General features: G+C 73.5%; 95 protein-coding genes and 1 pseudogene (2 of these 96 only partly in view). 33 read left to right on the top strand and 63 right to left on the bottom strand.

What is annotated here, in order from left to right; all coding sequences use genetic code 11:
* The 6 genes from HFV08_RS02085 to HFV08_RS02060 all read right to left on the bottom strand — a co-directional run.
* Positions 1-695 carry the 5' portion of an MFS transporter gene (locus HFV08_RS02085; RefSeq protein ID WP_168535196.1) on the bottom strand. It extends 610 nt beyond the left edge of the window, so only the first 695 of its 1,305 coding nucleotides appear in the window; it begins with the start codon at positions 693-695; the stop codon falls past the left edge of the window.
* Positions 692-1,321, bottom strand: a complete 630-nt coding sequence (locus HFV08_RS02080) for an ArsR/SmtB family transcription factor (protein ID WP_168535195.1) — start codon at positions 1,319-1,321, stop codon at positions 692-694. The genes HFV08_RS02085 and HFV08_RS02080 overlap by 4 nt, the downstream gene beginning before the upstream one ends.
* A 308-nt stretch (positions 1,322-1,629) precedes the next feature.
* A complete protein-coding gene (locus tag HFV08_RS02075) occupies positions 1,630-1,953 on the bottom strand; it encodes a putative WhiB-interacting protein (protein WP_168535193.1) in 324 nt (107 codons plus the stop codon).
* Positions 1,950-2,318: a WhiB family transcriptional regulator gene (locus HFV08_RS02070; protein ID WP_168535657.1), complete on the bottom strand. Its 369-nt coding sequence runs from the start codon at positions 2,316-2,318 to the stop codon at positions 1,950-1,952. The genes HFV08_RS02075 and HFV08_RS02070 overlap by 4 nt, the downstream gene beginning before the upstream one ends.
* A 174-nt stretch (positions 2,319-2,492) precedes the next feature.
* On the bottom strand, positions 2,493-2,822 hold the full coding sequence (locus HFV08_RS02065) for a hypothetical protein (RefSeq protein WP_168535191.1): 330 nt from the start codon (positions 2,820-2,822) through the stop codon (positions 2,493-2,495).
* 163 nt (positions 2,823-2,985) lie between these two features.
* Positions 2,986-5,205 (bottom strand): ATP-dependent DNA helicase UvrD2, encoded by a 2,220-nt coding sequence (locus tag HFV08_RS02060; RefSeq protein ID WP_376770545.1) that lies wholly within the window; start codon positions 5,203-5,205, stop codon positions 2,986-2,988.
* 269 nt (positions 5,206-5,474) lie between these two features.
* Between HFV08_RS02060 and HFV08_RS02055 the strand changes: the two genes are divergently transcribed.
* Complete coding sequence (locus HFV08_RS02055; protein ID WP_040248549.1) at positions 5,475-5,729, top strand: mycoredoxin; 255 nt, start codon at positions 5,475-5,477, stop codon at positions 5,727-5,729.
* A 143-nt stretch (positions 5,730-5,872) separates the two neighbouring features.
* Here HFV08_RS02055 and nudC read toward each other — a convergent pair whose 3' ends face one another.
* Together nudC and HFV08_RS02045 are read right to left on the bottom strand one after the other, a co-directional pair.
* On the bottom strand, positions 5,873-6,820 hold the full coding sequence (nudC, locus tag HFV08_RS02050; protein ID WP_168535187.1) for an NAD(+) diphosphatase: 948 nt from the start codon (positions 6,818-6,820) through the stop codon (positions 5,873-5,875).
* Between the two features lie 67 nt (positions 6,821-6,887).
* A complete protein-coding gene (locus tag HFV08_RS02045) occupies positions 6,888-8,291 on the bottom strand; it encodes a dipeptidase (RefSeq protein WP_168535181.1) in 1,404 nt (467 codons plus the stop codon).
* A 113-nt stretch (positions 8,292-8,404) separates the two neighbouring features.
* On the opposite strand from HFV08_RS02045, the gene HFV08_RS02040 reads away from it, so the two are divergent.
* On the top strand, positions 8,405-8,761 hold the full coding sequence (locus tag HFV08_RS02040) for a hypothetical protein (RefSeq protein ID WP_168535175.1): 357 nt from the start codon (positions 8,405-8,407) through the stop codon (positions 8,759-8,761).
* A gap of 317 nt (positions 8,762-9,078) precedes the next feature.
* On the top strand, positions 9,079-9,564 hold the full coding sequence (locus HFV08_RS02035; protein ID WP_168535173.1) for a hypothetical protein: 486 nt from the start codon (positions 9,079-9,081) through the stop codon (positions 9,562-9,564).
* 41 nt (positions 9,565-9,605) lie between these two features.
* Here HFV08_RS02035 and HFV08_RS02030 read toward each other — a convergent pair whose 3' ends face one another.
* From HFV08_RS02030 to HFV08_RS02020, 3 genes are all read right to left on the bottom strand, one after another.
* Positions 9,606-13,391, bottom strand: coding sequence for an ATP-dependent helicase (locus HFV08_RS02030; protein WP_168535171.1), 3,786 nt, complete (start codon positions 13,389-13,391; stop codon positions 9,606-9,608).
* Positions 13,392-13,547: 156 nt separating this feature from the next.
* Positions 13,548-17,156, bottom strand: coding sequence for an ATP-dependent helicase (locus tag HFV08_RS02025; RefSeq protein ID WP_168535169.1), 3,609 nt, complete (start codon positions 17,154-17,156; stop codon positions 13,548-13,550).
* A 255-nt stretch (positions 17,157-17,411) separates the two neighbouring features.
* Positions 17,412-17,807 carry an MGMT family protein gene (locus tag HFV08_RS02020; RefSeq protein WP_281373177.1) on the bottom strand — a complete coding sequence of 132 codons (396 nt, stop codon included), beginning with the start codon at positions 17,805-17,807 and terminating at the stop codon, positions 17,412-17,414.
* Between the two features lie 209 nt (positions 17,808-18,016).
* On the opposite strand from HFV08_RS02020, the gene HFV08_RS02015 reads away from it, so the two are divergent.
* From HFV08_RS02015 to HFV08_RS02000, 4 genes are all read left to right on the top strand, one after another.
* Positions 18,017-21,460: a lysylphosphatidylglycerol synthase domain-containing protein gene (locus tag HFV08_RS02015; RefSeq protein WP_312885291.1), complete on the top strand. Its 3,444-nt coding sequence runs from the start codon at positions 18,017-18,019 to the stop codon at positions 21,458-21,460.
* A gap of 88 nt (positions 21,461-21,548) precedes the next feature.
* Positions 21,549-22,514 carry a D-2-hydroxyacid dehydrogenase family protein gene (locus HFV08_RS02010; protein ID WP_168535165.1) on the top strand — a complete coding sequence of 322 codons (966 nt, stop codon included), beginning with the start codon at positions 21,549-21,551 and terminating at the stop codon, positions 22,512-22,514.
* A gap of 190 nt (positions 22,515-22,704) precedes the next feature.
* Positions 22,705-24,261 carry an alpha/beta hydrolase gene (locus HFV08_RS02005; protein ID WP_168535163.1) on the top strand — a complete coding sequence of 519 codons (1,557 nt, stop codon included), beginning with the start codon at positions 22,705-22,707 and terminating at the stop codon, positions 24,259-24,261.
* Between the two features lie 85 nt (positions 24,262-24,346).
* Positions 24,347-25,891 (top strand): alpha/beta hydrolase, encoded by a 1,545-nt coding sequence (locus HFV08_RS02000; RefSeq protein WP_168535161.1) that lies wholly within the window; start codon positions 24,347-24,349, stop codon positions 25,889-25,891.
* Between the two features lie 351 nt (positions 25,892-26,242).
* Here the strand turns inward: HFV08_RS02000 and moeZ are convergent, their stop codons facing one another.
* From moeZ to HFV08_RS01945, 12 genes are all read right to left on the bottom strand, one after another.
* Positions 26,243-27,421, bottom strand: a complete 1,179-nt coding sequence (moeZ, locus tag HFV08_RS01995) for an adenylyltransferase/sulfurtransferase MoeZ (protein WP_168535159.1) — start codon at positions 27,419-27,421, stop codon at positions 26,243-26,245.
* 62 nt (positions 27,422-27,483) lie between these two features.
* On the bottom strand, positions 27,484-28,263 hold the full coding sequence (locus tag HFV08_RS01990) for a spherulation-specific family 4 protein (RefSeq protein ID WP_168535157.1): 780 nt from the start codon (positions 28,261-28,263) through the stop codon (positions 27,484-27,486).
* On the bottom strand, positions 28,251-29,210 hold the full coding sequence (locus HFV08_RS01985) for an NAD-dependent epimerase/dehydratase family protein (protein ID WP_040248577.1): 960 nt from the start codon (positions 29,208-29,210) through the stop codon (positions 28,251-28,253). Before HFV08_RS01985 ends, HFV08_RS01990 begins: the two co-directional genes overlap by 13 nt.
* A gap of 234 nt (positions 29,211-29,444) precedes the next feature.
* A complete protein-coding gene (locus HFV08_RS01980) occupies positions 29,445-30,557 on the bottom strand; it encodes a hypothetical protein (protein WP_312885290.1) in 1,113 nt (370 codons plus the stop codon).
* A gap of 578 nt (positions 30,558-31,135) precedes the next feature.
* Positions 31,136-33,511, bottom strand: coding sequence for a GT4 family glycosyltransferase PelF (gene pelF, locus HFV08_RS01975; protein ID WP_168535155.1), 2,376 nt, complete (start codon positions 33,509-33,511; stop codon positions 31,136-31,138).
* 190 nt (positions 33,512-33,701) lie between these two features.
* Positions 33,702-35,372 (bottom strand): dipeptide ABC transporter ATP-binding protein, encoded by a 1,671-nt coding sequence (locus HFV08_RS01970; protein ID WP_168535153.1) that lies wholly within the window; start codon positions 35,370-35,372, stop codon positions 33,702-33,704.
* Complete coding sequence (locus HFV08_RS01965; RefSeq protein ID WP_168535151.1) at positions 35,369-36,358, bottom strand: ABC transporter permease; 990 nt, start codon at positions 36,356-36,358, stop codon at positions 35,369-35,371. Before HFV08_RS01965 ends, HFV08_RS01970 begins: the two co-directional genes overlap by 4 nt.
* On the bottom strand, positions 36,355-37,395 hold the full coding sequence (locus tag HFV08_RS01960; RefSeq protein ID WP_168535149.1) for an ABC transporter permease: 1,041 nt from the start codon (positions 37,393-37,395) through the stop codon (positions 36,355-36,357). Before HFV08_RS01960 ends, HFV08_RS01965 begins: the two co-directional genes overlap by 4 nt.
* 2 nt (positions 37,396-37,397) lie before the next feature.
* Entirely contained in the window at positions 37,398-39,119 is a 1,722-nt protein-coding gene (locus tag HFV08_RS01955; RefSeq protein ID WP_168535147.1) for an ABC transporter substrate-binding protein, read from the bottom strand.
* 228 nt (positions 39,120-39,347) lie between these two features.
* Positions 39,348-39,440 carry an Ms4533A family Cys-rich leader peptide gene (locus HFV08_RS32260; protein WP_312885288.1) on the bottom strand — a complete coding sequence of 31 codons (93 nt, stop codon included), beginning with the start codon at positions 39,438-39,440 and terminating at the stop codon, positions 39,348-39,350.
* A gap of 68 nt (positions 39,441-39,508) precedes the next feature.
* The gene (locus HFV08_RS32630; protein ID WP_446696841.1) at positions 39,509-40,414 is read right to left on the bottom strand and encodes a DUF3152 domain-containing protein; all 906 of its coding nucleotides are present in this window, start codon (positions 40,412-40,414) and stop codon (positions 39,509-39,511) included.
* Between the two features lie 843 nt (positions 40,415-41,257).
* The gene (locus HFV08_RS01945; RefSeq protein WP_168535143.1) at positions 41,258-42,235 is read right to left on the bottom strand and encodes an alpha/beta fold hydrolase; all 978 of its coding nucleotides are present in this window, start codon (positions 42,233-42,235) and stop codon (positions 41,258-41,260) included.
* Between the two features lie 304 nt (positions 42,236-42,539).
* Between HFV08_RS01945 and HFV08_RS01940 the strand changes: the two genes are divergently transcribed.
* From HFV08_RS01940 to HFV08_RS01925, 4 genes are all read left to right on the top strand, one after another.
* Positions 42,540-42,764, top strand: coding sequence for a hypothetical protein (locus tag HFV08_RS01940; RefSeq protein WP_168535141.1), 225 nt, complete (start codon positions 42,540-42,542; stop codon positions 42,762-42,764).
* Between the two features lie 208 nt (positions 42,765-42,972).
* A complete protein-coding gene (locus HFV08_RS01935; protein ID WP_168535139.1) occupies positions 42,973-43,602 on the top strand; it encodes a TetR/AcrR family transcriptional regulator in 630 nt (209 codons plus the stop codon).
* 184 nt (positions 43,603-43,786) lie between these two features.
* Positions 43,787-44,014: a DUF3107 domain-containing protein gene (locus tag HFV08_RS01930; RefSeq protein ID WP_040248593.1), complete on the top strand. Its 228-nt coding sequence runs from the start codon at positions 43,787-43,789 to the stop codon at positions 44,012-44,014.
* 284 nt (positions 44,015-44,298) lie between these two features.
* A complete protein-coding gene (locus tag HFV08_RS01925) occupies positions 44,299-44,562 on the top strand; it encodes a hypothetical protein (protein WP_168535137.1) in 264 nt (87 codons plus the stop codon).
* Between the two features lie 42 nt (positions 44,563-44,604).
* Here HFV08_RS01925 and HFV08_RS01920 read toward each other — a convergent pair whose 3' ends face one another.
* Positions 44,605-45,333, bottom strand: coding sequence for a ferritin-like fold-containing protein (locus HFV08_RS01920; RefSeq protein WP_168535135.1), 729 nt, complete (start codon positions 45,331-45,333; stop codon positions 44,605-44,607).
* Positions 45,334-45,681: 348 nt separating this feature from the next.
* Between HFV08_RS01920 and HFV08_RS01915 the strand changes: the two genes are divergently transcribed.
* On the top strand, positions 45,682-47,601 hold the full coding sequence (locus tag HFV08_RS01915; RefSeq protein WP_168535133.1) for a DEAD/DEAH box helicase: 1,920 nt from the start codon (positions 45,682-45,684) through the stop codon (positions 47,599-47,601).
* Positions 47,602-47,726: 125 nt separating this feature from the next.
* Here the strand turns inward: HFV08_RS01915 and HFV08_RS01910 are convergent, their stop codons facing one another.
* Positions 47,727-48,524 carry an ArsR/SmtB family transcription factor gene (locus HFV08_RS01910; RefSeq protein ID WP_168535131.1) on the bottom strand — a complete coding sequence of 266 codons (798 nt, stop codon included), beginning with the start codon at positions 48,522-48,524 and terminating at the stop codon, positions 47,727-47,729.
* Between the two features lie 164 nt (positions 48,525-48,688).
* On the opposite strand from HFV08_RS01910, the gene HFV08_RS01905 reads away from it, so the two are divergent.
* Positions 48,689-49,633, top strand: coding sequence for an alpha/beta fold hydrolase (locus HFV08_RS01905; RefSeq protein WP_168535129.1), 945 nt, complete (start codon positions 48,689-48,691; stop codon positions 49,631-49,633).
* A 73-nt stretch (positions 49,634-49,706) separates the two neighbouring features.
* On the opposite strand, the gene HFV08_RS01900 is transcribed toward HFV08_RS01905, so the two are convergent.
* The 3 genes from HFV08_RS01900 to HFV08_RS01890 form a co-directional block, all read right to left on the bottom strand.
* Positions 49,707-50,411 carry a Clp protease N-terminal domain-containing protein gene (locus HFV08_RS01900; RefSeq protein ID WP_168535127.1) on the bottom strand — a complete coding sequence of 235 codons (705 nt, stop codon included), beginning with the start codon at positions 50,409-50,411 and terminating at the stop codon, positions 49,707-49,709.
* Positions 50,412-50,443: 32 nt separating this feature from the next.
* The gene (locus HFV08_RS01895; protein WP_168535125.1) at positions 50,444-50,848 is read right to left on the bottom strand and encodes a hypothetical protein; all 405 of its coding nucleotides are present in this window, start codon (positions 50,846-50,848) and stop codon (positions 50,444-50,446) included.
* Between the two features lie 169 nt (positions 50,849-51,017).
* Positions 51,018-51,926 (bottom strand): NYN domain-containing protein, encoded by a 909-nt coding sequence (locus HFV08_RS01890; protein ID WP_168535123.1) that lies wholly within the window; start codon positions 51,924-51,926, stop codon positions 51,018-51,020.
* Positions 51,927-52,197: 271 nt separating this feature from the next.
* Between HFV08_RS01890 and HFV08_RS01885 the strand changes: the two genes are divergently transcribed.
* A complete protein-coding gene (locus tag HFV08_RS01885; RefSeq protein ID WP_163011107.1) occupies positions 52,198-52,344 on the top strand; it encodes a DUF8834 family protein in 147 nt (48 codons plus the stop codon).
* Between the two features lie 141 nt (positions 52,345-52,485).
* Here the strand turns inward: HFV08_RS01885 and HFV08_RS01880 are convergent, their stop codons facing one another.
* From HFV08_RS01880 to HFV08_RS01870, 3 genes are all read right to left on the bottom strand, one after another.
* A complete protein-coding gene (locus HFV08_RS01880; protein WP_040248607.1) occupies positions 52,486-53,094 on the bottom strand; it encodes a MarC family protein in 609 nt (202 codons plus the stop codon).
* A 225-nt stretch (positions 53,095-53,319) separates the two neighbouring features.
* Positions 53,320-54,186, bottom strand: coding sequence for a PHP domain-containing protein (locus HFV08_RS01875; protein WP_168535121.1), 867 nt, complete (start codon positions 54,184-54,186; stop codon positions 53,320-53,322).
* A 186-nt stretch (positions 54,187-54,372) separates the two neighbouring features.
* Positions 54,373-55,014: a DUF6758 family protein gene (locus tag HFV08_RS01870; protein ID WP_040248612.1), complete on the bottom strand. Its 642-nt coding sequence runs from the start codon at positions 55,012-55,014 to the stop codon at positions 54,373-54,375.
* Positions 55,015-55,180: 166 nt separating this feature from the next.
* Between HFV08_RS01870 and HFV08_RS01865 the strand changes: the two genes are divergently transcribed.
* A complete protein-coding gene (locus HFV08_RS01865; protein ID WP_168535119.1) occupies positions 55,181-56,431 on the top strand; it encodes an MFS transporter in 1,251 nt (416 codons plus the stop codon).
* A 33-nt stretch (positions 56,432-56,464) separates the two neighbouring features.
* On the opposite strand, the gene HFV08_RS01860 is transcribed toward HFV08_RS01865, so the two are convergent.
* Positions 56,465-57,061 (bottom strand): suppressor of fused domain protein, encoded by a 597-nt coding sequence (locus HFV08_RS01860; RefSeq protein WP_168535117.1) that lies wholly within the window; start codon positions 57,059-57,061, stop codon positions 56,465-56,467.
* Positions 57,062-57,715: 654 nt separating this feature from the next.
* Here HFV08_RS01860 and HFV08_RS01855 point away from each other — a divergent pair.
* Together HFV08_RS01855 and HFV08_RS01850 are read left to right on the top strand one after the other, a co-directional pair.
* Positions 57,716-58,831 carry a magnesium and cobalt transport protein CorA gene (locus HFV08_RS01855; protein ID WP_168535115.1) on the top strand — a complete coding sequence of 372 codons (1,116 nt, stop codon included), beginning with the start codon at positions 57,716-57,718 and terminating at the stop codon, positions 58,829-58,831.
* Between the two features lie 69 nt (positions 58,832-58,900).
* A complete protein-coding gene (locus tag HFV08_RS01850) occupies positions 58,901-59,422 on the top strand; it encodes a hypothetical protein (protein WP_168535113.1) in 522 nt (173 codons plus the stop codon).
* Between the two features lie 67 nt (positions 59,423-59,489).
* Here the strand turns inward: HFV08_RS01850 and HFV08_RS01845 are convergent, their stop codons facing one another.
* A complete protein-coding gene (locus HFV08_RS01845) occupies positions 59,490-60,239 on the bottom strand; it encodes a hypothetical protein (protein WP_168535111.1) in 750 nt (249 codons plus the stop codon).
* 263 nt (positions 60,240-60,502) lie between these two features.
* Between HFV08_RS01845 and HFV08_RS01840 the strand changes: the two genes are divergently transcribed.
* From HFV08_RS01840 to HFV08_RS01830, 3 genes are read left to right on the top strand one after another with little or no spacing between them, the layout of a single operon-like run.
* Entirely contained in the window at positions 60,503-61,840 is a 1,338-nt protein-coding gene (locus HFV08_RS01840) for a magnesium transporter MgtE N-terminal domain-containing protein (RefSeq protein ID WP_168535109.1), read from the top strand.
* A complete protein-coding gene (locus tag HFV08_RS01835; RefSeq protein WP_168535107.1) occupies positions 61,830-62,429 on the top strand; it encodes a DUF1003 domain-containing protein in 600 nt (199 codons plus the stop codon). Before HFV08_RS01840 ends, HFV08_RS01835 begins: the two co-directional genes overlap by 11 nt.
* Positions 62,430-62,439: 10 nt before the next feature.
* Complete coding sequence (locus HFV08_RS01830; RefSeq protein ID WP_168535105.1) at positions 62,440-63,573, top strand: Mrp/NBP35 family ATP-binding protein; 1,134 nt, start codon at positions 62,440-62,442, stop codon at positions 63,571-63,573.
* Positions 63,574-63,679: 106 nt separating this feature from the next.
* On the opposite strand, the gene HFV08_RS01825 is transcribed toward HFV08_RS01830, so the two are convergent.
* The 5 genes from HFV08_RS01825 to sigE all read right to left on the bottom strand — a co-directional run bounded on the left by HFV08_RS01825 (position 63,680) and on the right by sigE (position 69,172).
* A complete protein-coding gene (locus HFV08_RS01825) occupies positions 63,680-64,348 on the bottom strand; it encodes a hypothetical protein (RefSeq protein ID WP_168535103.1) in 669 nt (222 codons plus the stop codon).
* A 230-nt stretch (positions 64,349-64,578) separates the two neighbouring features.
* Positions 64,579-65,010 carry a sec-independent translocase gene (locus tag HFV08_RS01820; RefSeq protein WP_168535101.1) on the bottom strand — a complete coding sequence of 144 codons (432 nt, stop codon included), beginning with the start codon at positions 65,008-65,010 and terminating at the stop codon, positions 64,579-64,581.
* 249 nt (positions 65,011-65,259) lie between these two features.
* Positions 65,260-67,275, bottom strand: a complete 2,016-nt coding sequence (locus HFV08_RS01815; protein WP_168535099.1) for a trypsin-like peptidase domain-containing protein — start codon at positions 67,273-67,275, stop codon at positions 65,260-65,262.
* 152 nt (positions 67,276-67,427) lie between these two features.
* Positions 67,428-68,375, bottom strand: a complete 948-nt coding sequence (locus HFV08_RS01810; RefSeq protein ID WP_168535097.1) for an anti-sigma factor family protein — start codon at positions 68,373-68,375, stop codon at positions 67,428-67,430.
* Positions 68,372-69,172, bottom strand: a complete 801-nt coding sequence (gene sigE, locus HFV08_RS01805; RefSeq protein ID WP_078844834.1) for an RNA polymerase sigma factor SigE — start codon at positions 69,170-69,172, stop codon at positions 68,372-68,374. The genes HFV08_RS01810 and sigE overlap by 4 nt, the downstream gene beginning before the upstream one ends.
* 262 nt (positions 69,173-69,434) lie before the next feature.
* On the opposite strand from sigE, the gene HFV08_RS01800 reads away from it, so the two are divergent.
* Entirely contained in the window at positions 69,435-70,067 is a 633-nt protein-coding gene (locus tag HFV08_RS01800; protein WP_312885335.1) for an O-methyltransferase, read from the top strand.
* A gap of 122 nt (positions 70,068-70,189) precedes the next feature.
* Here HFV08_RS01800 and HFV08_RS01795 read toward each other — a convergent pair whose 3' ends face one another.
* Complete coding sequence (locus HFV08_RS01795) at positions 70,190-70,357, bottom strand: DUF3117 domain-containing protein (protein ID WP_003966491.1); 168 nt, start codon at positions 70,355-70,357, stop codon at positions 70,190-70,192.
* 339 nt (positions 70,358-70,696) lie between these two features.
* On the opposite strand from HFV08_RS01795, the gene chcB reads away from it, so the two are divergent.
* Positions 70,697-71,503 carry a 2-cyclohexenylcarbonyl CoA isomerase gene (gene chcB, locus HFV08_RS01790; protein WP_168535095.1) on the top strand — a complete coding sequence of 269 codons (807 nt, stop codon included), beginning with the start codon at positions 70,697-70,699 and terminating at the stop codon, positions 71,501-71,503.
* Positions 71,504-71,546: 43 nt separating this feature from the next.
* On the opposite strand, the gene HFV08_RS01785 is transcribed toward chcB, so the two are convergent.
* Together HFV08_RS01785 and HFV08_RS31270 are read right to left on the bottom strand one after the other, a co-directional pair.
* Positions 71,547-72,134: a DNA-3-methyladenine glycosylase I gene (locus HFV08_RS01785; protein WP_168535093.1), complete on the bottom strand. Its 588-nt coding sequence runs from the start codon at positions 72,132-72,134 to the stop codon at positions 71,547-71,549.
* A 341-nt stretch (positions 72,135-72,475) separates the two neighbouring features.
* Positions 72,476-72,775, bottom strand: a pseudogene (locus HFV08_RS31270) (DivIVA domain-containing protein); the annotation flags it as partial.
* A 213-nt stretch (positions 72,776-72,988) separates the two neighbouring features.
* Here HFV08_RS31270 and folP point away from each other — a divergent pair.
* Positions 72,989-73,849 (top strand): dihydropteroate synthase, encoded by an 861-nt coding sequence (gene folP, locus HFV08_RS01775; RefSeq protein ID WP_168535089.1) that lies wholly within the window; start codon positions 72,989-72,991, stop codon positions 73,847-73,849.
* A 100-nt stretch (positions 73,850-73,949) separates the two neighbouring features.
* On the opposite strand, the gene HFV08_RS01770 is transcribed toward folP, so the two are convergent.
* Positions 73,950-74,699: an LOG family protein gene (locus HFV08_RS01770; RefSeq protein WP_168535087.1), complete on the bottom strand. Its 750-nt coding sequence runs from the start codon at positions 74,697-74,699 to the stop codon at positions 73,950-73,952.
* A 117-nt stretch (positions 74,700-74,816) separates the two neighbouring features.
* A complete protein-coding gene (gene dapE / locus HFV08_RS01765; protein WP_168535085.1) occupies positions 74,817-75,902 on the bottom strand; it encodes a succinyl-diaminopimelate desuccinylase in 1,086 nt (361 codons plus the stop codon).
* Between the two features lie 88 nt (positions 75,903-75,990).
* Here dapE and HFV08_RS01760 point away from each other — a divergent pair, with 88 nt between their 5' ends.
* Entirely contained in the window at positions 75,991-76,941 is a 951-nt protein-coding gene (locus HFV08_RS01760; RefSeq protein ID WP_168535083.1) for a heavy metal transporter, read from the top strand.
* Positions 76,942-77,405: 464 nt separating this feature from the next.
* Positions 77,406-77,711 carry a hypothetical protein gene (locus tag HFV08_RS32255; protein ID WP_052482206.1) on the top strand — a complete coding sequence of 102 codons (306 nt, stop codon included), beginning with the start codon at positions 77,406-77,408 and terminating at the stop codon, positions 77,709-77,711.
* A gap of 349 nt (positions 77,712-78,060) precedes the next feature.
* Here the strand turns inward: HFV08_RS32255 and dapC are convergent, their stop codons facing one another.
* The gene (dapC, locus tag HFV08_RS01750) at positions 78,061-79,185 is read right to left on the bottom strand and encodes a succinyldiaminopimelate transaminase (protein ID WP_376770544.1); all 1,125 of its coding nucleotides are present in this window, start codon (positions 79,183-79,185) and stop codon (positions 78,061-78,063) included.
* 157 nt (positions 79,186-79,342) lie between these two features.
* Positions 79,343-79,663, bottom strand: a complete 321-nt coding sequence (gene fdxA, locus HFV08_RS01745; RefSeq protein WP_006346810.1) for a ferredoxin — start codon at positions 79,661-79,663, stop codon at positions 79,343-79,345.
* Between the two features lie 139 nt (positions 79,664-79,802).
* Here fdxA and HFV08_RS01740 point away from each other — a divergent pair, with 139 nt between their 5' ends.
* Complete coding sequence (locus HFV08_RS01740) at positions 79,803-80,825, top strand: GNAT family N-acetyltransferase (protein ID WP_168535079.1); 1,023 nt, start codon at positions 79,803-79,805, stop codon at positions 80,823-80,825.
* Positions 80,826-80,940: 115 nt separating this feature from the next.
* Positions 80,941-81,807 carry a transglutaminase-like domain-containing protein gene (locus HFV08_RS01735; protein ID WP_168535077.1) on the top strand — a complete coding sequence of 289 codons (867 nt, stop codon included), beginning with the start codon at positions 80,941-80,943 and terminating at the stop codon, positions 81,805-81,807.
* A gap of 171 nt (positions 81,808-81,978) precedes the next feature.
* Here the strand turns inward: HFV08_RS01735 and HFV08_RS01730 are convergent, their stop codons facing one another.
* From HFV08_RS01730 to HFV08_RS01715, 4 genes are all read right to left on the bottom strand, one after another.
* The gene (locus HFV08_RS01730) at positions 81,979-82,593 is read right to left on the bottom strand and encodes a response regulator transcription factor (RefSeq protein ID WP_168535075.1); all 615 of its coding nucleotides are present in this window, start codon (positions 82,591-82,593) and stop codon (positions 81,979-81,981) included.
* A gap of 296 nt (positions 82,594-82,889) precedes the next feature.
* Entirely contained in the window at positions 82,890-84,077 is a 1,188-nt protein-coding gene (locus HFV08_RS01725) for a sensor histidine kinase (RefSeq protein ID WP_312885278.1), read from the bottom strand.
* The gene (locus HFV08_RS01720) at positions 84,074-84,832 is read right to left on the bottom strand and encodes an ABC transporter permease (protein WP_168535073.1); all 759 of its coding nucleotides are present in this window, start codon (positions 84,830-84,832) and stop codon (positions 84,074-84,076) included. The genes HFV08_RS01725 and HFV08_RS01720 overlap by 4 nt, the downstream gene beginning before the upstream one ends.
* Complete coding sequence (locus tag HFV08_RS01715) at positions 84,829-85,791, bottom strand: ABC transporter ATP-binding protein (RefSeq protein ID WP_168535071.1); 963 nt, start codon at positions 85,789-85,791, stop codon at positions 84,829-84,831. The genes HFV08_RS01720 and HFV08_RS01715 overlap by 4 nt, the downstream gene beginning before the upstream one ends.
* Positions 85,792-86,051: 260 nt before the next feature.
* Here HFV08_RS01715 and HFV08_RS01710 point away from each other — a divergent pair, with 260 nt between their 5' ends.
* Positions 86,052-87,200 carry a chitinase gene (locus HFV08_RS01710; protein ID WP_376770543.1) on the top strand — a complete coding sequence of 383 codons (1,149 nt, stop codon included), beginning with the start codon at positions 86,052-86,054 and terminating at the stop codon, positions 87,198-87,200.
* A gap of 61 nt (positions 87,201-87,261) precedes the next feature.
* Here HFV08_RS01710 and HFV08_RS01705 read toward each other — a convergent pair whose 3' ends face one another.
* The 4 genes from HFV08_RS01705 to HFV08_RS01690 form a co-directional block, all read right to left on the bottom strand.
* Positions 87,262-89,454, bottom strand: a complete 2,193-nt coding sequence (locus HFV08_RS01705) for a hypothetical protein (protein ID WP_168534643.1) — start codon at positions 89,452-89,454, stop codon at positions 87,262-87,264.
* 155 nt (positions 89,455-89,609) lie between these two features.
* Entirely contained in the window at positions 89,610-90,044 is a 435-nt protein-coding gene (locus tag HFV08_RS01700) for a DUF6113 family protein (RefSeq protein WP_376770542.1), read from the bottom strand.
* A gap of 320 nt (positions 90,045-90,364) precedes the next feature.
* Positions 90,365-91,246, bottom strand: a complete 882-nt coding sequence (gene mshB, locus HFV08_RS01695; protein WP_168535069.1) for an N-acetyl-1-D-myo-inositol-2-amino-2-deoxy-alpha-D-glucopyranoside deacetylase — start codon at positions 91,244-91,246, stop codon at positions 90,365-90,367.
* A 68-nt stretch (positions 91,247-91,314) separates the two neighbouring features.
* Entirely contained in the window at positions 91,315-91,509 is a 195-nt protein-coding gene (locus HFV08_RS01690) for a hypothetical protein (protein ID WP_168535067.1), read from the bottom strand.
* Between the two features lie 202 nt (positions 91,510-91,711).
* Here HFV08_RS01690 and HFV08_RS01685 point away from each other — a divergent pair, with 202 nt between their 5' ends.
* Positions 91,712-93,862 (top strand): S9 family peptidase, encoded by a 2,151-nt coding sequence (locus HFV08_RS01685; RefSeq protein ID WP_168535065.1) that lies wholly within the window; start codon positions 91,712-91,714, stop codon positions 93,860-93,862.
* A gap of 170 nt (positions 93,863-94,032) precedes the next feature.
* On the opposite strand, the gene HFV08_RS01680 is transcribed toward HFV08_RS01685, so the two are convergent.
* From HFV08_RS01680 to HFV08_RS01660, 5 genes are all read right to left on the bottom strand, one after another.
* A complete protein-coding gene (locus HFV08_RS01680) occupies positions 94,033-95,289 on the bottom strand; it encodes an ABC transporter ATP-binding protein (protein ID WP_168535063.1) in 1,257 nt (418 codons plus the stop codon).
* Positions 95,273-96,256, bottom strand: coding sequence for an ABC transporter ATP-binding protein (locus HFV08_RS01675; protein ID WP_168535061.1), 984 nt, complete (start codon positions 96,254-96,256; stop codon positions 95,273-95,275). The genes HFV08_RS01680 and HFV08_RS01675 overlap by 17 nt, the downstream gene beginning before the upstream one ends.
* A 10-nt stretch (positions 96,257-96,266) precedes the next feature.
* A complete protein-coding gene (locus HFV08_RS01670) occupies positions 96,267-97,256 on the bottom strand; it encodes an ABC transporter permease (RefSeq protein ID WP_168535059.1) in 990 nt (329 codons plus the stop codon).
* Positions 97,249-98,172 (bottom strand): ABC transporter permease, encoded by a 924-nt coding sequence (locus tag HFV08_RS01665; RefSeq protein ID WP_040248706.1) that lies wholly within the window; start codon positions 98,170-98,172, stop codon positions 97,249-97,251. The genes HFV08_RS01670 and HFV08_RS01665 overlap by 8 nt, the downstream gene beginning before the upstream one ends.
* 99 nt (positions 98,173-98,271) lie before the next feature.
* Positions 98,272-99,915, bottom strand: coding sequence for a peptide ABC transporter substrate-binding protein (locus tag HFV08_RS01660; protein ID WP_168535057.1), 1,644 nt, complete (start codon positions 99,913-99,915; stop codon positions 98,272-98,274).
* A 268-nt stretch (positions 99,916-100,183) separates the two neighbouring features.
* On the opposite strand from HFV08_RS01660, the gene HFV08_RS01655 reads away from it, so the two are divergent.
* A complete protein-coding gene (locus HFV08_RS01655) occupies positions 100,184-100,906 on the top strand; it encodes a Type 1 glutamine amidotransferase-like domain-containing protein (RefSeq protein ID WP_168535055.1) in 723 nt (240 codons plus the stop codon).
* A 193-nt stretch (positions 100,907-101,099) separates the two neighbouring features.
* Complete coding sequence (locus HFV08_RS01650) at positions 101,100-104,387, top strand: AfsR/SARP family transcriptional regulator (RefSeq protein ID WP_168535053.1); 3,288 nt, start codon at positions 101,100-101,102, stop codon at positions 104,385-104,387.
* A gap of 25 nt (positions 104,388-104,412) precedes the next feature.
* On the opposite strand, the gene HFV08_RS01645 is transcribed toward HFV08_RS01650, so the two are convergent.
* From HFV08_RS01645 to HFV08_RS01630, 4 genes are all read right to left on the bottom strand, one after another.
* Positions 104,413-104,904 carry a pyridoxamine 5'-phosphate oxidase family protein gene (locus tag HFV08_RS01645; protein WP_040248713.1) on the bottom strand — a complete coding sequence of 164 codons (492 nt, stop codon included), beginning with the start codon at positions 104,902-104,904 and terminating at the stop codon, positions 104,413-104,415.
* A 144-nt stretch (positions 104,905-105,048) separates the two neighbouring features.
* Positions 105,049-105,891 (bottom strand): NAD(P)H-binding protein, encoded by an 843-nt coding sequence (locus HFV08_RS01640; protein ID WP_168535051.1) that lies wholly within the window; start codon positions 105,889-105,891, stop codon positions 105,049-105,051.
* A 69-nt stretch (positions 105,892-105,960) separates the two neighbouring features.
* Positions 105,961-107,139 (bottom strand): acyl-CoA dehydrogenase family protein, encoded by a 1,179-nt coding sequence (locus HFV08_RS01635; RefSeq protein ID WP_168535049.1) that lies wholly within the window; start codon positions 107,137-107,139, stop codon positions 105,961-105,963.
* 259 nt (positions 107,140-107,398) lie between these two features.
* A complete protein-coding gene (locus tag HFV08_RS01630; RefSeq protein ID WP_168535643.1) occupies positions 107,399-108,826 on the bottom strand; it encodes an MFS transporter in 1,428 nt (475 codons plus the stop codon).
* A gap of 182 nt (positions 108,827-109,008) precedes the next feature.
* Between HFV08_RS01630 and HFV08_RS01625 the strand changes: the two genes are divergently transcribed.
* Positions 109,009-109,446, top strand: a complete 438-nt coding sequence (locus tag HFV08_RS01625) for a winged helix-turn-helix transcriptional regulator (protein ID WP_168535641.1) — start codon at positions 109,009-109,011, stop codon at positions 109,444-109,446.
* Positions 109,447-109,572: 126 nt separating this feature from the next.
* Complete coding sequence (locus HFV08_RS01620; RefSeq protein ID WP_168535047.1) at positions 109,573-110,751, top strand: acyl-CoA dehydrogenase family protein; 1,179 nt, start codon at positions 109,573-109,575, stop codon at positions 110,749-110,751.
* Positions 110,752-110,871: 120 nt separating this feature from the next.
* Here the strand turns inward: HFV08_RS01620 and HFV08_RS01615 are convergent, their stop codons facing one another.
* Positions 110,872-114,219, bottom strand: the 3' portion of a protein-coding gene (locus tag HFV08_RS01615) for a type I polyketide synthase (RefSeq protein WP_168535045.1). 3,234 nt of this gene lie beyond the right edge of the window; the window shows 3,348 of its 6,582 coding nt (coding positions 3,235-6,582); its start codon lies beyond the right edge, outside the window — the gene reads right to left on this strand; the stop codon is at positions 110,872-110,874.

Below are 114,219 nucleotides of genomic sequence, written 5' to 3'. Positions count from 1 at the left end.
AAGGTCAGCGCGCGCAGCCAGGAGTCACCGGCGACCCATCGCAGTCCCTCCCGGACCTCGCCGGACAGCGCTCCCCGATCACGCTTCCGCTCGGGGCGTGGTTCCCGCTGCCGGATGCGCGCCAGGCAGAGAAGGGCGAGGAGGAAGGTGGCCGCATTGGCGAACATCGCGTTCACCACGCCGACCGCCTGCCCGATGACACCGGCGGAGCCCAGCCCGGCGATCTGCGCGGCGGAGGCGCTGCCGTGCAGTTTGGTGTTGCCCTCGGGCTGGTCCTCGGGTTCCAGCAGGCTCGGCAGATAGGCGGTGTAGGCGGTCTGGAAGAAGACGGCGGCGGTGCCCGAAAGGAGGGCGACGGCCATCAGCAGCCCGATGCTCAGCCGGCCGGTGCGTTCCGCGAGCGGGACGGCGGCGAAGAGCAGGAAGGACACCGCGGCGGCGGTCAGCATGACGGGCCTGCGCCGCATCCGGTCGACCCAGGCGCCCACCGGCAGTCCGATGACGAGCCAGGGCAGCCATGCGGAGGCGCCCAGCAAGCCGACCTCGAAGGTGCTCGCCCGCAGGGTGGAGACAGCGATCAAGGGCATCGCCACGGCGGTGACGGAGGCGCCGAACTTGCCCGCCGTCTCGCCGCACCACAGCAGGCGGAAGTCCCGATGCCGACGCAGCAGGCTGACGCCGGTTCCCTGGCTCACCCCTCGCTCCGCTCTCGGCGCGGAAAGGACTGGATCTGCACGATGACCGGCAGCGCCCCGGGCATCGGCTCCGCGTCCGCCGGAGGGGTGTGGCGGGCGACGACAGCCCTCAACTCCTCATTGAGTGCGGCGAGCTGTGCCGGTGTCAGCCGGAGATCACGCCAGTCGGCGAGAGTCCCGGCCCGCTGCCAGTCACCGTCCCAGCTCTCGCTCAGATACCTGGTGACCCGGCTGAAATACTGCTGCACCAGCTCGTGCAGATAGACGGAGAGCGCCCCTCGGGTGTCGGGGTCCTCACGGAACTCGGCCGTCTCCATGACCTTCGTGTCCTCGACCACCCGCCACCAGCGTTCCCGCTTGGTGCCCCGGTCCCTCTCCTCCTCGATGAAACCGTGCTCGGCAAGGTGCCGCAGATGCCAGCTGACGGTTCCGGTGCTCTCGTCGAGGCGCGCGGACAGCCCCGTGGCGGTGGCAGGTCCGTCCAGGGTCAGCATTTCGAGGATGCTCATCCGCAAGGGGTGCGCCAGCCCGCGCAGACTACGGGCGTCCAGACGCCGTACGGGCTTGTGACCACCGCCCTGCTGCTCGCTCTTCCCGTACGCCTCGTGCACGCCTTCGTCGCTCATGCCGCCAGGCTAAGTTACAGAGGACTCTCTGCAAAGGGTCCTCTGCAACTTCGGTCGGACTCACCGGCCTCGGACCGGACTCGGACAGAAACCCGGCGCGGGTGTGTGGAGAGGCGCCGAAGCCGAAGGACAAGAAAGAAAGAGAGGCGCCGATCCCTGGGACCGGCGCCTCTCTGAGATTCGTGACCTCGCCACGCATGCCGCCGTGCGGCGAGGGGGCGACGTCGAAGCGCCGTCAGCCGAGGAAGCGGGCCGCCGTCATGGGGACAGCGGTCCGGCTTCCTCGGTCGACGGGCCTGTTGCGGGACCTACTGCATCACCGCCATCGCCAGCGCCCGGCGGGCACGGAGCGAGGCGCGTTCGGCGCGCTTCTGCATCCGGCGGGCGGAGATGAGGTGCAGGGAGGTTCGTTCGGCCTCGGCGTCGCGCAGCGTCTGTTGCATATGTGCGCGCGCCAGGGCTTCTGGGATGAGTTGCATTTCGCGGGTCCTGTTCTGGCGCGAGCCGGTCGCGCTGGAAGTGTTCTGATCTGGGCTTGCGGAGCCGGTGGGCTCGTGGGTGGACGGCTTCATCGGGGCCTGCTTCTTGGGGTCGGCTGTGACGGGGTGGTCGATGGTTCCCGGGGTGTTCATGCCACGACCGGGTTCTTGCGCGGGCGGCCACGGGGCCGCTTGCGGGCCACGACCACGCCCTGCACGAACAGCTCGCCGCCCCAGACGCCCCAGGGCTCACGGCGCTCCTTGGCGCCCGCGAGGCAGGCCTCGACGAGCGGGCAGGTGCGGCAGAGGGACTTGGCGTACTCGACGTCCGCCGGGGACTCGGCGAAGAAGACCTCAGGGTCGTAGGCGCGGCAGGGGACGGGTACGCCGAGGTTCTCGATGGCGTCGTCGAGCGCGGTCAGCGCGGTGAGGGGGCTCAAGGTGGAGTTCTCCGAGGTACGGGGCGAAAGGACGGGCTGTGAAGGCGGTACGGACGGGGCGTGCGCTTCGAGTTGCACGGTGTTGTCTTCCTCGTCTTGTCGTAGCGGCCTGTTGGCCGCCTGGCGTGGTGGTACCGGGTCCTGCATCCCGAGGCACCTCCTTGTGTGCTTTCTCTCTCGTCCGGAGAAAACAGAAGGGCCGCGGATCCCGGGTGGGGTTCCGCGGCCCTGAGGCGCCGTCCTGATCATGGATCAGGTTGGATCGCTCCAGGGTTCGAGCCCGCGGAAGGCCCACATGGTGTGGTGCTGCGTCATCTGCTTCCGATTGCCGGCACCGGCTGCGGCAGGGACATAGGCCTGAAGCTCTGCCACTGCTGCTACTGCCGCCGGTGCCTGGGTCGGTCGCTCGTCGCGCTCACGGATGCCCAGACCCGCGAACTCGACGCCGGAAACGGGCAGACCGGCGGAGATGCCGGACAGACCAGTTCCCGAGTTCGAGAAGCCGAGCAGGCTGGTGGAGACGACAGAGCAATCGGCCGCTTTGGCGGTCATCGGGGAGTTGGTGCTGCTGATGCTGATCACTTCAATCGCCTCCTCTCGGCGTCTCAGGGGACCGGCAGAACCGGTCCGGATATGTTCGAGTACACCACGCGTTCAGGGCTTCACAGAAGCCTCTGTTCCCGTGTGCTTAGAACCTATGGGGCTGACAGCGGGGTGCGCAAACTATTTTTTCGACGAGTTTGCATCAGTCGTCCGCGCTCTCGGCCTCGGGGACCTGACCTGCGCATATGGCGAGAACATCGGCTCCGTACCGGCGAAGTTTCCGGGCGAGGACGCCGGGGATACGGGAGAGCTCGCGCTCGTCCTCGGGGACGGACTCGGCGATGGCGATGAGTGTCTTGTCGGTGAACACGCAAAAGTCGGGCTGCCCGCTGAGCTGTGCCTGGGCGGCCCGCCAGTCCCGGAGCCGCTCGTAGAGGCCCTCGTCCATGTCGGAGGGGCAGTCCTCGCAGCGCATCAGCTTCATCTCGCCCGCGTCGGTGAGCGAGCGCCCGCAGACCCGGCACCGCGCGGGTGTGCGGACGGTGGGGCGGGGCCGGACGCCGCTGGGCAGTGAGGTGCCGCGTTCGATGCCCGCGCCGCCCCCGGCGGACTGGACGGCGGGGCCCGTGGAGCCGGGCCGCAGTCCGTCGAGGAAGCGGCTCGGCCTGCGTCCCCCGCGGCCGCCGGGCGAGCGGGAGAGCGACCAGGAGACGCCGAGGTGGCGGCGGGCCCGGGTGACCCCGACGTAGAGCAGTCGGCGCTCCTCCTCGACCTGCGGCTCGGTCTTGGCGTAGGAGATGGGCATCATGCCCTCGGCCACGCCGACCAGGAAGACGGCGTCCCACTCCAGGCCCTTGGCGGCGTGCAGGGAGGCGAGAGTGACGCCGTCGACGGTGGGGGCGTGCTGGGCGCTCGCGCGTTCGTCGAGTTCGGCGACGAGTTCACCGAGATTGGCCTCCGGACGGGCCCGGGCGAAGTCCTCGGCGAGCCGGACCAGCGCCGCAAGCGACTCCCAGCGTTCCCGTACGGCGCCCGAACCCGCGGGCGGGGCGGGCTGCCAGCCCTTGGTGGACAGCACGGCGCGCACCTGGGAGGGCAGGTCGACGGCGTCGTCGAGCAGCGCGTCGTTGCCGCCGAAGCGGGCGGCGCCCCGCAGTGCGGCCCCGGCCTCGCGCACCTCGGTGCGCTCGAAGAACCGCTCGGCGCCGCGCAGTTGGTAGGCGATCCCCGCGTCGGCGAGCGCCTGTTCGTAGATCTGGGACTGGGAGTTGGTACGGAAGAGGATGGCGATCTCCCCGGCGGGGGTGCCCGAGGCGATCAGCTCGCGGATGCGGCGGGCGGCACCCTCGGCTTCGGCGGGCTCGTCCGGGTACTCGCGGTAGGCGGGTTCGGGCCCGGACTCCCGCTGGGAGACGAGTTCGAGCCGGTGGTCGGCGGCCCGGCCGCGCGCCTGGAGCAGCAGTCCGTTGGCCAGGTGGACCACCTGCGGGGAGGAGCGGTAGTCACGGACCAGCTTGACCAGGGTGGCGCCGGGGTGCCGGACGCGGAAGTCGAGCAGGTGGTCGGGGGTGGCGCCGGTGAAGGAGTAGATGGTCTGGCTGGCGTCGCCGACGACGCAGAGGCTGTCGCGTTCGCCGAGCCAGAGTTCCAGCAGGCGCTGCTGGAGAGGGCTGACGTCCTGGTACTCGTCGACCACGAAGTGCTGGTACTGGGCGCGGACCGCCTCGGCGATGTCGTGCCGGTCCTGGAGGATGCCGACGGTGAGCAGCAGCACGTCCTCGAAGTCGATGACGGACCGGTCCCGCTTCAGGGACTCGTAGGCGGAGTAGACCTGGGCGATCTCCGCGGAGTCCCGGGGGCTCTGGCGGCCCGCCTTGGCGGAGGCGGCGGCGTAGTCGGCGGGCACGGTCTGGGTGACCTTCGCCCATTCGATCTCGCCGGTGACCTCCCGCAGTTCGCTCCGGTCGAGCCGGACGCGGCAGCCCGCCGCCGCCTCCGCGACGAGCTGGACCTTGCGTTCGGCGATGCGCGGGAGTTCGCCGCCGACGGCCTTGGGCCAGAAGTACTGGAGCTGGCGCAGGGCCGCCGAGTGGAAGGTGCGGGCCTGCACACCCTGGGCACCGAGCTGGCGCAGGCGCCCGCGCATCTCGCCCGCGGCGCGGTTGGTGAAGGTGACGGCGAGCACGCTGCCGGGCTGGAGTATCCCGGCGAGCACGCCGTAGGCGATGCGGTGGGTGAGGGCCCGGGTCTTGCCGGTTCCTGCTCCGGCGAGCACGCACACCGGTCCGTGCAGCGCGGTGGCGACCTCGCGCTGTTCGGGGTCGAGTCCGTCGAGTACGGCGTCGGCGTCGCGCGGCGGGGCCGCGAACTGGCCGTCGCCGTGCTCGCCGGAGAAGAGGGTGGGATGCGGAGCTGCGGTCACCCCGCCATGCTGCCAGGTCGCCGGGAGCGGGCGTGCGCTGTGTCCACAAGGCCGTGAGGACGGTACGACTCGTCGCACCGGACAGGCTTCACTGTGGACAAGAACCCCTCCCTCTTCCGGGGTTGCGGGTACACATGTCCGTGGCTTGCGACAGATCTTCGTACGGTCCGCGTCCGGTGACCGTCACGCCGGGAATGGTGACCGGTGCGCGTGCGTTCGATCTGTTGCGAGGGGCAATTCCCACTTGGATCCGTGAAGGAGCACTCGACATGCCGGGCACTGTGACGATGTACAGCACCACGTGGTGCGGCTACTGCCGCCGGCTGAAGGGCCAGCTGGACCGCGAAGGCATCGCGTACAACGAGATCAACATCGAACAGGACCCGGAGTCGGCCGCCTTCGTGGAGAAGGCCAACGGCGGCAATCAGACGGTCCCCACGGTGCAGGTGATCCCCGAGGGCGGCGCCGAGGTCGTCATGACCAACCCCAGCCTGGCGCAGGTCAAGCAGGCCCTGGGAGCCTGATCCCGGCGGAGCGGTGAGGCGGGGGCCGGGCAGGTCCGGCCCCCGCGGCACCGCGCATCGGGCGGGCCCGCTCGCGCCGTCAGACCGATCCGGTCGCGAGCAGGGCCCGGTGCGGGAGTACGAGCCGTCCGTCCGTCACCGGCTCAGAAGGCGCCCTGGCGCTGCGGCAGCGGCTTGCCGTACCAGAGTTCCACCAGACGGGCGGCGATGGAGATGCCGTACGGCGGCAGGACCTCGCCCGAGGCGAAGCCCGCTTCGAGTTCCTCGCGGGAGAACCAGCGGGCCTCGTGGATCTCCTCGCCGTCGACGTTGATCTCCGAGGACGTCGCCTGGGCGCGGAAGCCGAGCATCAGGCTGGACGGGAAGGGCCAGGGCTGGCTGGCCACGTACTCGACCTCGCCGACCACCACCCCGGCCTCCTCGAAGACCTCCCGGCGCACCGAGTCCTCGATGGACTCCCCGGGCTCGACGAAGCCCGCGAGGGTGGAGAAGCGGCCCTCCGGCCAGTGCACCTGGCGGCCGAGCAGCGCCCGGTCCTTCGTGTCGGTGACGAGCATGATCACGGCGGGGTCGGTACGCGGGTAGTGCTCCGCACCGCAGGCGGCGCAGCGCCGGATGTGCCCCGCGGCGGCGATGGCGGTGCGCTCCCCGCAGCGGGAGCAGAAGCGGTGCAGCCGCTGCCAGTTCTCCAGGGCGACCGCGTGCACCATCAGCCCGGCGTCGCGCGGGGAGAGCAGCAGCCCGGCCTCGCGCAGTCCGGCGGGCCGCGCGGACTGGTCCATGCGGCCCGGCAGCGCGTCCTTCTGCAGGGCGAAGTAGCTGACGCCCTCCTCGTCGGTGCCGAGGAAGTAGCGGTGGGACTCGGTGGGCGGCGCCTCGAAGGAGGGCGTCATGACGATCTCGGTGCGGCCGTCGGCCGTCTCGTCGATGAGCACCTGACCGCCGGAGACGACGAAGACCCGGGTCGTGGGGTGGCTCCAGGCCGCGGCGAGCCAGGCCTCGTCGAGCCGGTGGTGTGCGGCGCGGTCGATGCCGCTGGGCGCGGTGAGCGCCAGCGGACGCTCGGGGCTGTGGTCGGTCCAGGTAGTCACAGGGTGCTTCCAACTCCCGGGGAGTGAGGGTGCGACGGCGGGTTCGGCGGACGGTGGGCGGCGCGAGTCAGGTGGCCCCGGGCCAGTTCTGGGCGAGGTCGGACCACAGGTACGCGCCGGCCTCGGCCCCCTTGAGCAGCAGGTCGAGTTCGACTTTCTCGTTGGGCGCGTGCCAGGCGTCCGAGGGTACGGAGATACCGAGGAACAGCACCGGTACCCCCAGTACTTCCTGGAGGCAGGCCGCGGGGCCGGAGCCGCCCTCACGGGTGAGCAGGATCCTCCGGCCGAAGGCGCGGCCCATCGCGCGGGTGAGGGAGCCGAGCGCGGGGTGGTCGAGCGGCGCGAGGCACGGGCGGGTACCGGCGCTGAACACCGTCTCCTGACGGATGCCCGCCGGGGTGCGGCGGGCCACCCAGTCGCCGACGATCCGCTCGATGTGCTCCGGGTCCTGGTCGGCGACCAGCCGGAAGGACAGTTTGACCATCGCCGAGGACGGGATGATCGTCTTGCCTCCCTCGCCCTGGTAGCCGCCGCCGATGCCGTTGACCTCGGCGGTGGGACGGGCCCACAGGCGCTCCAGGGTGGTACGGCCGTGCTCGCCCGCCGTCGCCTGCGACTTGGCGGTGTCCAGCCAGGAGGCTTCGTCGAAGGGGAGTTCGGCGAACAGGGCGTGCTCCTGCTCCGTGAGTTCTTCGACTCCCTCGTAGAAGCCGGGGATCGTGACCCGGCCGTCCTCGTCGTGCAGCGCGGCGACCAGCCGGGCGAGCGCGGTCGCGGGATTCGGCACCGCGCCGCCGAACGACCCGGAGTGCAGGTCCTCGGCGGGCCCGTACAGGGTGATCTCGCACTCGGCGAGGCCGCGCATCCCGGTGCAGACGGTGGGGGTCTCGGCGGACCACATGCCGGTGTCCGAAACGATCACGACATCGGCGCCCAGCCGGGCGGCATGCTCCTCGACGAGCGCGGCGAAGTGCGGGGAACCCGACTCCTCCTCGCCCTCGACGAGCATCTTGAGGTGGACGGCCGGAGCGTTCCGCCCGGTCGCGGCGAGGTGCGCGCGCACGGCCAGGGTGTGGAAGAAGACCTGGCCCTTGTCGTCGGCCGCGCCCCGTGCGTACAGCTTGCCGTCGATGATCTCGGGCGCGAAGGGCTCGGTGGCCCAGCCGTCCTCGCGGGCGGCGGGCTGCACATCGTGGTGCCCGTAGACGAGCACCGTCGGGGCGCCGGGATCCTCGCTCGGCCACTCGGCGAAGACGGCGGGGAGCCCTTCGGTCGGCCAGACCTCGACGGTCGGGAATCCGGTCTCCTTGAGCTGAGCGGCCAGCCAGTCCGCGCTGCGCTCGACATCCTGGGCGTGCGCCGGCTGAGCGGACACGGACGGGATGCGCAGCCACTCCGCGAGGTCGCCGAGGAAGGCCTCGCGGTGGGTGTCGACATAGCTGCGGACGGCGCTGTCCAGGGTCTCGCTCATATCTTCGACCCTATCCGCCCTCAGGGGGTGCCCCGGCCGGGAGGCATCTGTGATCCTGTGCTCCTTTCCCGGGGACGCGCCACCGGTCGGGGTCCGGACGTAGGCTCCCCGGCATGGACAAGGTGTGGCCGTTCCTGGTGGTGCTGGGGAGCTTCGCCGTGGTCCTCGGTGCGCTCGCCCGGCTGGCGGTGCACGTACGGCACCGTGGCAGCGCCGGTGCCGGGATCAGTGCGGCCCTGGCCTCCTACGACGAGGCCTTCCGGGCGACCGCCCACGACTCGCACTACGAGATCCAGGCCCAGTCGCAACGCAAGGCCCCGCTCCCCTCCCCCGACGACGGCCCCGGAAGAAGCCCGAGCTCCGTACGCCCCGGCTACGAACCCAGGCAACCCTCGCGGCAACGCCCCCGTACCGGACCGCGCGGCCTGCACGCCCTGCGCCGCCTCACCCGGCGGCGACGCGACCGCTGAGCGCGGGACATGGGGTGCCGGACGCCGGTCTCTCGGCACTTCCGGGCGACGGCTCACCTTCGCTCCGGCTCGCGGTCACCAGGTCATCCGCCTCGCCGCCACGGAGCCGGAGCGCGGTCCGGCGCCGCGTCCGGCGCACGGAAAAGCCGGTGCCCGTAAGACGGTTCAGGTGGCAGGGTGGAACGGCGGAGTGTCCGGGTCCGTCTCCGTGCCTCTCTTCGCGCCCTCGCAACCCGCTCAGGTCTTCCCCTCCCTCTTGCTTCCCTCCCTCTTGCTTCCCTCCCTCCCTTCCCTCCTTCCTTGCCTCCGGAGTCTTCTTGTCTGCGCCGAACTCACCCCGCAAGCTCCACGAGATCCAGGTCGGTGTCTATGCCGACGAAGAGGGCGTGCGCGGCAGTGTCGACGGCTTCGCCCAGCTGCTGGGCGGGCGAGGGATCCCGCACGCTCTCCAGGTCGCCGGACCGCAGGAGACGACCGGCCCCGGCGGCATGACCTTGGCGGAGTTCTACGAGGAGCTGCCCGAGCAGTGGCGCATCGAGCACCCCGGGGAGTCGCCCGGCACTCGCGCCGTCCACGAGATCAGGGTGGGTGTGCTGGGCTCCCGAGAGGAAGTCGACACCCTGCGCGAGGAGTTGGGCAGCCTCCTGTGCCCGGATCCCGAACACCCGTCACCCTGCCCGATCCCCTGGGGCTCCGGCTGGTCCGGCGCCTGTCCCGGGGAGGACGAGCCGGAGGGCAGGGCTCAGGAGGCGCTGCTGCGGCAGCGGTACCGCTCTCTGCTGGAAGCCGCGCGCCTCGGGTGACGCTCCCCCGTCACCTGGTCAAGGTTCCCCTCTTACTCGGATCAGCCATCGGCATCAGCTATGCGTGCCCTCCCCTCTCTCTCCCCGCCTCCTCGGTCCTCGTGCTCCCGCGATTCCCGATCGGCGCCATCGGCTCCCCCGGCATCCCTGGGGTCCGCGCCGAGCAGCCTTTCCAGTTCCTCGCGGCCGGGCAGGGACTGGGGCCGGACGGTCTGCCCGCTGCGGACGAAGTGGAAGGCGGCGTCCACCGAGTCGAGCGGTACCCCCTGCTGCTCCGCCCAGGCGAGGCGGTAGATCGCGAGCTGGAGCGGGTCGGCACCGTCGGCGCGTCCGGTCTTCCAGTCGACGATCTCGTACCTGACGTCCCCGGGGCCTTCGGGGCTCTCCTCGCGGGGCTCGTCGGGAGCCGTCCGGTACACGGCGTCGATCCTGCCCCGGAGTACCCGTCCCCCGAGCGCCAGTTGGAAGGGGGTCTCGATGCGGTGCGGGGTGCGCCGGGCATACGGGCCCCGGGTGAAGGCCTCCTTGAGGGATTCGAGGTCGCGTTCGTCGGCGATCTCCGCCTCGGCGCCCGGGAGTTCCTCCGGGTCGATCATGGGCAGGCGCAGTTCCTCGAAGCGTGACTCCACCCAGGCGTGGAACCGCGTGCCCCGGCGGGCCGCGGGCTGCGGAGGCCGGGGCAGCGGCCGGGCGAGTTCCTGGGCGAGCCCGTCCGGGTCCGAGGCGAGGCGCAGGACCTCCGAGGCGCTGAGCGAGGCAGGGAGCACGACCTCGGTCACGCCCTGTCTGGCGCGCAGGAGTTCACCGGTCAGAGCCTCCAGATCCCGGTCCCAGGAGGCGACCGTACGGGTCTCCTCGGGGGTCAGGTCTTCCTCGGAGGCACGCGGGCGCGGAGGCACCGGAACCGGGGCCGGGCGCGGAGGGACGCCGGATCCGGGGGCAGGCGGGCGCTGTTCCCAGGAGTCCCAGTCCCCGAGATCGGGGGCGGAGCCGGGGTCGGGGTCGGAGCCGGACTCGGAGGCAAGGTCGGGGTCAGGGCCGGGGTCAGAAGCGAGGTCAGGGTCAGGGTCTGGGTCGGCGAAGTCCTGTTCGTCCTCGGGGAGTTCAGGCTCGGTGGGCTCCCCCATCAGGAGTTCTTCTGCCTCGGCCGGTCCGGCGGCGGGGAAGCCTTCCTCCGGATACTCCTCGTCCTCCGGGACCGCCGGCCATTCGGGATCGTCGAAGAGTGGGGATCCGCCAGGAGCACCGGGTCGTCCGCGTGGCGGGACCGTACCGGCGCGGCTTCCGGCGGGCGGAGGGCCCGAGCCGTCCCCGGCGGCCTGCTCGGCGAGGCGGTCGAGGTGGGCGTTGACCGTCCGGGCCGCGGCGCGGCGGCGTTCCAGGGCTTCGGGGTCGAGGGGCAGCGGCCAGGCCCGTTCCGCCGAGGCCTCGTGGAGCGCGGGGTTCTCCTCGTCCTCGGTGGGCTGCTCCGCCCAGGCCTCGATCTCGCCGTACCCGGCCGCGCAGTGTGCGTACAGCGCTTCGAGGAAGTCCGAGGGGCCGCGCGGGCGCTTCTGGCTGGGGCCCCACCAGTGGCCGGAGCCCAGGAGCAGGGAGCGGGGCCGGGTGAAGGTGACGTAGCCGAGCCGGAGTTCCTCGGTGCGCTGGTGTTCCTTCATGTCCTCGTGGAAGGCCCGCAGGCCGCGAGGGTCCCAGGAGGCGACCTCGGGGAGGGTGTCGCGGTCGCCGCGCAGCGCGTGCGGCAGGACTCTGCCCTGCGCGGTCCACTTCTCGCGCCCCTGGGTACTCGGGAAGGTGCCCTTGACCAGCCCGGGGACGGCGACCACATCCCATTCGAGACCCTTGGACTTGTGCGCGGTGAGCACCTTGACCGTGTTCTCCCCGCCGGGCAGGGCGTTGTCGAGCCCCTTCTCGTACTGCGCGGCGGTGCGCAGGAAGCCGAGGAAGGCGAGCAGGCTCGCCTCGCTCTCACTGGCGGCGAAGGAGGCCGCGACGTCGAGGAAGTTGGCGAGGGTCTCGCGTCGGCGGGCCGCCAATGCCTGTGGTGAGGCGGAGAGTTCGACCTCCAGGCCGGTGACCGCGAGCACCCGGTGCAGTACGTCCATCAGCGGATCGGCGAGGGAACGGCGCAGTTCGCGCAGCTCGGCGGCGAGGTGGGCGAAGCGGACCCGGGCCGCCTCCGAGAACGGCAGCCCGTCCTCGGCGGAGCCGCCGGAGTCGAGGAAGGTGTCCAGGGCGTCGGCCAGGGAGACGAGTTCGGCCGGGTCGACGCCCTCCACCGCCTCGGCAAGGCGCTGATCGGCGTCCTCGTCCTGCTCGCCGCCGGGGTCGCCGTGCCGTACGAGGAGCCGGGCGCGGCGGCCGAGAAGGGCGAGGTCGCGGTGGCCGATGCGCCAGCGCGGGCCGGTCAGGAGCCGTACCAGGGCCGCATTGGCGCCGGGGTCCTGGAGGACTTCGCAGACGGCGACGAGGTCGGCGATCTCCGGCAGGTGCAGCAGACCAGAGAGCCCGACGACCTCGACGGGGACATCCCGGTCGACCAGCGCCTCCTGGATGCGGGCGAAGTCGGTGGCGGTGCGGCACAGGACGGCGATCTCCCCGGGTGGGGTACCGGTGGCCACCAGGTGTGCCAGCGAGTCGGCGAGCCAGTCGATCTCCTCGGCGTGGGTGGGCAGCAGGGCGCACCGCACCAGCCCGTCCCGCTCGGCGCCCGGCGCGGGACGCAGCGCCTCGACGCCCGCGTGCCGGGCGCGCAGCGGTTCGGCGAGGGAGTTGGCGAGGTCGAGCAGGCGGCCGCCGCTGCGGCGGTTCTCGCTGAGGGCGTACCGCGCGGCGGGGGCCCCGTCGGCGTGCGCGAAGTGCTGCGGGAAGTCGTCGAGGTTGGCCACCGAGGCGCCCCGCCAGCCGTAGATGGCCTGGCAGGGGTCGCCGACCGCGGTCACCGGATGGCCGGTGCCGCCGCCGAACAGACCGGCGAGCAGGATGCGCTGGGCGACCGAGGTGTCCTGGTACTCGTCCAGCAGGACCACCCGGAACTCCTCCCGCAGCAGCGCGCCGACCTCGGGGCGGCTGCGCGCGAGGGTGGCCGACAGCGCGATCTGGTCGCCGAAGTCGAGCAGGTCGCGGGAGCGTTTGGCCTCCCGGTAGCGGGTGGCGAGCGCGGTCAGCTCACGGCGGGCGGCGGCGGCTTCGGGCACCTTGCGCAGCTCGGCGTTGCTGAGTTTCGCCCCGTCGAGCGTGCGCAGGAGCTCGGCGTCGTGGCGGCGCAGGACGGCGGGGTCGACGAGGTGCTCGGCGAGTTCGGAGTCGAGGGCGAGCAGGTCGCCGACGAGGTCGGCGAAGGAGCGGGTGAGTGCGGGGTAGGAGCCCGGCGCCTCCCGCAGCACCCGGGCCGCGAGCTGGAAGCGGGTGGCGTCGGCGAGCAGCCTGGTCGTCGGCTCCAGGCCGATGCGCAGTCCGTGGTCGGTCAGCAGGCGCCCGGCGAAGGCGTGGTAGGTGGAGATCACGGGCTCGCCGGGCGGATGGTCCGGGTCGATGACATCGGGGTCGGTGACCCCGGCCCGTACCAGCGCTTTGGCCACCCGCTCGGAGAGTTCGCCCGCGGCCTTGTTGGTGAAGGTCAGGCCGAGCACCTGCTCCGGTGCCACCTGCCCGGTGCCGACCAGCCAGACCACACGGGCCGCCATGACCGTCGTCTTGCCCGAACCGGCTCCGGCCACGACGACCTGCGGGGCCGGCGGCGCGGTGATGCAGGCCGTCTGCTCCGGGGTGAACGGGATGCCCAGCAGCTCCTTGAGCTGTGCGGGGTCGGTCAGTCGTGCGGTCACAGGGGAGAGGCTAATCGCGCCGACCGACAGCCCGTCCGTTGTCCACAGGCAGCCCGCTCTCCCGGCTCTCGGCGGACCTCGTTCCGAAGTTATCCACAGGCTCCCCACGGATTCTTGCGTCCGCCCGATACTGCTGCCTCCGAGGACGCGGTGTCCTCACTCGACGATGTGGCGGCCCTCCGGGCGTGCGCTGCACGAGGAGCGGAAGGAGCAGTGAGTGCAATGCTGACCAGGAGTGGGCGCGAAGCGTTCGTCGAGTACCCGGCCCGCGGCCGTGGCGAGCAGTTCGCCGACCCAGTCGCCGTTCAGGGCCTCCTGGGCCTGGATCTTGGGCAGTTCGTCCCCGCCGTCCCGCCGCGCCGCGCCCTGCCGCAGCTGTACGAGTTCGGCCCCGCCGGGCGGGGGCCGTTCCCCGCCGAAGGCCTCGTCGACGGCGCCCTCGCGTACGGCGAGCTGGTAGACGGCCAGCTGAGGGTGCCGCTCGACCTCGGCCGCGCTCGGAGCCTGCTTGCCGGTCTTGAAGTCGACGACGTAGGCCCGCCCTTCGCCGTCCCGCTCGACCCGGTCCATCGATCCGCGGATCGTCACGTCCACCTCGCCGGTGGTGAGCGTCACGTCGAAGTCGTGCTCGCTGGCGACCGGGGTGCGCCCGGCGCGGTCGAGCACATGCCAGCGCAGGAAGCGCTCCAGGGCGAGGCGCGCGGTGTCCTTCTCCTGGGCCGACTTCCAGGGCGCGTCGAAGGCGAGCGCCTCCCAGACCGAGTCGAGCCGCTCCATCAGGACGTCCAGGTCCGCCGGGGTCTTCCCGGAGGCGACCTCGTCGGCGAGGACGTGCACGACATTGCCGAAGCCCTGGGCCGCGCTCGCCGGGGAGTCCGCCTTCACCTCACGGCCGAGGAACCACTGCAGGGCGCAGGTACGGGCGAGTTGGTCGAGCGCGCTGCCGGAGAGCACGACGGGCTTGTCGCGATCGCGCAGCGGGACGCGGCTCTCGGTCGGCTCCTCCATCCCCCACCAGCGGTAGGGGTGGGCGGCGGGCACGAGCGGCCGGCCCTCGCCGTCGTCGAGCGCGGCGAGCCGGGCGAGCCGTTCGGCGGCCGCCTGCCGCAGGGCCGGGGAGACCCGAGGATCGACGGTGGTGGCACGCAGCTCGGCGACGAGCGCCGCCACGGCGAGGGGGCGCCGGGGGCGGCCCGTCACCTCCCTCGGCTCGACGCCGAGTTCACCCAGAAAGCGCGAGGGCTGGTCACCGTCGTCGGCGGCGGCCCGTACCGCGGTGACGATCAGGCGCTCGCTCGCCCGGGTGGCCGCCACGTAGAAGAGGCGGCGCTCCTCGGCGAGCAGGGCGCCCGGGGTGAGCGGCTGGGCGAGCCCGTCCCGGCCGATCCGGTCCGCCTCCAGGAGCGAGCCGCGGCGCCGCAGATCGGGCCAGAGCCCCTCCTGCACCCCGGCGACCACGACCACCCGCCACTCCAGGCCCTTCGCGCGGTGCGCCGTCATCAGACGTACGGCATCGGGGCGCACCGCCCGCCGGGTCAAGGTGTCCGCGGCGATGTCCTGCGCGTCGACCTCGGCGAGGAAGTTGAGGGCCCCGCGGCCCCCGGTGCGCTCCTCGGCACGGGCCGCGGTCGCGAACAGGGCGCACACCGCGTCGAGATCGCGGTCGGCGTTGCGGCCCGCCGCGCCACCGCGCCGGGCGGCGCTCTCCAGGCGTCGCGGCCAGGAGGTGCCGGCCCACAGCTCCCAGAGCGCCTCCTCGGCACTGCCGCCCGCGGCCAGCCGCTGCCGTGCCCTGCGCAGCAGGTGACCGAGCTGCTGGGCTCCGCGCGCGTAGGCGGGGTCATGGGCGACGAGGCGTTCGGGCTCGGCGAGGGCGCGGGCGAGCAGCGTGTCGGAGGACGGCGGCAACCGGTTCCCGGCGGCGCGCTCCTCCTCCCGCAGGGCGCGGCCGAGGCGGCGCAGATCGGCGGTGTCCATGCCCGCGAGCGGCGAGGTGAGCAGGGTGCGGGCGGTCTCGGTGTCCAGCCAGCCGACGGCGGAGTCCGCGGGTCCCTGCCCAGCCGCGGAGTTTTCCTCGGGTGCCTCCCCGGCCACCGGTTCGGAGATCTCGGATGGCTCGGACGACTCAGACGTCCCGGCCTGTGCCTGGCCCGGCGTCTGGTCCGCACGCCCCTCGCCTTGCGCCTGGTCCTGCCCCCGGCCCTGATCTCGGTCTTGGTCCTGGTCCGCTGCCTGCCCTTGCCCTTGTCCCTGCCCCTGTCCCGATTCCGCGCTCTGTCCCGATTCCGCGCCCTGTTCCGATCGCCGGTCGCCGTCCACGGATTCCGCGACCACCCGGAGGGCGAGGAGGAGCGGTGCCAGGGCCGGTTCGTGGCGGAGCGGGAGGTCGTCGCCGTCGATGTCGAGCGGGACCCCGGCGGCGGACAGGGCTCGGCGTACGGCCGGGATCGAGCGGGCCCCGGCGCGGACCAGGACCGCCATCCCGCTCCACGGGACCCCGTCCTCCAGATGGGCCCGCCGCAACAGGTCGGCGATGTTGTCGAGTTCGGCGCCCGCCGTCGGATACGTGTACACCTCGGCCGTGCCACCCTCGCGCTCGGCGGTCAGCTCGCGGTGCGCCCGTACCTTCTCCGAGGGCAGCCGGGTCAGCGGCATCCGCTGGGTGAGCAGCCGGGTGGCCGCGAGGAGTCCGGCTCCGGCGCGGCGCGAGGTACCGAGTACGCGGACGGGTGCGGGGCGGCCGTCGGGGCGGCGGAAGGTGTCGGGGAAGTCGAGGATGCCGTTCACGTCCGCGCCGCGGAACGTATAGATGGACTGGTCCGGGTCACCGAAGGCGAGGAGCGCCCGCCGGGAGGCGGCGGCCGACTCGGCGCCGGGAGCGGGACGCCCGGTGGGGCGGGCCGCGCCGGAGTGCCCGGCCAGCGCCTGGAGCAGCCGTACCTGGGAGGGGTCGGTGTCCTGGTACTCGTCGACGAACACGGTGTCGTACCGGGCGGCGAGTCGGCGCGCGACCTCGGGGCGCCGGGCGAGGAGGACCGCCCGGTGGACGAGTTCGGCATAGTCGAGGACCCCCTGGAGGTCGAGGACGTCCAGATACTCGGCGAGGAAGTCGGCGGCGGCTCCCCAGTCGGGCCGCCCGATGCGGGCCGCGAAGGAGGCCAGCGAGCGCGGGCCGAGCCCGAGTTCACGGGAGCGGGCCAGCACCGCGCGGACCTCGTCGGCGAAGCCGCGGGTGGTCAGGCAGGCCCGGAGTTCGTCCGGCCAGCGGGTGCGGGCGAGACCGTGCCGGGCCAGGTCGATCTGGCCGGCGAGCAGTTCGCGTACGGCGACGTCCTGCTCGGGGCCGGAGAGGAGCCGCAGGGGCTCACGGAAGAGGTCGCTGTCCTGGTGGGCGCGGACCAGCGCGTAGCAGAAGGAGTGGAAGGTGGTGGCCTGTACGGCGCCCGCGGCGGTGGTGCGCAGCGCGATGCGGTCGCGCAGTTCGACGGCGGCCTTGCGGCTGAAGGTGAGGACGAGGAGGCGTTCCGGGTCGTCGCCGCGGGCGAGGCGGGCGCAGACCGACTCGACGAGGGTGGTGGTCTTGCCCGTGCCGGGCCCGGCGAGGACGAGGAGCGGTCCGCCCTGGTGATCAACCACGGCCTGCTGCGCTGCGTCCAGTCGAGGAGGGCCAAGGGTGGCCGGCGGCGTGCGGACGAGACGGTACGCGGAGTCCCCCTGCCGGACCCGGGGGTGCGACAGGCGCCGGGTGGAGGAAGAGGAGCTCACGTGAATCGCCGGTCCTGGTGGTTGTGCTGGTGGTGCGGTGCGGGCCGCCGCGGACCGCTGTGCGCGGTGACGGCGGCCGGGGGCCCGGAGAGCGACGGAGCCTGTGGTCCCCGCGCCTCCTCGTCCCCGGCCCCACCGGCCCGCGCTGCGGGTCACGGAGGCGTGGGAGTCGAACGTACGCCAGTCGGGGCGGCCCGCGGGTGTCCCCCGTACGGTCCACGGGCCTGCCGTGGGGGCGCGCGGTGGCGCAGGCTGTCAGGTGTGAGCCTCCGTGCCCCCGCCGTCCCAGCGCGCCCGCCTCATGTCCAGGCGGGGCAGATGCCCCTCGGTGCTGCGGGAGGCCTCCCGCAGCGGGGTGCCCTCGGCGCGGTAGTGCTCCAGGGCGCGCAGTTCGTGGCCGGGGAGCAGGTGTCCGTCGGCGCGGACCACCCGCCACCAGGGGACCGCTCCCCCGTAGAGCGCCATGACGCGGCCGACCTGCCGGGGGCCGCCCTCGGCCAGCCACTCGGCGACATCGCCGTAGGTCATGACGCGGCCCTCGGGGATCAGTTCGGCGACGTCGAGGACGCGCTCGGCGTAGCCGGGCAGCTCGTGAGCGCCGTCGCCGTCCGAGGGTGCGGCGCGCTCGCTCGGGGGGTTCTGTTCGCTCATCCGCCCCATCCTGCCGTACGCCACCGACAGCGCGGGCGGATCAGCGGGGCACCGGCGGCAGAGTCCGGCAAAGCGGACTTGATGGTCGTGAGCGGCACCCTGCTGCCTCCGCTCGCGCCCGGCGCATGCCACCATCATGCGGACGGTGACTGGTGACGGACGAGCCAGGGCACCGCCCAGAACCGGATGAGACGAGGGAACGGCGAGGCGTGCGCCCCGACGAAGCGGCCAAGGAGCCCGGCACCGACTCGCACCGCGAGCCAGGGGGCCGCGGCGAGCGGGCGCCGGGCACGGGCACGCCCGGCGGAGCCGAGGACCAGGACGGCGCACCGCCCGCCGCGGACACCACCCGGAAGGGCGCGGGCAACGGTCCCGAGAGCACGGGCACCGGCACGGAAAGCACGGGCGCCAGCCCAGAGGGCACGGGCGACGGGCAGACGGGCACGAGCGCCGAGCAGAAGGGCATGGGCACCGAGCCGGAAGGCACGGGCACCGAGCAGAAGGGCACGGACATCGGCCCAGACGTCACGGAAGCCGGCCCAGAGCTTGTCGCGGAAACCGGCCCAGACGTCGCGGAAACCGGCCCAGAGGGTACGGACACCGACCGGCAGGCCACGGGCACCCGCCCGGAGGCGGAGTCCCCGCCGAGACCCACCGCCGCACCCCGGACCGCACCCCTCACAACCCCCGGGACCACCACCCCCGGGACCAGCCCCGGCGAAACCCAGCCCGGGAAGCCCACGACCGCGCCCCCTCGCCAGGGCACCCCGACCGCCCCCTCCACCCCGAACTCGACCACGGCCCCGAGCCCCACCACGGCCCCGGCCGCCCGCACCACCCGGAGTTCCCGCACACCCCCAGCCGCCCCCACCACCGAAAGCTCCCCCACACCCCCGGCAACCCAGCCCACCCCGGCGCCCCCGGCCACTCCGGCCGCCCAGACCACCCCCGCCGCCCCTGCGCACCCTCCCGCCCCCACACACCCACCCCGCCTCGGTTCCCACGCCGACGGGGAGAACGCCTCGATCCGCAGCGGGGGTGCGCACGCCGACGAGGTCGAGGGTGACGAGCCACTGCTCGCGGCGCGGGTGCACCGCCCCTCGGATCTGATGCGGCTGCTGGTGGGGATGCTCGCGATCGCGGTGGTGCTCGCCATCGCCGCCTTCGCCCACGGCACCACCTCGGGCCTCGAACAGGACATCAGCAAGGGCACCGGCCAGGCGCCCGATCTGCTGATCAAGTTCGCGGGGCTGGCCTCCAGCATCGCGGTCCTGCTCGTGCCGGTGGCCTTCGCCATCGAGCGGCTGATCAAGCGGGACGGGCTGCGTATCGCGGACGGTGTGCTCGCGGCGGTGCTCGCGCACGGCGTCACCCTGGCGACCGATCTGTGGGTGGCGAAGTCGGCGCCGGGGTCGATCAAGGACGCGCTGACCCAGCCCGCGCCGGGGGACGTGCACGCCCTCACCGATCCCGTGCACGGCTATCTCGCGCCGGTGATCGCGTATATGACGGCGGTCGGGATGTCGCGCCGGCCGCGGTGGCGGGTGGTGCTGTGGGCGGTGCTGCTGCTCGACGCCTTCGCGATGCTGGTGACCGGGTACACGACGCCGTTCTCGATCATCCTGACGCTGCTGATCGGCTGGTCGGTCGCCTACGGCACCCTCTACACCGTCGGCTCCCCGAACGTCCGGCCCACCGGGCGGACCCTGCTCACCGGGCTGCGCCGGGTCGGGTTCCGGCCGCTCAGCGCCGCCCGCCAGGAGGTCGAGCCCGCCCAGGACGGCATAGAGCACGCGGACCGCGGGCGGCGCTACTTCGTCACCCTGGAGGACGGGCCGCCGCTGGATGTCACGGTGGTCGACCGGGAACAGCAGGCGCAAGGTTTCTTCTATCGCGCCTGGCGCCGGATCACCCTGCGCGGCATCACCACCCGCAGCAGCCTGCAGTCCCTGCGGCAGGCCCTGGAGCAGGAGGCCCTGCTCGCCTATGCGGTGATCTCGGCCGGGGCCAACGCCCCCAAGCTGATCGCCACCTCGGAGCTCGGCCCCGACGCGGTCATGCTGGTCTACGAGCACACCGGCGGCCGCACCCTCGACTCGCTGCCGGACGAGGAGCTGACCGACGCGCTCCTCGCGGACATCTGGCGGCAGGTCAAGGCGCTGCAGTCGCGGCGCATCGCGCACCGCAGGCTCGCGGGCGACGCCCTCCTGGTGGACCGCTCCGGCAAGGTCATCCTCACCGATCTGCGCGGCGGTGAGATCGCGGCCGGCGACCTCGGCCTGCGGATGGACATCGCCCAGCTCCTCGCCACCCTCGGCCTGCGGGTGGGCGCCGAACGCTCGGTGGCCTCGGCCCTCGCGGTGCTGGGCCCCGACGCGGTCGCCGACTGCCTGCCGATGCTCCAGCCCATCGCGCTGACCCGGGCCACCCGTACGACCCTGCGCAAGCTCGCCCGGGAGCGGGCGCAGCGCGAGCGCGAGGCGGTTCTCGAGGCCTCCCAGCGGGCCAAGCAGGCGCGGCTTGAGGAGAGCGGCGGCGAGGACAGCGCGGCGCGTGCGCCGGAGCGCGGCAAGAAGGCGGTCCGGGCCGAGAAGCAGGCCGAGAAGCGGGCCATCGACGAGGCCCTGGACGAAGCACGCGAGGAGGACCTGCTCACCCAGATCCGCCACCAGGTGCTCCGGATCCGCCCGCAGGCCCCGGTGGAGCCGGCCCGGCTGGAGCGGATCAGGCCGCGCACCCTGGTCAGTTTCATCGCGGGCGCGATCGGCGCGTACTTCCTGCTCTCGCAGCTCACCCACATCGAGTTCGGCACCCTCTTCGACGAGGCGCAGTGGGGCTGGGTCATCGCGGCCGTGGTCTTCTCGGCGCTGAGCTACTTCGCGGCGGCGATGAGCCTGCTCGGCTTCGTGCCGGAGCGGGTGCCCTTCCTGCGGACCGTGGCCGCGCAGGTCGCCGGGTCCTTCGTGAAGATCGTCGCCCCGGCCGCGGTCGGCGGGGTCGCCCTCAACACCCGTTTTCTGCAGCGCTCCGGGGTGCGGCCCGGGCTCGCGGTGGCCAGCGTCGGCGCCTCGCAGCTCTTCGGGCTCGGCAGCCATGTCGTCCTCCTGCTGACCTTCGGCTATCTGACGGGCACCGAGAAGACCCCCTCGCTCTCCCCGTCCCGTACGGTCATCGCCGGTCTGCTGACGGTGGCGGTGCTGGTGCTGGTGGTGACCTCGATCCCGTTCCTGCGCAAATTCGTCTCCACCCGGGTGCGTTCGCTGTTCGCCGGGGTGGTGCCGCGCATGCTGGACGTGCTCCAGCGCCCGCAGAAGCTGCTCACCGGCATCGGCGGCATGCTGCTGCTCACGGCCTGCTTCGTGATGTGCCTGGACGCCTCGATCCGCGCCTTCGGCAAGGACGACGCCTCCACCCTGAGTCTGGCCAGCGTCGCGGTGGTCTTCCTCGCGGGCAACGCCCTCGGCTCCGCCGCCCCGACCCCCGGCGGCGTGGGCGCCGTCGAGGCCACCCTGACCGTCGGACTGATCGCGGTGGGCCTGCCCAAGGAGGTCGCGGCGCCCGCCGTGCTGCTCTACCGGCTGCTGACCCTGTGGCTGCCGGTGCTCCCCGGCTGGCTCTTCTTCAACCACCTCACCCGCAAGGGCGCCCTCTGACGCCCCCGCCCGCTCCCCGAAGGGACCGCCGCGTACGGTGAGGTCTCCGGGCCCGGTGACCGTTCCGAGCCGGTCGGAGGGGAGCACCGTGGGAACCGCACTGCGCTGTGCCGTGCTCGACGACTACCAGCGAGCCGCGGCCGCCGGTGCGGACTGGTCGGTGCTCGAAGGCCGGGTGGAGACGGTCTCCTTCACCGAGCACTTCGGTACGGAGGAGGAACTCGCGGCGGCGCTCGCCGACTTCGAGATCGTGGTCACCCTGCGCGAACGCGTCGCCTTCCCCGCCTCCCTGCTGGCCCGGCTCCCCCGGCTGCGGCTGCTGATCGCCTCCGGGATGCGCAACTCGGTCATCGACTACGAGGCGGCCCGGGCGGCGGGGGTCACGGTGTGCGGCACCGAGAGTTCCAGCACCCCGCCGACCGAGCTGACCTGGGCGCTGCTGCTCGGCCTCGCCCGGCAGCTGGTGCCGGAAAGCACCGCGCTGCGCGAGGGCGGCCCCTGGCAGGGCAGCGTCGGCACCGACCTCGCGGGCCGCACCCTCGGGCTGCTCGGCCTCGGGAAGATCGGCGGCAGGGTCGCCCGGGTGGGCCTCGCCTTCGGCATGGACGTGCTCGCCTGGAGCCGGCACCTCACCCCCGCCCGCGCCGAGGAGGTCGGTGTCCGCCTGGCCGCCTCCAAGGAGGAACTGCTCGCCGGCGCCGACTTCGTCTCCGTGCACCTCGCGCTCGGCGCGCGCACCCGTGGGCTGATCGGCGCCCGGGAGCTGGCGCTGATGCGGCCCGGGGCCTACCTGGTGAACACCTCCCGGGCCGCGATCGTGGACCAGGAGGCGCTGCTCGCCGCCCTGCGCGAGGGGCGGATCGCGGGGGCGGGCGTCGACGTCTTCGACCACGAGCCGCTGCCCGCCGACCACCCGATGCGCACCGCGCCCCGGCTGCTCGCCACCCCGCACCTCGGCTATGTCTCGCGCGCCAACTACGCCACGTACTACTCCCAGGCCGTCGAGGACATCCAGGCCTTCCTGGCGGGCGCGCCGATCCGCGTCCTGGGCTGACCCGCCCGCGCCTGCGGCCGACCCCCAGCCCTCGACTCCGGCCGACCCCCGTCCCCCGTCCCCCGGCCCGTGTCCTCGGCCGACCCGGCCCGCTCCCCCGCCCCACGCGGGCACCGGTTCCCGCCCCGGCCCTCACCCGCTCGGCCCGCGGCCCCGGGCGGGCCCGCCGCCCCCGGCCGAGGATGGGCGTATGCCGAAGCCCCGCCCGCTGCGTGCCGCCGCCCTCACCTCCTTCGTCCTCCTCGCGGCGCTGCTGCCCGGCTGCGGGGACGGCGGCGACGACAGCGGCTCGACCGCCGAGGACCTGCCGCGGCAGAAGCTCGACTGGCGGGACTGCCCGGCCCCCGAGGACGCCCAGGGCGGCGGCAAGGCCCCGCGCGGCGCGGCCGGCGGCGGCGCGTGGCAGTGCGCGACGATGAAGGCGCCCCGGGACTGGAAGGAGCCGAAGGGCAAGACGGTGGACCTGGCGCTGATCCGGGCCCGTTCCACCGGCGGCGCGAAGGAGCGCATCGGCTCGCTGCTCTTCAACTTCGGCGGCCCCGGCGGCTCGGGCGTGACCACGCTGCCCTCCTTCGGCGACGAGTACAAGAGCCTGCGCGCCCGCTACGACCTGGTCAGCTTCGACCCCCGCGGAGTGGGCGCCAGCGCCCCGGTGCTCTGCGAGGACGCCGAGGACCTGGACGCGTACTTCCAGCAGGACTCGACCCCGGACAACCGGGCCGAGCGCGCCGAACTCCTCGCGAACACCCGGGAGTTCAACGAGGTCTGCGAGGACAACTCCGGCGAGATGCTGCCGCATGTGCGCACCACCGACGCGGCCCGCGACCTGGACCTGATGCGCCAGGTGCTCGGCGACCGCAAGCTGTACTACTTCGGCATCTCCTACGGCACCGAACTCGGCGGTGTCTACGCCCACTTGTTCCCCCAGCGGGTCGGCAGGGCCGTCTTCGACGCGGTCGTCGACCCCACCGAGTCGACCGAGCAGGGCGCGCTCGGCCAGGCCCGCGGCTTCACCCTGGCCCTGGACAACTTCGCCGAGGACTGCGCCGCCAAGGGCGAGGACTGCACCCTCGGCGACTCCGCGGCGGACGTGAAGCGCCGTATCGCCGCCCTGCTGAAGCGGCTCGACGCCAAGCCGCTGCCCGGCGCCTTCCCGCGCCGCCTCACCCAGACCGCCGCGCTCAACGGCATCGCCCAGTCCCTCTACTCCAAGGACTTCTGGGAGTACCTCACCCAGGGTCTGGAGGAGGCCTACGACGGCAACGGCCAGACCCTGATGCTGCTCTCCGACTCGATGAACGGGCGCAATCCGGACGGCTCGTACAGCAATATCCAGGCCGCCAATGTCGCCATCAACTGCGCGGACGAGAAGGAGCGGCAGACGGTACGGGATGTCGAGCGGCAGCTGCCCGCCTTCCGCAAGGCCGCGCCGCTCTTCGGCGACTACCTGGCCTGGGGGATGCTCACCTGCACCGACTGGCCGGTCCCGGGCGCGGCCGAGCACCCCGAGGTGAGCGCCCCGGGCTCGGCCCCGATCCTGGTGGTCGGCAACACCGGCGACCCGGCGACCCCCTACGAGGGCGCCCGCAAGATGGCGCGGGCGCTCGGCAAGGGGGTCGGTGTGGAGCTGACGTACAAGGGCGAGGGGCACGGTTCGTACGACAGCGGGGACGCCTGTGTGCGCAAGGCGGTGAACGGCTATCTGCTCGACGGGCGGGTGCCCAGGTCGGGGACGGTCTGCGGCTGACGCCTACGATGGCGGCACCGTCCGGGCACCGGGGTGCCCGGCGCGAGGGGCGCCGTCCGGGCCCGCTCAGGGGGAGGAAGAAGTCATGCGTCTGCTGCGCGCGCTGGCCGCCGGTGCGGCCGCCCTGCTGATCGCCGGGTGCGGGGGCTCCGGGGACGACGGCGGGGACGGACCCTCGCCCGACGCCAAGGGGCCCTCCGAATCGGCGCCCGGCGGCCAGGCCCTGCCCGCCTCGCTGACCGGGCAGAAGCTCGACTGGGGCCGTTGCGCGGCGGACGAGTCCGGCCGAGCACCCGGCGGCGACTGGGAGTGCGCCCGGCTGCGGGTGCCCCGCGACTACGCCGAGCCCGAGGGCGCCCAGCTCCGGATCGCCCTGATCCGCGCCCGCTCCACCAGCGGCGCGAAGCAGCGCGTCGGCTCGCTGCTCTTCAACTTCGGCGGCCCCGGCGGCTCGGGACTGAAGATGCTGCCCGCGCTCTCGGGGGAGTACGAGAGGCTGCGCGGCCGTTACGACCTGGTCAGCTTCGACCCGCGCGGGGTGGCCGCGAGCGAGGGCGTGCGCTGCCGCGGCGACCGGGCGCTCCAGGCCGCCGAGTCGGTGGACGCCACCCCGGACACGGCCGCCGAGGAGCGGGCCTTCCTGCGGGACGCCGCGGACTTCGGCAAGGGCTGCGCCCGCGAGGACTCCGCGCTGCTGCCGCACCTGTCCACCGCCGAGACCGCCCGCGACCTGGACCTGATGCGCCAGGTGCTCGGCGACCGCAAGCTCTCCTACTTCGGCATCTCCTACGGCACCGAACTCGGCGGCACCTACGCCCACTTGTTCCCCCAGCGGGTCGGCAGGCTGGTCCTGGACGCGGTCGTCGACCCCACGGCGGACTCGGTGGGCCACGCCAGGAACCAGGCGCGCGGATTCCAGCGGGCGCTGGAGGACTATCTGCGCTCCACCGGCGAGGACCCGAAGAAGGGCACCGCCCGGATCGCCGGGCTCCTCTCCCGCCTGGACCAGAAGCCGCTGCGCGGCGACGGCGACCGGAAGCTGAACCAGACCCTGGCCACCACCGGGATCGCCGTCACCCTCTACAGCAAGTCCAACTGGCCGGTGCTCACCGAGGCCCTTCAGGCGGCCGGGGACGGCGACGGCGGCCCGCTGCTGCGGCTCGCGGACAACTACAACGGCCGTGACGAGAGCGGGCGTTACGACACCCAGAGCCACTCCCAGCGCGCGATCTCCTGCCGGGACGCGAAGGACCGGCCGACCGCCGCCGAGGCGAAGCGGCGAGGGGCGGAGTTCCGCCGCCTCTCCCCCGTCTTCGGCGACTTCCTCAACTGGGACACCGCGGGTTGGTGCCACGAGTGGCCGGTACCCGGCACCCGCGCCACCCCGGAGGTCGCAGCGCCCGGCGCGGCACCGGTACTCGTCGTCGGCAACACCGGCGATCCGGCCACCCCCTACGAGGGCGCCCGCAAGATGGCCGACGAACTCGGCGAGGGCGTCGGCGTGCTGCTGACCTGGAAGGGCCAGGGCCACGGCGCGTACGGCAGCGGCAGCACCTGCGTGGACGGGGCGGTCGACGGCTATCTGCTGCGGGGCGAGGCGCCGAAGGACGGGAAGGTCTGCGCGGGCTGAACCGGGCCGCTCGCACACCACTTACCACGCACCACGCACCACTCGGCGCCCGGCTGAGGCACTTGCCCGGGCGCCGAGGTGCGCACCCGGCTCCGGGCGGACACGGCCCCGGCCCCGGGTCGGGCGGCGGTTCGGGGAGGCCGGCGCAGCAGGTCGTACGGGCGCTCAGGGGTACGCAGGCGGGGCGCGCCCATGCTGCGGGCCCGCCCCTCCGATGGCGGTGGAGAGGACGGGCCCGCGCAAGTCGGCCCCGGACAGGGGCTGTTGAGCTGTTGAGTTACTGAACCGCGTGGCTGCGGCGGCTCAGCAGACCGGCTTGTCCGGTCGTCAGCAGACCGGCCTGTCCAGTGGTCAGTAGACCGGCTTGTCCGGTTCGATCTGGTTGACCCAGCCGATGACGCCGCCGCCGACGTGCACGGCGTCGGAGAAGCCCGCGGACTTCAGCACCGCGAGGACTTCCGCACTGCGGACACCCGTCTTGCAGTGCAGGACGATCTTCTTGTCCTGCGGCAGGCCGGTGAGCGCGGTGCCCATCAGGAACTCGTTCTTCGGGATCAGCCGGGCGCCGGGGATGGAGACGATCTCGTACTCGTTCGGCTCGCGGACGTCGATGATGTCGATGTTCTCGCCGTCGTCGATCCACTCCTTGAGCTGCTTGGGAGTGATCGTGGACCCGGCGGCGGCCTCCTGGGCCTCCTCCGAGACGACGCCGCAGAAGGCCTCGTAGTCGATGAGTTCGGTGACGGTCGGGTTCTCGCCGCAGACCGCGCAGTCCGGGTCCTTGCGGACCTTGACCTGGCGGTACTGCATCTCCAGGGCGTCGTAGATCATCAGGCGGCCGACCAGCGGCTCGCCGATGCCCGCGAGCAGCTTGATGGCCTCGTTGACCTGGATCGAGCCGATGGAGGCGCAGAGCACGCCGAGCACGCCGCCCTCGGCGCAGGAGGGGACCATGCCGGGCGGCGGCGGCTCGGGGTAGAGGCAGCGGTAGCAGGGGCCGTGCTCGGACCAGAAGACCGAGGCCTGGCCGTCGAAGCGGTAGATCGAGCCCCAGACGTAGGGCTTGTTCAGGAGCACGCAGGCGTCGTTGACCAGGTACCGGGTGGCGAAGTTGTCGGTGCCGTCGACGATCAGGTCGTACTGGGCGAAGATCTCCAGGACGTTCTCGGACTCCAGACGCTCCTGGTGCAGGACCACCTCGGTGTACGGGTTGATGCCCTTGACCGTGTCCCGGGCCGACTCGGCCTTGGAGCGGCCGATGTCGGCCTGGCTGTGGATGATCTGGCGCTGCAGGTTCGACTCGTCGACCTCGTCGAACTCCACGATGCCGAGCGTGCCGACGCCGGCCGCGGCCAGATACATCAGGGCCGGGGAGCCGAGTCCGCCCGCGCCCACGCAGAGCACCTTGGCGTTCTTCAGCCGCTTCTGCCCGTCCATGCCCACGTCGGGGATGATCAGGTGGCGGGAGTACCGGCGGACCTCGTCTACGGTGAGCTCGGATGCGGGCTCGACCAGGGGTGGCAGCGACACGGGGGCTCCGTTGGTCGGATGTCAAAACGGCAGTTCTTGCCGTAACACTGCCACGCGCTTCTTCATTCCGAGACACCCGTCCCGCCGTGCGAGACAAACGCGTCCCAGTAGCCGGGCATGGTCTCCCAGGGCGCGGCGGCCGATCCGCGCTCCGTACGGTCGGTGAAGCAGACCGTGCCCGCGCCCTGCCAGCGGGCGATGCGCAGCGCCTCCTCCAGATGGCCCGCGGGCAGCGAGTGGACCAGGTGGCAGAACCGCTCCGGCGGGTAGTCCGCGGTCCACTCGGCCGCCTGCGACCAGCGGTAGTCGCTCCAGGGCCCCTCGAAGGTGATCAGCTGGTCACCGCTCTCCGCGTATCCCGGGTACGGGTGGCCGCCGTGCCCGAGGACCACATGCGCCGTCGGGGAGCGGCCGGGGCCCTCGCGCCCGGCGGCGGCGAGCGCGCGCAGGGTGGCGACGGTGCGGCGGACCTCGGGCAGGGCGGCGCGCTCGGTGGGGCACCGGTCGAGCAGGAAGCCGTCGGCCAGGTACCAGTCGAGGTAGCGGTGCGCCTCGGTGACCACCTCGCCGAAGGGGCGGGCCCCGTAGGTGAGGTCGAGGTGGCCGAGGACCCGCACCCCCGCCTTGCGCAGGCGTCCGGCGGCGGCCAGGCAGTGCGGGTCGGGGCGCTCGCCGGGGCCGTGGCCCGCGTTGAGGACGACCCAGTCGACCGGGGTGCCGGGCCGGGTCAGCTCGGCCCACTCGGCCGGGGCGAGCAGCGGGTGGGCGAGCCCCGGGACCCCGATGCCGACGCCGGAGGGGGCGGTGGCCGCGGCGGCGCGCGGGCTGATCAGATGCGGCATGCCGCCTCCATCCAGATGTCGGCGAGCGACTCCTCCAGGACGATCCGGGGCCGCCAGCCGAGCCGGTCGCGGGCGGTGCGCACATCGGCCTGCTGCCAGCTGCCGCAGCCGTCCGGGTACGGGCTCACCGGCCCGGGGTGGTCGTGGTGCTCCCCGCGCGGGTGGCCGATGGGGCCGCGCACCGGGTGCTGGGGGCCGTCGAGTTCGTGCAGGGTGCCGCCGTACCCGGCGACCCGGGCGAGGGTGGCGGCGGCGTCCCGCAGCCGGACCGCGCGGCCGGAGCCGATGTTGACCACGCCTTGGGCGGCGGAGAGCGAGGCGGCGTGCACGGCGCGCGCCACATCGCGTACGTCGACGAAGTCGCGCTGGACGCCGAGCCCGCCGAGCTTCAGCTCGCCGTCGCCGGACTGCATGGCCCGGCGCATCGCCTCGGCGAGCCTGCCGAGCGGGGAGCCCGCCGGGGTGCCGGGGCCCGCGGGCGAGAAGACCCGCAGCACCACCGCGTCCAGACCCGAGCCGAGCACCAGCTCGGTGGCGGCGAGCTTGCTCACCCCGTAGGGGCCGCCGGGCCGGGGCACCGCGTCCTCGGCGGTGGAGGAGCCGGGCTGGCTCGGCCCGTACTCGGCGCCGCAGCCCAGCTGGACCAGCCGGGCCCCGCAGCCGCTGCGGCGCAGCGCCTCGCAGACGGTGGCGACGGCGACGGTGTTGTGCCGGGTCAGCTCGCGGGCGCCGCCGCGGGTGGCCCCGGCGCAGTTGATGACCACGCCGGGGTGCACCGCGTCCAGGAAGCGGGTCAGCGCGCCCGGGCTGCCGCCCGCGAGGTCGAAGCGCACATCCGCGTCGTCGCCCCGGCCGAGGGCGGTGAGCTGCACGGCGGGGTCGGCGAGCAGGCGCTCGGCGACGAAGCGGCCCAGGTATCCGTTGGCTCCCATCAGCAGCACCCTCATCGGGCACCTCCACGGGTGGTGCGCTCCCGCGGTGGGAGAACGGTCGTCCCAGGAGGAAGAGCGGTCATCTTGGGTGTCCCTTCGAGGTGTTGCCGTGGATCGGGAAGTCGGGGGGTGGCACGGTCCCCGGGGTCCGAAGGACCGCGGGGATCCGGTCGACGGGGTCCGGTCGGTGGAGGTCCGGTCAGTGCGGGTCCGGTCAGTGCGGGTCCGGTCAGTGCGGGTCGGTCGCCGTCACGGCGTGTCCTCCCGGTACGCGTGGGCCGAGGCCCGGGTGAGGGTGCGCAGGGCGTGCAGCAGCAGGACGAGCGCGCCGGCGCCGAGGATCAGGGCGGGCACCAGGCCCGGGCCCTGCCGCTCGACCAGGCGCTGTACGGGGACGGCGAGCGGTTCGCAGCCCGGCAGCCGCCCCGCGAAGACGGTGGCCAGCGCCAGGGCCTCGGCGAGACCGGCGGCGGCGAGCACCACCGCCGGGGCGTGGGTGAAGCCGCGGGCGAGGAGCAGCCGGGAGAGCAGCAGGAGGGCGCCGAGCGTGCCGGCCGCTCCGTAGCCCGGGCGCTGGTCGAGCAGTTCGGCGGTGAGGGTGAGCAGCAGGCCGAGGGCGAGCAGGAAGAGGGCGAGGCAGCCGAGGAGCAGCGGCCGGGCCCGCGCGGTGAACTCCGCGAGTCCCCGGCTGCCCGCGAGCCTGCGCCCCGCCGCGGTGGCGAAGAGCTGGGCGCACCAGATCGCGGGCGCCACCGCGCAGGCGAGAGCGAGCAGCGGGGCGCTCGCCACCGGCCCCGGTACATCGGGCCCACCGGTGACGGCGGCCCACAGCAGCCCGTCCCCGGCCAGGGCGTAGGTGAGCAGCCAGCAGATCCACACCCTGGTGCCCGGGGTGAAGTGGTGCCGCCCGCCGAGCGGCCCCCGTTCCAGCGCCGGTACGAGCCCGAGCGCGACCGCGAGCACCCCGGCCACGGCCACCGCGAAGTGCAGCTGCCCGTCCGTGTGCTGGAGCCCGAGCACCGCCAGGGCACAGGCCGCCCCGGGCAGCAGCGCGGTGAGCGCCCAGCCGGGCCGGTTGCCCGACTCGGCACGCGCGGCGGGCAGTCGGTCGGCCTCCGGCTCACGGGGCACCCGGGCGTACATCTCCTCGGCGAGCGAGAAGACATCCCGGTGCCGGAAGCGCGCCGCGGTCCGGTCGGTGATCCCGTGCGCCTCCAGCCCGGCCGCGATCTCCAGCGGATCCACCGCCCGCTCACACAGCTCCCGGTGCCGGTGCAGCAGCGCCTTGACCGGGTCGACGGCGGGACGGCGGGCGGCCGTGGTGGTGGGGGCCGGAGGTTCGGAAGGTTCCGGGGTTGCCACGGGGTCGGTGGGACCCGGTGCGTCCACGGGGATCGGGGCGGGCGAGAGCGGCACGACGGAGGCGAACGGCTCGGCGGAAGCCGGGTGTTGGGGGGCGAGGGGTGGTTCGGCGGGCGGGTCGGTGTGCGCGGGGGGATCGGTGCGCGGGGAGGGCGCGGTGGACGAAGAGGGCGCGGTGGACGAAGAGGGTGCGGGAAGCGTGGGCGACTCGGCGGACGGTTCGGTGCGCGTGGAAGGCCCAGGGCGCGCGGGCGGCTCGGTGCGCGCGGACGGCTCCGGGTCGCGAGCGGTCGGTACGGAGGGGCCGGGGGCCCCGGGGCCGCCCGAGCCGCCGGGTGCCGGGGCCGAACGGCCGCCCGGCGAAGGGGGGTTGGGCTTCCCCGGGCCGGGATCCTGCTCCGGGCTCGGGGAGCCGTCGGCGGGGTCAGGGCCGGGGGAACCGGGTAGCGGCCGGGCGGGTCCCGGGACGGTCGGGGTGGCCGCGGGGTTGTCGAGGGCCTGTTCCGAGGCGCTGTCCCAGGCACCGGGGCTGGCGGGGGTGCCGGGCGAGTCCGGCGGTGCGGAGTGCCGTTCGCGGCTCATCGGGCCACCTCCCCGGCGGCCACCGGGACAGCGGTCCGGGGAGCGGCGGTCCGGGGATCAGTCGCCTGAGGGTCGGCAGTCCACGGATCGCCAGTCCGCGGATCAGCAGCCCGCAGATCAGCAGCCCGCGGATCGGCCTCCGGGGGGGATTCCTGGGCCAACGGCGGTGATTCCCAGTCCAGTTGGGGATCCCCGGCAGCTCGGGGGTCCTCGCCCGCCGGAGCCTTCCCACTCTCTGCGGCAGTGTGACCCATGGGCTCCGGGCGGGCCTCGGCAGCAAGGGCTCTGGCAGCGACCCCGGCGGAGTCGACAGCAACATCACCGTCGGGAACGAGGCCGATCCCGGAAGCGGAACCGATCCCGGAGGCGGAACCGGTGCCGGAGGCGGAACCGGTGCCGGAAGCGGAACCGGTGCCGGAAGCGCTGTCGATACCGGAGTCGGTTTCGCTACCGGATTCGGCACCCGAAGTACCGCCCCCCGCAAGGGACTTCAGCGGCCCACGGCCCTCCGCCCCAGCCGCCCCCCATCCCCGCTGAGTCGTTTCGCCAGTCAGCCCGCCAGACAGTCCGCGAGCCGGTCCGCCAGGCAATCCGGCAGCCGGGGCACCGGCCGTCCCACCGCCCGCCGCACCAGCCCTCACGCGGCCCCCCGAGGAGGTCGGCGTCCGGGCCCAACTCGGCCTCCGCGGATGCCCCGCACGCCGGCGCACGGGCCTCTCACCGCTCTCGCCGCCCTCGGTGGTTTCGGCGGTTTCGGCGGCCGTCCAGTGGCCGGGGAGGTGGACCTCCGCGGGGACGGCGAAGGGCAGGGGTTCACCGGCGGCGTCGAGGAGTTCGCGGGGGACGGGGCAGTGCGAGACGATCTCCAGGTAGAGGGCGCGGAAGGCCTCGATGTTCTGCTCGACGGTGAAGAGTTCGAGCGCCCGGGCACGCGCCGCCGCGCCCAGGCGCGCGCGGCGCGCGGGGTCGCGCAGCAGGCCGAGGCACGCCTCGGCGAGCGCCCGCGGATTGCGCGGCGGCACCACGAGCCCCGTACCGCCGATGACCTCGACCACGGCGCCGACGTCCGTGGAGACGGTGGCCCGGCCGCAGAACATCGACTCGACCAGGCTGATCGGGAAGCCCTCCACCACGCTGGAGAGCACGACCACGGCGCCCGCGGTGTACGCGGCGGCCAGGTCCGGGACCTCGGGTGAGCCGATCTCCTCGAAGGAGACGGGGTTGACCCCGACCTCGTGCGCCCCCGCGGCCTCGTCGGGGAAGAGCTGGGCGGCGAGCACCCGGCACTGGGCGAGGTAGGCGGCGGCCTCCTCCCCCTCGGCGGGCGCCCCGATCACCCTCAGCCGGACACCGGGGCGCTCCCGGCGGACGGCGGCGAAGGCGTGCAGCAGGCAGACCAGGTCCTTGGCTGGGTCGACGCGGCCGATCCAGACCAGGGTCTCCTGGTCGCCGCGGCCGGTGCTCTCCCCCGCCTCGGCGAAGCGGGCGGCGTCCATGCCGGGGTAGACCAGGCGCAGCTTGGCGCGCTCGGCGCCGCAGCGCTCCTGCCAGCGCCGGGCATGGGAGTTGCCGGGGGTGATCAGCGCGGCGCGCGCGTAGACCTCCTCGGCGAGGCGGCCGTGGAAGGCGGCGAGCAGGGCCCGTACCGCGGGTGCCGAGCGGGAGGCGTCCCCCGCGCCGAGGTAGTGCGCGCGCAGCTGCACGCCGTACTCGGTGACGAGCAGCGGCACCCCGTGCAGCCGCTGGGCGAGCAGTCCGGGCAGGGCCGCGCTGCCGCCGCTCGCGGCGTGGCTGAGGTCGGCGGCGGCGAGCCCGTCCTCGGCGTACCAGTCGAGGGAGAGCGGACGCAGCGCGCGTTCGATGTGCGCGGTGACGTCCAACAGGTCGCCGACGCGGGCGAGTTGGGCGGCGCGCGGAGCGCCGGGCGCGCGGCAGGCGCGTTCGAGGGCGCGCACGGCGGTCTCGGAGCGCAGGGCGGCGGCGAGTCCGCCCTCGGTGCGGGCGAGGTCGGCGAGCCCGTACAGCGCGTTGCGGAAACGGTCCGCCTGGGGGGCGTGCTCCTCCCCCGGCGGCACGGGCCGGGGCTCGGTCAGGGCGGCGGCGAGCTCGGCGTAGAGCGCGGCGAAGCGGCGGCGGGCGCGCCTGCCGAGGGCGGGGCCCTCCTCGGGCGGCGTCCACAGCGGGGCGGTCCGCACCCGGGTGACCCCCCGCGGCAGCCGGACCCAGCCCTCTTCCTCCTGGCGGCGGCTGCGGCTGAGCGCGTAGAGGTCGAATTCGTGCGGCCCAAGCCCGCGTACGAGCCGGTCGCACCAGAGTCTCGCCTCGCCGCTCACATACGGATAGCCGCCCTCGGTCAGCAGTCCGATACGCACGCGCACACCTCCGATCTCCGTTGAGGGGAGCCGTGGTTGACCGCACGGCCCGCAGCGGAGACGAACGTATGCGGACATGTCGATGGCGCGACGGACAACCGTCCGTCGCGCCATCAGAAGGGGTGAACGCGCGTAACTTTCCCAGAGGTATGACGTTTACCCGCGAGAGGGGCAGTTCGGTCACCCGGTGTCAGGTGAGAGCCAACTCCCTGCGGACGGCGCGGCGTTCGGCGGCCGCGTCCGGATCGAGGGCGGGGACCGCCGCGAGCAGCTCCTTGGTGTACGGGTCCTGTGGCGCCCCGTAGACCTGCTCGGCCGGTCCGTACTCCACGATCCGCCCGCCGCGCATCACCGCCACCTGGTCGCTGACCTGCCGCACCACGGCGAGGTCATGCGCCACGAAGACCAGCGCGATCCCCAACTCCCGCTGGAGTTCGGCCAGGAGCGCGGTCACCTGGGCCTGGGTGGTGACATCGAGGGCGGAGACCGGTTCGTCGCAGACGATGATCTCCGGTTCGGCGGCGAGCGCCCGGGCGATGCCGACCCGCTGGCGCTGGCCGCCGCTGAACTCGTGCGGATAGCGGTCGTAGTGGTCCGCCCGCAGGCCCACCCGCTCCAGCAGGGAGGTGACCCGCTCGCGGATGCCCTCCTCGTCCCGCCGCCCCTGGGCGCGCAGCGGGTCGGCGATGGACTCCCCGATGCCGCGCCGGGGGTTGAGCGAGGAGACGGGGTCCTGGAAGACCATCTGGAGCCGCGGCCGCCCGCCCGTCTGCTTCCGGGTACGTGCCCCGCCCGCCCCGGGGTCCTTGCCGAGTCGCCGGCCGTCCTGCGCACCGGATCCCCTGCCGGACTCCTGCCCGGTGAACTCGAGCCGCCCCGCGGTCGGTTCGAGCAGGCCGACGATCATCCGCCCGAGGGTGGACTTGCCACTGCCGCTCTCCCCCACCACACCGAGCGTCTGCCCCCGGTACAGGGTGAGCGAGACGTCCTCGACCGCCGCGAAACGGTGCCGCCCGCGGCCGAACTCCTTGCGCAGTCCCTCCAGTCGAAGCACCGGCTCCGCCTCGGCGACCCGGCGCTCGCGGGCGTCCTCCAGGCGCGGCACGGAGCGCAGCAGCTCCCGGGTGTACGTCTCGCGAGGGGTCGAGAGCACCTCGCGGATCGGGCCGCGCTCCACCGCGCGGCCCTCGCGCATCACCAGGATCTCGTCGGCGCTCTCCGCCGCGACTCCCACATCGTGGGTGACCAGGAGCAGGCCGAGGCCGGTCTCCTGCCTCAACTGGTGCAGGAGATCGAGGATTTGGGCCTGCACGGTCACATCGAGGGCGGTGGTCGGCTCGTCGGCGACAAGCAGCCGCGGTTCGCAGGCGAGCGCCATCGCGATCAGCGCGCGCTGGCGCATGCCGCCGGAGAACTCGTGCGGCCGGGAGCGCGCCCGCCGGGCGGCATCGGGGATGCCGACCCGGTCGAGCACCTCGACCGCCCGGGCCCTGGCCGCCCGCCGGTCGGCCTTGTGGTGCACCCGGTACACCTCGGCTATCTGGGCGCCGACCGCGTAGTAGGGGTCGAGCGAGGAGAGCGGATCCTGGAAGACCATCGCCGCGAGCCCGCCGCGCAGCCGTCTCAACTCCCGTTCCCCGGCGGCCCCTACGTCGACACCGGCGACCTCCACCGAGCCGGAGAGCCGGGCCCCGGTGCCGTGGTGCAGCCCGAGCAGGGCCGCCGCGACCGTACTCTTGCCGGAGCCGGACTCGCCGACCAGGGCGAGCGCGCCGCCCTCGTCGAGGCGGAAGGAGAGCGCGTCGACGGCCCGCAGTCCGCCGAAGTCGACCGTCAGGTCCCGGACGTCGACCAGGCTCATGAGAGCACCACCCGTCGGTCGGCCACCGCGTACAGCAGATCGGCGACGGCATTGGCGAACACCACGGCGAAGCCGACGGCGAGCATCACGCCCACCACGATCGGCAGGTCCACCACCTGTACGGCGTGCACCAGTTCACGCCCGATGCCGGGGATGCCGAACAGCGACTCGGTCAGCACCGAGCCGCCGACCAGGGCGCCGATGTGGTTGGCGTTGAGGGCGATCAGCGGGGCGAGCGCGCCGCGCAGGGCGTGCCGCCCGACGATGGCGCGCTCGGGGACCCCGTACGCCCGGAAGGTGCGGATGTGGTCCTCGGCAAGGGTCTCCAGCATCGAGGAGCGGGTCATCCGCGCGAAGGTGGCGGACTCGGCGAGGGCGAGGGTCACCCAGGGCAGCAGCAGGTTCCAGGCCCACTGCTCGGGGTCCTCCCCGAAGGGCACGTACTGCGGGAAGGGCAGCAGTTCCCACTGCCCGCAGACCAGGACCATCAGGACCAGGCCGAGCACGAAGACCGGCACCGCGGTCCCCGCGAGGGTCAGCGTGGTCAGCACGCGTTCGGTGAGCCCGCCGCGCCGCCAGGCCGACAGGACCCCGGTGCCGACCCCGATGATCAGCCAGAGCACCACGGCCCCGGCGGCGAGCGAGACGCTGGCCGGGAGCTTCTCCAGGAGCAGCTGGGTGACCTCGCGGTCGCTCTGGTACGAGAGGCCGAGGCAGGGGGCGTCGCAGTGCAGCACGGCGGTGCCGGTGGAGTAGTCCTGCCCGGCGAACAGGCCGGTGAGGAAGTGCCAGTAGCGCACGTAGAGCGGGTCGTCCAGGTGGAGTTGGGCGGCGACCTGCCGGACCTGCTCGGGCGAGCAGCGGGGCCCGCAGCTCAGCTGGGCGACGTTGCCGGGGGCCAGATAGAAGACGGCGTAGACCAGGACGGAGATCACGAAGAGGGTGAGGACGAGACCGCCGAGGCGGCGCAGCACGAAGGAGGTCATACGGCACCCTCCTTGCGCGGCGCGGTGTCCGCGGCCGGGGCCGGCGCCGCCGGGCCCTGCCCCGCGCGGGTGCCGACCCGCAGCCGCCCGGCGGCCCGGGGGTCGAGCGCGGTGCGCACCCCGTCGCCGAGCACGGTCAGGGCGAGCACGGCGGTGAAGAGCAGTCCGGCGGGCAGCAGCAGGTACTGGGGCGCCGCCTGGTACCAGACGTCCGCGGCGGCGAGCATCTGCCCCCAGGAGGCGGTCGGCGCCTTGACGCCGACGCCGAGGAAGGAGAGCGCGGACTCGATGACGACATTGACCGGGAAGAGCAGCGCCGAGTAGGTGAGCACCGGGGCCGCGAGTCCGGGCAGCAGTTCCCGGCGGGCGATCCGCCAGGTGTTCCAGCCGCTGAGCCGCGCGGCGGCCACGTAGTCGAGGGACTTCAGGGCGATGGTCTGGGCCCGCACGATCTTGGCGATGGTGCCCCAGGCGACGAGCCCGATGATCAGCGCGACGAGCAGCGGGCGCGGGAAGTCCTCGGGCACGACGGCGAGCATGGCGAGGGCCATCACCACCAGCGGCAGCGCGATCACCACATCGGTGAGCCGGTCGAAGAGCTGGTCCACCCACCGGTTGCCGAGCCCGGCGGCGAGCCCCACCGAGACCCCGACCGCGACCTGGATCAGGGTCGCGCCGAGCGCCACCCCGAGGGAGACCTGGGCGCCCTCGGCGAGCCGGGCGAACAGGTCCCGTCCGGTCTGCGGTTCGACGCCCAGCCAATGGCTCCCGCTCGCGCCGCCGAAGGAGCCGATCGGCACCCCGCCGCGGGCGGAGTCGACCAGCTCGGGGTGGTAGGTGGTGGAGTCCGCGCCTTCGAGCAGGATGAGCAGGGGGGCGGTGAGGGCGAACAGGACGAGGAGCCCCGCCACCGCCGCCGCGCAGAGGGCGGCCCGCTGTGCGCGCAGCCGCCGCCAGAACGTCCCGGCCCCGGCGGCCGGGGCGGACACCACGACGGCGTCCACCCCGACCGGGGAGGTCAACTGAGCCTCACTCATGCTTACTTGACCGCGACCTGCGAGATGTCGAGCACACCGGTCCAGTCGCTGATCACGATGTTCCGGACGTCCTTGCCGTAGAGCCGCTTGTAGACCGGGTGGGTCAGCGGGACGACCAGCGCCCGCTTGCCGATCTTCTCGTCCAGGGCTCCCCAGCGCCCGGCGGCCTCGTCCAGGTCGGTCAGCTTGTTGATCTCGTCGATCTCCTTGTTGACCGCGGGGTCGTCCAGCTGGCCGGTGTTGAAGTTCGCGCCGTCCCGGACGATCTGCCGTCCGTCGAAGATCGGGGCGAGGAAGGGGCCGCCGGAGGGCCAGTCGGCGCCCCAGCCGGTGAGGAAGAAGCCGGGCTCGTCCTTCACGCTGTGGATGACGTCGCCGTACTTGTTGTCCTCGAGTCCCTTGAGGGAGACGGTGATTCCGGCCTTCTTCAGGGCGTCCTGGAGGGCGGCCGCGGTCTCCGGGTTGCCGCGTCCCACCGTGGTGCTGGAGTGGGTGAGCGTCACCTTCAGGCCGTTCCGGTAGCCGGCCTCGGCGAGGAGCTTCCTGGCCTTGGCCGGGTTGCCCGTCTTCCCGGCCGGGAAGTGGTCGTGGCCCGTGGAGCCGAAGGCCTTCTGCTCGGGCAGGAAGGTGGTGGCGGGCTCGGCGAGCGAGGAGCCGCCGGCCGCGTTGACGACGGAGGTGCGGTCGACGGCGTAGGCGATCGCCTGGCGCACCTTCGGGTTGTCGAAGGGCTTCACCTTCGGGTTGAAGGCGATGTAGTCGGTGTAGCCGAAGTGGCCGGTGCCGACCCGGGCGGCCAGCTTCTTGTCGCCGGTGATCTTGGACAGCTCGGCCGGGCCGAGGTTGGTGTCCGTGGTGACGGCCGCCGCGTCGGCGCCGGTGGAGGCGGAGAGGCGCTGGTTGACGACCGAGGGGTCGAGCCCGGAGCGCACATCGATCCGGTCCGGGTAGGCGAACCGCTCCTCGTCGGTCTCCCGCGACCAGTGCGGGTTGCGCTTCAGGGTGATCCGCTCACCGTCGTTCTCGTTCTCGACCACCTGGTACGGCCCCGAGGAGACCGGGTGCTCCTCGTACTTGGTGCCCTTGTCCCTGGCCTTCGGCACCGGCGCGAACTGGGTCTGGGTGGCGAGCAGCGGGAACTCGCCCTCGGGCTTGTTCAGCCGGAAGACGATCGTCCGCTCGTCCGGGGTCTCGATCGAGTCGAGGCCCTTCTTGCCCTTGTCCTTGTAGGGGCCCTGGTAGTCGGCCCCGCCGATCAGCCAGTCCCGCAGATAGGGCGCCCCGCCGGAGAGCTCGGCGGCGAAGGACCGCTCGATGCCGTACTTGATGTCCGCCGAGGTGATCGGCGAGCCGTCCTCGTACTTCAGGCCCTTCTTCAGGGTGTACGTCCACACCGTGGCGTTCTTGCTGGCCCTGCCGGTGTCGGTGGCAAGGTCGGGGACCACCTCGGTGCCCTTGGCGCCGTCCTCGCGGTTGCGGGTGGTCAGGGTGCGGAAGACCAGCGAGGGGACGTTGCCGCCGCCGGAGGTGTAGAGCCGGGCCGGGTCGAAGTCCGTCTGGGGCTCGGAGTTGAGGACCCGCAGGGTGCCGCCCTTCTTCGGCTTCGCGTCGTCGCCGGAGGCGGCGTCGCTGTCCTCAGGTCCGCAGGCGGCCGCGCCCGAGGCCAGGACCAGGCAGACGGACGCCGCTGCCACGCGGCGGGCTATGACGGACGATTGACGCATCGGAAGGCGACCTCTCAGGAGTGCTGCGGGAACCGCTCGGAGCGGGAGCGAGCGGGAACGCGGGAATCGCGGAAGACCGGTTCCGCGCCCGGGCGGGCACGTCGAGGAGGTCGGCGGGCGCCGGAGGACACCGGTGCCCGCGACATCACGGGGAGAGCCGTACGGCGGCCCTGGAGCGGGCCGGGCCGGGACGGCGGGAGAAGCTGACGTACGCGCCGGGGGCGGGGGTCAGCGACAGTGGATATCGGCCACGCACAGTGCGGTCACGCCGAAGAGCGCCAGCTCAAGAGCGGCGTTCTGGGCAGCACGGTGGGACGACATGCGCAGAAATATGGACGAGTTCGCGCCGGATGTCAACGCGGATCCGGCGCACTCGCCTCCCGCGCCCCTCAACTGTTGGGATACACCCAGGCGTTGGGCTTGCAGCTGATGCCCTCGTAGCTGAGGAACTTGGTCTGCTGCTGCATGACCGGCGCGAGGGCGCCGTCCCGGGTGCAGGTCACATGGTTGAAGCCGAGCCGGTGGCCGACCTCGTGGTTGATCAGCATCTGCCGGTACGGGTGGATCAGCTTGTCGCCGAAGGTCTCCGCGCCCTGCGCCCAGCGGTAGGCGTTGATCATGACCCGGTCGGTGGCCGCCGAGTCGCAGGAGACATTGTCCTGGGTGGTGTCGAGTCCTGACTTGGCGCACCAGTCCGCGGTGGTCCCCGGACTCGCCAGGGTGATCACGAAGTCGGGGGTGCCGGAGGAGACCCGCTCGAAGGTCCGGCCGCCGCCGTGCGCCCAGCTCCGCTCGTCGTTCAGGGTCTTCTGCACCGCGGTGGCGAACAGGCGGCTGTCCAGGCCGAGCCCCTTCTCCACATCGATCCGGTAGCGGAAGAGCTGGCCCTTGCCGGGCGCCTTGGCGAAGCCGGGCACCGCCTCGAAGTCGCCGGGACCGTCCAGCTTCGCGTCCAGCGGGAAGACCGTCGCCATCTTCTCCGCGTACGTCACCGGCTTCGGGTCCGCGTGCGGCTTGCTGTCGGCGGGGGTGGGCCTGCGGTCGGAGCGCGAGGCCGAGTCCTCCTTGTCGCGCTCGCCGCCCGCGGCGCCCTGCGCCCGGGCGTCATCGTCGCGGCCGGTGAACTGCCCGGCGACCACGACGGCCAGCACGGTGGTCACCGCCGCGGCGGCGATTCCGGTCATGGCCCGGCTCTTGCTGCGCGCGCGGGCCCGGCGGGGCTCGCCGGGGCCCTGGTCGGCGGTGTCGGCGGTGTCGTCAGGAGTCCGCGGTGTCGTCCGCGTGTCGAGTGCCACGTCTTCGTCCTCCGGTTCAGCTGCCGGGGTCGGGTCGGGGGGAAGAGCGGTGGAGGACCCGGTGGCGGACGAGGTGGGGGCTCCGCTGCGCGGAGTGAACACGGACTCGTCGTCGAAGGCGTCGAGGTAATCCTGACGCGGACCGCCGGGACGAGGCGCGGGTATGAAGGCGGCCCCGCGACCGGAGGTGGTCGCCTGGGCCGGAGCGGACGGGGCGGAGGGGACCGGCCGCCCGGGAGGAGCGGTCGGAGCGGAACCGCGCGGCGGACCCGCCTGCCCCGGCCCCCCGCCGAGACGGCCCCAGCCGCCCCCGGCCTCCCGCTGCTCGGGGTGCCCGCCGCGGACCCTGGGGGTGCCGTGGGCAGGAGTGCCGTCGAAGGGCGGGCGGGGCGTGCCGTGCGCGGGAGTTCCGTCGATGCGAGGACGGGGGGTGCCCTGGGCGGGGGTGCCGTCGAAAGGGGGCCGGGGCATTCCGTGTGCCGGGGTGCCGTCGAACGGCGGGCGAGGCGTCCCGTGTGCCGGGGTGCCGTCGAAGGAGGCGCGGGGGGTGCCGTGCGCGGGGGTGCCCTCGGTGCGGGGGCGGGGGGTGCCGGGGGGTGGGGTGGCCCCCGAGGGGCGTGGGGTGGCCCCCGAGGGGCCGGTGGTGGGGCGGGGAGCGGGGGTGGGGCGTGGGGCCGGGGCCGCTTCGGGGCGGAGGGCGGGGGTGCCGTCGGGCGGGGTGTCGGTGGCGCCGTCGCGGCGCCTGCGGCCTCTGCCGCCGGCCGCGCCCGGGACCACCGGGAGGGCACCTGTGTCGCTGTTGTCCGCCGGTCCGCGGCGCCTGTGACGTCCCACTTCCCTGCCTCAGCTCCCCGTCGCCGTGCGGCTCAACTCGCCTGTCTCCGCGAGGAGTTCGCGGAAGGCGTCGGCCACGGTGTCCGGGTATTCCATCATCGCCACGTGTCCGGCCTCCGGCAGGGTGAGCAGTCGGGCGTCGCGGAAGGCGCGGGCGGCCCGCCGGGCCATGCGAAAGGCGACCAGTTGGTCCCGGCCGCCGTAGACGAGGAGCGTGGGTGCGAGGACCCGTTCGGCCTGCCGCCACAGGCCGTACCGGCCGCTGAGCGTATAGGCGTTGACGATGCCACGAGCCGAGCGTGCCATGGCGTCCCAGAAGTACGGAAGGGCGAGTCGCCGCTCCATCTCCTCGACGGCGGCGGTGACTTCCTCGGGGGTGACCCGGCGCGGGTCCCCGTAGCAGAGGGCCATCACGCCGCGTACTCGCTGCTCGGGGGTCCAGTCGCGGCTGATGCGGGTGAAGAGCCTGGCCACTCCGGGCACCGCGAGCAGTCCGGTCGGCACCGCGGTGCGCTGAACCCGCAGCTCCGGCAGGGCCGGGGAGACCAGGGTGAGGGTGCGCACCAGATCGGGGCGCAGGGCCGCGACCCGGGTGGCGACGGCCCCGCCCATGGAGTTGCCGAGCAGGTGCACCGGCTCCCGGCCGCGGGAGTCGAGGTAGCGGATGACCGCGCGGCAGTGGCCGCTGATCGAGTAGTCGCCGTCGTCCGGCGGCGGGGAGTGCCCGAAGCCCGGCAGGTCGAGCGCCTCGCCGTCCACCGCGGTGTCGAGCAGCCGCATCAGCGCCGACCAGTTCGTCGAGGAACCGCCGAGCCCGTGCACGTACAGCGCCCGCGGCAGTCCCTCGGCGGCGGGCGGGCGGGCGCGCACCGTCAGGGAGAGCCCCGGCAGCGCGACCGACCGCACCTGCTCGCCCTCGGCGGCCCGCACCGGGGCCGGTGTGGGTACGGCGGCGGCGAGTGCGCCGGGCAGGTCGGTCGAAGACATGGGGGCAATGTTACGAGACGATCACGCACAGAACCGTGTGTTCGGCGTCACAGATTGCCTGGCGCGGGTTTGAACCGTCTCCTACCCTCGTAAGGGCGGCTCCCCGGGGCAAAATGGGCACATTCGTACGCGGGTGTCGCCGGTGTTCGCCGGGCTGCCGCGGCAGGGACACGCAGACGATCGCCGCCGGAAGCAGGCACACACCGCCGGAACGGCTACGGACGCGGACGGAGCGGCTGGTGTACCCGGCCCCGCACCGGGCACGCGCCCGGCAGCCGCGGACCGCGACCCGGGAAGAGGACATATGACCGTCGACCCGACCGACCCCGAGACCTTCGAGGCAGGCACCGTCCCCGCGAACCCCGAGGAGGTCGAGGCCTCCGAGGGCGACGCGGCGGAGCAGCAGGCCGACCTCGCCCCGCTGCGGGACGAACCGGTACCCCCCGACCGCTCCACCGACGAGGCGGACGAGGCGGACCGCGCGGAGCAGTCCCGGGTGGTCGCCCTGGACGAGGACGACTACCGCTGAGGACCGCCGGCGGGCACCGCCGAGGTCCCGGGGCAGCGTCACGATTTCCTCCATGGCGGCGGCCGGACCTCACCTTTTGCCTGGCTATCGCCCCATTCCGGCCCGGCCCCGGCCTGAATTTCTGTGCCCGCACCACGCACAGCCGGGTTACCGAAAAGTACGATGGCGTGCCGGCGCACCTCGCGCCCGGTCGATCTTGGGAGGCGGCGTGACAGCCACAGAGCAGACAGAGGCAGCACGCCCGCGGGGAACACGGCTGCCGCGGCGGGCCCGCCGCAACCAGCTCCTGGGCGCGGCCCAGGAGGTCTTCGTCGCCCAGGGTTACCACGCGGCGGCGATGGACGACATCGCCGAGCGCGCGGGCGTCAGCAAGCCCGTGCTCTACCAGCACTTCCCGGGCAAGCTGGACCTGTACCTGGCCCTTCTCGACCAGCACTGCGAGGCGCTGCTCCAGGCGGTCCGGGCGGCGCTGGCCTCCACCAACGACAACAAGCTGCGGGTGGCGGCCACCATGGACGCCTACTTCGCGTACGTGGAGGACGAGGGCGGCGCCTTCCGGCTGGTCTTCGAGTCGGACCTGACCAACGAGCCCGCGGTGCGCGAGCGGGTGGAGCGGGTCGGCCTCGACTGCGCGCAGGCCATCTCCGCGGTGATCGCCGAGGACACCGGTCTGCCCGAGCAGGAGTCGATGCTGCTCGCCGTGGCCCTCGGCGGGGTCTCCCAGGTGGTCGCCCGCTACTGGCTCTCCAGCAAGAGCGGCATCCCGCGCGACAAGGCGGTGGAGCTGCTGACCTCGCTCGCCTGGCGCGGCATCGCCGGTTTCCCGCTCACCAACTAGGCGCCGGTTCCGGCTCACCGACCAGACGTCGGCCCGGCCGCGCCGCCGCCCCCGCGCTGTTCCCGTCCGGTGTTCGCTACCGGCATGTGCGCACGGCGCCTGAGGGGTCTCGCGGCCCGGCTAGGGTGTGCCAGGTACCGCGCGGACGGCCGCGCACATCACTGACCGTCGGAGGGACAAAGCCGTGGAGGTCAAGATCGGCGTGCAGTACGCGCCGCGCGAGATCGTTCTGGAGAGCGGCCAGAGCGCCGAGGAGGTCGAGGCCGCGGTGGCCGAGGCCCTGGCGGGCAAGTCGCCCCTGCTGAGCCTCGTGGACGACCACGGCCGCAAGGTCCTGGTGCCCTCGGAGAAGCTCGCGTACGTGGAGATCGGCGAGCCCACCGCCCGCAAGGTGGGCTTCAGCGCACTCTGAGGCCTCCCGGCCGGTGAACGGCCGCGGCAAGGCCCGCGCACGGAGGAAGGCCCGGTGGTCCGTCGACCGCCGGGCCTTCGCCGTGCCGTCCTGCGGGACTGCGCCGTGTGCTCCGTGGCTTCGCCGCGGGCCGCGGGTTTCGCCGCCCGCGGCGTACGGAGCGGTGCGCACCCCGTACGCACCGTGCGGGCACATCCTCCCCACAGGGCAGGGTTGCGCTTTGCCGTCGGGGGGTAGACCGGCAGTGACCGTTACGCACCTGGCCTGCGCGGGAGGGACCACTCATGATCGTCGAGGCGCTCGGCTCCGCACTTCTCGGCCTGACCCTGGCCTATCTGGCCGGACGCCTGCTCGCGGACCGGCTTCCCGGCCGGAATCTGGTGCTGCCCACCGGGCTCGCGGGCGGACTGCTCGGCGCCTTCCTCACCCACAGCGCGCTCGGCGCGGGTCATCTGCTCGCCACCCTGGCGGGCGGTGTCCTGGTGGCCGCGGCGGTGCTCTCGCTGCTGATCAGGCCCCGCCGGATGCGCCACTCCGCGCACGCCTGAGCCGCGTACGTCCCGCGGCCCCGGCGCGCGCCGGACGAGTGCTCAGGCCGCGAGGCCGAGGGCGGCCATCCGCTTGGTGTGGGCCTCGGTGATCCGCGAGAACATCTTGCCGACCTCGGCGAGGTCGAAGCCGTCCGCGAGGCCGCCGACGAGCATCGTGGAGAGCGCGTCGCGGTCCGCCACCACCCGCTGCGACTGCGAGAGCGCCTCGCCCATCAGGCGGCGGGCCCAGAGCGCGAGCCGCCCGCCGACCCGGGAGTCGGCCTCGATCGCGGCGCGCACCTTCTCCACCGCGAAGCTGGCGTGGCCGGTGTCGTCGAGGACCCCGAGCACCAGGTCGCGGGTGTCCGAGTCGAGGCGGGTGGCCACCTCGCGGTAGAAGTCGCTGGCGATCGAGTCGCCGACGTAGGCCTTGACCAGACCCTCCAGCCAGTCCGAGGGCGCGGTCTGGCGGTGGAAGCCGTCCAGCGCGGAGACGAAGGGCTCCATGGCCTCGCCCGGTACCGCGCCGATCGAGGACAGCCGGTCCCGCAGCCGCTCGAAGTGGTGGAACTCCGCCGAGGCCATCTTGGCCAGCTCCGCCTTGTCCGCGAGGCTCGGCGCCAGCTTCGCGTCCTCCGCGAGCCGCTCGAAGGCGGCCAGTTCGCCGTAGGCGAGCGCCCCGAGCAGGTCGACCACCGCCGCGCGGTACTGCGGGTTGCGGGAGGCCGCCGCCCAGTCCTGCGAAGCGACGGGGGCGGGCTCGGCGGAGGCGTTGTCAGGCGTCGTCATGGAGTGCACGATAGCCGTCTCTCCGCGGCCCGGAAGTTCCTGGTCATCGAGTGTGACGACGGCTACGTGAGTCGATCGGCCATTCGCAGATGCGTCAATCCGGGGTATGGTGGTAAAGCGCCCGCAGGATTGCGCGGCCATTCCGCCCGGCCTTCTCCGGGTCGGCGGACTGGCGACGCGTCCCGGCGGGCAGTCACGAATGAGGATGCCCGGTCGGTGGCCCGATCGGCTCCGACCCGACAGCCCTCCGGCGGTACGGCACAGTCGCGTACGGCTCAGGAGGGGCCCTCCGCGGTAAGAGCGCTCGAGCGTCGGCAGTGGTCCCTTGCCACTCGGCCCGCCTCGCAGGTGGCCGGTTTCCCGGCACGGTCACGACCCCCGCGTTCGCCTCGCGCCGCGTCTCACAGAAGAGGCATCACCCTGAGTACCGAGCCTACGCAGACCACGACTTTCCGAGACCTCGGCATCCTCGCCGAGACCGCCGAGGCCCTGGAGGCCGTCGGCATCACCACTCCCTTCCCGATCCAGGAGCTGACCCTCCCGGTCGCCCTCTCCGGCACCGATGTGATCGGCCAGGCCAAGACCGGCACCGGCAAGACCCTCGGCTTCGGCCTGCCCCTCCTGGAGCGGGTCACCGTACCCGCCGACGTGGAGTCCGGCCGGGCCACCCCCGAGGACCTCACCGACGCCCCGCAGGCCCTCGTCGTCGTCCCCACCCGCGAGCTGTGCACCCAGGTCACCAACGACCTGCTCACCGCGGGCAAGGTGCGCAACGTCCGGGTCCTCGCGATCTACGGCGGCCGCGCCTACGAGCCCCAGGTGGAGGCGCTCCGCAAGGGCGTCGACGTCATCGTCGGCACCCCCGGGCGGCTGCTCGACCTCGCGGGCCAGAAGAAGCTCAACCTCGGCCATGTGAAGAGCCTGGTCCTGGACGAGGCCGACGAGATGCTCGACCTGGGCTTCCTGCCCGACGTCGAGAAGATCATCAACCTGCTGCCGGTGCGCCGCCAGACGATGCTGTTCTCGGCCACCATGCCGGGCGCCGTGATCGGCCTCGCCCGCCGCTACATGTCGCAGCCCACGCACATCCGCGCCACCGCGCCGGACGACGAGGGCGCCACCGTCGCCAACACCGCCCAGCACGTCTTCCGGGCGCACTCGATGGACAAGCCGGAGATGGTCGCCCGGATACTGCAGGCCGAGGGCCGCGGTCTGGCGATGATCTTCTGCCGCACCAAGCGCACCGCCGCCGACATCGCCGAGCAGCTCCAGCGCCGCGGCTTCGCCTCCGGCGCGGTCCACGGCGACCTGGGCCAGGGCGCCCGCGAGCAGGCGCTGCGCGCCTTCCGCAACGGCAAGGTGGACGTGCTCGTCTGCACCGACGTCGCCGCCCGCGGCATCGACGTCGGGGGCGTCACGCACGTCATCAACTACCAGTGCCCGGAGGAGGAGAAGACCTACCTCCACCGCATCGGGCGGACCGGCCGGGCCGGCAATTCCGGCACCGCGATCACCCTGGTCGACTGGGACGACATCCCGCGCTGGCAGCTCATCAACAAGGCGCTGGACCTGGCCTTCAACGACCCGGTCGAGACCTACTCCACCTCCCCGCACCTCTTCGAGGAGCTCCGCATCCCCGCGGGCACCAAGGGCGTACTGCCCCGCTCCGAGCGGACCCGCGCCGGACTCGGTGCCGAGGAGGTCGAGGACCTCGGCGAGACCGGGGGCCGCGGCCGCGCGCCGCGTACCCAGGAGCGGGAGCGCGAGCGCCCGGCGCGCACCCCGCGCCGCCGTCGCCGCACCCGCGGCGGCCTGGCGGACGAGGCCACCGGCACCGCCGGGGCACCGGCCACCGAGGCGCCCGCCGCCGAGGAGTCCGGCGAGCCGCGCACCCCGCGCCGTCGCCGCCGCACCCGCGCGGGCGCGGCGTCCGAGACGGCCGCCCCGCAGCAGCCGGAGACCGCCGCCGTGGCGGCCGTCGAGACCGCCGAGGGCGAGGCCGCCAAGCCGCGCCGCCGCCGGACCCGCAAGAGCGCCGAGTCGGCGACCGAGGCGGCCCCGGCCGCGCAGGCCGCCGAGGTGCCCGCCCAGCAGGACGGCGCGGAGGCCAAGCCCCGGCGCCGCACCCGCGCCAAGGCGTCCGCCGCCGAGGGTGCCGAGCAGCCCGCGGCCACCGCGGAGGGCGAGGCCGCCAAGCCGCGCCGCCGCACCCGCGCCCGTAAGAGCGCGGAGAGCGCCCCGGTCGCCGAGGCGGCCGTGGAGGGCTGAGCCCGCCGCACTCCAGCCGCTGGGCGCGCAGACGGTAAGGCGCCGACGCGGTACGGGACTTGAGGCAGCAACCGGACGGCCCGGACCCCGCGAGGGATCCGGGCCGTTCGCGTACCCGGGGGCGCTCAGGACCGCGGGGCGGGCAGTTCCTCGCCGGTCTCCAGGAGGGTCTTGAGGCCGGAGAGCAGTGGGGGCCAGCCGGTGCGCACCGACTCCAGGACGGTGCTGTCGGGTCCGAAGCCCTCGTGGGTCACGGTGAGCCTGACCGTCTCGCCGAGCGGCTCGATCTCGAAGGTCACCCGGGACCGCGGCTCGGCCGCCATCCGCGCCCGCACCTCCTCGCTCATCGAGACGGACTCGGCGAACTCCGGGGTGAAGGTGTGCCAGGTGTACGCGAGCCTGCGGCCGGGCTCGGCGGCGAGGACCACCTGCTCCGGGTCGCTGACCGTCACCCCGGACTGCTCCCAGCTCATCGTGGCGCCCGGCTGCCAGTCGGTGCCGAAGGTGACGCCCCAGTACCGCCGAGTGAAGGCGGGGTCGGTCAGCGCCTGCCAGAGGCGTTCGGGCGTGGTCCTGATGTACGTCGTGTAGACGAACTCCTCGCTGTGTGCCATGGGTTGCTGCTCCAATGCGGTCTTGAGATCGGCGAGCGCGCCGGCCCGCGCCCGGTCGTACCGGGTGATCCACCGCTCGGCGATGGCGTTGATCGGCACCGCGTTGAGGTAGTGGAACTTCTCGCGGCCACGCCGGACGGTGGTGATGAGGTTGGCCGCCTCCAGGACCGCCAGGTGCTTGCTCACCGACTGCCGGGCCATGTCGAGGCCGGTGCACAGTTCGCGCAGGCTCTGCCCGTCGCGGAGGTTGAGGCTGTCGAGCAGCCTGCGGCGGCTGGCGTCGGCCAGCGCCTTGAAGACCTCGTCCATCGCCCGCCTCCTCAGGGTTGCCGGTTCCGTCCTCCGTCGGCGCGCGCCGCCGAGGAGGAACATGCAGCCGGATGGCTGCCTTTTCACGATAGGCAGCCATCCGGCTGCATGTCAAAGGCCGGGGCCCGTACGCCCGCACCGGACCGCCGGATAGCCTTCGGCGCATGAGCAGGCCCCCGACCTTCGCCCCGCCGCCCCGCGCCCGCGTCTACCGGCTGGAGACCGCCCGCGGCGGCTTCGCCGTGGTGGACGCCCCCGCCGCCACCGAGCGGGTCCGCGGCACGGCCCTGCTGCTGCCCGGCTACACCGGCTCCAAGGAGGACTTCGGCCCGCTGCACGAGATCCTCAACGCGGCCGGGTACCGCACGGTCGCCGTGGACGGCCGCGGCCAGCACGAGTCCGCCGGCCCGAAGGACGACCAATCGGCGTACGCGCAGGCCGAGTTGGCCGCCGATGTGCACGCCCAGGCGGCCGCGCTCGGCACTCCCCTGCACCTGCTCGGGCACTCGCTCGGCGGACAGATCGCCCGGGCCGCGGTACTGGACGACCACACGCCCTTCCGCTCCCTGACCCTGATGTCCTCCGGCCCCGCCGAGATCTCGGCCGCGCAGCAGGAGCGGGTGCGGCTGCTCGGCAGCGTGCTCGGCGAGATCGACATGGCCGAGGTCTGGGAGGCCGTCCAGGCCTTCGAGGCGCAGGAGGAGGGCGAGCCCGGCGTCGACGAGGGCGTGCTCGACCCGGGCCCCGGGCGGCAGCAGCCCGAGGCCGCCGACCCGGACCGCTTCCGGCGCCGCTGGCTGCTCACCTCACCGGCCCAACTCCTCGCCACCGGACAGCAGTTGTGCACCGAGCCGGACCGGGTCGGGGAACTCGCCCGGGTTCCGCTGCCGCTGCACGTGATCTCCGGCGCCACCGACGGCATCTGGCCGGTGCCGCTCCTGGACGAGATGGCGCTGCGGCTCGGCGCCCGGCGCACGATCGTGCCGGGCGCCGACCACTCCCCCAACACCGACCGGCCGAAGCCGACGGCGACGGCGCTCGCGGCCTTCTGGGACGAGGTGGACCCGTACGAGGGGGACGAGGCGCACTCGTACGAGGAGAAGGGCTGACCGGTGGCCGTCCGGCACCCGGCGGCGACGGCGCCCGGAGCGCGGCTCGCCGGGCTCCTCGGCGGCCGTCGTGCTACCCCTCCTCGCTCGCGGCCGAGCGCCGGGCGGCCTCGGCCCGGACGGTCTCGCGCAACTCCTCGGGCGTGAAGCCGAGTTCGCGCAGGATTCCCGCGGCCGGGCTCGCCTCGACGCGGATCAGGCCGAGGAGCGAGTGCTCGGTGCCGACCCGGTCGTGGCCGAGTTCGACCGCGGCGGCGAGGGCCTGCTCGATGGCCTCCTTGCTCTCCGGCCGGAAGGCGATGTGCCCCCGCGGCGCCTTCTTCCCGGCCGGGGGCAGCGCCGCCTCGACCGCCTCGCGGACGCGCCGCTCCGAGCCGGCCTCGGCGAGCAGCATCTCGTAGGCCAGGCCCTGGCGTTCGCCGAGCAGGCCGAGCAGGAGGTGTTCGGTGCCGATGAAGTCGTGCTTGTGGGTGCGGGCGGCCTCCTGGGCCAGCACGATGCCGTGCCGGTTGCGTTCGGTGAACCGGTCGAAGGGGGCGGGCGAATGGCGTTGCTGGGCGGCCTGCTTGGACACCCCGATGGCCTCGCCGACCTCGCTCCAGGAGGCACCGGCGCGCTTGGCCCGGCCCACGTAGTGGTCGACGAGCTGGTCACCGAGGTCGGCCAGGGTCTGATTGCGCAGCTGGGCCTCGCTGATGCGGGCCAGGTGGTCGGCGTCGGGGAACTCTTCGTCGAGGCGGGCGATCAGGTCGGCGAGGCTGATGTCGAGTGGACTCATGCGTCAAGCGTAGATTGACGATGAGCGGATCGTCAATCCGTTCTTGACGATTGGCCGCCCTCGGCGCGCGCGTTGCGGCGGCGGGCCAGGAAGACCAGGAGGAAGAGGGCGAGCGCGAGCGCGGCGAGGACCGCGGCCGTCACGAAGGGCCAGAGCGGATAGCCGGGCTCTCGGTAGCCGGGGTCGTTCGGGTGGTGGGCGCAGTCCGCGGTGATGTCGCAGGCCGCCCACTTGCCCGCCTTGAGGAAGAGTCCCGCCACCACGCCCAGTCCGGTGAAGCCCGCCCCGCACATCATCAGCAGCGCGACCAGGAGGTACCAGGCCTTGGCGGGCCGCAGCGGCGGCTGGGGCGGCCACCGGTCCGGCCAGGCCTCCGGTCCCTGCGGCTGCCGGGGCAGTCGTGGCCCCGGGGGCGGGTGGGGCGGCGGGGCGTTCATACGGGCGCGGCCTCTCGGAACGGCGTCGGTGGTGCCCCCATCCTGCGTGCCGGGCGGCAGCGCCGCCAGGGGCGGCCCGGGGGCGGACGGACCCCCGGGGGCCGATCGGCACTCGGCTCCGGCACCCGCCCGCGCGCCCGTCCAATCAGTACGGCGTCCGCCCGTCCGCTCAGTACAGCGTCTGTACGTGCTCCCAGAAGCCGTCCCGCAGGACGCGCCGCAGGTCGGACTGGCCGCGCAGCGAATACTGGAGCAGCCCCTCCGCCTCCACCAGGAGGTCCTGGTCCACCGAACCCGGCAGATAGGGATGCCCCGGCAGCAGCTCGGCGAGCGACTCGCGCCCCTTGGCGGCCAGCCAGCGGGCGGCGATCTGGGCCCCGACGAAGCGGACGTCCTCCCGGGTGGGCCGCTGCCCGGTGGGGGTCTCGGGGACGCTCAGGGTGCGGCGGGTGACGTACGGCTTGAAGAAGTCGAGGTCGAAGGTGCGCTGGCTGTCGACCTCCCAGAGCAGCGGCTCGGCCTGGTTGCGCGCGTCCGGGGCCTCGATGCCCCAGAGGTGGACGCGGGCGCCGTAGCCCTGGGCGGCCTCGACCGCCGAGACCAGGTCCTCGTCGCCGCCGATCAGGGCGGCGTCGCTGATGGCGCGGTGCCGGGCCAGGGACTCCAGGTCGCTGCGGATGAGGGAGTCGACGCCCTTCTGCTGGTTGTTGGCGTTGAGGTTGCCGAGGCGGACCTTGACGTCGGGCAGTTCGGCGATCGACTGCTGCTCGGCGGTGTGGATGCGGCGGCGGGCGCCGTCGTACCAGTAGACGCGCAGCAGCCTGCTGTCGGCGAAGAGGGTGCGGGCCTTGTCGATCAGCGCCTCGATGAGCCCTTCCGCGTCGAGGTCGAAGGAGCGCCGGTCCTCGGTGCCCGCGACCAGGCGCCCGGCGGCGGCGTAGACGTATCCCGCGTCCACGAAGATCGCGTGGGTGGAGGGGGTCTTGGCCACCTCGGCGAGCACGCGTTGCAGCAGTTCGTTGGTGCGGTCCAGGCGGGCCGCGAGGGCGGGCTGGTCGACTCGGTTGTCCTCGTTCATCGCGGCCCATTGTCCGGGCGGCGGCACGGGGTGCACAAGCCGCGAGGACCGCGATGCTTACGTGTCAGTAATTAGATACGCGAAAATTTTCTTTAGCGTAGGGAATCATTGGGTACTCCAGCCGGTTGTAGGGAGTGTGCGCGAGGCCCCGAGCGGCCTCGCAATCCACTCTTCACGGGCGGGCAACCGCCCCGATCCACCCGCGGGCAGAGAATCGTGCCCGCGGCAGTAGTTCTCCGCCAGGAGGATCACCCGAGGAAGGGAGAAGCCTGTGCGCTTCGAAATCATGCGCCTCGACGACGCCGGTGCCGCGATCGACAGCACCGTCGTGGACGCCGCCTCCGTCAACGGGATCGTGCAGCAGGCCGCCGCCACCGGGCAGCGCCTCTACATCCGGCCCGCCGAAGCGGCCTCGTAATTCCCGTACCCCGCACGGCCGTTACCGAGCACTTCGCTGTTGTCCGTACGCCGTCCCATGCCGCCCCCGCGGGCAGGCAGCCAGAACGCCGAAGCCCCCGCACGCTCCACGGAGCGGGCGGGGGCTTCGCCCGTGCGGGGGTCAGGCGCCGCCCTGCACCACCTGGGTCACGCCGTTGATGATCTGCTGCACGGCGAGCGCCGAGAGCATCATCCCGGCGAGCCGGGTCACCAGGACCACGCCGCCGTCCCGGATGACCCGGATGATCAGCAGCGAGTAGCGCATCACCAGCCAGAGCACGACATGGATCAGCGCGATCGCCGCCCAGACCGAGAACTGCGCGTCGAAGCCGTCCGCGTCCTGCACCGCGAGGATCACCGAGACGATCGCCCCGGGCCCGGCGAGCAGCGGCATGCCGAGCGGGACGAGCGCGACATTGACCTCCTTGGTCTGCTTCGGCTCGTCGGTCTTGCCGGTGAGCAGGTCGAGGGCGATCAGCAGGAGCAGCAGCCCGCCCGCGATCATCAGGGCGGGCACCGAGACATGCAGGTAGTCCAGGATCTGGTGGCCGAGCAGCCCGAAGACGGCGATCACACCGAAGGCCACGCAGACCGCCTGGAAGGCCATCCGGCGCTGCACCTTGGCGGGCCGTCCCGCGGTCAGCGCGAGGAAGATCGGCGTGATCCCGGGCGGGTCCATGATCACGAAGAGGGTGACGAAGAGAGAGGCGAATACGGCGACATCGAACACGGGAGAGCCTTGCGGGAGCGGTGGAACGGTGGACAACGGGGGGCCGGGCACGGGCGGCAGGGGCCGGGGCGTGCCGGGCAGGGCGAACCGGCCGCGGGGTGGCGGCCGGACCGTACGGGAAGCGTCCCGGCGGGAGACACCGCCGGGTGGCGGCGGACGGGCGTCAGGACCCCGCGGTCGGCGCGGGGGCGAGGGGCTGGGCGGCCCTCAAGTACCCGCCCGGGCTCAGGAGTTCACGGTTCCGCCGGTGCCGGGGACGGGGAAGGCGCCGGTGGCGCGGCGGGTGATCTCGCCGTAGACCTCGGGGTCGGTGGTGAAGTCGCCGAGGGAGCAGGTCTTGCGGCTGCCGTGGTAGTCGCTGGAGCCGGTGGCGAGCAGGCCGAGTTCGGCGGCGAGTCCGTGCAGCCGGGCGCGGGTGGCCGGCTCGTGGTCCATGTGGTCGGCCTCCAGGCCGTCGAGCCCGGCGGCGGCGAGGGCGGCGAGGGACTCCTCGGGGACGGTCCGGCCGCGCTTGACGGCGGCCGGGTGCGCGAGGACGGTCACGCCGCCGGCGGCCTTGACCAGCCGTATCGCCTCGAAGGGGTCCAGCTCGAACTTGTCCACGTAGGCGCGTCCGCCGTCGCCGAGCCACCGCGGGGAGAAGGCGTCCGAGACGGTGTCCACCACGCCGAGTTCGACCAGGGCCTCGGCGAGGTGCGGGCGGCCCACCGAGCCCCGGCCCGCGATCCGCGCGACCTGCTCCCAGGTGACCGGCACGCCCAGCTCACGGAGCTTGGCGATCATGCCCTTGGCGCGCGGCACCCGGTCGTCGCGGACGAGTTCGCGGCGGGCGAGCAGCTCCGGCTCCGCGGGGTCGAAGAGGTAGGCGAGCATGTGCAGGCCCACGCCGTCGAGGCGGCAGGAGAGTTCGGCGCCGGTGACCAGGGTGAGCCCCTCGGGCAGGGCCGCGCGCGCCTCGGCGTGGCCCCGGGTGCTGTCGTGGTCGGTCAGCGCCACCACGTCCAGACCGGCCGCGGCCGCCTTCTGTACGAGTTCGGCGGGGGTGTCGGTGCCGTCCGAGGCGGTGGAGTGGGTGTGCAGGTCGACGCGCACGACGCTCGCTCCAGCTCTGCGGGACGGAAGGGGACGCTCCAGGGTAACGGGGCGGGCGCCCCCGCCAGGGCCCTCAGCGGTGTGCGCTCGCGCACTCCCCGGGCGCCCGCGGTGTGCGCTCGCGCCGGACACGAGGGACCGGCGCGGGCCGGATGCGGCGCGACGGGGGGGGCTGGAACTCAGGGCTCAGGGCGAGAGGATGCGCGGGGTGAGGGCGCCGCAGGGCAGCAGGTCGACCTCGGCGCCGGCCTCGCGCAGATCGGTGAGGACCAGCTCGTCGTACATCAGCAGGCCGGACTGCTCGGGCCAGACGATGGCCCAGACCCACAGGCCCATGGCCTCCCCGGCGAACACGGCCCGGTCGGGCGGGCATTCGGCGATGTGCCACAGCGGGGTGGGCCGCCCGGCGGCAAGGACCTTGGCCTGCGGGGGCTTGCCGACGTCGAGGTGGGCGCCGGGGTCGGGACCGTCGAGTCCGGCGTAGCGGGCGCCGAGTCCGACCCCGAGTTCCTCGGCGACGAGCACGAGTTCGCCGATGCCGCCGAGCGGGCCGGGGCCCGAGCAGGCCACCGCGGTCGCCCGTCCGCCGCTGCGGTCGTCCCCCGCGTAGGCGACGCCGGTGAACAGCCAGCCCACGGGGAGCGGCCAGGGCATCCAGACCGGCACCTCGGCCCGGTGCACAACCACGCCGAGCGCCTCGACGCTGGGCGGGATCACGGGTTGCAGTGGGTGCACGGCGCCGTGCACATCACATTGCCAGGAATCGGCGAAGAGACCGGGAGCCCGTACCCGGCCACCGCACTTCGGGCAACTGGGTTCGCCCCTCATGCCACCCCACGGTCCTCCCCGGCACTCCTCGCGTCAAGGACGATCACCCGTCCGGAGGCCCGGCCGGAGCCAGGATTTAGATGTAACTTGCATTTATTAGCGTCTCTAACTTAATGTGTGTATAGACCAACCATCACGGCCCGTCCGAGACGGAGGAGCAGCAGACATGAGCAGCACCGGAGGTCCCGCGGAAGGGGATCCGTTCGAGGCGGGGGCGGGCGGCATCCTGCGCCAGCCGAAGGCGGTCTGGGCCACCGCGGGCGCGGCGGTCGTCGCCTTCATGGGCATCGGCCTCGTCGACCCGATCCTCCCCTCGATCGCCCAGGGGCTTGAGGCCACACCCGGCGAGGTGTCCCTCCTGTTCACCTCGTACTTCCTGATCACCGCGGTGGCCATGCTGGTGACCGGCTTCGTCTCCAGCCGGATCGGCGGCAGGAAGACCCTGCTCGCGGGGCTCGCCCTGGTGGTGGTCTTCGCCGCGCTCGCCGGGACCTCCGGCAGCGTGGACCAGCTCGTCGGCTTCCGGGCCGGCTGGGGGCTCGGCAACGCCCTCTTCGTCTCGACCTCACTGGCCGTGATCGTGGGGGCCGCGGCCGGCGGCAGCGCCGCGGCGATCCTGCTCTACGAGTCGGCGCTCGGCCTCGGCATGGCCTGCGGCCCGCTGCTCGGCGCCGTGCTCGGCAACGCCAGCTGGCGCTACCCCTTCTTCGGCACCGCGGCGCTGATGGCCCTCGGCTTCCTCGCCATCACCGTCCTGCTCAAGGAGCAGCCGAAGCCCGCGCGGAAGACCTCGCTCCTGGACCCGCTCAAGGCGCTCGGCCACGGGGGTCTCGCCTCCGCGGCGGCCTCGGCGTTCTTCTACAACTACACCTTCTTCACCGTCCTGGCCTTCACGCCCTTCGTCCTGGACATGACCCCGTACAAGTCCGGCGCGGTCTTTTTCGCCTGGGGTGTGCTGCTCGCGGTGTTCTCGGTGCTGGTCGCCCCGCGGCTGCAGCAGCGGCTGGGCTCGCTGAAGGTGCTGGCCGGTTCGCTGGTGCTGCTCGGCGCGGACGTACTGCTCATCGGCTACGGGAACCACGCCGCCGCCATCGCCGGGACCATCGCCTCCGGCGCCTTCATCGGCGTCAACAACACCGTCTACACGGAGCTGGCCCTCGGCGTCTCCGACGCCCCGCGGCCGGTGGCCAGCGCCGGGTACAACTTCGTGCGCTGGTTCGCCGCCGCGGCGGCCCCCTACTTCGCGCCGAAGATCGAGGAGTGGAGCGACGCGCGGATGCCCTTCGTGGTCGCGGCCGTGACGGCGGTGCTCGGCGCCGCGGTGGTCGCGGTGCGCAGGAAGTCGCTCACCCACCAGGCCGAGGAGCTGGAGCCCCGGCACGCCGCCGAGGACGGGGTCTCGGTGTTCGCGGGCTGAGCGAGCGGCCCGGCGCCCTCAGGACCGGGCGGCTCAGTCCAGCGGTACGGACCTGCGCAGCGGATCGCGCAGGTCCGTACCGTGCTGCAGCCAGCGCTCCTCCAGGGCGGCGGCGCCGTGCACCCGCTTGAAGGCGGCCTCGTTCGCGGTCAGCGGCAGCACCGGCAGGATCCGCACCGGCTCCATGCCCTCGGCCACCGGCTCCACGTCCTCGACGAGTCCGCCGGGCTCGCCCACCAGGACCGAGGTGAAGGGCGCCCCGGGCCACAGCTCCTCGCCCACGTCGAGGGAGGCGCCGGGGGCCACCACCAGCCCCTCCACCTGGGGCGAGGCGGCGAGCACCGCCAGCGGGCGGAGCACCTTGTCGGTGTCGGCGCGGCCGGCGCGCAGGGAGAGGACCAGTTCCGCGCGGGGGCCCGCGACCGGGTCGGCGAGGCTGGCGGAGGGGTCGGTCATGGGCTGTGCCGACATGCCCAGGGTGGCGTAGCGCACCAGGCCGCCGTCCCGCGGGTCGGTGAAGCGCAGCACCTCGATGCGGTCGGTGCCGAGGAAGGTGACCGCGGCGCGGGCGTCCGGCTCGCCGAGCGCGGTGTGCAGCCGGGCCTCGACCAGGGCAAGTACGTCAGACATGCGGCGAGCCTAGAGGGTGGACCCGGGGCGCGCGGTGGCGGGCGGGCGGCGGACCGGAGCACCCGTACGGCGGCCGTCGCGCGCAAAGAGAGCGTCAAGAACCGTGCGTCCGGGGGGCGCGGACGCCCGGGGAGCCCGCCGCGGAGGCGTATGCAAAGGGCAAAGGCGGGCCTTGACACTTCCGCCGGCTGCTAGTCTTGACGCGCCGTCGGGGCAGCACGGCAGAGGGCTCCCACCCACTGCCGAGCGAGCCGCGGAGTCGCTTCCGCGCGGACCCCGACCAGACTTCCCCCACGGGGGACCGGCCGGAGGAGGTGGGACTGCAGTGGATCGAAGTCGACCTGCCAGTACCGACCCGCTCTTCCCGCCGCACGGCAAGTAGCTCCCGAGAGCCACCGCCCGCGCGCCGACGCCACGGGCTCCCTCGCCCTTCTCCGGCGTGCGACGGAAGAGCAGTTCGTCCCGCCTGATCACCCGCACCATCCCGTGTGCAACCAGCGCAGCCGCCACCGCGACGATGCGGTGCTCCCCGCTTTGTGGACGTAGCAAACCCTCCCCGCACGAGGGGTCGGAGATCTTCGCAGGACGTCCTCATTCCGGGTGGTTCCGCCCCTCGGGGCCCTGTCGGCAACGCTTCAGCGAAGGAGCCTGCCCATGTCGATGATCCGTGACCTCCGCGCTGCCGTACGCCCCGCCGCCCGCAAGGACGGCACCCCGTCCGGGGGCTACGACACCACCCGCGACCCCGCCACCCCCTCGGCCGTGGTCGACTGCGCGGTCTACCGCGACGGGCGGCGCGTCACCGGCAGCGAGGGGCTCTCGCCGCAGGAGGCGATGCTCCAGGTACGCGGCCAGGGAGGCTTCGCCTGGATCGGCCTGCACGAGCCCACCGAGGCCGAATTCGCCGGTATCGCCGCCGAGTTCGGGCTGCACCCGCTCGCCGTGGAGGACGCCGTCCACGCCCACCAGCGGCCGAAGCTGGAGCGCTACGACGACACCCTGTTCACCGTCTTCAAGACCATCCACTACGTCGAGCACGCCGAACTCACCGCCTCCAGCGAGATCGTGGCCACCGGCGAGGTCATGTGCTTCACCGGACGGGACTTCTTCCTCACCGTCCGGCACGGCGGCCAGGGCTCGCTGCGCGCCCTGCGCCACCGCCTCCAGGACGACCCCGAACTCCTCGCCAAGGGCCCCTCCTCGGTGCTGCACGCCATCGCCGACCATGTCGTGGACGGCTATCTGGCGGTGGCCGACGCGATGCAGGACGACATCGACGAGGTGGAGACCGAGGTCTTCTCCGCGCCCGGCAAGGGCACCTCGCGCGGTGTGGACGCCGGGCGGATCTACCAACTCAAGCGCGAGGTACTGGAGTTCAAGCGGGCCGTGGCCCCGCTCGCGCGCCCCATGCAGCTGCTGAGCGAGCGGCCGATGCGGCTGGTGGACCCGGCGATCCAGAAGTACTTCCGGGACGTCGCCGACCACCTCGCCCGCGTACAGGAGCAGGTGACCGGCTTCGACGAGCTGCTCAACTCGATCCTCCAGGCCAACCTCGCGCAGGCCTCCGTCGCGCAGAACGAGGACATGCGCAAGATCACCTCCTGGGCGGCGATCATCGCGGTGCCCACCATGGTCTGCGGGGTCTACGGCATGAACTTCGACCACATGCCGGAACTGCGCTGGCGCTACGGCTATCCGACCGTGGCCCTGGTCACGGTCGCCATCTGCTTCGCCATCCACCGCACCCTCAAGCGCAACGGCTGGCTGTGAGCCGCCGGGGCGCGGACCCCGAGGCCGGTCCGCTGTCGGGCCCGGCGGGCGGCTCACTACCCTGTCCCCATGACACGTGAGCTGCTCGGCCGCGCCCTCGTCGAGGAGGCCACCAAGAAGTCCGGCCTGATCTGGGTACGCGGCACAGGCCCCGCCCGGGGCCTGTGGCACGTCTGGCACGAGGGCGCCGCCCTCCTGGTCGGCGACGGACCCGGCGAGCAGCCGCTGCCCGGGCTCACCGACGGCGGCACCGCCACCGTCACCGTGCGCAGCAAGGACAAGGGCGGGCGCCTGGTCGGCTGGCAGGCCCGGGTGGTGGAGCTGGCCCCGGGCAGCGAGCGGTGGGAGGCCGCGGTCGGCGAGCTGAAGGGCAAGCGGCTCAACGCGCCCGACGGCGAGGCGATGCCCGAGCGCTGGGCCCGCGAGTGCCGCGTCCTGCGCCTGGAACCGGCCGAACTCCCCGCCGAGCCGCCCGCGTTGCCCGACGGCAGCCTCGCCGCCGCTCCCCTGCCGACCACCGCGACCACCCGCCGCCCGATCCCGAAGGCACTGCCGCGGCTGCTGCTGCGGGGGCGCAAGAAGCGCGGCTAGCGGGTCTCCAGGAGCGCCGAGAAGCGGCTCGGCAGGCCGGGCCGGGGGCCCGACCACCGTCCCCGGCTCAGGAGTTCGGCAGCTTCGCGCCGTAGTCCACCCGGTCGTCCGCGGACGGCTCGGCGAGGCGGAACTCCTTGTTCCACTCGGCGAGGCGGACGGTGCCCGCGTTCCCGGCCCGCTCCAGCTCCAGCGGATAGGGCCGGCCCTCCAGGCTGACGTCGAGGATGCCGCCCGCGCCGCCGTCCCCGGTGAGCTCGACGGTGCGCACCCCGGAGTTGCGGGCCCGCTTCCCCTTGTCGAGCTTGCCGTGCAGGGTGAGCACCCCGTCCAGCAGCGTCTTCTTGTCGGTGAAGCCGCTGAGCCGGTCGTAGGCGGGGTCGTCCGTCGGCACCCGTACGTACATGCCGCTGAGCTTGCGCGCCGCCGCCGAGTCGTTCTTGCCGTCGCCGCGCCAGAACTGCGCGTCCGCCTTCAGATACATCCGCTCGCCGACCCGCAGCAGCCGGAAGGTGCGGCCCTTGGTGCTCACCTCGCCGGTGCCGCCGTTGTTCTTCAGCCGCATGTCGAGCTTGTACGAGGCGCCCTTGCTGACCAGCGTCCCGGAGATGTGCACCGCCCCGGCCGCGTTCGCCGCCGCCTTGTACTTGCGCTGGATCTCCGGCGCCGCCAGTTTGCCGACGCCGTTGGTCCCCGCGTCCGGGTCGTCCGCGCCGCAGGCGACGAGCGTGCCCCCGGCGACCGCGAGCCCGAGACCCGCGCACAGGGCGAGGGCCGGGGTGGCTCGGCTGCTGCGGCGCGGGGGGAAGGGGCTCACTGGTGGCGCTGCCTCTCGTCGAGCGGGACGTACGGTGGCGCGGGCAGCAGGCGGCGGCCGGAACGGAGCCGTGCCGTCCGCTGCGCGCGGCGCTACGGCAGCGTACCGGTGCGCCGCGCGGGCGGTGTCAGGAGTCCTTGTGGACCGCCCGCCAAGGCGGGTGCGACCGCCACGGACTAGCCTGAACTACGCGAACAGCCCAGCGGGCTGCGCGGACGGCACGCGAGGGCGTGCGGTACACCAGGGCGAAGGAGGCGCGGGACATGGCGGCGAGCGCGCCCAGGGTCTTCGTCTCGCATCTCGCGGGCACCGCCGTCTTCGACCCCAACGGCGACCAGGTCGGCCGGGTCCGCGACCTGGTGGCGATGCTGCGCATCCAGGGCGCCCGCACCGGCCCGGACGGCCGCGCCCTCGCTTCCGCCGGACGCCCGCCCCGGCTGCTCGGCCTTGTCGTGGAGCTGGCCACCCGGCGCCGCATCTTCCTGCCCATGACCCGGGTGACCGGCATCGAGTCCGGCCAGGTCATCACCACCGGGGTGCTCAACGTCCAGCGCTTCGAGCAGCGGCCGACCGAGCGGCTCGTCCTCGGCGAACTCCTCGACCGCCGGGTGCGGCTGGTGGAGACCGGCGAGGAGGTCACCGTCCTGGACATCTCGGTGCAGCAGCTGCCGGCCCGCCGGGACTGGGAGATCGACCGGGTCTTCGTCCGCAAGGGCAAGACCGGGACCTTCCGGCGCAGCAAGGGCGAGGCGCTCACCGTCGAGTGGTCGGCGGTGACCGGCTTCGCCCTGGAGGAGCACGGCCAGGGCGCCGAGAGCCTGCTCGCCACCTTCGAGCAGCTGCGCCCCGCCGACCTCGCCAACGTCCTGCACCACCTCTCCCCCAAGCGCCGGGCCGAGGTCGCCGCCGCCCTCGACGACGAGCGGCTCGCGGACGTCCTGGAGGAGCTGCCCGAGGACGACCAGATCGAGATCCTCGGCAAGCTCAAGGAGGAGCGGGCCGCGGACGTCCTGGAGGCGATGGACCCCGACGACGCCGCCGACCTGCTCGGCGAGCTGCCCGAGGAGGACAAGGAGCGCCTGCTCGCCCTGATGCGGCCCGGGGAGGCGGCCGACGTCCGCCGCCTGATGGCCTACGAGGAGCGGACCGCGGGCGGGCTGATGACCACCGAGCCGGTGGTGCTGCGCCCGGACGCCACGGTCGCCGACGCGCTGGCCCGGGTGCGCAACCAGGACCTGTCCCCCGCGCTCGCCGCGCAGGTCTACGTCTGCCGCCCGCCGGACGAGACGCCGACCGGCAAGTTCCTGGGCACCGTGCACTTCCAGCGGCTCCTGCGCGACCCCCCGTACACGCTGGTCAGCTCGCTGATCGACGAGGACCTGCTCTCGCTCTCGCCGGAGACGCCGCTGCCCGCGGTCGCCGGGTTCTTCGCCACCTACGACATGGTGGCCGCCCCGGTGGTCGACGAGAGCGGCTCGCTGCTCGGCACCGTCACGGTGGACGACGTACTGGACCATCTGCTGCCCGGGGACTGGCGCGAGTCGGACTTCGTGACGGAGGAGCCCTTCGAGGAGCTGGACGGGGTGCGCGGTGGTCGCTGAACAGCGCGAGGTGCGGACGGAGAGCGCCCGCGGGCGCATCCGCCTGGACCAGCCGCGGGCCCCGCGCCGCAGGCTGCTGCCGGACTACGACCCGGAGGCCTTCGGGCGGCTCTCCGAGCGCATCGCGCGCTTCCTGGGCACCGGCCGCTTCATCGTCTGGATGACCTTCGTCATCATCGCCTGGGTGGTGTGGAACGTCTCGGCGCCGGAGCGGCTGCGCTTCGACCAGTACCCGTTCATCTTCCTGACGCTGATGCTCTCCCTGCAGGCCTCCTACGCGGCCCCGCTGATCCTGCTGGCGCAGAACCGGCAGGACGACCGGGACCGGGTCAACCTGGAGCAGGACCGCAAGCAGAACGAACGCTCCATCGCGGACACCGAGTACCTCAGCCGGGAGGTGGCGGCGCTGCGGATGGGACTCGGCGAGGTCGCCACCCGGGACTGGATCCGCAACGAGCTGGAGGACCTGGTCAAGCAGCTGGCGCGGGAGCTGGACGAGCAGCGCCACGTATTCCCTCCGGAGGGTGAGGGCGGACGTGATGTAGACGACCGCGCAGGGCCTTTCCGGGGGAGCCGCGAAGGCCCGTAAACTCGGGTTCATGGCTACGGAAGACGCGGTGCGTGAAGCACTGGCGACAGTGAACGACCCGGAGATCCAGCGGCCCATCACCGAGCTGGGGATGGTCAAGTCGGTGGAGATCGGCGCGGACGGCGCTGTCGCGGTCGCCGTGTATCTGACGGTCTCGGGCTGCCCGATGCGCGAGACCATCATCAAGAACGTCACCGACGCGGTCTCCGCGGTCGAGGGCGTCAGCCGGGTCGACGTCTCGCTGGACGTGATGAGCGACGAGCAGCGCAAGGAGCTGGCCTCCGCGCTGCGCGGCGGGCAGGCCGAGCGGGAGGTGCCCTTCGCCAAGCCCGGCTCGCTGACCCGGGTCTACGCCGTGGCCTCCGGCAAGGGCGGCGTCGGCAAGTCCTCGGTGACGGTGAACCTCGCCGCGGCGATGGCCGCGGACGGGCTGAAGGTCGGCGTGGTCGACGCCGACATCTACGGGCACAGCGTGCCGCGCATGCTCGGCGCGGACGGCCGCCCCACCCAGGTCGAGAACATGATCATGCCGCCCTCGGCGAACGGCGTGAAGGTCATCTCGATCGGCATGTTCACCCCGGGCAACGCCCCCGTCGTCTGGCGCGGCCCGATGCTGCACCGCGCCCTCCAGCAGTTCCTCGCGGACGTCTTCTGGGGCGACCTCGACGTCCTCCTGCTCGACCTGCCGCCCGGCACCGGCGACATCGCCATCTCGGTCGCCCAGCTGGTCCCGAACGCCGAGATCCTGGTGGTCACCACCCCGCAGCAGGCCGCGGCCGAGGTCGCGGAGCGGGCCGGGGCGATCGCCGTGCAGACCCACCAGAAGATCGTCGGCGTGGTCGAGAACATGTCCGGGCTGCCCTGTCCGCACTGCGACGAGATGGTCGACATCTTCGGCACCGGCGGCGGCCAGCTGGTCGCGGACGGCCTCACCAGGACCACCGGCGCCACCGTGCCGGTCCTCGGCTCGATCCCGATCGACGTCCGCCTGCGCGAGGGCGGCGACAACGGCAAGCCGGTCGTGCTGAGCGACCCGGACTCCCCGGCGGGCGCGGCCCTGCGCGGCATCGCGGGCAAGCTCGGCGGCCGCCAGCGCGGACTGTCGGGGATGTCGCTGGGACTCACCCCGCGCAACAAGTTCTGACGCCGGTTCCGGCTGCGGCCCACCTACGGCGAAGGGGCGGCTCCCATGGGGCCGCCCCTTCGTCGTGCGCGGGTGCGCGGGGCCCCGCGCACCCGGCCGAGCGGACTCAGTCCTCCGCGTACTCCGTCAGGTCCTTGATCACGCAGAAGCCGAGGCCGTAGGCGCTCAGTCCGCGGCCGTAGGCGCCGAGGTGGGTGCCGGTGGGCGTGGAGCCCGCGAGGATCCAGCCGTACTCCGTCTCGCGGTAGTGGAAGGGCGAGGGGACGCCGTCCACCGGCAGCGAGAGCTCGGACCAGTCCGGTGCCGCCAGGTCGTCGGCGAGGGCCCAGGCGGCCTCGGCCTGCTGGTCCAGCCAGTCGTCGCGCAGGCTGTGGTCCATCCGCTCCGGCCAGGTCACGCCGAGCAGCCCGACCCCGGCCAGCCAGGCGGCCGAGGAGACCGAGGTGGCCTCCAGGGTGCCGGTGCCGTCCGGGCTCTTGCGTACGGGGCTGGCGCCGACCGTGACGACCACGGCGAACCGCTCCCGCTCCCCGCCCCCGCGGCCCTCGGCACGCACCCAGGAGGGGTCGCCGTGCCCGGTGGCCCCGTGCTCGACGCTGCCGTCCGCGGCGGTGCCGACCTGCATCAGGCGCCGCGGCCCCGTGAACGCCTCGTCGAGGCCGTACCAGGGGAACGGCGCGAGAAGGTAGCTGTCGAGGGTCCGCAGGGCAGCGGGATTGCGTCTGCCGCCCTCGGGGGCCTCGGCCCGCGTGCTCACCTGCTTCGTGGACTCCATGCCCGGACGCCTCCTCGCTTCTCGTGGCCGTGCACCGGGCCCGCCCCCCTCGGGCGTTCTGAGCGTCCGGTCCACGCACAACTAGGCAGGATAGCCACACGGCATCCGGGAGCCGGGAAATCGCCCCCGCTGTGGGCCGCCCGGGCTACGCGGCCGCACGGACGGCCGCCGGACGCCAGAAGCGGCCGCGCAGCAGGTCAGCGCGGGGATCCGGAGGGCGGGCGGCGGGCTCAGGTGGCGTCGGTGTCGAAGGGCGGGCGGTCGTCGGATCCGGACGCCTCGTCCTTCTTCGTCATGTCGATCCGGCCACCGGAGCCCTTGGGACCCGGGGATTCACCGCCCGGGCTGTTCACCGAGTCGGCGACCTCGGCCATCTCCTTCTTCAGGTCGAAGCCGTTGCGGATCTCCTTGAGTCCCAGCTCATCGCTGTCCAGCTGCTTGCGCAGGAAGGTCTTCGGGTTCAGGTCCTCGAACTCGAAGTCCTTGAAATCCGGCCCGAGTTCGGTGCGGATGTCGTTCTTGGCGCTGTCCGAGAACTCGCGCACCTTGCGTATGAAACGCGACACATCCTGGATCAGCCTGGGCAGCTTGTCCGGACCGAACACGAGCACGGCGAGGACCACGAGCGTGACCAGCTCCAGAGGTCCCAGATCATTGAACATCCTGCGCTCCTTGCGATGCCCTTCGCCCGCCGCTGCCTTCCGTGGTCCGGGCCCGCTCCACGGTACCCGGCCCCCCGGTCAGTTCGGTACTGCCCGCGGAGCCCAGTTCGGTACGGTCCCGACTCCCCGGCGGCCAGGGGCAGGTCCCCGGGGCCACCGCGGGCCGCCCCCCGGGCCTTCGCAGCCGGCCGCCGCCCGGCCCGCGCGCGGCGGCTGCCGCACCGGGCGGGCGCGCGCCGCCGGGGGCGCTCACTCGCCGCCCGCGGAGCCGAGCACGAGCGAGACCTCGCGCTCCTTGCCGTCCCGCTCCACCGTCAACTTCAGGCGGTCGCCCGGCCGGTGGGCACGCACCTTCACGATGAGCGCCTCCCCGGAGTCGACCGACTGCCCGTCCACCGCGGTGATCAGGTCCCCGGAGCGGATGCCCGCCTTGTCGCCGGGCCCGCCGCGGGTGACCGCCGGTCCGCCCTCGGCGCCCTTGGCCGCGACCCGGGCGCCGTCGCCCGCGTACTCCATGTCGAGGGTGACCCCGATCACCGGGTGGGTGGCCTTGCCGGTGTTGATGAGTTCCTCGGCGACCCGCTTGCCCTGGTTGACCGGGATGGCGAAGCCGAGCCCGATCGAGCCCGACTGGCCCTCCCCGCCGGGGCCGCTGCCGCCGTCCGCGGACCGGATCGCGCTGTTGATGCCGATCACCCGGCCCCCGGAGTCGACCAGCGGCCCGCCGGAGTTGCCGGGGTTGATGGGGGCGTCGGTCTGCAGGGCGTCCACATAGCTGACGTCGGTGCCGTCGCCCTTCTCGCCGCCCGCCGTGATGGGCCGCTCCTTGGCGCTGATGATGCCCGAGGTGACCGTGTTGGCCAGGTCGAAGGGGGCGCCGATGGCCACCACCGGATCGCCGACCTGCACCCCGTCGGAGTTGCCGAGCGGCAGCGGCTTCAGCCCGCGTACGCCGCTGACCTTCACCACCGCGAGGTCGTAGCCGCTGTCCCGGCCGACGACCTTGGCCCGGGCCGACTGCCCGCCGCTGAAGGTCACCGTGATCTCGCCGCCCGAACCGGCGGGCTCCACCACATGGTTGTTGGTCAGGATGTGGCCGCGGCCGTCGAGCACGAAGCCGGTGCCGGTACCGGAGGCGTCGGAGCCGCTGACGTGCAGGGTGACGACCCCGGGCAGCGCCTTCGCCGCGATGCCCGCCACCGAGCCCGGCGACCTGTCCTTCGGCCCCTCCCCGGACTGGCTCAGCTCCACACCGCCGCCGACCCCGCCGTTGCGCTCCAGATACGTGCCCATCGCGCCGCCGACCCCGCCGGACACCAGCGCGATCACCACCGCGCCGAGCACCAGCCCGCGCCGCCTGCGCTTCCTGCGCCCCTCGGCGGTCTCGGCGGCGGCCCCGGTCTGCTGCAGCGGCGCGGCCCAGGGGTCGTACTGCTGCCAGTGCCCCCCGTGCTGCTGCGACTGACCGGCGGGCCCGGCGTACAGGGCGGAACCGGTGGGCGGGGCGGCCTGCTGGGGGTGTGCGGACGTCTGGTGAGGGTGCGCCGGGGGTATCTGCTGGGTCGGCTCGGCGTGGGGGGCCGGGGTGGCGTACGGGGGTGGGGTGCCCTGGGTCGGGACGCCGTGGGGCGGGGTGGCTTGCGCCGGGACGCCGTGGGGCGGAGTTCCCTGGGTCGGGATGCCGTGGGCCGGGGTGCCTTGCGTCGGAACGCCGTGGGCCGGAGTTCCCTGCGCCGGGATGCCGTGGGCCGGGGTCCCCTGGGCTCCCGGGGGTATCGGGGTGCCGTGGCCCGGGGTCGCGCCGGGAGGCGGAGTCGCGCCGGGCGGAGGGTTGCCGTGGCTCGCCGTCGCGCCCGGCAGGGGGGTGCCGAGGCCGTCGGTGCGGTGGCCCGGCTGCTCGGGGAGCACCGTGCCGTGGGCCGGGGTGGCCCGGGGGTGCTGCACCGGGGGCGCGGGGGCCCAGGGGCCGGGCTCGCCGTAGGGCGGGGTGCTGTACGGGTCGGGGTCGTGCAGGGGGCGGGGGCGGTCGGCGGGGACCGCGTCCTGGGGTTCCTCGGCGGCGGGGGGCCGCACCTCGCCGGTGCCGGAGTCCCCGGCGGCGGGAGGCGTGGTTCCGGGGGGCTCGGTGCCGGGAGGCGCGGTGCCGGGGCCCGTCGCCGTGGTGCCGGGCCCCGCCGGGTCGCTCGCCGTGGAGTCCGTACCCGGGGCCGTGACCGGCCCGGGACGGCTCCACCATGCCGCCTTGGTCGGCCTCTGCTCGTCCATCGTCTCCCCAACAGCCGACTCGGGCCCGGCCCGCGGACGACCGCGGCGCCCGCCGCACCTATGCCTTACCGATGCCGCGCTCCGGCTGCTTCCCGGGCGCGACCCGCCCGGGAATTCAACCAGGTTCGCCCGCTGCCGTGCAGGGGCCCCGGTCAGCGCAGCGGCGAGGAGGTGGGCGAGGACGAGGGCGAGGGCTCCGTCAGCGCCGTGGCCGATTCGCTGGGAGCCGCGAGCAGCGGGGCCAGCAGGGCGGCCCGGGGCGCGTTGGCGGAGCGCAGGAAGGGGTGCGGGTCCGCGGTGATCCCGGCAAGGAGCGGGGAGAGCGGGCGCCGGCTCGCGGCGGCCGCGGGCTCCGGGGCCGGTGGACGCACCCCGACGGCGAGCAGCGGGGTGAGCGCCTGACCGGCGCCGAGGACCTCGGCGGGGGCGGCCGACGTATGCCCGTTCTGGTACTCCTGGCGGTGTCCGCGGCCCTCCTGCGCGACGACCTCGGTGGCGCGCCTGCGGCTGGTGTCGGCGCTCGCCCCGGCCCCGGCGCCCTGGGTGCGCTGCGGGGTCGCATTGCTGCCGGAGCCGCGGACCTCGCCGCCGCCGGCGCCGCCGGTGCCCGCGGAGCTGGCCGAGACACCGCCGAGGGCGATGGCGGCCAGCGAGACCGCCCCGGCCGCGGCGAAGGCGAACCGGCGCCCGCGGCCCCCCAGGGGCGCCGCGCGCTCGGCCTCGGCGCGGCCCATCGGGTGGATGCGGAAGCCGCGGTCGGCGGGCGGCAGGACACCGTGGCCCTGGGTGGGCGCGTAGGCGAAGGGCTCCGGGTGCAGCGGGAAGACCCCGCCGGCGAAGCCGTCACGGGGGGTGTCGTCGCCGCCCGCGGGCAGGCCCTGCAGTCTGGCGAGGAAGCTCTCGGTGGGCGGGGGCGGGGCGGCCTGGGCGAAGGCCTTCTTCAGGCGCCGCTGGGCGTCCGCCTCCGCCTTGCATTTGGTACAGGTCGCCAGGTGCGCCAGCACGCGCTCGCGGGCGTCATGGTCCAACTCGCCGTCGATCAGGGCGGCGAGCCGGTCTCCGAGGTGCTGCTCGGCCGGGGTGGGACGTGATCCACTCACGCGGGCGTGCCCCCTCCTCCCAGCGCGGGCACCGGGCTCGGTGCCACCGCGCGACGCTCCGCGCGCGCCTCGGGAGAGCGGTGCTGGAGCGCCTTGCGCAGCTGCGAACGGCCGCGGTGGATACGGCTGCGCACGGTGCCGAGCTTCACGCCGAGGGTGGCCGCGATCTCCTCGTACGACAGGCCCTCGATGTCGCACAGGACCACGGCCGCGCGGAACTCCGGGGCGAGGGTGTCGAGCGCCTGCTGGACGTCGGCGTCGAAGTGGGTGTCGTTGAAGACCTGCTGCGGGGAGGGCTCGCGGCTGGGCAGGCGCTCCGCGGCCTCGTCGCCGAGGGCGTCGAAGCGGATGCGCTGCTTGCGCCGGACCATGTCCAGGAAGAGGTTGGTGGTGATGCGGTGCAGCCAGCCCTCGAAGGTGCCCGGGGTGTACGTCGACAGGGAGCGGAAGACCCGGACGAAGACCTCCTGGGTGAGGTCCTCGGCGTCGTGCTGGTTGCCGGTGAGGCGGTAGGCGAGACGGTAGACGCGGCCGCTGTGCGTGCTGACGATCTCCTCCCAGCTGGGCGGGGTCCACGTCTCGGCGTCGGCGGAGAAACCCGCGGTCTGGGCGGTGTCGGTGGTCTGGGCACCCCCCGTGCGCGAGAGGCCGTGCGAGATGGATCGGTCAGCGGTGTCGGTCACAGATCTCGGCTCTCCCGCGGATCCGAGCAAGCGCCTCAGCACTCCCCTTCGATCCCCGGGCTCAGCCGCACCTCCCCTGTCGGCTCTGGTGGTGTCCAGCGGAGCCCCTACCATAGCCACCTCGCCCGTTAGCTCCGGGTAAGTGTCCTTACGCGGAGTGCGGCCCCGGCGCGGTGCCAGGATCCGCACGTGTTGTCCGGCCTGATGCATCTGTCCCCCGGCCACTCGGCGACTTCTTTCCCCTCTCCCTCCAAACGCCCGGTCCCATCTGCGGGTTCCCGCCTCCAACGGATACAGTCACGCGCAGGCACGTACCCAGCAATCACCCGAGAACGCACCGCGACCGAGCTGCGGCCAACAGGGACAGGAGAGGGTCATTACCGGCAACCGGCAGACGAGCTGGGCCTTCGCCGACGCCTTCTCGGCCGAGGAGGACGCGCTCCGCTGGGCCCGCGACCGGTCGCGGGAGGCCGGGCTGCGCCCGGTGTCCCCGGGCACCGGCGCCGCGCTGCGGATGCTGGCGGCCACCGCGGCGGCCAAGGCCGTCGTCGAGATCGGCACCGGTACCGGCGTCTCCGGGATCCATCTGCTGCACGGCATGCGCCCCGACGGGGTGCTGACCACCGTGGACACCGAGCCCGAGCGGCAGCAGTTCGCGCGGCAGGCCTTCCGGGCGGCGGGCTTCGCCAGCAACCGGGCCCGGATGATCCCCGGCCGGGCCCTGGACGTCCTGCCCCGGCTCACCGACAGCGGGTACGACCTGGTCTTCTGCGATGCCGACCGGACCGAGTACCTCGACTGCCTGGACGAATCGTTGCGCCTGCTGCGGCCCGGTGGGCTGGTCTGCTTCGAGGGCGTCTTCGCCGACGGCCGCACCGTGGGCTCGGGCCCCCAGCCCGCCGAGGTGCTCCGCATCCGCGAACTCGCCCGCACCGTACGGGAGAGCCAGGATCTCGTCCCCGCGCTGCTGCCGGTGGGCGACGGTCTGCTCTGCGCGGTCCGGCGCTGAGGCCTCGCCCCGACGCGGGCCTCCGGATTCCGCTTCCGCGGCGTCCGGAGGCCCGGAGGGGACAGAGCGCTGCCCCCGGCGCCTGCGGGCGGCCGGGGGCAGTCAGTCAGGGGGCTCTCGCGTCAGCCGACGACCTTCTTCAGGGCGTCGCCCAGTGCGTCGGCCTCGTCCGGGGTCAGCTCGACGACGAGCCGGCCGCCGCCTTCGAGCGGAACGCGCATGACGATGCCCCGCCCCTCCTTGGTCACCTCGAGCGGGCCGTCACCCGTCCGCGGCTTCATGGCCGCCATGCTCGTTCCCCTTCCTGAAACCAGCTCATCGTCAGCCGAGGGCCCCGTGGAGAGGCGCGCTTCTCCGGCGTCGAACACATTGCTTCCCAGCCATTATCCCGCATGCCAGGACCCGATGACCAACATCGGTCGGCATCGCTTGTGCAACGCGCGCGAGCAAAACCACTCAATTCGCCGAGGGGACTGCCATACTCCGGGCCCCCGCACCCGACGGCGCCCTCCCCCGCGGGCGGAATTCTTTGACACAGGTCACATGTCGGGCCGCAGCCGGGCGTCGGCGATCTCCGACATGCTGTCCGTGGACAGAGACCGACCCGCACTCCGGAGGGGATCCCCACCATGGCCGACACCGTGCTCTACGAGGTGAGCGACGGGCTCGCGACGATCACGCTGAACCGCCCCGAGGCGATGAACGCGCTGAACACCGAGCTGAAGGTCGCCCTCCGGGAGGCGGCGCGGGAGGCGGCCGGCGACACCGCGGTGCGCGCCGTGCTCCTGACCGCGGCGGGCGACCGCGCCTTCTGCGTGGGCCAGGACCTCAAGGAGCATGTGGGCACCCTCTTCGAGGCGCGCGAGTCGGGGGCGGTCGACGGGGTCATGTCGACCGTCAAGGAGCACTACAACCCGATCACCCGGGCGCTCGCCGGGATGCCCAAGCCGCTGGTCGCCGCCGTCAACGGGGTGGCCGCGGGCGCCGGTTTCGGCTTCGCGCTCGCCGCCGACTACCGGATCGTCGCGGACAGCGCGAAGTTCAACACCTCCTTCGCGGGCGTCGCCCTGACCGCCGACTCGGGCCTGTCCTGGACCCTGCCCCGGCTGATCGGCCAGAGCCGCGCCTCGGACCTGCTGCTCTTCCCGCGCAACATCGGCGCCCAGGAGGCCTGCGAGCTGGGCATCGCGAACCGGGTCGTCCCGGCCGCCGACCTCGCCGAGGAGGCCAGGACCCTCGCCCGCACCCTGGCCGAGGGCCCGACCGTCGCCTACGCCGCGCTCAAGGAGTCCGTCGCCTACGCCGCCTCGCACACCCTGGAGGAGGCGCTGGAGAAGGAGGACGAGCTGCAGACCCGGGCCGGGTCCTCCGAGGACCACATGATCGCGGTGCGGTCCTTCCTCGACAAGGAGAAGCCCCGCTACCTCGGGCGGTAGGGCGCGTCTTTCGAAGTCCCGCGCACGGTCCGGGGCGCCGGTGTCAGGGCCCGGCCGCGCCCCGGGCCACGCAGTCCGCGAGGTGGTCGTCGACGAGTCCGCAGGCCTGCATCAGGGCGTAGGCGGTGGTCGGTCCGACGAAGCGCAGCCCGCGCTTCTTCAGGGCCTTGGACAGGGCCGTCGACTCCTCGGTGATCGCGGGGACCTCGCCGAGGGTGCGCGGGGCGGGCCGCGGGCCGCCGGGGGCGTGCGACCAGATCAGCGCGTCCAGCTCGCCCGCGGGCCAGTCGGCGAGCACCCGGGCGTTGGCGAGGGTGGCGTCGATCTTGGCGCGGTTGCGGATGATCCCGGGGTCGGCGAGCAGCCGCTCCCGGTCGGCCCCGGTGAACTCCGCGACCGTGGCGATCTTGAACTCCGCGAAGGCCGCCCGGAATCCGGGGCGGCGGCGCAGGATGGTGATCCAGGACAGGCCCGACTGGAAGGCCTCCAGGCAGAGGCGTTCGTAGAGGGCGTCGTCCCCGTGGACCGGGCGCCCCCACTCCTCGTCGTGGTAGGCCACGTACTCCTCGGCCGAGAGCGCCCACGGGCAGCGCAGCCCGCCGTCCGCACCGGCCACCGCCGCACCGCTCATCGCGCGGCACCTCCCTCGTCCGTACCGGTTTCGTCCTGTCCGCCGCCCACAGGGCCGCTCTGCTCTTCCCCGCCGGGGCCGCGGTCCTCCGCGGCGCAGGAGCCGCCCTGGTCCCGCGGGACGTCGCCGGGGCGGTCGGCCCAGGTGGGGACGGGGGCGGGCGGTGCCGCGTGGGCGCCGTGCGGCGGGGTGCCCGGGCCGAAGGGGTCCTCCTCCGGGAGCCGGCGGGCGAACGGGCGGGGGTCGCCCGGCACTTCGCGGTACGCGCCGCCCGCCACGGCGGGGCCCGGGTGCTCCGCGGCGTGGGCGGACGGATCCGGGAGGTGCGGGCGGCCGTTCTCGCGTATGCCCGCGAGGGCGGCTTCGAGGCGGGCGATGCGCCCGTCCCGCTCGGCGATCTCGGCGCCGAGGCGGTTCAGGGCGCGGTCCACCTCGGCCATGCGGTAGCCGCGGACCACGATCGGGAAGCGCAGGGCCTCGACATCGCCCGCAACCACCCGGCGGTGCCCGGGCAGCGGGTGGGTGAGGGCGTCGGGGGCGGCCTCGGGCAGCGGGCCGTCCTCGCCGCGGCCCACCACGGCGAGCGTCACGGCGGCGACCACCACGACGAGCGCCGCGACGAGGAAGAGGAACATGACCATTGCTGAGGGCCCCCACGTTCGACTGACCGGGCGTGCGTCACCGGTCGTCCCGCCCACCGCGGGCGGGGAGACCGGCAGGCTCCGATCGTGCCATGCGGCACCGACAGCTAAGGTCGCAGGCGGTCGATCGGCGGCGAACGGCACCCGGCGACGCGGACCCGGCCCGGCAGGCGAGGCCGAGCGGGCCGATCGAGGACGAGGAGTGCACAGGGGATGCTCAGGCTGGGCAGGCGCGAGTTCGGCAGGCACGAGCCGGTGATCATGGCGATCGTCAACCGGACCCCGGACTCCTTCTACGACCAGGGCGCCACCTTCCGCGACGAGGCGGCCCTCGACCGGGTCGGGCAGGCGGTGGCCGAGGGCGCCGCGATCATCGACATCGGCGGGGTGAAGGCGGGCCCCGGCGCCGAGGTGAGCGCCGAGGAGGAGGCCCGCCGCACGGTCGGCTTCGTGGCGGAGGTCCGCAGGCGCCACCCCGAGGTGGTGATCAGCGTCGACACCTGGCGGCACGAGGTGGGCGAGGCGGTCTGCGAGGCGGGCGCCGACCTGCTCAACGACGCCTGGGGCGGCGTCGACCCGAAGCTCGCCGAGGTCGCGGCGCGGCACGGGGCGGGCCTGGTCTGCACCCACGCGGGCGGCGCCGAGCCGCGCACCCGGCCGCACCGGATCGGCTACCAGGACGTGATGGCGGACATCCTGCGGGTGACGGTGGGGCTCGCCGAGCGGGCCGTGGCCCTCGGCGTACCGCGCGAGTCGGTCCTGATCGACCCGGGCCACGACTTCGGCAAGAACACCCGGCACAGCCTGGAGGCCACCCGCCGCCTCGGCGAGATGACCGCGACCGGCTGGCCCGTCCTGGTCTCGCTGTCCAACAAGGACTTCGTCGGCGAGACCCTGGACCGGCCGGTCAAGGAGCGGCTGATCGGCACCCTGGCGACCACCGCCGTCTCCGCCTGGCTCGGCGCGCAGGTCTACCGGGTGCACGAGGTCGCCGAGACCCGGCAGGTCCTCGACATGGTGGCCTCCCTGGCGGGGCACCGGCCGCCCGCGGTGGCCCGGCGGGGCCTGGCCTGAGGCACCGGACAGACCAGGGGGCGCGTACGTCCTGGCGTACGCGCCCCTTTGCTTCCGTCCGCCCCCGGGAGGGCGTCGGCGCTCTTTCGGAGGCTGGGCCCTACAGGCCGGTCTCCTTGGTGACCAGGGCGACCGCCTCGTCGACGTCGTCCGTGACGTGGAAGAGCAGCAGATCGCGCTCGGCCGCCTTGCCCTGGGCGATCACGGTGTCCCGGAGCCAGTCGATCAGACCGCCCCAGTACGCCGTGCCGAAGAGGACGATCGGGAACTGGGTGACCTTGCGGGTCTGCACCAGGGTGAGCGCCTCGAAGAACTCGTCCAGGGTGCCGAGCCCGCCGGGCAGCACCACGAAGCCCTGGGCGTACTTCACGAACATCGTCTTGCGGACGAAGAAGTACCGGAAGTTGACGCCGATGTCGACGTGCGGGTTGAGGCCCTGCTCGAAGGGCAGCTCGATGCCGAGGCCGACCGAGACCCCGCCCGCCTCCCGGGCGCCCTTGTTCGCCGCCTCCATGGCGCCGGGGCCGCCCCCGGTGATCACCGCGAACCCGGCCTGCACCAGCGCCTTGCCGAGCTGCACCCCCGCCTCGTAGTCGGGGCTGTCCACCGGGGTCCGGGCGGAGCCGAACACGCTGATGGCGGGGGGCAGTTCGGCGAGCGCGCCGAAGCCGTCGACGAACTCCGACTGGATGCGCAGCACCCGCCAGGGGTCGGTGTGCACCCAGTCCGAGTCGCCGGTGGTGTCGAGCAGGCGCTGATCCGTGGTGCCCGGCTGGATCTGCTGACGGCGCCGCACCACCGGCCCGAGCCGCCGCTCCTCGGGCGGTCCCTGTGGTTCACGACTCTCCATGAAGATCCCCTTCCGCTGGCCCTTGCCCCTTCAGCCTAGGACGGCCGGGGTTGCGGTACGGGTAACACGGCATGACAGCGGTGGCCGGCCCTGCTCCTCCGCCGGCTCAGGCCCTGGTCAGGCGGTCAGCCAGGCCTGCAGTTTCTCCTCGCCCGCGAGGATCTTCGCCGTCTCGACGCGCTCGTCCCGCTTGTGCGCCAGATGCGGGTTGCCCGGGCCGAAGTTGACCGCGGGCACGCCGAGCGCGCTGAACCGGGAGACGTCGGTCCAGCCGTACTTGGGCTGCGGGGTCCCGCCGACGGCCTCGGTGAAGGCGGCCGCCGCCGGGTGGGAGAGCCCGGGCAGCGCGGCCCCGCTGTGGTCGGTCACCACGAAGTCGGTCACCCCGCAGTCCGCGAAGACCTCCCGTACGTGGGCGAGCGCCTCGGCCTCGGTGCGGTCGGGCGCGTACCGGAAGTTGACGGTGACCGTGCAGGCGTCCGGGATGACGTTGCCGGCCACGCCGCCTGAGATGCCGACCGCGTTGAGGCCCTCGCGGTATTCGAGGCCGTCGATCAGCGGGTGGCGGGGCCGGTAGGCGGCGAGCCGCGCCAGGATCGGGGCGGCGGCGTGGATGGCGTTGGAGCCCATCCAGCTGCGGGCGGAGTGGGCGCGTTCACCGCTGGTGTGCAGCTGGACGCGCAGGGTGCCCTGGCAGCCGCCCTCGACCTGCCCGTCGGAGGGTTCCAGGAGCACCGCGAAGTCGCCGGCCAGCCAGTCGGGGTGCGCCTCGGCGACGTGCCCGAGCCCGTTGAGGTGGGCCTCGACCTCCTCGTTGTCGTAGAAGACGAAGGTCAGATCGCGGTTGGGTTCCGGCACGGTGGCGGCGATCCGCAGCTGGACGGCGACCCCGGACTTCATGTCGCAGGTGCCGCAGCCCCACAGGACGCCGTCCTCGTCGAGGCGGGAGGGGACGTTCTCCGCGATCGGCACGGTGTCGATGTGGCCCGCGAGGAGGACCCGCTCGGGGCGGCCGAGGAAGGTGCGGGCGACGACGTTGTTGCCGTACCGGTCCACCCGCAGATGCGGCAGGGTGCGCAGGGCCGCCTCCACCGCGTCGGCGAGCGGTTTCTCCGAGCCGCTCTCGGAGGGGAAGTCGACGAGCTGCGCGGTGAGCCGCGCGGCGTCGAGACGGAGGTCGAGTGCGTCTGGTTCCTGGGCCATGCGACCGACCCTAGGGCCCGAGCAGCACCCCCGCGGCCCCGGGTCCGGACGGAAGGGCCCTGTCGGTGCCCTGAAGTACCTTGGTCGGGTGCCCGAGAAGACCGCTCGCCCCTCCCGCGGCCGACTGCTGCGCGCCGGTGCGGCCGTGGTGCTGCTGCTCGCCCTCGCGGGCTACTTCGCGGCGCAGTATCTGACCGGCGGCCGGACCGCGCCCCGCTGCCGGGTGGCCTCGGCGGACGGCGCGGGGTACGAGTTCACCGCCGAGCAGGCCACCAACGCCGCGACCGTCGCCGCGGTGGGCGGCGCCCGCGGGATGCCGGAGCGGGCGGTGACCATCGCGCTCGCCACCGCCCTCCAGGAGTCCGGGCTGCGCAACCTCACCTACGGCGACCGGGATTCGCTGGGCCTCTTCCAGCAGCGCCCCTCGCAGGGCTGGGGCTCGAAGAAGCAGGTCATGGACCCGGTGTACGCGGCCGGGAAGTTCTACCAGCACCTCGCCGAGGTGCCGGACTACGCCGCGCTGCCGCTCACCGTCGCCGCGCAGCGCGTCCAGCGCAGCGGCTTCCCCCAGGCGTACGCGAAGCACGAACCGGACGCCGCCCTGCTCGCCGCGGCGCTGACCGGCCGCACCGCCGGGACCCTCAGCTGCGAGGGCAGGCCCGGCCCCGAGCCAGGGGACCCGGCGAAGGTGCGGGCCGCCCTGGAACGCGACTTCGGGCCCGGCGTGCTCTCCGCGGCGGGGGCCGAGGCCGCCGGCACCCGGGACGGCGAGTCCCCGCGCACGGTGGCCGTCCCGGTGCCCGGCACCGGCGCCGAGTCCCGGGCGGTCGCGGCGGACCGGCGCGGCTGGGCCCTGGCGCACTGGGCGGTGGCCAACTCCTCCGCCCTGCACATCGACAAGGTGAGGTACGCGGGCCGCGAGTGGACCGCCTCGGACGAGGGCCGGAGCCCCTGGCGCAAGGCCGCGGGCGCGGGCGGCCCCGAGGCGGCGGACGGCCGGGCGGGCGCGGACGAGGTGCTGATAGGCGTCACGGAGTAGGGCCGGGGGCGCGGGGTCACGGAGCAGACCCGTCGGGTACGCGGCTGCGGCGCCGGTACCGGGCGTCCGCGCGGGAGTCCGGTAGGCGTCTCCACTGGGCGTACGCGCGGGAATCCGATAGGCGTCTCCACCGGGCGTACGCACGGGAGTCGGGGTCCGCCTCTCGGGTCGACAGGCGTCTGCGCCGGTGGTCCGGCTCGGGCGATCCGCGGTCGTCCGGGCGGGAGTTGGCGCCCGCGCCGGCCTCCGGCCGACGGCTCCGCCCGGTATCCGCGCAGGAGTTCGGGGGGCCACTCCGAGGCGGGAAGCCGGGCGGTGGGGCGCGCGTATTGCCCACTCTTTACGCCGGTGCGCCGCAACCAATCCGGCGTCCGGGTCGGTAAGCACATCAGGCGCCCGCGCCGCTCGCACTCGCTGCCGGGCCGCGGGCGCGGACACCCCGTCCCCGTTCAGCTAGGAGCACCATGTCTCTCCCCCTGACCCGCCGTATCGCCCGCGTCGCGCTGATCGTGGCCGCGGGCGCGGTGCCCGTCGTCGCCGCCGGGAGCGCCGTCGCCGCCGATCAGCCCGCCCAGGGCGGCGTCAGCCGGACCGACAGCGAGGGCCTCGGCGACTCGGTGGACGGCGCGACCAAGCAGGTGGCCGGAGCCGCGGCCCCGGCCGCCGGACAGGTCGCCGAGAAGGTCGCCCCCGGCACCGGCCCCCTGGTCAGCAGCACCGCGAAGACCGCCACCGACAGCACCCTGGGCAAGGGCCTCCCGCTGGGCTGAGCCCGGCCACTGCCACCGGCCGCGCGGCCCGGCCCCGCCCCCGGCCGCCGCCCGGCCGATGGGGCAGATGAACCGCCCCGGCCGGTACGGCAGTTGACCGAGCCGGCACGGGAACTGACCGGGCGAGTACGGCAGTTGACCAGCTCGATACGGAAACTGACCGGGCCCGTACGGCAGTTGACCGGTCGGGTACCGCACACCCCTTCGCCGGTGCGGACGACGCCCGACGCCCAACACACGACGCACAGTGCTCAACGCCCAACACACAGCACCCGACGCCCAACGCACAGCGGCGCGGACCGCCTCTCCGGCAGTCCGCGCCGCTGCGGCATGTGCGGCGTACGCGGCCCTACGTCAGGCGGGCCACCGCCGCGGCGATGCGCTCGTCGCTCGCGGTCAGCGCCACCCGGACGAAGTTCTCGCCCGCGGGGCCGTAGAAGTCGCCGGGGGCGACCAGGATGCCCAGGTCGGCGAGGTGGGAGACGGTGTCCCAGCAGGACTCCCCGCGGCCGGCCCACAGATACAGGCTCGCCTCGCTGTGCTCGATGCGGAAGCCGTGGGCGAGGAGCGCGGTGCGCAGGGCGGTGCGGCGGGTGGCGTACCGGCGGCGCTGCTCCTCGACGTGCTGGTCGTCGCCGAGCGCGGCCACCGCGGCGGCCTGCGTGGTGGCGGGGATCATCATCCCGCCGTGCTTGCGGATCTGGAGCAGGTCCCCGAGCAGGGCGGCGTCGCCGAGCACGAAGGCGGCGCGGTATCCGGCGAGGTTGGAGCGCTTGGAGAGCGAGTGGACGCTGAGCAGTCCCTCGAAGGAGCCGCCGCTGACCTGCGGGTGCAGGACCGAGACGGGCTCGGCCTCCCAGCCGAGTTCGAGGTAGCACTCGTCGCTGACCACGAGGATGCCGTGCGCGCGGGCCCAGGCCACGATGCGGGCCAGCTCCTCCTGGGGGAGCACCTGGCCGGTCGGGTTCGAGGGCGTGTTCAGCCAGAGCAGACGCAGGCCCTCGGGGTCCAGGGCCCTCGGATCGTCGTAGGCCTCGTAGGCGGCACCGGCCAGCCGCGCGCCGACCTCGTACGTCGGGTAGGCAAGGCGCGGATAGGCGACGCGGTCACCGGGGCCGAGCCCGAGCTGAGTGGGCAGCCAGGCGACGAACTCCTTGGAGCCGACCACCGGCAGCACGTTCTCGTGGCCCAGGCCCTCGGCGCCGAGCCGGCGGCCGGCCCAGCCGGTGATCGCGTCCCGCAGGGCGGCCGTGCCCCAGACCGTCGGGTAGCCCGGGGAGTCGGCGGCCTCGGTCAGCGCCCGCTGCACCAGCGCGGGCACCGGGTCGACCGGGGTGCCCACGGACAGGTCCACGATGCCGTCCGGGTGGGCGGCGGCCGTGGCCTTGTAGGGCGCGAGCTTGTCCCAGGGGAAGTCGGGCAGCCGCCCGCGGAGGGTGGCGTAGGGGGCTCGGGAGGCGGACACGGCGCTCACTTTCTTCTCCGGTCGCCCGGGCACGGCACCACGGGGACCGGTCTCGGACCCTGACTTGCGGAACTGACTCGGGGAACTCACTCGTGGAACTGACTCGTGGAAATGCCACGGTCCCGTACGGCACGAGCTCCGTACGGGACCGGCTGCGCGTACGCGCCTACTGGTTCTGCGGCGGCAGCCCGGCCACGAAGGGGTGGTCCCGCTCGATGAGGCCCAGCTTGCTGGCGCCTCCCGGGGACCCGAGCTCGTCGAAGAACTCGACGTTCGCCTTGTAGTAGTCCTTCCACTCCTCCGGAGTGTCGTCTTCGTAGAAGATCGCCTCGACCGGGCACACCGGCTCACAGGCTCCGCAGTCGACGCACTCGTCCGGGTGGATGTACAAGGACCTGGAGCCCTCGTAGATGCAGTCGACCGGGCACTCCTCGATGCACGCCTTGTCCTTTACGTCGACACAAGGCTGCGCAATGACGTAAGTCACGCTCTCGTTCCTCCTCGGTAGGGCGCTGGCGGGCTCCACAGGCCCCGCCACCTGGCGCGCGGAAGCGCGGCGTCGTCGATGCCCGCCCCTAGTATCTCCGTTCCCGGCCAAGATCCGAACAGGAGGGGTGGCAACAACTGTGGGATTCGCCACGAGCGGACGGCTCGTCGTCAGGATCACCCGTGCTGATGTGGGAAAACGCGTCTCGGTCCGGTCCCTCGAGGATCCCTCGGAGGGCCCCGAGAGGTTCACCGACACCGTAGGCGTTCTCACTTCGTGGGACGAGGGGGTGCTCCACCTCACGCGCAAGTCCGGGGAGAGTGTCCGTATCGCGGAATCGGCGCTGGTGGCGGGAAAAGTGGTGCCGCCCGCCCCGGCGCGCGGAAGGGGACCGTCCGCTTCCTTCGAGGAACTGGCCCCGGTGCTCGCCCGCGCCTGGCCGCCGGTGGAGCGCGCCCGGCTCGGCGGCTGGGAACTGCGCGCCGCGGGCGGCTTCACCCGCCGCGCCAACTCGGTGCTCCCCTCCGGCGACCCCGGCATACCGGTGGCCGAGGCCCTGGAACACGTGACCCGCTGGTACGCGGAGCGCGGGCTGCCCGCCTATGTGCAGACCGCGACCGGGGCCGAGGGCACCCAGGAACCGCTCTGCGCGACACTGGAGGAGCACGGCTGGCGGCGGGAGGTGAGCGCGCAGGTGCGGATCGGGCGGCTGGCTCCGCTGGGCGACCGGGACGCCGGGGCGGCGGAGGTGCGCCTGGCACGCGATCCGGACGCTTCCTGGCTGGCCCGCTACCAGCGCTCGGCGGGGACGGCGGACGCCGGGGAGCTCGCGGTGCTGCGCGGCGGCCCCTCGGTCTGGTTCGCGACCGTGCCCGGTGAGCCGGGTGCGGCTCCGGCCGCCATCGGGCGCTGTGTGGTGGACGGCCGCTGGGCCGGTTTCATGGCGGTGGAGGTCGACCCCCGGCTGCGGCGGCGGGGCCTGGGCACCGCGGTGATGACCGTGCTGGCCCGGCGGGCGCTCGACGAGGGCGCCTCGGCCGCCTGGCTCCAGGTCGAGTCCGACAACACGGCCGCCCTCGCCCTCTACGCGGGCCTCGGCTTCCACCTGCACCACAGCTACCACCACTACCGGGCACCGGACGACGAGGACCGGTCCACCTGATCCCCCTCCCCGCCCGGCCGCTCGTCGTCCCGTAGGCACAACACCCCGGCGACCCGGCAACCCGGCAACCCGGCAAATCCAGCAACCCGGCAAGACCCACCGAGAGGCCAGCGTCATGCACCCGCCCGAGCCCGAGCGCGCCGCCGAACTGCGGGCCCGGTTCGCCGAGGAAGCCCGTGCCGAACGGCCCGATCTGTCGGTGCTCTGCCTGCTCATCGGCGCCGTGGCGGACGGCGCCCTCGACGAGCGCGGCATGGACGAGGCGCAGATCGCCCTCGACCGGCTCGCCGGGGAACTGCCGCACCGGCCCGGCGGTCCCGCCGACTGGGCCGAGGCGCTGGCCACCCGCCTCGGCGGCCGGGAGGGCTTCCGCGGCAGCGGCCCCGACTACGAACTCCTGGACTCCTCCCTCCTGCACCGGGTGCTCCGGCGCCGCACGGGCCTGCCGATCCTGCTCTCCGTGGTCTGGCTGGAGGTCGCCCGGCGCGCGGGCGGGCAGGTGTACGGGGTGGCGCTGCCGGGCCACTTCGTGGTCGGCTTCGGCAGGCCGCCGGGCCCGGGGGTCGCCGAGGCCGGGGAGCAGGTGCTCGCCGACCCCTTCGACGGCGGCCGGGTGCTCACCCGGGGTGAGGCCGGGCTCCTGGTGGCCGGGGCGACCGGCGAGCCGCTGGACCCGTCGATGCTGGCCCCCGCCGACCCGCGGGACCTGGTGCTGCGGATCCTCAACAACATCCGCGCCTGGGCGGCAGCCCACCCCGAGCACGCCGACGTCGCCCTGTGGGCCCTCGAACTGAGCCTGCTGCTGCCCTCCCACCCCGCCAACCTGCGCTACGAACGCGCCCGGCTCCTGGTCCGCCGCGGCGACTTCCTCACCGGCGCCCGGGAGATGGACGCCTACGCCGAGGTGGTCGAGGCGGTCGACGAGGAGGCGGCGGCGAAGGTCCGCCGGGAGGCACGGGCCGCCCGGGCGCTGCTCAACTGACCAGGCGAGTCGGGCGGTTGCCGCCGTACGGGTCGTGCGGCTGCCGGTGCCTTGCTCAACTCGGCGCTGCGGCTGACAGGTTCCGTACGCCCGCTCGACTGAACCTGCTCAACTGCCCCTTTCCACAAGCCGGTCCGGCGTGCGCTTCCGCAGGCCGGTCCGGCGGCCGTCTCACAGCCAGCCCTTCTCCCGGGCGGTGCGGACCGCCTCGGCGCGGTTGCGTACCGCGAGCTTCTGGATCGCGGTGGAGAGGTAGTTGCGGACCGTACCCGGGGAGAGGTGCAGGGTGCGGGCGAGTTCGGCGTTGGTGGCGCCGTCCGCCGCGGCGCGCAGGACCTCGCGCTCCCGGGCGGTCAGCGGGTCGGCGCCTTCGGCCAGGGCCACCGCCGCGAGGGTGGGGTCGATGACGCGTTCCCCGGCGAGCACCTTGCGTACGGCGGCGGCGAGTTCGGCCGCGGGGGCGTCCTTGACCAGGAAGGCGGCGGCGCCCGACTCCATCGCGCGGCGCAGGTAACCGGGGCGGCCGAAGGTGGTGAGGACCAGGACGTGCACCTCGGGCAGCTCGGCGCGGAGCTGGGCCGCGGCGTCCAGGCCGGTCATGCCGGGCATCTCGATGTCGAGCAGGGCGACATCCACCCGGTGGGCACGGGCCGCCGCCAGGACCTCGTCACCGCGGGCGGCCTGGGCGACCACCTCGATATCGGGTTCGAGGCCGAGCAGGGCGGCGAGCGCCTCGCGGACCATGGACTGGTCCTCGGCGAGGAGGACCCGGATCGTGCGGCTCATGGGAGGTCTCCGGCTCGGGCCTGCTCGGGTGGGCTTGGCGGGATCCTATGCGGGCGGCTACGAGCCGGTCGCGGGCGGCGCCGAGCCGGTCGCCGCGGCGGGCCGGTCACGGATGGCGAGCCGGTCACGGATGGCAAGCCGGTCACGGATGGCAAGCCGGTCACGGATGGCGGGCCGGTCACGGATGGCGGGCCGGTCACGGGTGGCGGGCCGGTCGCTGGCGGCAAACCGGTCACGGGTGGCGCCGCCGCCGCGACGGCCGGACCGCCCGGGGAGGGCTCCCCCGATCCCGCCTCTCAGTCCCCCATCGGAACCCGCGCCACCACCCGGAACCCGCGCCCCTTCCCGGGCCCGGCCGTCAGGGTGCCGCCGACCGCGTCCAGGCGTTCGCGCAGGCCGGTGAGTCCGTTGCCGGGGGCGGTGGTGTCCGGGGCCGGGAAGGGGGCGGTCGTCGCGCCCTCGCCGTCGTCCCGCACGGTCAGCTCCGCGCGGGGGCCGTCGAGGGTCTCCCGGCGGAGCAGTTCCACGGTGCAGTGCCGGGCGCCGCTGTGCCGTACGACATTGGTCACCGCCTCCCGCAGCACCCAGGCGAGGGCGGCCTCGGCCTCCTCCGGCAGGCCCTCGGGCGGCGGTTCGGGCGGCATCGTCGCGGTGATCCCGGCGGCTCTCAAGGTGCCCTGGACCAGGGCGAGTTCGGCCGCGAGACGGGGGCGGCGGTAGCCGGTGACCGCCTCCCGTACATCGGCCAGGGCCTGGCGGCCGACCCGCTGGATGTCGGCGACCTCCTTGGCGGCGCCCTCGGGGTGGGCGGGCAGCATACGGCCGGCCAGTTCGCTCTTGAGGGTGATCAGGGAGAGGGAGTGGCCGAGCAGATCGTGCAGATCGCGGGCGAGGCGCAGCCGCTCCTCGCTGGCGGCGAGCTGGGCCACGGTGGCGCGGGCCTCGCTCAGTTCGACGGTGGTGCGGATCAGCTGGCGTACGCCGGTCAGCGCGAAGCCGCCGAGCAGGGCGGGCACCACCAGGCCCAGGTCCAGGCCCTGCCCGAGCGGCAGCCCGAGCAGCACCATGTAGAGCGTGGTCAGCGGGATGAGCCAGCGGGCGAGGGGGAGCGGGAGGGTGGAGCCGACGGCCACCGACACGTACACGAACAGGACCAGCCAGGGCGCGCCGAGGCCGAGAGCGAGCGCGGTGGCCCCGAGGGTGAGGAAGGCGAGGCCCGAGCCGACCAGCCGCCGCTCCAGGGGGTGGCCGGTGTGCCGGAAGACCAGCACCAGGTACGCGCCGACGAAGAGGACCAGGCCGAGCCAGCCGCAGATCCGCCCGGCGGCCGAGTGCGGCCCGTCGAGCAGATCGCGCACCGGCGCGCTCATGAAGGCCAGCCAGATGCCGATCCACACCAGTTTGCGCAGGGCCTCGCGGCGGCCCCGGGGCGGGCGGCCGATGCCCGGGGCGGTGGCGGCGGGCGGCTCGGAGAGTGCGTTCACGCCTTCAGTGTGTCCTTCCGGTACAGCACGCCCGCCCCGGCGGTGAACAGCGCGAAGGAGGCGATGAGCACGGCGAGGTCGCGCGGCTCGGGGGCGTGGCCGAGGACCAGGGAGCGGCCGAGCCCGGCGTAGGCGTGGGTGGGCACCCAGTCGGCGATCCGCTGGATCCAGCCGGGGAAGGTGGCGGTGGGCATCCACAGTCCGCCGAGGGCCGAGAGGCCGAAGTAGACCAGCATGCTGACCGGGCGGACCGTGTCACCGGTGGCGAGGTAGCCGATGGCCACGCCGAGGGCGGCGAAGCAGAGGCTGCCCGCCCACAGGGCCGCGGTCAGCGCGAGCCACTGCCAGGCCGCGAGCCGTACGTCCTTGGTGACCGCGGCGACCAGGAAGACGACCAGGACGGCGGGCAGGCTCACCACGGTGGCGCTCGCGGACTTGGCGAGGACATAGCCGCGGCCGGGCAGCGGGGTCAGCCGCAACTGGCGCACCCAGCCGCTCTCGCGCTCCTTGGCGATGCGCTCGCTGTTGCCGAGCAGTACGGCGGTCAGGGCGCCGAAGGAGGCCATCGAGACCATCATGAAGGGGGCCAGGTCCAGTCGGCTGCCCGCGGCCTTGGTCCCGGCGTCGGCGCCGCCCGCGATCAGCAGGAACAGGCCCGCCGGGTAGAGCACCGAGAAGAACAGGAACTTGCGGTTGCGCAGGGCCCGGACGACTTCGAGCCGGATCAGTCCGCGTGCGGCCAGGAGGCTGTTCATGCCTGCCTCGCCTCCTCGGCGGTGGTCAGCGCGAGGAAGGCCTGCTCCAGGCCGAGGCCGCGCACTTCGAGGTTGCGGGGGCGAAGACCGCTGCCGTAGAGGGCGTACACGGTGGCGTCGGCGTCGGTGGAGCGCAGCCGTACGGTCGGGCCCTGCACCTCGATCCCGGCGAGGAACGGCAGGGCGCGCAGCCGCTGTTCGGCCACGGCGGCGCGCTCCCGGCCGCCCTCGGCACCGGTCAGCTCGGCGAGGTCGAAGGAGATCCGGCGGGCGCCCGCCCGTGCCTTGATCTCGGCGGCGGTGCCGTCGGCGAGGAGGCGCCCGCGGTGCAGGACGAGGACCCGGTCGGCGACCGCGTCGGCCTCTTCGAGGTAGTGGGTGGCGAAGAGCACCGTACGCCCGGACTCGGCCTGCTGGCGTACGGTCGCCCAGAAGGCGCCGCGGGCCGAGACGTCCATGCCGGTGGTGGGCTCGTCCAGGACGAGCAGGTCGTTCGCCCCGGCGGTCGCGAGTGCGAAGCGCACCCGCTGCCGCTGTCCGCCGGAGAGCTTGTCGACCCGGCGGTCGGCGAGCCCGTCGAGTCCGGCGCCGGCGAGCACCTCGGCCGGCGGGTGGGGCTTCGGGTGCAACTGGCAGGCGAGCCGGACCAGTTCGGCGACGGTGACCTCGCCCATCAGCCCGCCGCTCTGGAGTACGGCGCCGACCCGGCCCGCGACGATCGCCTCCCGCGGCTCCGCGCCGAAGAGGCGGACGCTGCCGCGGTCCGGGCCGCGCAGTCCGAGCAGCAGGTCGAGGGTGGTGGACTTGCCCGCCCCGTTGGGTCCGAGCAGGGCCACGGTCTGGCCCGGGTACAGGTCGAGGCTGAGCCCGTCCACGGCGCGGACCTCGCCGAAGTGCTTCGCCACCGCTTCCAGGCGCACCACCGGGGTGCGCGCGGCGGGCTGGGATATCGTCGTCATACGGCCATCGTGGCCGGGCCGGGGGTGGCCGCGGCAGTGTCGCCGGTCGTGGGCACGGCATGACAGATGTCATGCCTCACGGTGGGCGGGCGGCCTCCCCTCCCAGCAACCGGGCCCGCCCACCCACCAGTTGACGCGCTCCCCGCCGCCCCGCCCCCTTCCGGCAGGAGCCCCTGCGCGGCCTGCGCGATGTCTTGACACCCATTTTGGTCTGGACCAATGTGTGGGCACCGTCTCGTCCCCCACACTCGGAGGCAGCCGTGCCCCACGCCCCTCGCCCCCACCGCAGATCGTGGCTGCGCACCGCGGCACTGCCGCTGGCCCTCGCGCTCACCGGAGTGCTCGCCGCGCAGGCCACCGCGGCTCCGGACGCCCCGGCTCCCGCCGCGCAGGACCTGCCCGAACACGCCCTGGCGGGCTATCTGCACAGCAGCTTCGCCAACGGCTCCGGCTACACCCGGCTCGCGGACGTCCCCGACTCCTGGGACATCATCGACCTCGCCTTCGGCGAACCCACCTCCCCCACCTCCGGCGACATCCGCTTCGAGCTGTGCCCGCAGGCGGAGTGCCCCGGGGTCGAGTCCGAGGAGGAGTTCAAGGCGGCCGTCGCACAGAAGCAGGCCCAGGGCAAGAAGGTCCAGCTGTCCATCGGCGGCCAGAACGGGCAGGTGCGCCTCACCACCGAGGAGGCCCGGGACACCTTCGTCTCCTCCGTCTCCTCGATCATCGACCGCTACGGCCTGGACGGCCTCGACATCGACTTCGAGGGCAACTCCCTCTCCCTGGACGAGGGCGACACCGACTTCAAGAACCCCACCACACCGGTGATCGTCAACCTCATCTCGGCCGTCAAGTCCCTGAAGGCGAAGTACGGCGAGGACTTCACCCTCACCATGGCGCCCGAGACCTTCTTCGTCCAGCTCGGCTACCAGCGCTACGGACCGGGCACCTCCCAGGGCGACCCCCGCGCGGGCGCCTACCTCCCCGTGCTGCACGCCCTGCGGGACGACCTCACGCTGCTGCACGTCCAGGACTACAACTCGGGCCCGATCATGGGGCTCGACGACCAGTACCACCAGATGGGCGGCGCCGACTTCCACATCGCGATGACGGACATGCTGCTCACCGGCTTCCCGGTCGGCGGCGACACCGGCAACGTCTTCCCGGCGCTGCCGCCCGAGAAGGTCGCCATCGGCCTGCCCGCCAGCACCGAGGCGGGCAACGGGCACACCCCGCCCGCCGAGGTGAACAAGGCTCTGGACTGCCTCACCAAGGGCGGCGACTGCGGCGGGTACGAGCCGCACGGCAGCTGGCCCGCGCTCCGCGGACTGATGGCCTGGTCGGTCAACTGGGACCTCTTCCACCAGGGTGAGTTCGCGAAGAACTTCGACGGCTACTTCGGCGGCTGACCCCGCGGAAAGGGGTGTGCCGGTGCCCGTACGGACACCGGCACACCCCTTTCCGTACGCGCTAGTTGGGCTCGGTCGGGATGGTGACGAGCCGCTCGGCGGGGGTGGCGCCGCGCAGCGCCTTGCCGAGGGCGGAGGCCACGTCCTGCGGGGAGACCGGCTTCTTGCTGCCGTCGCCCTTGGTGATCGTGACGCCCTCGAAGGCGCTGCCGTAGAGCCCCTCCAGGGCCTTGAGGTCGTAGTACTCGGTCAGCTTCCCGTCGACCGCGCGGACCGAGAGGAACTTGAAGATCGAGCGCTCCGGGCTGAAGGAGACGGTGTGCGCGGCGTCCGTCTGCACGGTGACCAGTCCGGACATCGCGGGCCTGCCGAAGGACTTCATCATCCGGTCCACCTCGGCGTCGGGCACCTTGGGCGTACGGGTGGTGGTCGGCAGCTTGACCGTGCCCGCGGAGCCCTTCTCCACCTGGGTGCGGTAGGCCTCCTGCACGGCGGTGACCGCGGCGTCGACGTCGATGCCCTTGCCGGGCTTGCCGTAGACGGCGGTGGCCTTGCCGGGGGTGAACCTGATGGTGCCCTCGGTCGCCGAACCGGCGCCGCCCGCGGCCCGCTCCAGGGCGACCCGGAGCTTCTCCTCGTCCACCGGCATCACCGGTTCGACGACGCGTTCGCCGCCGAAGAGCGAGCCGATCACCGAGACCGGGTTGTAGTCGCTGCCCGAGGCGCCGCGCACGGTGGCGTCGGTGTCCAGGGCCAGACCGGCCTGGTCGGGGCGGAGTTCGACGTTCTCCCCGTCCACCGAGAGCCGCAGCGGCTTGGTGGTACGGCTGCCGAGCGCGCCGTCCAGCTTCTGCACCGCGTCGTCCCGGGTGCCGCCGCCGATGTCGACGCCGAGCACGGTCGTCCCGGAGGGCACATCGGAGTGGTTGAGCAACAGGCCCGCGCCATAGGCGATTCCGGCGGCGCCGACCACGGCGACACACAGCAGTACGAGCTTGCTGCGGCCCTTCTTCTTGGGCGGCCGGGAGGCGGGGACGTTCTCCTGCACGGGTTCCGGGAGCCGCGGTTCGGACTGCGGGGCGGGCCCGTCCTGGCCGCCGCCGGGCGGGAAGGGCCCCTGGGGTCCGGCGGGCGGCACCACCGGGATGCCGCTGTTGAGCGTGTGCCCGGAGACGTTGCCTTCCGGGCGCCCGGGCTCGGGGCCCGGCTGCTGCGGGGTGAGGACGGCGGTGTCGTCGCCCAACGGCCGCGCGGGGCCGGGGCCGTCGGGACCGCCGGGCAGCCGCACCTCGGGTCCCCCGTCGCCGAGCGGGCCCTCGCCGGTGACCGGGCCGCCGGTGGGTCCCGCGGGACCGCCCTCGGGGCCGAAGAAGGGGAGGTCGCCGCGGTGCGCCTCGCCCTCGGGGCCGCCCGTGGACATCCGCGGCCCGCCGAGCGGTCCGGGGACCTCGTAGCCGCCGGTGTCGCCGGTGCCGAAGCCGCCGGGGGTGGCGAACTCGCCGGTGTCGGAGGGGTTCGCGCCCTCCCCCGGCACGGGGAAGCCGCCGGTGTCGCCGACCGCGGGGAAGCTCGCGGTGTCACCCGGGCCGGGGTAACCGCCGGTGTCGCCGGGGGCGGGGAAGCTGCCGGTGTCCTGGCCGCCGAGGGGGAAGCCGCCGGTGTCCTGCTCGCCGGGGCCGGGCCCGCCGGAGCCGTAGCCGGCGGAGGCCTCGGCGGTGGGGATGCCCGAACCGGCCGGGAAGCCACCGGTGTCCGGCTCGCCGGGGGCGCTCCGGGCGCCGGGCACGCCCGGTGCCGCGCCGTCCGGGCCCGCCGCGCCACCACGCGCGGCCCTGCGGGGCGCGAACCAGTCGCTCGTGCGCTCCTTGGCGGCGGTCACCGGCTCGGCGGGCGCGGGCCCCGACTTGGGGCGCTTCGGCCTTACCGGAAGGGGTGAACTCGGCGCGGCCGCCTGCTGCGTGGCGTCCGTGCCGGGCCGACTCCCCCCGGGCTCCGCCCCGTCGGTGTTCTCGGTGACCGGAGTGCGCACCACGACCGGCGGAATCGGCCGCGAACCCGGGATGTTGATCCGGATCCGCGTGGTCAGCGTCGTCTCGGTCTTGCGGTCCTCGGTCGGCGTGCCGGAGGCCTCGGCCCCGGTGCTCTCCTCGGGTGCCTCGTCCTCCGCGGGCCCGTACGGCTGTGTCCCCGAGGGGTACGCGGTCGGCCCGCGGCCCTGGGCTCCGGAGGACGAAGTGTCTGTTTCACGACTCAAGGCAGGTTCTCCCGGTTGGCTCCGCCGCCCGTCTCGACCTGTGGCGGGTTGCTCGGCGGCGCGCACCACCATACTGGCCACCCCGGCGGCGAAACCTGGGACGGCTGGGGAAATCCTGCGCAGACACGGGGGGACGTGCTAGGCCGTACCAGGAGTCATTTCCCAAGTCGGGCACCCGGGGCGGCCCCCGGCCCGACCCTCGCGAGGGTGGCGCAGATCACAGCGACGACCAGCCCGCCGAGCAGGAAGAGATAGGTGCCGGTGGTCGCGGCGAAGACGAAGTCGCCCTCCGGACGGGTGGCGGTGAGCAGCACGACCGCGACCAGCCAGCCCGCCGCGGGCGAACCCGCCCCGGCCCGCGCCCCCATGGCGATCGCCCCGCCCAGGAAGAGTCCGCCCGCGCCGAGCAGCGCGAGGAGCAGCCCGCCGGGGAACCAGGCCGCCTGCACCAGCGACCCCGCGGCGCCGACGACCGCGCCGAGGACGAGCAGCAGGAGGTGCGCCGCCATCCGCCCGGGCCGAAGCGGCTGTGTGAGGAACATCCCGCTCCCGGGGGCGGGGGCCGCGTTGCGCCGGTCCGTCGTACTCATCGTCTGGCCGCCTTTCGTGTCCGGGCCAGACTGCCACGAGAGCGCGCGCGCCTTCACGTCGAGGCCCGCGGGCGCACACCCGCGCCCCATCCTCGACGGCCGCGCGGGCGCACACGCCTCGCCCGTGCGCCCGCGTGCGTGCCCGCGGGCGGGTGCATACGCACGCGGGCACGCACGCGAGGGTGGCGCGGGCACGCACGCGGGGTGGTACGTATCCCGGGCGACCGGGCGCGGTCAGGCGCAGCCGGTCAGGCGGTCAGGCGGTCAGGCGATGAGGCCGTCCGGCAACCGGGCAACCGGACCGTCAAGCAATCAAGCCGTCAGGCGATCCCGGCGAACAGGTCCGTCTCCGGGGCGCCCTCGGCCCGGCCGCGGACCAGTTCGTAGAACTCGACGGGGAAGAGCGGCTGGGCGAGCTTGTTGGAGAGCGCGAACCAGGCGCCCTCGACCTCGACCTGGGTGGCGTGCGCGGCCATCGCGGCGGCCTTGGCACCCGCGTACGCGCGCCCGTCGATCACCGTGGTGACGGCGTCGTCGTCACTCAGCCCGGGGACGTCCTCGACCGTGGCGGCGGCCGGGAAGGAGAGCCCCGGCAGGGCGGCCGGCAGCGGGGCGAAGGCCTCCTCGGCGGCCTTGCGGGGCAGCCGGTTCCAGTAGATCTTGCCGATGACGTGCGGTTCGCCGAGGTCGCGGCGGAAGGCGCGTTCGGCGGCCAGGTCCGCGGCGCGCATGGCGACCCGGTGCGCCTGGATGTGGTCGGGGTGGCCGTAGCCGCCGTCCGGGTCGTAGGTGACGAGCACCTGGGGGCGCACTTCGCGGATGACCTCCACGAGAGGCGCGGCGGCCTCGTCGAGGTCGGCCCCCCAGAAGGCCCCGGGGCGCCGGTTCTGCTCGGCGCCGCGCATTCCGGAGTCGCGCCAGCGGCCCTCGCCGCCGAGGAAGCGGTGGTCCCGTACGCCCAACTCCCGCATGGCGGCGGCGAGTTCTTTGACGCGGTGCGGACCGAGCCGGTCCTCGAAGCCGGACGCGAGCAAGGCGAGCTCCGGCGGGATCACCTCGCCCTCCTCGCCGAGGGTGCAGGTCACCAGGGTGACGAGGGCGCCCTCGGCCGCGTACTTGGCCATGGTGGCGCCGTTGTTGATCGACTCGTCGTCGGGGTGCGCGTGGACGAGCAGCAGTCGGCGCGCGGGAAGTTCGGTCATGGCGGCCACCCTACGAGCGGCCGCCGACCCTCACGGCGTACCCGCGCCCGAAGGCGCGCTCGCGGCGGCTACAGCTTGATGTCGCCGATCATCCCGGCGACGTTGTTGGTGATGTCGTCGATGGTCGGCGCCACGGAGGAGCTGGCCAGGTAGAACCCGAGCAGCACACAGACCAGGGCGTGCCCGCCCTTGAGTCCTGATTTCTTCACCAGCAGGAAGACGATGACCGCCAGCAGCACCACCGCCGAAATCGAGAGTGCCACGGCGGTTCACCTCCAAAGTCGTTGTGTGTCAACGGAGTTGCCGCCCGGGAGGACCCGTTCGGCGAGATGGATCATAACTTTCCGCGCGCGTGCATGGATCGGAACAGGTCCGGTGCACGGCAGCACGATGGGGGCGCATGCCGTGTCGGCCCCGTCCAGCTTTCGGGTGCCGTCGCTCATGGAGATCTCCTAGGCTCGGAGGATGACCTCAGCTCCGCAGCCGGTTCCGCCGACTTTTCCCCGTCAGCATGCCCGTACCCTGCGTTTCTCACTCGGGGCGCCCCGGGCCTTCACGGTGGCTCCGGACGGCGGCCATGTCGCCTTCCTGCGCTCCCGATCCGGCACCGACCGGGCCCAGTTGCTCTGGGTCGTGGACACCGCCACCGGTGAGGAGCGCATCGCCGCAGATCCGGTGGCGCTGCTCGGCACCGCGGCCGAGGAGCTCTCCGCCGAGGAGCGTGCGCGCCGGGAGCGCAGCCGCGAGTCGAGCGCCGGGATCGTCGGCTACGCCACCGACGCCGCCGCCGAGATCGCCGCCTTCGCGCTCTCCGGGCGCCTCTTCACGGCGGAGCTGCGCGCCGGTACGGCCCGTGAACTCCCCGCCCCGGGACCGGTGATCGACCCGCGCCCCTCCCCGGACGGCAGGCACGTGGCCTACGTCAGCGGCGGCGCCCTGCGGGTGGCCCCGCTCACCGGCGCCGAGGACGCCCCCGGCGACCGGGCGCTCGCCGAGCCGGAGGCGGAGCAAGTGACCCACGGGCTCGCGGAGTTCATCGCCGCCGAGGAGATGGGGCGCACCCGGGGCTTCTGGTGGTCCCCCGACTCCACCCGGCTGCTGGTCGCCCGGGTCGACGAGTCCCCGGTGCGGCGCTGGTGGATCGCCGACCCCGCGCACCCGGACAAGGAGCCGGTGAGCGTGCGCTACCCGGCGGCCGGCACCCCCAACGCCGAGGTCCGCCTCTTCGTCACCGGCCTGGACGGCAGCCGCACCGAGGTGGACTGGGACCGCGGGCGCTACCCGTATCTCGCCCGGGTGCACTGGTCGGCGGCCGGGGCGCCGCTGCTCCTCGTCCAATCCCGTGACCAGCGCAGTCAACTGCACCTGGCGGTGGACCCGGACGGGGGTTCGACCCGGATGGTGCACGCGGACGAGGACGCGGATTGGCTGGAACTGCTCCCCGGGGTGCCCTGCTGGTCCCCGAGCGGGCAGCTGGTCCGGATCGCCGACGAGGGCGGGGCGCGGGTGCTCACCGTCGGCGAACGCGCCCTGACCGGCGCACAGTTGCACCTGCGCGCGGTGCTCGACGTCGGCGCGGACGACGTGCTGGTGAGCGCCTCGGCGGGCGAGGAGGCACCGGAGCCGGAGATCGGCGAGGTGCACGTCTACCGGGTCAGCGAACTCGGCGTGGAGCGCCTCTCCCAGGAGCCGGGGGTGCACTGGGCGGTGCGCTCCGGCGCGGTCACCGTCCTGGTCTCGGCGCGGCTCGCGGAGCCCGGCGCCGAGGTGCGGATCCTGCGGGACGGCAAGCGCACGGCGGGCATCTCCTCGTACCCGGACCGGCCGGTGCTCAGCCCGCGGGTGCGGCTGCTGCACGCCGGCGCGCGGAAGATCCCGTGCGCCGTGCTGCTGCCCTCCGACTGGCGCGAGGGCGACGGGCCGCTGCCGGTGCTGCTCGACCCCTACGGCGGTCCGCACGGCCAGCGCGTCCAGGCGGCGCACAACGCCTATCTGACCTCCCAGTGGTTCGCCGACCAGGGCTTCGCGGTGCTGGTCGCGGACGGCCGGGGCACCCCGGGCCGCAGCCCCGCCTGGGAGAAGTCGGTACGGGACCGGCTCGCGGAGGTGGTGCTCCAGGACCAGGTGGACGCGCTGCACGCGCTGGCCGGGGAGTTCCCCTTCGACCTGGGGCGGGTGGGGATCCGCGGCTGGTCCTTCGGCGGCTATCTGGCGGGCCTGGCCGCGCTCAGGCGCCCCGATGTCTTCCACGCCGCGGTGGTCGGCGCCCCGGTCACCGATCTGCGCCTGTACGACACCCACTACCAGGAGCGCTACCTCGGCGACCCCGGCGCGCAGCCCGAGGTGTACACCGCCAACTCGCTCATCGGCGACGAGGGCCTGGTCGGCGCCGCCGCGGAGCACTGCCCGATGATGATCGTGCACGGTCTCGCCGACGACAACGTGGTGGTCGCGCACAGCCTGCGGCTCTCCTCCGCGCTGCTCGCCCAGGGCCGCCCGCACGAGGTGCTGCCGCTCTCCGGGGTCACCCACATGACCCCGCAGGAACAGGTGGCGGAGAACCTGCTCCTCCTCCAAGTGGACTTCCTCAAGCGGTCCTTGGGCGGTAGGGCATAGCCCGTATCCGGTAGCCGCCGCTGCGCCGGCGGCCGTATCCGCGACCGTACGAAAGGCGACCGGCCGGGGCGTGATCGCGCCCCGGCCGGTCTACGGCACCCGCACGGCCGTACACCGACGAGCGTGGACGGCGGGTATATCGGAGCCGCGACGCGGCGGTTGCACCCGTGTTAAGGGATACCGCCGCCGCTCCCGCCCCCGGCGCCGCCCTCCTCGGTGCCCCCTGTGCCCCCTGTGCGTCCTGTGCCTCCGGTGTCCGCGGCGTCCCCCGTGCCCCCGGTGTCCCCCGGCACGATCTGCCGCTCCTCCGCGAAGTGGCAGGCCGAGTCGTGCGCGGCCGGGCCGCTGACATGGCGGAACTCGGCGGGCACCGCGAGCGCCGGGACCTCCAGGGCGCAGCGCTCCTGGGCCTTCCAGCAGCGGGTGCGGAAGCGGCAGCCGGAGGGCGGATGGGCCGGTGAGGGCACGTCCCCGGAGAGCAGGATGCGCGCCCGGGCCTCCCGCATCCCCGGGTCGGGCACCGGCACCGCGGAGAGCAGCGCCTGGGTGTACGGATGCGTGGGGTGCTCGTAGATCTCGGTGTCGGTGCCGGTCTCGACGATGCGGCCGAGGTACATCACGGCCACCCGCTCGGAGATGTGGCGCACGATGGACAGGTCGTGGGCGATGAAGACGTAGGAGAGGTCGAACTCGTCCTGGAGGCGTTCCATCAGGTTGATGACCTGGGCCTGCACGGAGACGTCGAGGGCGGAGACCGGTTCGTCGGCGACGATGATCTCCGGGCGCAGGGCGAGCCCGCGGGCGATGCCGATGCGCTGGCGCTGGCCGCCGGAGAACTGGTGTGGATAGCGGTTCAGGTACTCCGGGTTGAGGCCGACCACGTCGAGGAGTTCGCGCACCCGCTGCCGCCGGGAGCCCTTGGGGGCCGCCTCGGGGTGGATCTCGTAGGGCTCGCCGATGATGTCGCCGACCGTCATTCGGGGGTTGAGCGAGGTGTAGGGGTCCTGGAAGACCATCTGGATGTTGCGGCGGACCGCCTTGAGGGCGCGGCCGGAGAGCTTGGTGACGTCCTCGCCCTTGTAGCGGATGGTGCCCCGGGTCGGCTCCTCCAGGTGGACCAGCATCCGGGCGACGGTGGACTTGCCGCAGCCCGATTCGCCGACGATGCCGAGGGTCTCGCCGTGCCCGAGGTCGAAGTCGACCCCGTCCACCGCCTTGACCGCGCCGATCTGGCGCTTGAAGAGGATGCCCTGGGTCAGCGGGAAGTGCTTGACCAGTCCGCGGACTTCGAGGATCGGCTCCCGGTCGGGCCCGCCGCGCCGGGCGTCCCGGGCGGCCTCGCCGGGGGCCTTGTCGAGGAGGTCCCCGGCCGTGGCGCCGGTGGCCGGGGCGCTCTCGCGGGGGTGCGCGTCACCGTGCGGCGTCATCGAGGGTCTCCTTCCAGAAGTGGCAGGCGCTGCCCCGCCCGGCGGAGACCCGGTGCAGCGGCGGCTCCTCGCGGACGCAGACCTCCTGGGCCCTCGGGCAGCGCGGGTGGAAGGCGCAGCCGGGCGGGATGTGCATGAGGTTCGGCGGCAGCCCCTTGATCGCGTAGAGCTCCTGCCCCTTCTGGTCGAGGCGGGGGATCGATTCGAGCAGGCCCTTGGTGTACGGGTGGGCGGGCGCCCGGTAGATGTCGTGGACCGGGGCGGACTCGACGATGCGGCCCGCGTACATCACCGCGATGCGATCGGCGACGTCGGCGACCACCCCGAGGTCGTGGGTGATGAGGATGAGGCCCATCCGCAGCTCGCGCTGGAGTTCCGCGAGGAGTTCCATCACCTGGGCCTGCACGGTGACGTCGAGGGCGGTGGTCGGCTCGTCCGCGATGATCAGCGCGGGTTCCAGGGCGAGCGCCATGGCGATCATGATCCGCTGGCGCATGCCGCCGGAGAACTGGTGCGGGTACTGCCGTACGCGCTCCTTGGCGGCCGGGATGCGCACCCGGTCCATCAGCTCGACGGCGCGGGCCCGGGCGTCCTTCTTCGACATGCCGCGGTGCACCACGAACATCTCGCCGAGCTGGTCGCCCACGCTCAGCACCGGGTTGAGCGAGGAGAGCGCGTCCTGGAAGATCATCGCCATCTGCGCGCCGCGCACCGTACGCCGCTTCTTCTCCGGCATGGTCAGCAGGTTCTCGCCCTGGAAGAGGATCTCGCCGCCGGTGATGCGCCCGGGCGGGCTGTCCAGGATGCCCATCACGGCCTGCGCGGTCACCGACTTGCCGGAGCCGGACTCGCCGAGCACCGCGAGCGTCTCCCCCTTGTCGACCGCGTAGCTGACGCCGTTGACGGCCCGCGAGATCCCCTCCCGCATCCGGAACTGCACCTGCAGATCGCGTACTTCCAGCAGCATGGCCCGCTCCTCAGCGCAGCTTGGGGTCGAGGGCGTCGCGCACCGCGTCGCCGAGCATGATGAAGGCCAGCACGGTGATCGCGAGCGCGCCGGCGGGCCAGAGCAGGGCGTGCGGGGCGGTGCGGATGATCTGCGAGGCCGAGGAGATGTCGATGCCCCAGCTGACGGTCGGCGGCTTCAGCCCGACACCGAGGTAGGAGAGCGTGGCCTCCAGGGCGATGTACGTGCCGAGCGCGATGGTGGCCACCACGATGACCGGGGCGACCGCGTTCGGGGTGATGTGCCGCAGCAGCATCCGGGAGTTGGAGGCGCCCAGCGCCCGCGCCGCCTGGACGTAGTCGTTCTGCTTGGCGGTGATCACCGCGCCGCGGGCGATGCGGGAGATCTGCGGCCAGCCGAGCAGCACGATGAAGCCGATCACCGGCCAGACCGTCGAGCTGGTCACCACCGAGAGCAGCACCAGTCCGCCGAGGACCACCGGGATGGCGAAGAAGATGTCGGTGACCCGGGAGAGGATCGCGTCCCAGAAGCCGCCGAAGAACCCGGCGAGCCCGCCGAGCACCGAGCCGAGGAGCGCGACCCCGAGGGTGGCGCAGACGCCGACGGTCACCGAGGCGCGGGCCCCGTAGACGGTACGGGTGTACACATCGCAGCCCTGGCCGTCGAAGCCGAAGGGGTGGCCCGGCGCCGAGCCCTTCTGCGCGTTGGCGAGGTCGCAGTCGAGGGGGTCGCGGGAGGCGATCAGCGAGGGCCACAGCGAGATGACGACCAGGAAGAGGATGATCAGCGCCGAGATCAGGAAGACCGGGTTGCGGCGCAGGTCCCGCCAGGCGTCCGACCACAGGCTGCGCGGCTTGGCCTCGGGCCCGGTGCCGTCGGGGCCGGGCCGCTTCTCCAGCGAGGCGCCCTCCTCGGCGGCCAGGTCCATGGCGCCGCCCATGCCGGTGGGCGCCATCGCGGAGTCCTCGGGCACGCCGCCGGCCGGTCCGTGCTCAGACATAGCGGATCCTCGGGTCGAGTACGGCGTACAGGAGGTCGACGAGCAGATTCGCCACCAGGAAGACCAGGACCAGGACGGTCACGAAGCCGACCACGGTCTGGGTGTTCTGCCGCAGGATGCCCTGGTAGAGCTGGTAGCCGACGCCGTGGATGTTGAAGATGCGCTCGGTGACGATGGCCCCGCCCATCAGGGCGCCGATGTCGGTGCCGATGAAGGTGACCACCGGGATCAGCGAGTTGCGCAGCAGGTGCCGGACGACCACCCGGCGCCGCGGCACCCCCTTGGCGATGGCGGTGCGGATGTAGTCCGCGCGGCGGTTCTCGGCGATCGAGGTGCGGGTGAGGCGGGTGACGTAGGCCAGCGAGAGGGAGGCGAGCACCAGGCCGGGGACGAGCAGTTCGGAGAATTCGGCGTCGGTGGAGACGGCCGGTTTGATCCAGCCCCATTTGACGCCGAGCAGGAGTTGCAGCAGGAGCCCGGTGACGAAGGTCGGGATGGAGATCACCACCAGGGTGGCGAGCAGCACCCCGGTGTCCACCGGCCGGCCGCGGCGCAGTCCGGTGACCACGCCGAGGGTGATGCCGACGACCAGCTCGATGAGGATCGCGATCAGGGTCAGCCGGGCGGTGATCGGCCAGGAGTCCGCCATCAGCTCGGTGACCTGCTGCCCGTTGAAGGCGGTGCCGAGGTCGCCGGTGAAGACATTGCCCATGTACGTCAGGTATTGCTGCCAGACCGGTTTGTCGAGCCCGAACTCCTTGCGCAGCTGGGCGGCGGTCGCCGGATCGCACTGCCGGTCGCCGCAGAGCCCCGCGATGGGGTCGCCCATCACGTTGACCATGAGGAAGATCAGCAGGGTGGCGCCGATGAAGACCGGGATCATCTGCAGCAGGCGCCGGATCACATAACGTCCCATGAGGGCTCCGGTTTTGGTGGCCGCGGCTGTCGGTTCCCATGGCCGCGGAGGTGGCCGCGGCCCGGCGCGCACGGGCGCCGGGCCGGGGGCCGCCGGGGGTCAGCCGACCTTGATCTCGTTGTAGACCGGCACGCTGAACGGGTTGAGGGCGACGTCGGAGACCCGGTCCGAGTAGCCCGCGCTGCCGTTCTGGTACCAGAGCGGGATGGCGGCCATGTTGTCCCGCACGACCTCTTCGGCCTGCTGGAACTTCTTCACCGCGGCGGCGGCGTCGGACTCGGCGTTGGCCTCGTTGACGAGCTTGTCGAACTCCTTGTTGGACCACTTGCCGTCGTTGGAGGAGGCGTTGGTGTAGTACAGCGGCTGCAGGAAGTTCTGGATCAGCGGGTAGTCCATCTGCCAGCCCGCCCGGAAGGGGCCGTCCATCTTCTGCTGCGAGGTCTTGTTGCGGAAGTCGGCGAAGGTGCCGGTCGGGTTGCCGACGCAGGCCTTGGACTGGCCGAGCGCCTTGTTGATGCTGTTGCAGACCGCGTCGACCCAGTCCTTGTGGCTGCCGGTGTCGGCGTTGTAGCCGATCTTGACCTGGCCGCCGGGGAGACCGCCGCCCTCCTTGACCAGCTTCCTGGCCTCGGCGGGCTTGTAGTCGCAGGCGTCCCCGCACAGGCCGGGCTTGTAGCCGCCGTCCTCGCCGAGCACCGGGGAGGTCCAGTCGGTGGCCGGGGTGCGGGTCTTCTGGAAGATGGTCTCGGTGATCTGCTTGCGGTTGATCGCCATCGACAGGCCCTTGCGGAGCTTGGCGCCCTTGGCGTCGTCCGGCCAGTCCTTGTCGTAGAAGGGGAAGGCCAGGGTCTGGATGATGCCCGCGGGGGTGTTCAGGTACCGGTCGCCGAGGTCGGCCCGGACATTGCGCAGCTGGGCCGCGGGCACGTCGTCGACGAGGTCGAGGTTGCCCGCCGTCAGGTCGGTGTAGGCGGTGTTGTTGTCGGTGTAGACCTTGAGGTCCACGCCGTCGTTCCGCGCCTTGTCCGAGCCCGGGTACTTCGCCCACTTGCGCAGCGACATCTGCGAGCCCTTGCGGTAGGACCGCACGGTGTACGGGCCGTTGCCGACCGGCTTCTTCACCCAGGCCGCGTGGTTCTTGAAGAAGGCCTGCGGCAGCGGGGCGAAGGCGGCGTAGCCGAGGGTCTCCGGCCAGGTGGAGAACTTCTGGTTGAGCTTGACGGTGAAGGTGCGCGGCCCGGTCGCCTTGAGCCCGGAGAGGGTGTCGGCGCTCTGCTTGCCGGACTCCGGGTGCACCTTCTCGTAGCCCTCGATATAGCCGAAGAAGTACGCGTTCTTCTGGTTGTTCTTCAGGCTGGCGCCGTAGTTCCAGGCGTCGACGAAGGACTTCGCGGTGACCTTCTCGCCGTTGGAGAAGGTCCAGCCGTCCTTGACGGTGACCGTGAAGGTGGTCGAGTCCTTGGTCGCGAACTTCTCCGCGAGCATGTCCTCGGCCTTGCCCGTCTTCGGGTCGTAGCGCTTGAGCCCCCGGAAGATCATGTCCATGACCTTGCCGCCCTGCACCTCGTTGGTGTTGGCGGGCTCCAGCGGATTCTGCGGGTCACCCCAGGAGGACCGCACCACACCGTCCCCGCCGCCCCCTCCCCCGCCGCCGCCGCTGTCGTCACCGCCACCACAGGCGGTCGCGGCGAGCGCGACAGCCACCGCACCCGCGGCCCACTTGGCGTGACTCGCTCCACGCATGGAGTGCCTCCTCGGAAGTCCCACTACTGCTTAGGGCAAATATTGCGGTACGTCAGCTTTCGCGCACTTTCGGGCGGGCCGGATGGGCGGTGGGGGGGGGAGGTCACCCGGAGCCACCGCGCGGCTCGCTGACACCGCGTTAATCCGTGGCCCGGGCATGGAGGGCTTGCGAGACTGGCGGGGTCGGAGTGAGGGCCGCGACCGGTCTCCGGCATCCGGCTCCACACCGCCGACGCCCGCGACCGCGTCCCCACCCGGAGGAGAGCCCATGCCCCCGACCCGCCGCGTCGCCCTCCTCGGCGGCGGCTTCTCCGAGGACCCCGACACCCTGCTCGACGACTGGGCGCTGGGTCTGACCGGCGCCGACCGCCCCCGCGTCTGCTTCCTGCCGACGGCCAGCGGCGACGCGGCCGGATACATCGAGAAGTTCACCGCCGCCTTCGACCCGGCCACCCGCGCCTGTGAGCCCTCCGTCCTCTCCCTCTTCCGCCGCGACACCCGCGACCTCCGCGAAGTGCTCCTCTCCCAGGACCTGATCTACGTCGGCGGCGGCAGCACCGCGAACCTGCTCGCCCTGTGGCGCCTGCACGGTCTCGGCCCGCTGTTGCGCGAGGCATACGAGGCGGGCGTACTGCTCTGCGGCATCAGCGCCGGCGCCTGCTGCTGGTTCACCGCCTGCCTCACCGACTCCTTCGGCCCGCCCTCCCCGCTCCACGACGGCCTCGCCCTGCTGCCGGACGCCTTCTGCCCGCACTACGACAGCGAGCCGGAGCGCCGCCCCGCCCTGCACGAGGCGGTACGCACCGGGGCGCTGCCCGCCACCTGGGCCCTGGACGACAACACCGGAGCCCTCTTCCGCGAGGGAGAGCCGGCCGAAGTCGTCGCGCGTGAGGAGGGCGCAGGGCTGTGTCGGGTCGTTCGGAGGGGGGACGGGGTGGTGGAGTTCTCGTATTCCGGCCACTTGCTCACGGCAACGGTCTCGCCGGGGTAAGGGGAGAAGACCTGCGTGCACACGGAAATGTGTTCCGGAGTGCGCATCCGGGCAATGGCCGGAACCCGGCGCATTACCCGAGTGGAAATCATGCCGCCTGCAATAAATACCCTTCGCGCACAGGAAATTGTCAGTCGCGTCACGCCCGGCGAACGGGCGCACTTCCCGGGTAACCAGCGAGTTACTGTGAAGCATGCGATTCGGGGTGCTGGGCCCATTGGAGGTGCGGACCGATCTGGGGCGGCCGGTTCGGGTCCCCGAGGTCAAGGTCCGCACCCTGCTCGCCGGTCTGCTCGCCCATCAGGGGCATGTGGTCTCCGCCGACCAGCTGATCGAGGTGCTGTGGGGCGGGGCCGCGCTGCCCGCCAATCCGACCGCCTCCCTCCAGGCGAAGGTCTCCCAGCTGCGGCGCGCCCTGGAGGACGCCGAGCCCGGCGCGCGCGAACTCGTCCAGCACCGGCCCCCCGGCTACGTACTGCGCGCCCCGGACGAGGCGGTGGACGCCGGTCAGTTCCGCGCGCTGCTGGCCCGCTCGCGTACGGCCGCCGATCCGCGCGGCAAGGCGGCGGTGCTCTCGGACGCGCTGGCGCTGTGGCGGGGGCCCGCCTTCGCCGACTTCACCCGGGACTCCTTCGTACGGACCGCCGTGGCGAGCCTCGACGAGGCCCGGCTCACCGCGATCGAGGAGCACGCGGAGGCCCGGCTCGAACTCGGTGAGCACAGCCTGGTGGTGGAGGAGCTGACCCCGGTGGTGACCGCGCACCCGCTGCGCGAACGGCTGCGCAGGGCGCAGATGCACGCCCTGCACCGGGCCGGGCGCTCCGTGGAGGCGCTGGACAGCTACACCGATCTGCGCCGCCGGCTCCGCGAGGAACTGGGCCTGGTGCCCGGCGCCGCGATCGACGCCCTGCAGCAGGCCATCCTGAGGCAGGACCCCGGGCTCCAGGACAGCGCGCCCGCCGCCGAACCGGCGGTCCGCGCCCGTACCAACCTCCCCGATCCGGTGAACCCCCTGGTCGGCCGGGAGCAGGCGCTCGCCGACGGCAGGCGGCTCATCCGGCCGCACCGGCTGGTCACCCTCACCGGCGCCGGCGGGGTGGGCAAGACCCGGCTCGCGCTCGCCGTGGCGGGCGGGCTGACCGCCGAATTCCCCGACGGCGTCTGGCTGGTGGAGCTGGCGGGGGCGGGGGCGGCCGACGATCCGGTCACCGCCGAGGACCTCGCGCGGCGGGTGATGACGGTCCTCGGCATCCGCGAGGAGTCCGAGGGCGCCGGTCCGGTCGCCTCCTTACAGGGCCCGGCCGAGCGGCTGGCGCAGACCGTCGCCCCGCGCAGGCTGCTCCTGGTGCTCGACAACTGCGAACACGTGGTGGACGCGGTGGCCGGGCTCGTCGACCGGCTGCTCGCGAGCGGCCGCGGGGTGAAGGTCCTCGCGACCAGTCAGGAGCCGCTGCGGGTCAGCGGCGAGACGGTCTGGGCGGTGCCGCCGCTGGAACTCCCCGCCCGGGACGAACCGGCCCACCTGGAGCGCTCCAGCGCCGTGCAGCTGTTCGTGGCCCGCGCCGCGGCGGCCGACCCCTCCTTCGTCCTGGACGCCGACTCCGCGCCCAGCGTGGCGGCCGTCTGCCGCCGCCTCGACGGCATCCCGCTCGCCCTGGAGCTGGCGGCGACCCGGGTGCGCGCCCTCGGGGTCCGTGAACTGCTCGCCCGCCTCGACGACCGCTTCCAGATCCTCAACAGCGGCTACCGCGGCGCCCCGCCGCGCCAGCAGACCCTGCAGGCCACCATCGACTGGAGCTGGAGCCTGCTCAGCCCGCAGGAGCAGGTGGTGCTCCGCCGTCTCGCGGTGCACGCCGAGGGCTGCGCGCTGAGCGCTGCCGAGGAGCTCTCCGCAGGCGGCGGGATGCCCCGCGCGGAGGTCGTCGACATCCTGGCCCGGCTGGTGGACCGCTCGCTGGTGGTCCGCTCCGACGGGCCGACGGCGGCCCGCTTCCGGCTCCTGGAATCCGTCTGGGTGTACGCGCAGCGCAGGCTCCAGGAGTCGGGGGAGGCCGAGGAGATCGCCGTGTGCCACGCCCGGTACTACACCGAGCTGGCCGAACGCGCCCGCCCGCGGCTGCACGGACCGGGCCAGCAGAACCGGCTGCGCCTGCTCGCCGCGGAGGCGGCCAACTTCCGGCAGGCCCTGGAGACCGCCAAGCGCACCGGCGCCGCCCCGCTGGCCCTGCGGATCGTCAACGCCCTCGCCTGGTACTGGTTCCTCAGCGGGCGACTCGGCGAAGCCTGCCGCTTCCTGGCCTGCGCGCTGGAGACCGAGGGACCGGCGCCCGCCGTCGCCACGGCCGAGGCGGCGACCTGGGGCGAGGGCTTCCGGCTGCTGCTCGGCGAGGGCGAGCCGGACGAGGAGTGCGACCGGGCGGGCCGCACCGGCTCCGCGGAGCGCACGGTGGGGCGGGCCAGGGCGGAGTGGTTCCTCGGCTTCGCCCAGTGGGAGGTCGGCAACTCGGCGGCGAGCGAGGAGCATGTGAACCGCGCCCTGCTCGACTTCCGCGCCCTGCAGGACCCCTGGGGAGTGGCCGCCGCGCTGAACAGCAGGGCGGCCCTCGCCATGGCGCGCGGGGATCTGGCGGCGCTGCGGGACAACGCCCTGGAGGCCCGGGCCCAGTTCGACCGGCTCGGCGATGTCTGGGGGCAGTTGAAGGCGGCCGAGGCGCTGGGCGTGCACGCCGAGATCACCGCGGACTACGAGCGGGCCGCCGCCCTGCACCGGGAGGGCCTGCGGATGGCGCAGTCCCTGGAACTCTGGTCGGAGGTCTCCCGCCAGCTGTCCGGTCTCGGCCGGATCGCCCTGCTGTCGGGGCGGCACGCGGCGGCGGAGGAGTTCCACCGGCGGGCGCTGCGTCTCGCCGTGGAGCAGGGGAACCAGCCCGCGGCGCAGATGGCCGAGCTGGGCCTGGCCCTCGGCGCCCGCCGCCAGGGCGAACTGGACACCGCCGAGACCCATCTGACGCCCTGGCGCGAGTGGAACGCCAGCCGGGGAGCCAGCAACGGGCTCGCGCTGGTGCTGGCCGAACTCGGCTTCGCCGCCGAGCTGCGCGGGGACGCCGACGCCGCGCTCACCCTGCACCGCGAGGGCCTGACCGCTGCCCTCGCCACCGAGGACGCGCGGGCGGTGGCCCTGGCCCTGGAGGGACTCGCGGGCGCCCACGCCCTGGCCGGACGGCCGCGGCGCGCGGCCCGCCTGCTCGGCACCGCCTCCTCGACCCGGGCGCGGGCCGGGGCGCCGCTGCCCCTGGCGGAGCGCCGGGACGTCGAGCGGATCGGCGCCCGCGCCGAGGCGGAGCTGGGCGCGGTCTACGCCGCCGAGTTCGCCGCGGGCGCGGCGGTGGACCATCTCACCGCCGCGCACGCCGAACAGGAGCCCTCCGCCGCTCTGGTCGAGGAGGGGGCGGGAGCGGCTCGGGCACCTCGGCCGAGGTGAGCCCGCGCCTGTCCCGCGGGGGGGATCAGGCCGCGGACTCGTCGGTCCAGATGCGGCTGCTCAGGTCGGTGCCGCGCAGCACCTGGACGCGCCAGGGCTCGATGCGCAGCACGTCGTACTTGGGGTCCTCGGGGCCTCCGCGCCAGAAGTTGAGCGGGTTGTAGCCGACGCCCGCGGGGCTGCCCTTGCGGTAGAGGTCCCAGGAGTAGCGCTTAGTCTCCGGGTCGTCGACCCAGCGCGAGACGCTGTCGACGAACACGGCGTTCTGGTTGGGGCTCCAGTACGAATAGGTGGTGTGCGGATTGTTCGCGAGGTGCGCCACCTTGACCGGGGTCTTGTACGCCGCGAGCCAGCCGACCGGCTTTCCGTCGACCGTCTCCCAGATGGGCAGCAGCACGCGTGCGCGGGGACGGTTCTTCTTGTCCACCGTGATCATCGTGCAGTAGACGATCTCCTGAATGTACTGGACGAACTTGTCCTCGATCTCGGCGAATGTTCTCACTTTTGCAGCAGCCATCGCGATACCTCGAAAATCAGGTGGATAAAAAGGCGCACTTCCTGCCCGCGCGATCCAGCATGCCTCACGGTTTCCCCGTTCAGAAGAAGGCACTTTGAAGTCACCGACTCACTGCGGAGAAACCGCGAGGCATGCCCCGGCGGTTCAGTCCTGCCAGACACCGTCCGCGGCGGCGGACTTCGCGAAGTCGGCGAAATCGCGCGGCGGGCGGCCGAGAATCCGCTCGACCGTCGGGGTGGTGGCGGTGTTGTGGTTGTCCCTGATCTGGGCGACCAGGTCGGCCACGAAGAGCGCGTAGTCCGCCGGGACCTCGTAGGAGACGAGTTCGTCCACGTACTCCTGGTGGTCCACGGGCACGTAGCGGATCTCGCGGCCGCTCGCCTCGGAGAGCAGGGCCGCCGCCTCGGCGAGGCTGAGCGAGGCGGGGCCGCTCAGTTCGTGGATCTGCCCCTGGTGGCCGTCCTCCAGGAGGGCCGCCGCCGCCACCTCCGCCACGTCGCCCGCGTCGACGAAGGGCTCGCGGCCCTGACCGGCGGGCAGCCGCAGCTCCCCGGCGAGTACGGCGTCGAACAGGACGCCCTCGTCGAAGTTCTGGAAGAACCAGTTCGGGCGCAGGATGGTCCACTCGGCGCCGGACTCGCGCACCGCGCCCTCCCCCGCCTTCAGGTCCTTGCCGCCGACCAGTCCGTGCACCCGCGCCTGCAGCAGGACCAGGCGTTCGACGCCCTGCGCCACGGCCTGCTCGGCGAGCGCCCGGATCTGGGTCTCGGCGTCCCACTGACCGGGCTTGTCCTGCAGGTCCACCACATAGGCGGCGCGCACGCCGGTGAAGGCCGGCGCCCAGGTGCTCCGGTCGTCCCAGTCGAAGCGGACCTCCCCGGAGCGGCTGGCCGCGCGGACCTCGGCGCCCCTGGCGCGCAGCGTGCTGACGAGTCGCCGGCCGGTCTTGCCCGTACCGCCCAGAACCAGGATCCCGTTGTTGGCCATGTGCGTTCTTCCCGTCTCGAAATGGCCCGGGGGCACCCGCGCGAGTCGGGTGCCCCCGGCTGTCGCGGCTCAGAGGAAGGGCGTGTCCGGAGCCAGGCCGAGGAGGGCCCGCCCGTGCACTTCCTGGTTGGTGGTGAAGGCGAACAGGGCGTGCAGCGCGAGTCCGCGCAGGTCCCGGTGGAAGCGCTGGAAGGGCACGTCCCGCATGATCACCGAGGCGCCGCTCGCCTCGAACAGCTCGTCCACCGCCTCCTTGGCGAGCTGGATCGCGTAACCGGCCTTGCCGCGGACCGCCGCGCGCTCCTCGATCGAGGGCTGGGTGCCCGCGTCGGCGTGCCGCTGGATCAGCTCCAGCCAGGTCGACTGGAGCGCCTCGGCCGCGGAGATCTTGTTCGCGGCCGTGGCGACCTGGATCTGGGTGAGCGGCGACTGGCTCTGGTCGGCCCAGGAGGTGTACGTGATGCCGCGTCCCGGCAGCCGCTCCAGGAACAGTTCGAAGGCGCCGCGGGCGATGCCGAGGTAGGCGGAGGCGCCCTGGGCCATGAAGAACGGGATGAAGGCGTAATTACGGCCGGTGGCACCGGTGTTGCTGCGGTCACCGGTGGTGCCGCCGAGCACGTCGAGCAGGCTGACCACCCGCCGGGCGGGGACCTTCACCCCGGTGGCGGTCACCGTGGAGCTGCCGGTGCCCGAGGCGGCGGCGGCATGCCAGTCGTCGGCGATCTCCAGCTCGGAGAGGGGCACCAGGGCGGCGTGCGGCACCGGGGTGCCGTCCTCGGCGGGGAGGATCGAGGCGAGCAGGGCCCAGCCGGCGCCGCGGCAGCCCGACATCCACTTCCAGCTGCCGCTCAGCGAGAAGCCGCCGTCCTCGGGGGTCAGTACGCCGGTCGGGGAGAAGCCGGTGGAGACCCGGGCCGTCCCCCGGGCGTAGACCTCCTGCTGGGTCTCGTCGGGGAAGAGGCTCGGCACCCAGGAGCTGGACACCCAGATCATGGCGACCCAGCCGGTGGCCGTGTCGGCGCGGGAGATCTCGCTCAGCACCCGGACCTGGTCGGCGACCGGGGCCTCCAGACCGCCGAAGCGCTTCGGCACGCCCAGGCGGAACACCCCGCTCTTTTCGAGGAGTTCGATGTTCTCGTCCGGGAGCCAACGGCGCTCCTCGGACTCCTTCGCACTGTCCCGGAACCGGGTGGCGAGGGCCTTGACTTCCTCGAATACCGCAGCAACCGCGCTGTCGGTCGTGGTCATCCTGCCTCCTCAGAGATTTACGTCCGGGCGTATTTCCGGAACGGATTCACGAATCGTGGGATGCGCGGCTCACATTCTTGCGAGCGGCACTCTCACGCCGGTAATCCGAAAATCTCAGGGCCGGATGACGAAAAATGACCGGGCGGTGGGCCCGGCCATTTCGGAGAAGGACGGCAGCAGGAGAACGGGCATCGCCCCAGGCACGGGGGATGTGCGCCTGGGGCAATGCGTCCGCGGTGCCCGCGCGGCGGGCGGGGCGTCAGGAGGTGGTCTTGACCGACTCCATGACCGGACCGCCGTCCGCCACCGGGGCGTCGGGCGTGGTGGTGGACTTGTTCCGCAGGCCGAAGGCGCTGATGAACGCGGCGAGCAGGGCCGCGCCGAGCGGCACGATCAGGCCGATGCGGTAGCCGTCGAGGATGGCGTCCGGCGAGGCGCCGTCGGTGGCCGCCTCGCTGACCGCGGTGACGGAGGACAGGCCGAGCGCGGCACCGAACTGGAAGCAGGTGTAGAGGAGTCCGCCGGCGACGCCCTGCTCCTCCTCCGCGATGCCCTCGGTGGCGACGATGGTCAGCGGACCGTAGGCCAGCGAGAAGGCGAGGCCGAGGATGAGCAGGCTCGGGAACATCATCATGTACGTCCAGTCCAGCTGCAGCGGCAGGAACAGGGCGTACGACAGGGCCGCGAGGACCAGGCCGCCGAAGATGACCCGGGCGTTGCCGAACTTCTCCACCAGCTTCGGGGTCAGGGTCGGCGAGAGCACCGCGTCGATGCCGATGACCATCATCGCGAAGCTGGTCTCCAGGGTGGACCAGCCGCGCAGTTCCTGGAGGTAGAGGACGGCGACGAACTGGAAGCCGAAGAAGCCGGCGGCGAAGAGCAGCCCCGCGAGGTTGGCGCGCAGCAGCGAACCGGTGCGCAGGATGCCGAGGCGCACCAGCGGCGCCGCGGACTTGCGCTCGGTCAGGGTGAAGGCCACGAAGAAGACGAGGCCGGCGGCGACGCAGAGCAGGGTCTGCCACAGGTCCGCGTGCGCGGCGCGCTCGACGGCGAGGACCATCAGCACGATGGCCGCGGTGACGGTGACCGCGCCGGTGACGTCCACCGGCTGGCCGTCGCGCCCGGGGCGCGGGGACTTGGGGATGAGGGCGAGCGCGGCGATGAGGATGATCACCGAGAGGATGACCGGGGCGAAGAAGACCCAGCGCCAGTCGACCGCGGCCAGCAGACCGCCGAGGACCAGGCCGATGGAGAAGCCGCCCGCCGCGGTGCCGGAGTAGACCAGGAGCGCCTTGTTGCGCTGGGGGCCCTCCGCGAAGCTGGTGGTGATGATGGACAGGCCCGCGGGCGTCATGAACGCCGCCGCGACACCGGTCACGAAGCGGGCGACCAGGAGCATCCAGCCCTCGGTGGCGATACCGCCGAGTCCGGAGAAGAGCAGGAAGACGGTCAGCCAGAAGACGAACATCTGACGGCGGCCGAAGAGGTCCGCCGCGCGTCCGCCGAGCAGCATGAAGCCGCCGTAGCCGAGGACGTAGGCGCTCATGACCCACTGGAGGGTGCCGGTCGACAGGTCGAGGTCGGCACGGATCGAGGGCAGCGCCACGTTGAGCATGGCGACGTCGACGCCTTCGAGGAAGATCGCACCGCAGAGCACGAACAGCACGCCCCAGGCGCGCCCACTCATGCGTTCGGTGCCGCTGCTCGATGGAGATTGCGGTGTGGACACGGGAATGGCTCCTTGTCGGAGAACGGAGAAGGGAACACCGGTAAACGCCGTACGGCGTTCGGCGCGACAGAAAAAGGGGAGGGCGCTAAGGGGTGGTTCCCACTTGTAACCACGTGCATCTTCCGGCAGGCTGAATGCTTATGGAAGAAGGCACTTTAAAGTCACCGACTCACTGCACGGGTACCGACGACGACTACGAGGTGATGCAGTGGGACACCCGCCAGGGCTGTGAGGTCCGGCAGATCCTCGACCGGGTGGCCGACAAGTGGTCACTGCTCGTCATCGCGCTGCTGGACCGGCGCACCCTGCGCTTCTCCGAACTGCGCAGGCAGATCGAGGGGATCAGCCAGCGCATGCTGACCGTGACGCTCCGTCAACTGGAGCGCGACGGGCTGGTTCTGCGCACGGTCTACCCGGTGGTCCCGCCCCGGGTGGACTACGAGCTGACCCAGCTGGGCGTGACCCTCCACGACACCATCCGCAGCCTGGTCGTGTGGACGGAGGAACACCAGAACGAGATCGCCGCCGCCCGCGCCCAGTACGACGCCAAGGCGGAACGGGAGGTGGCCGCCTCCTGACCGCGATAACCGTGGAAATTACCCGCCGATTACCGGGCAGTGGTCAGCCGATGGTCACTGCTCGGTAATTTTCCGAACTGACGGTCCGGTGTTCATTCGGACAGAAAGCACGTTCGGAGGTAATTCATGGCTCCCGCTCTCCAGGATTCACCGGGCCTCCTCGGGACCGTGCGGGAGGTGGTGCCGCTGCTCAGAGAGCACGGGCGCGCGGCGGAGGAGCAGGGGCGGATCCCGCGGGAGAGCCTGCGGGCCCTGGAGCGGGCCGGGGTCTTCCGCATGGCGGTGCCCGAGCGCTTCGGCGGACTCGGGCTGCCGCTGGCCGAACAGGCGCGGGTGGTGGGCGAGGTCGCCCGGGGCTGCCCGGCCTCCGGCTGGAACCTGACCGGCTGGCTCACCGGCACGGTGATGGCCGGGCTCTACCCGGACGCCGTGCAGGAGGAGGTCTTCGCGGGCGGCTCGGTGCGGGTGTCCGTGGGCTTCGCGCCGACCGGCACCGTGCGCGAGGCGGCCGGCGGCCATCTGCTGAGCGGCCGATGGAACTACAACTCCGGTGTGCACGCGGCCGATTGGGACTGCCTGGCCGCCGTACGCCCGGGACCGGACGGCACCGAGGAGGAGTTCTTCGTCCTGGTGCCGGCCCGGGAGCTGTCCCTCGTCGAGGACTGGGACGTCTCCGCCGCCCGCGGCACCGGAAGCGTGACGGCCGTCGCCGAGGACGTCTTCGTTCCGGCGGAGCGGGTCGCCTCCTACGAGGAGGTCACCCTCGGCACCACCGGCGGCCGGTGGAACGCGCAGACCGCGGGCCGCGACTACGGCGTGGTCGCCTTCGTCATGGGGCTGTACGCGTCCATGGCGCTCGGGCTGGCGCGGGGCGCCCAGGAGCTCTTCCTGGAGCGGCTGCCGGGGCGCGGCATCACCTACACCGACTGGGACGACCAGCGCGCCCACCCGCTGACGCAGCGGCAGGTCGCCCTCGCCGCGAACAAGATCACGGCGGGTGCGGCGCTCACCGAGGAGGTGCTCGCCCTGCTCCAGCGGCGGGCGGACGCGGGCGAGCAGCCGTCCACCGAGGAGAAGGCCCTGGTGCGCGGCCGGGCCGCGTTCGCCGCCTCGCTCGCCAAGGAGGCCGTGGAGGTGCTCCACTCCGCGAGTGGGGCCTCGGTCATCAAGCGCTCGGTGCCGCTGCAGCGCTTCCACCGGGACATGCTGGCCTTCTCGCTGCACGCCCTCGGCCAGATCGACACCAATATGGAGATCCAGGGCCGGGTACTGCTCGGACTCACCCCGGGCACCGAGATCCTCTGAACTCCCGTACGCCGCACCGGACTCGACAGCCGGCTGCCCCTCCGCACCGGGGCAGCCGGCTGTCCTCTCGGGGGACGTCGGGGCGGCCCGCCGCCACGGGGGCGGGCACCCCGACGGCCCCTAGCCGGGCGGGAAATGACCCTCCTGGACGAAGAAGTCGACGTAGGTGGCGAAGAGTTCCTCGGTGAGGGGCGGGCAGGCCACGCCGGTGCCCGCCAGGGCCGCCTCGGTCTCGGAGGTGTCGAGGGCCGGGTAGAAGGCGTCGGTGTCCCCGGTCATCATCTCGAAGGCGTGCAGCAGCGGCAGCAGGGCGTTCTCCTTGTCCGCCTCTACGGCGGCGCGCCAGCCGGACCGGTCGGTCTCCGCCAGGGTGTAGCCGCGGGCGCGCAGATGGCGCACGCAGTCGTCGAGGCCGAGGGAACTGCGGTTGAACAGGTGGAAGGTGCCCCCGGCCGCCGCGGGCCGGGCCGCGATCCCGAGGACGGCGGCGCTGACGTAGTCCACCGGCAGCAGATGGAAGCGGCCCCCGGTCCCGGCGGGCGCGGCCCCGGCCTGGATCAGCCCCTTGAGGCTCAGCCAGACGAAGTCCCGTGTCTGGCAGGCCCCGTTGACCTGGTCGCCGGAGATGACGTCCACCCGGTAGACGGAGACCGGCAGCCCCCGCTCCCGGGCGAGCGCGATGTTCTGCTCCGCCACCCACTTGCTGCGCAGATAGCCGCTCGGCAGCACCTCGGCGGGCCCGGTCGGGTCGGTGACCTTCAGCGGTACGCCCTCGGTGACCGGCCCGGCGAAGACGCCGACCGTGGAGATGTGGTGGACCGGCACGGTCCGGTGCCGGGCGGCGAGCCGCAGCACCTCCTCGGTACCGCCCACATTGGCCGCGCGCAGCGCCTCGTACGGGTGCAGCCAGTGCACGGTGGCGCCCGCGTGGTAGACGACGTCCACGGTGCGGGCGAGGGAGTCGAAGGCCTCCTCGGTCAGGCCGAGGCGTTCCTCGGCGAGGTCGCCGACGTGCACGGTGAGCCGGTCCTCGTCGATCTCGTCCCAGACCCGGTACCAGCTCAGGCTCTCCCGCAGCCGCGCGTACGCCGCCTGCTCGTCGGCGCCGCGGACCAGGCAGTGCACGGTGGCCCCGGTGCCGCGCATCAGGTCGCGCAGCAGGAAGGCGCCGAGGAAGCCGCTGGCGCCGGTGAGCAGCACCTGCCGCGGGTCCACCGCGGTGCGGACGACCTCGGCCGCCGGGCGGATGTCCTCGGCGAGGCGGATGTCGGCCGCGTAGTCGGTGGCCTCCGGCGCGGACTCGGCCGCCCCGGGCCCGAGTTCGTCGGTCAGGCGGCGGGCCAGGGTGTGCGGGGTGGGGTGGTCGAAGACCAGGGTGGCCGACAGCTTCCGGCCGGTCAGCGCCGCGAGGCGGTTGCGCAGTTCCACCGAGGTCAGCGAGTCGAAGCCGAGCTGGGGGAAGGCGCGGTCGCCGTCGATGGCCTCGGTGCCACCCCTGCCGAGCACCCGCGCGATCTCCGTGCGCACCGCCGCGAGGACCGTCTCGTACCGCTCCCGCTCATCGAGCCCGGCCAGGCTCTCGGCGAGCGGGGCCGCCGCGTCCTCGGTCCCCTGGGCGCGGGCGCGGCGGGTGACCCGGGCGAGCGTGCGCAGCACCGCGGGGATCTCCGGCTGCCGGCGCAGGACCGGCAGGTCGAGCGGGGTCAGGACGCGGTACGGGTCGCCGGAGGCGAGGGCCAGGTCGAAGAGGGCCGGGCCCCGCTCGGAGGCGACCGCGCGGAAGCCGCTGCGGGCGATGCGCCGGAGGTCGGTCTCGGTGAGCCCGCCCGTCAGCCCGGAGGCCTGGGCCCACAGCCCCCAGGCCAGCGAGGCGGCGGGCAGCCCGCGGGCGGCGCGGTGCCGGGCCAGCGCGTCCAGGTAGGAGTTGGCGGCGGCGTAGGTCGACTGGCCGGGGCCGCCCACCACGGCGGCGATCGAGGAGAACAGGACGAAGGCCGTCAGCCCCGCGCCCTCGGTGAGGCGGTGCAGATGCCAGGCCGCGTCCGCCTTCGGGGCGAGGACACCGGCGAGGCGTCCGGGGGTCTGCGCGCCGATGAGCCCGTCGTCGAGGACACCGGCGGTGTGCACGACCCCGCGCAGCGGATGCGCGGCGTCCACGGAGCCGAGCAGGTCCGCGAGCGCCGCCGGGTCGGAGACGTCGCAGGCGGCCAGGGTCACCGAGGCGCCGAGCGCGGTGAGTTCCTCCCGCAGGGCGTCGGCGCCCTGGGCGGCGGCCCCGCGCCTGCTGACCAGGAGCAGATGGCGGATCCCGTGGGTGCGTACCAGGTGCCGGGCGAACAGGGCGCCCAGGGAGCCGGTGCCGCCGGTGACCAGGACGGTGCCCTCGGGGTCCCACACCGGGCCGGTGGCCGCCGGCGCTCCGGACGGCCGGACCAGGGCGGGCAGCAGGACGGTGTGCGCCCCGCCCGCGCCGGTACGGATCGCGGCCTGAGGTTCCCCGGAGCGCACCAGCGCGCCCAGGGTGGCGGTGAGCGCCGGGTCCGTGAAGGAGGGGACATCGGCCAGGACGAAGCGGCCGGGGGACTCGGACTGGGCGGAGCGCAGCAGCCCCCAGGCCGCCGCCGCGGCGAGGTCGGCCGGGTCCTCGCCCTCCTGCGCGCCGACCGCGCCGGAGGTGACGAACACCAGGGGGACCTCGGCGAGTTCGTCCCGCTCCAGCCACCGTCCGGCCAGTTCCAGGGCGCGTCCGAGGGTCTCGCGCAGCGCCTCGGGGCCCTCGGTGCCGGGCCGGGTGGCCAGGTCGCAGCGGACCGCGCCGAGCGGCTCGCGCGCATGGGCGGCGGCGACGGCGGGCAGGTCGGGGTGGTCCGGCGAGCCGAGCACCGCCCAGCGCAGCGGCTCGGCGGGGGCGAGCGGCCGGGCCGCCCAGTCCAGGCGGAACAGGGCGTCCTGGCCCCGGGCGCCCGCCGCGGCCCGGGCGGCGGCGTCGGCGGGGCGCGGCACGACCGCCTCGGCCTCGGCCACCGGGCGGCCCGCCGGATCGGTGAGGCGCAGGGTCCGGCCGCCGTCGTGCCGCGGGCCGAGGTGGGCGCGTACCGCGGCGGCCCCGCTCGCGTGCAGCCGCAGGCCGCGCCAGGCGGAGACCTCCGCGGGCGGCTCGGGGGCTTCGGGGGCGAGCAGGGGGCTCAGCGCCGCTTCGAGGAGGAGCGGGTGGATCCCGAACCGCTCGGCGGAGGCGGCGAGTTCACCGCTCAGGCTCAGCTCCGCGAAGAGTTCCCCGCCGCGTCGCCACCAGCGGGTACGGACCTCGGATTCCGGTTCCGGGGCATCGTCCGGGGCGTCGTCCGGGGTGTCGGCCGAGGTCCCCGGGGACACCGGCTCGGCCTCCGCCGGGGGCCAGTTGGTGTCGGGGGCTGACGGCTGCTCCCCGAGCGCGGCGATGCTCAGCAGGCCGCGGGCGTGGCGGGT

This window comes from Streptomyces physcomitrii (assembly GCF_012273655.1).
In the GTDB taxonomy this organism is placed as follows: domain Bacteria; phylum Actinomycetota; class Actinomycetes; order Streptomycetales; family Streptomycetaceae; genus Streptomyces; species Streptomyces physcomitrii.
The sequence above is the reverse complement of the archived record's forward strand: the minus strand, read 5'-3'. Positions and strand labels throughout refer to the sequence as shown.

Bases quoted from the DNA above. Each gene is read 5' to 3' on its own strand.
- HFV08_RS02080 (WP_168535195.1), bottom strand. From the start codon at position 1,321: ATGAGCGACGAAGGCGTGCACGAGGCGTACGGGAAGAGCGAGCAGCAG.
- HFV08_RS02075 (WP_168535193.1), bottom strand. From the start codon at position 1,953: ATGAACACCCCGGGAACCATCGACCACCCCGTCACAGCCGACCCCAAG.
- HFV08_RS02055 (WP_040248549.1), top strand. From the start codon at position 5,475: ATGCCGGGCACTGTGACGATGTACAGCACCACGTGGTGCGGCTACTGC.
- HFV08_RS02045 (WP_168535181.1), bottom strand. From the start codon at position 8,291: ATGAGCGAGACCCTGGACAGCGCCGTCCGCAGCTATGTCGACACCCAC.
- HFV08_RS02040 (WP_168535175.1), top strand. From the start codon at position 8,405: ATGGACAAGGTGTGGCCGTTCCTGGTGGTGCTGGGGAGCTTCGCCGTG.
- HFV08_RS02020 (WP_281373177.1), bottom strand. From the start codon at position 17,807: ATGAGCGAACAGAACCCCCCGAGCGAGCGCGCCGCACCCTCGGACGGC.
- HFV08_RS02005 (WP_168535163.1), top strand. From the start codon at position 22,705: ATGCCGAAGCCCCGCCCGCTGCGTGCCGCCGCCCTCACCTCCTTCGTC.
- HFV08_RS02000 (WP_168535161.1), top strand. From the start codon at position 24,347: ATGCGTCTGCTGCGCGCGCTGGCCGCCGGTGCGGCCGCCCTGCTGATC.
- HFV08_RS01990 (WP_168535157.1), bottom strand. From the start codon at position 28,263: ATGCCGCATCTGATCAGCCCGCGCGCCGCCGCGGCCACCGCCCCCTCC.
- HFV08_RS01985 (WP_040248577.1), bottom strand. From the start codon at position 29,210: ATGAGGGTGCTGCTGATGGGAGCCAACGGATACCTGGGCCGCTTCGTC.
- HFV08_RS01970 (WP_168535153.1), bottom strand. From the start codon at position 35,372: ATGAGCCTGGTCGACGTCCGGGACCTGACGGTCGACTTCGGCGGACTG.
- HFV08_RS01965 (WP_168535151.1), bottom strand. From the start codon at position 36,358: ATGACCTCCTTCGTGCTGCGCCGCCTCGGCGGTCTCGTCCTCACCCTC.
- HFV08_RS01960 (WP_168535149.1), bottom strand. From the start codon at position 37,395: ATGAGTGAGGCTCAGTTGACCTCCCCGGTCGGGGTGGACGCCGTCGTG.
- HFV08_RS01955 (WP_168535147.1), bottom strand. From the start codon at position 39,119: ATGCGTCAATCGTCCGTCATAGCCCGCCGCGTGGCAGCGGCGTCCGTC.
- HFV08_RS32260 (WP_312885288.1), bottom strand. From the start codon at position 39,440: ATGTCGTCCCACCGTGCTGCCCAGAACGCCGCTCTTGAGCTGGCGCTC.
- HFV08_RS01945 (WP_168535143.1), bottom strand. From the start codon at position 42,235: ATGTCTTCGACCGACCTGCCCGGCGCACTCGCCGCCGCCGTACCCACA.
- HFV08_RS01940 (WP_168535141.1), top strand. From the start codon at position 42,540: ATGACCGTCGACCCGACCGACCCCGAGACCTTCGAGGCAGGCACCGTC.
- HFV08_RS01925 (WP_168535137.1), top strand. From the start codon at position 44,299: ATGATCGTCGAGGCGCTCGGCTCCGCACTTCTCGGCCTGACCCTGGCC.
- HFV08_RS01920 (WP_168535135.1), bottom strand. From the start codon at position 45,333: ATGACGACGCCTGACAACGCCTCCGCCGAGCCCGCCCCCGTCGCTTCG.
- HFV08_RS01910 (WP_168535131.1), bottom strand. From the start codon at position 48,524: ATGGACGAGGTCTTCAAGGCGCTGGCCGACGCCAGCCGCCGCAGGCTG.
- HFV08_RS01905 (WP_168535129.1), top strand. From the start codon at position 48,689: ATGAGCAGGCCCCCGACCTTCGCCCCGCCGCCCCGCGCCCGCGTCTAC.
- HFV08_RS01900 (WP_168535127.1), bottom strand. From the start codon at position 50,411: ATGAGTCCACTCGACATCAGCCTCGCCGACCTGATCGCCCGCCTCGAC.
- HFV08_RS01895 (WP_168535125.1), bottom strand. From the start codon at position 50,848: ATGAACGCCCCGCCGCCCCACCCGCCCCCGGGGCCACGACTGCCCCGG.
- HFV08_RS01890 (WP_168535123.1), bottom strand. From the start codon at position 51,926: ATGAACGAGGACAACCGAGTCGACCAGCCCGCCCTCGCGGCCCGCCTG.
- HFV08_RS01870 (WP_040248612.1), bottom strand. From the start codon at position 55,014: ATGAGGGGCGAACCCAGTTGCCCGAAGTGCGGTGGCCGGGTACGGGCT.
- HFV08_RS01865 (WP_168535119.1), top strand. From the start codon at position 55,181: ATGAGCAGCACCGGAGGTCCCGCGGAAGGGGATCCGTTCGAGGCGGGG.
- HFV08_RS01860 (WP_168535117.1), bottom strand. From the start codon at position 57,061: ATGTCTGACGTACTTGCCCTGGTCGAGGCCCGGCTGCACACCGCGCTC.
- HFV08_RS01855 (WP_168535115.1), top strand. From the start codon at position 57,716: ATGTCGATGATCCGTGACCTCCGCGCTGCCGTACGCCCCGCCGCCCGC.
- HFV08_RS01850 (WP_168535113.1), top strand. From the start codon at position 58,901: ATGACACGTGAGCTGCTCGGCCGCGCCCTCGTCGAGGAGGCCACCAAG.
- HFV08_RS01840 (WP_168535109.1), top strand. From the start codon at position 60,503: ATGGCGGCGAGCGCGCCCAGGGTCTTCGTCTCGCATCTCGCGGGCACC.
- HFV08_RS01830 (WP_168535105.1), top strand. From the start codon at position 62,440: ATGGCTACGGAAGACGCGGTGCGTGAAGCACTGGCGACAGTGAACGAC.
- HFV08_RS01825 (WP_168535103.1), bottom strand. From the start codon at position 64,348: ATGGAGTCCACGAAGCAGGTGAGCACGCGGGCCGAGGCCCCCGAGGGC.
- HFV08_RS01820 (WP_168535101.1), bottom strand. From the start codon at position 65,010: ATGTTCAATGATCTGGGACCTCTGGAGCTGGTCACGCTCGTGGTCCTC.
- HFV08_RS01815 (WP_168535099.1), bottom strand. From the start codon at position 67,275: ATGGACGAGCAGAGGCCGACCAAGGCGGCATGGTGGAGCCGTCCCGGG.
- sigE (WP_078844834.1), bottom strand. From the start codon at position 69,172: ATGGTAGGGGCTCCGCTGGACACCACCAGAGCCGACAGGGGAGGTGCG.
- HFV08_RS01795 (WP_003966491.1), bottom strand. From the start codon at position 70,357: ATGGCGGCCATGAAGCCGCGGACGGGTGACGGCCCGCTCGAGGTGACC.
- chcB (WP_168535095.1), top strand. From the start codon at position 70,697: ATGGCCGACACCGTGCTCTACGAGGTGAGCGACGGGCTCGCGACGATC.
- HFV08_RS01785 (WP_168535093.1), bottom strand. From the start codon at position 72,134: ATGAGCGGTGCGGCGGTGGCCGGTGCGGACGGCGGGCTGCGCTGCCCG.
- folP (WP_168535089.1), top strand. From the start codon at position 72,989: ATGCTCAGGCTGGGCAGGCGCGAGTTCGGCAGGCACGAGCCGGTGATC.
- HFV08_RS01770 (WP_168535087.1), bottom strand. From the start codon at position 74,699: ATGGAGAGTCGTGAACCACAGGGACCGCCCGAGGAGCGGCGGCTCGGG.
- dapE (WP_168535085.1), bottom strand. From the start codon at position 75,902: ATGGCCCAGGAACCAGACGCACTCGACCTCCGTCTCGACGCCGCGCGG.
- HFV08_RS32255 (WP_052482206.1), top strand. From the start codon at position 77,406: ATGTCTCTCCCCCTGACCCGCCGTATCGCCCGCGTCGCGCTGATCGTG.
- HFV08_RS01735 (WP_168535077.1), top strand. From the start codon at position 80,941: ATGCACCCGCCCGAGCCCGAGCGCGCCGCCGAACTGCGGGCCCGGTTC.
- HFV08_RS01730 (WP_168535075.1), bottom strand. From the start codon at position 82,593: ATGAGCCGCACGATCCGGGTCCTCCTCGCCGAGGACCAGTCCATGGTC.
- HFV08_RS01720 (WP_168535073.1), bottom strand. From the start codon at position 84,832: ATGAACAGCCTCCTGGCCGCACGCGGACTGATCCGGCTCGAAGTCGTC.
- HFV08_RS01715 (WP_168535071.1), bottom strand. From the start codon at position 85,791: ATGACGACGATATCCCAGCCCGCCGCGCGCACCCCGGTGGTGCGCCTG.
- HFV08_RS01700 (WP_376770542.1), bottom strand. From the start codon at position 90,044: ATGAGTACGACGGACCGGCGCAACGCGGCCCCCGCCCCCGGGAGCGGG.
- mshB (WP_168535069.1), bottom strand. From the start codon at position 91,246: ATGACCGAACTTCCCGCGCGCCGACTGCTGCTCGTCCACGCGCACCCC.
- HFV08_RS01685 (WP_168535065.1), top strand. From the start codon at position 91,712: ATGACCTCAGCTCCGCAGCCGGTTCCGCCGACTTTTCCCCGTCAGCAT.
- HFV08_RS01680 (WP_168535063.1), bottom strand. From the start codon at position 95,289: ATGACGCCGCACGGTGACGCGCACCCCCGCGAGAGCGCCCCGGCCACC.
- HFV08_RS01675 (WP_168535061.1), bottom strand. From the start codon at position 96,256: ATGCTGCTGGAAGTACGCGATCTGCAGGTGCAGTTCCGGATGCGGGAG.
- HFV08_RS01670 (WP_168535059.1), bottom strand. From the start codon at position 97,256: ATGTCTGAGCACGGACCGGCCGGCGGCGTGCCCGAGGACTCCGCGATG.
- HFV08_RS01665 (WP_040248706.1), bottom strand. From the start codon at position 98,172: ATGGGACGTTATGTGATCCGGCGCCTGCTGCAGATGATCCCGGTCTTC.
- HFV08_RS01660 (WP_168535057.1), bottom strand. From the start codon at position 99,915: ATGCGTGGAGCGAGTCACGCCAAGTGGGCCGCGGGTGCGGTGGCTGTC.
- HFV08_RS01655 (WP_168535055.1), top strand. From the start codon at position 100,184: ATGCCCCCGACCCGCCGCGTCGCCCTCCTCGGCGGCGGCTTCTCCGAG.
- HFV08_RS01650 (WP_168535053.1), top strand. From the start codon at position 101,100: ATGCGATTCGGGGTGCTGGGCCCATTGGAGGTGCGGACCGATCTGGGG.
- HFV08_RS01645 (WP_040248713.1), bottom strand. From the start codon at position 104,904: ATGGCTGCTGCAAAAGTGAGAACATTCGCCGAGATCGAGGACAAGTTC.
- HFV08_RS01640 (WP_168535051.1), bottom strand. From the start codon at position 105,891: ATGGCCAACAACGGGATCCTGGTTCTGGGCGGTACGGGCAAGACCGGC.
- HFV08_RS01635 (WP_168535049.1), bottom strand. From the start codon at position 107,139: ATGACCACGACCGACAGCGCGGTTGCTGCGGTATTCGAGGAAGTCAAG.
- HFV08_RS01630 (WP_168535643.1), bottom strand. From the start codon at position 108,826: ATGAGTGGGCGCGCCTGGGGCGTGCTGTTCGTGCTCTGCGGTGCGATC.
- HFV08_RS01625 (WP_168535641.1), top strand. From the start codon at position 109,009: ATGGAAGAAGGCACTTTAAAGTCACCGACTCACTGCACGGGTACCGAC.
- HFV08_RS01620 (WP_168535047.1), top strand. From the start codon at position 109,573: ATGGCTCCCGCTCTCCAGGATTCACCGGGCCTCCTCGGGACCGTGCGG.